Raw genomic sequence first — 109378 nt, forward strand, 5'->3', positions numbered from 1 at the left:
GCTCTCAGCACTTCCCGTCGAAGAACGAGATCTTCTTACGGACCACGGGCCGGCCGGGGACCGCGATGTCGAACGGCACGCACCTGGGCGCCAGCACGTGAAACCCGCCCACGAACAGCGTGTCGTGATCGTCGCAGGCCACGAACGTCACCGAGTGGTCCGCGCCCGCCGGGTCCGTCGCCGTCCTGGCCGCCTCGGCGTAGAGCAGGCCGGCGCTCTCGTGGAACTCCTCGGGAATCGACAGGGTGACCTTGCCGCCCTTGCGTACCACGGCGCCGACCTTGAAGTGGTTGCCGGAGCCGTACTCTTCCGGTCGGGCCGTCCCCCAGGCGAGGAGGCCGGGGATGACCAGCGGCCCCTCCACGAAGTCCTCGGGACTGATCGAGGCGAGCAGAGTGTTCTCGTCCTCCTCGACGAAGCCGTTACGGTTGGCGCAGGTGAGCACCCGGGGGTCGGCCAAGCTACCTTGGCCTTCCTGTTCGCGCACTGCCGCACCGCCTCCCATCTGCGCCGGGGTGGCCCCGCACGCGCCCAGCGGGAGCGTCGCCACGATCGCGAGCAGGGCACGCACCGCCGCTTTACGGATCATGATTCAGTTGTACATGGATGATCGTCGACTGCCTAGGGTCCCTGGCTTGGAGTCAGTGCGCGGCGATCAAGGCGCGCAGCATGGCGAACGACTGGCTGATGGTGTCGCGGAGGTCGAGGTCGTCGGCGGCGTTCACCCATCGTTGGAAGGCCACCCGGTACACCGCGGAGCCGGTCTTGGCGGCCAGACTGGCCGCTGCGTCGCCGATGCCGCGCCGTCGTAGCTCGTCGGTGACCGCGGCCGTCATCCGTTCAAGTTTGATCAACTCACGTTCACGGAGATCGGCGTTGGCCATGATCACCGTGTGCCTCCGCGGCGTGGGGCGAACTGGTCGCGGTCGGCTACGCGAGGCTGACCATGGAGTCCGTTGCCGCGCGGGCACGAACCGGGACTGCCGTGCTCTATCGCCGCTGGGCCAACAAGGATCAGATAGTGCTCGCCGCTATCGCGCACTACCGCAACAGCCATCCGGTCGCCGTCCCCGACACCGGCTCGTTGTCCGGCGACCTGCTAGCGCTGCTGACCAGCATGAGCGAGGCCCGCGCCACCTTCTTCGCGATGGCGGCGGCCACCGCGTTCTCGGGGCTGCTCGCCGACGCCGCCCTGACGCCGGCAGAGCTACGCGACAGGATCCTCGGTGGCGCATCGCTCTCCATCGCCCGGGTCGTATATCAGCGCGCGCACGACCGCGGGGAGATCGACCTGGGAAGCATCCCGCCCGCCGTGCTCGCCATGCCGTTCGACCTGGTGCGCCACGATCTGCTCATGGACCCGAGGCCCTTGGAACCCGCACGCATCCACTCGATCATCAACGATGTCTTCATCCCGCTGACCCAGCGGCGAAGCGGACAGTGAAACTGCGGGGGAGCGGTGGCAGGACTATGCGCGGTGAGACGCTTCACCCGCAAAAGCGCGCCCTCGGCAGTTGGATGTGGGGCGGCGGCTCATCAGGTACATCCTGGCCGCGGGCGTCACCGTCAGGCGCCACGCCTGCCGCAGCTCGTGCAGCTGATCATGCATCGCCTCCACCACCGCCTCGTTGAGCAGCGCGTCCTTCGTGCCGTAGCGGTAGCCGATCGCCGCCAGGCTGACCCCGGCCGCGGTGGCGATGTCACGTCGTGTGGAAGTAGCCCTCCTCGTAGAGGCAGAGCTTCGCGCCTTGCAGAAGATCCTCTCGATTTCCCATGACGCTATCTTGGACATCCGTCTTGTACGTATGTCTGACACGTATGTACTATTCGGGCATGAAGAACATCCTGATCTCCGGCGCCAGCATGGCGGGCACGACCCTGGCCTACTGGCTTCGCGAGCACGGCTTCACCCCGACCGTCGTCGAGCGCGCCACCGAGGTCCGCGAAGGTGGCTACAAGGTCGACATCCGGGGCGCCGCCCTCGACGTCGTCGAGAGGATGGGCCTGCTGGAGAAGGTCCGTGCCCTCCGCACCGACGTCCGCACCGGCTCGGTTGTCGACGGCGAGGGCCGCCAGGTGGCCAGCATGGACGGCGACAGCTTCGGTGGCCGCGTCCACCAGGACGCCGAACTGCACCGCGGCGACCTCGCCCGGCTCCTCCACGAGGCGACTGACGGCGTCGAATACGTCTTCGGCGACTCCATCGCCGCCATCGACGGCACCCGGGTCACCTTCGCCGGCGGGCTCGTCCGCGACTTCGACCTCGTCATCGGCGCCGACGGACTGCACTCCAACACCCGCGCCCTGGTCTTCGGACCCGAGGAGCGCTTCGTCCACGACATGGGCTACAACGTCTCGATCTTCAGCGTGCCCAACCACCTCGGGCTCGACCGCGAGGAGCTTACCTACGTCGGCCCCGGCCGTACGGCGCTGCTCTACAGCACCCGCCAGGACACCGGCGCGAAGGCCATGTTCCTGTGGGCCGCCGCCCGCAAGACAGGCGACCGCGCCGAGCAGCAGCAGGCTCTTGCCGAGGCCTATCGCGGATCAGGCTGGGAGGTGCCGCGCCTGCTGGAGGCCATGACCGGCGCGCCCGACTTCTACTTCGACTCCATGAGCCAGGTGCGCATGGACACCTGGCACGCCGGCCCCGTCGCGCTGGTCGGCGACGCGGCCTACTGCGCCTCGCCCGCCTCCGGCCAAGGCACCAGCCTCGCGCTGGTCGGCGCGTACGTGCTGGCGGCCGAGCTCAAACGGGCCGGTGGCGACCACACCATTGCCTTCCCCGCGTACGAGGCGCGGATGCGCTCCTTCGTCGAGGCCAACCAGGCCCTGGGCACCGCCAACATCAAGCGGATGGTCCTGTCGAGCCGTTCCCAGGTGCGCCTGTCGATGCTGATGCTGCGCCTGGTCGGCCTGCTGCCCGGCAAGGACCGGATCATGGCCAAGGTCGTCGCGCCCATCCACCGCGCCGCCACCGCCATCGACCTGCCCGCCTGCTCGCCCTGATCGAACAGGCGCGCGAGCGCGGCGGGCTGCGCGCCGATGTGGGTGCCGAAGCGCTGTTCGACCAGCCAGCCGGTGCCCTCTACTACCTACCACCGAGTACTGATCGCAGGAGCGCCGGTCGACCGAGCCTACGCAGAACGGCTCGTGTCCTCTGCGCTCGAAGGGAGCCTGACATGTCAATGATCGTAGAAACGGCAGTCGTCCACGAAATCGACGCCGAGACCATCATCTCGCCCACCGCCACCGGACGACTGCTGCTCGACTCCAGTGACACCGGCGGCGCGCTGAGCACCATCAGGATGACGCTCGCCGACGGTGCCGACGGCGCCGTGCCCCACCACCTCGACCGAAAACCGTACAGTCCCTCAGATTATGCTGTCACCGGAGGTCCGCCGCAGATCTTCACGGCGGAGTTTCCCCAGGTGGGGAGCTGGTAGGGCGCCCGGGGCTCGAACCCGGAACCTATGGATTAAAAGCCGGCCGGCCGGAACGCATGATTCATCCGTGCTCCCGGTGGCTCGGATCGCTAACTCTCAGACCTGGAAATCGCCGGTCACTCGGCCATGAGGCCCGCGTCGTTGAGTCGCTTGAGGTCACGTCCACGGACGTGGTGTATGAATCGATCTTCGCGTGGTCCTGTTTCTGCAGGTTAAGCGGTAAGTGTCTGCGGGAGCGGATTCGGGGGCGGTGCGGCGGCGGATCTCTTTCCCTGACCGGGTCGCGTACTGCCGTTGCCAAGATTCGGTGTTCTGAGCAGCCCTGGCCTTCGCCAGCGCCTCGTGCACATCCTGAGCGTGCAAGGTGAGCTGGCGTCCTTCCCGTTAGGCCCGGGTGCATTTGGATCGGACGGGGCAAGGCGTGCAGTCGGTCTTGGAGAAGTCGACGTGGATGCATTCCTCTCCGGAATCTGCTTGGCACCTCAGGTCGACAAGTGTGTCCGGGGCAGCGCGGAACGGGCACCATCCCCACTCCTGGCTGAGGGGATGGCACCCGGTGCCGTGCCAGGGGTCAGGGCTTCCAGTTGCCGATCATCTCGACATAGTTCTTTCCGCTGACCTTGGTGTTTTTGTAGGTGCCGGTGAAGGCGGCGGTGGCTTCAAGGCGGCCGTTCTCGCCCTGGGCAAATTCCTGATCGTCGGTGCCGGTTATGGTGACGGTGAGGTGAGTCGAGAGCGCGGGGATGTTGATCCGCCAACGGGTCGGGTACTTCTGTCCGCTTACGGGGCTCGTCCAGAACTGGTCCGCACGTTCGGCAACCGGCTCAACCGCCACCACTTCGTGGGAGCCGTCGCGACGCACGACAGTGGCCCAGGAGTTCTCGCCCGTGCTGGTGAGAGTGTCCCAGATGGCCACGGTGTCGCCGTTGGGCAGGTTGAGGCTCATCCATGTCCAGCGCAGGCTCGGGTCGTCCGGGGTCGGTCCCCATTGGCGATCCAGCCAGGACCGGCCGGTCACTCGCTGAGCCTTGCCGTCGATGGTCAGGGTGCCGGTTGTCTGCATGTCCGGGAAGGCGTATTCGTAGTTGGTGTCGCCGAGGATGGGGAACACTCCGGTGCCGCCGTAGTACAGGACTGGTCCCCGTGAGGTGAGCGTGACGTCGAGAGAGCCCCACGGCACGGTGAGCGACACTGACATTTTCTGTGCGTTGCCGGTCCACCTCAGGCCGGGTGCCGAGATGTCAAGGCCGGTGGTGCTCCAGTGGTAGTCGTCCGGGTCGACGCCAAGCATGTAGTTCTTGTACCAGCCGGTGGTCACGTCGGTGACGGCGAACGACACCAGCCGTCCGAACCCGTTGGGGACGTTGATGGTGTGCACCAGCAACCCTACGTCGTGGCCGTCGGCCTTCACCTGACTGGTGAAGTAGATGGAGTCGGCCCAGCGGGCTTCCGGTCCCGGGGTTTGGGCTCCTAAATCTGCGGTCGGGTCGACCATTGCCGGAATCCCGTTGTCCGCAGTGGTAGCCGGCCTGTCACGGGTCATCTCGCCGGCCGCTTGGGCGCCGGTCGGCACGATGGTCGAGGCGAGCAGCGCTGTCAGGGCGACGGCCAGCTTGATACCGGTGGTTCTCTGCAACGAAACCTCCGAAGGTGATTGAACTTCACGACTATTTGTCGTGAAAACTGTGTGGGGTGGAATACGCGTCAGGCAGGTATGCGGGATGGTTCGGCGGCAGGCGGAAGACCGGGCACGCCTTGACCATGCCGCGCCGGAATGGGCGATTTTCATGCAGGAGCCGGCTGAACGTGAGCCGTCGGAACCGCGATCAATTCCCAAAGACGTAGCGCGGCGAGCTCGGTCTTCTGCGCGGCGATGCAGCCTGGGTGATCAGATAGAAAATCCCTACGCTCGCTGACCCAGCACCGCCACCGACGAATCCTTGTCGCGGACGTAGTCGTACAGGATGTCGCACGAGGTCCGCCTGGTCTCGCCACGACTCCGGACACCTGCCGAGACTCAAGGTTGCTCGGCCGTATCTGCCCGTGGCATTGCAGCCACGATGCCCCATGTCAGTCCGGGACCACTACGGCCCGGGGGCGGGGGACGACGAGATGCAGCCTGTCGCCGGCGCGGAAACGTGCGCGCTACGAGCGCCGGACGTGGCGAGACGCTGGTGGACCGACGGGATCTTCGCCCTCGGGTGGGCCGGTGTTCGACACGGAAGCTCCTTATCTAAGTTAAGTTGACTTTGACCAGCTTGGCTTAACATTGATAAGTTGTCAACCATGCCGAAGGGGATCACGCGCGAGAAGGTCGTGGCCGCCGCACTGGAGCTGCTCGACGAGAAGGGCATCGAGGGTGTCACCGTCCGCGCGCTCGCGGAGCGGCTCGACGTCCGCGCACCTGCCCTGTACTGGCATCTGCGTAACAAGTAGCAACTGCTCGACGAGATGAGCGCCACGGTTCAGCGCCGGATCCTGGATGTGCTGCCGACTTCGAGTTCGGGCTGGCGCGAAGATCTGGCCGCGCACGCTCACGCGCTCCGCGCCGAGTACCTGCGCCACCGCGACGGTGCCCGCATCTTCAGTGGTGCGCGGCTGACCGATCCCGAATTGCTGGTGCGCGTAAAGGAGTCCTGGTACCGGCGCTGGACGGAAGAGGGGCTCACCCTCCTGGAGGCGGACGACGCGATAGACCTGGTTGTCGCGTTCGTCGTCGGCTTCGTCATCGAGGAGCAGGAACGGCTCCAGTCAGCCGACGCCGATCCCACGCGGTACTCGCTCGCCGAACGCGACGCCTGGCTGGGCGAGCACGCACCGCTGGTCAAGGAGGCCGGGCACCTTCGCGATGACGGTGATCAGAGATTCGAGCGCCACCTCGGCATCGTTCTCGACGGTCTCGCCGGCCGGCACGTTCCCGGTAACCCGTCTGGAGGGACGCGGCGCACCCGGTGAAATCCCGGTCCTCGGCCGAGTGGCACGGGGGCGTCCTCGACATCCGCCGACATGACCGACTTGGTGGTGTGCTGAAGGAATATCGGCATGCCGCCTGACCTGGCCGGATGAATCGGCACCCGCAGAGTCTCGCTGGTGAAGAACTTGTGCACGAATGCGGACGGCTTGATCAGTTTGTGATGATCGACTCACTCAACTCGGGCGTGTCCGCCCTGACGGCCCGCCTCTCAGGGCCTTCTCTTCGCCGTCCAAGTAGCCTGCCTTGACATCAGGCGCCTAAATGATCTTCGATCGGTCGCGCACGTGCCCAGCCCGTGCCCAAGAGCAACCAGCGAGCAACCACACGAGATCATCTTCTCGGCGAAACGCCCCCAGAATCGAGAACTCGCAGGTCAAATAGGGTAAGAGATGGTAGGGCGCCCGGGGCTCGAACCCGGAACCTACGGATTACACACGTTGAATTCGTAGAGCCGGTCATGTGGTCACGGTGGTCTCCTCGATGATGAGTCCGGTCTGAGCCAGGCAGCCATCGATCAGATGGGGCCGGTACTGGATCTTCTTGAGCTTGCGCTTGACGATCCGGACGAGTGCGGTCAGGTCGGTGACCACGAAGTTGGCCATGGAGCGGCGCATCAGTGACCAGATTCCTTCCGCCGGGTTCAGCTCGGGGGCGTAGGCCGGGAGGCGATAGATGCGTAACCAGTCGGCGTTGGCCTCGGCGAAGCGGGCCAGTTCGGCGGCCAGGTGCACGTTCAAGTTGTCCCAGCACCATATGAGCGGGGTGCCGAGCTGCTGGTGGACGGTGACGATCAGGTCGCGGTAGTCGCTCCAGGTGAAGCTCTTGGGCTCGTCTTTGCGCCCGTGGTAGATGAGCAGCTTGTACAGAAGGTGCGGGCGGTGCCCGGGCCGGTAGCAGACCACGCCGGCGATGTTGACCCGGCCGCTGCCCTTGCCGCGTACCGTCACTACCGGGCGGGCGCCGCGCGGTGCCCAGGTGCGTCCTTTCGGCGGCCTCAGCCCTTGACCTGCTTCGTCCTCGAAGCAGATGTAGGCGCCCAGGTCCGCCGCGGTGGCTTTACGGCCGGCCACACCTCCTGCTCCCAGGTGGCGATGGCCTGCTCGTCGCGTTCCATCGCGCGCCGCGCCGGGACCTGGACCGACCAGCCGTGCCGTCGCAGCAGCTTGCCGACGCCCTCGATGGTGTAGCCGATGTGGAACAGTTTGCCGATCAGCGTCTTGACCCGGCCCAGGGTCCAGCGCTGGTCATCGCCGAACCCGTGCGCCAGCGGGCCCCGCTTCAGCTCGGTCTCCAGCCGTGCCCACTGCGCCGGTGCCAGCTTTTCGCGTGAGACCGGCCCCTTGGAGCGCAGCGCCTCGATGCCGCCCTCCCGCCAGGACGTGCGCCATCTGGCCACCGTCCGCTCGTGGACCCGCAGCTCACGAGCGATCTGCCTGGTGCCGTGCCCGTCCTCGAACCATTCGGCCGCCTGTAACCGCAGCCGTTCCCGTCGTTCCTGCTCTGCGGGGGTGTACCCGCCTCGTTGCCCGTACCGCATACATCGGTCGTACACCAGCAACGGCGAACCGTCACGACCCTATGACTCTACGAATTCAACCTGTGTAAAAGTCGGCAGAATCTATGCCTGGCACTAACCTATCGTGTCTCAATGTATAACTCCGTCCGCAAATGCCGTTGCTAGAAATGTCCAAGAATGCCACCCAGTGCTTTTCCGTATCAGGTGCCGACGAGAATCCAACGAGCAACCATGGGGCGGGTGGCGTCTCTTGACCATTCCCACTTTGCTTTTCTTGCGAGCTGACGTGCTAATGATCGCAGGGAGAGCACACCGCAATGCGGCCACGTTCGGACCGGGATGGGACCATCCCCGCATGCGCGGGGAGCACGACGCCGCATGGGTCAGGTTGCCGGTTGACGCGGGACCACCCCCCGCGCGGGGATGGTCCCCCGAAGTGGTGCGTACTGGAGCGCCAATATGTGCTCCCCGCCCACGCGGGATGGTCCTTGTAGCGGCCCAGCCACGGCCGAGCGGCATTACACCCTTAAGCTCGCTTACGGAAGGGCGCCAGGGCCCCTCCCAGCGATCTGGCTGCTACCTTCGGCTGGCCGCCTCGTATGACGCGGCTGGCACCGCCCCATGGGGCCCATGGGCGTCTGACCCCAAGATCTCCGGACGTCTGCGGTTGCGTTGCGGGGCTACAGCCAGTTCTCGCCATGGACGATGTAGTACTGGATTGCGGTCAGGGTGCGGTGGCGGAGGTAGTCGCCGTTCTTCTGGCTCAGCCGGGTGGACGCCGCCCGGCTCAGGGCGTTGGAGGCCGCCCCCTCCAGGTCCGGGTCGAGCGCGTGCCGCAGGGTTTCGACCGCTTCTTGCCGTAGCATCAACCGGCCGATCTCCGTGTCGTGGCCGGGCACGGGATATCCGGTTGCTCCAGCGCGCTCGTAGGCGGCCTGAGCCTCCTGTCGCAGGGTCACGTGCAGGCTTCTGAGTCGCTCGCGCGCCTCCGCACCGCGGTCTCCTCGTTCGCCCGTGGCAAGCAACTCGAGGACCTCGTTCACGAGGTCGCCTTCGAGTCCGGTGGTGCGCAGTGCTAGGTCTACGGCCATGCGGATGATCTCCGGCAGCTTGTCCGGGCCAGGGGCGGCGGCCAGCGCGGCGATGCGCGGGTCGGCGGCGGCCAGGTCGCGCATCTGCATGTCGAGAAACAGCGTCGGCCGTTCCACTTCGACGGGGGCGGACGGGATGACGAGCCGGTGGGGTCGGGCCAGCCATGCGCGGTCGACACGGATGCCGGTCAGGCGCTCGCCTATGGCGAATGCGGCCGCTTTGCCGTTGTCGTGCCACTCGGCGGCGGTCACCGGTAAGGAGTCCAGCCAGCCGGCAACGGCGTCCGGGTCATCGCCAGTGGCGGCGAACAACTCCATCGGGTCGAAGGTGGCCACGATGTCGCCGCGTGCCGCGAAGGTCACCGAGACGTGCAGGTTAACGGTCCAGCTCAGGGCCAGAGCCTGCCCGCCGGGCGCGGTCAGCCGCCGCAGCAGCGCGGTATCACTACCGACACACGACATCGGCTCGATCAGGACCGCCCCACCACCCTCCACGGCGAACAACGCCGCACGCCTGGGCTCTCCCTCGTTGTCCTCGCGCTCTTCGTCGTCGTCCTCGTCGTCCTCGTCGTCCCAGAGTGCCGCCTGGACCTGGCCCCAGTCGGCGGCCACGACTTCGCTGAATGGGCCAGCACCGATGTCGCGCAGCACCTCATCGCCAGCGGCATCCTTGATCCAAACGATGCCCACCGGGCCGGGGAAGACGTCATCAATGCTCGTGTAGTCGCTCATACCTCTTGTCCGTTCGCCGCGGGGTCTCCGGCACAGGCTGAGGCCTGCACCTGATCCCGTACCTAGGCCGGATCGAGCTGGCCCAGCTCACCACCCGAGACTCAGCCGCATGTTCACCGCCCTCGCCGGACGGCGCACCCGCTACGGCAAGCCGCTCGCACCCTCCACGCTGCACCGCATCCGCGCCACGCTGCGCGCGGCACTGAACGCCGCAGCGCGTGAGGGCCTGATCACCGCCAACCCGGCACGCATGATCCGGCTGCCCACATCCTCTCGACCGTATCCGCAGGTGTGGACCGACCGGCGAGTGGCGGCCTGGCGGCGCGAGGGCGAACACCCGACGGTGGCGGTGTGGACTGCCGACCACCTGGCCGAGTTCCTCGCCTTCACCCGATACGATCGGCTGTACCTGCTGTGGCAGTTGATCGCGCTGCGCGGGCTACGCCGCGGAGAGGCAGCCGGACTACGCTGGATCGACCTGGACCTGGACCGGCGAGAACTGGCCATCAGCCGCCAACTGGTGCACACCGACGACGGACTGATCGCCTGCCCGCCGAAAAGCGCCGCCAGCCGGCGGATCATCGCTCTGGACCCGGAAACCGTCCGCCTGCTGCGCCGCCACGAGCAGACCGAACGGCGACGGCTGGGCGACGCCTGGCGGGAAACCGGCCCGATCTTCACGCAGGTGGACGGATCTCCACTGCGGCCGGACTATCTCACCGTCCGGTTCCGTAACCTCGTGCACGCGAGCGGTCTCCCCCCGATCCGGCTGCACGACCTGCGCCACGGCACCGCCAGCCTCGCCCTGGCCTGCGGCTCTGACCTGCGGGTCGTGCAGGGCACGCTCGGACACGGCAGCATTGTGGTGACGTCCGACATTTACACCTCGGTGCTGCCCGAGGTGTATCACCGCTCGGCCCAGGCGATCGCGAGGCTGGTCCTGGGCAAGACGCGCAGGACCGCCCGCAACCTCCGGAAGGCGGCGGCCTGACCAAGTGACCCAGGTGTGACCCACATGTGTCTCACGATCAGCAAGAAACCTTCTTATAAGTGAAGGAATCGCAGGTGGAGATGGTAGGGCGCCCGGGGCTCGAACCCGGAACCTACGGATTAAAAGTCCGCAGCTCTGCCAATTGAGCTAACGCCCCTCGCAACAAGCAAGCGTACAGAGATTACCGCCCCGCCCGCGACACCCTTCCCACCCGCCCCATCACCGATATGCGGCCAGTCCGGTCAGCGCCTCGCCCAGCACCAGCGTGTGGATCTCCTGTGTGCCTTCGTACGTCAACACGGACTCCAGGTTGTTCATGTGCCTGATCACAGGATACTCCAGCGTGATCCCGTTGCCCCCGAGTATCGACCGGGCCTGGCGCGCGATGTCGAGCGCCGCCCGTACGTTGGCCAGCTTGCCGAAGCTCACCTGCCGAGGCTCGAGCTCCCCGGCGTCCTTGAGCGCCCCCAGGTGCAGCGCGGTGAGCCCGGCCTGGGCCGCGCCCACGTACATCCAGGCCAGCTTCTCCTGGGTGAGCTGGAACGCCCCGATCGGCTTGCCGAACTGCACGCGCGTCTGCGCGTACTCCACCGCTGCCTCCAGGCAGGCGCGGGCGGCCCCCACCACCCCCCAGAGGATCCCGAAGCGTGCCTCGGACAGGCACGACAGCGGGCCCTTCAGCCCGCGTACGCCGGGAAGGGCGGCGGACTCGGGCAGCCGGACGTCGTCGAAGTACAGGGAGGAGGTGATGGATGCCCTAAGGGACATCTTCTTGTGGATCTCAGGGGCGGTGAATCCTGGGGTGTCCGTGGGGACCACGAAGCCGCGGATGCCGTCGTCCGTCTGGGCCCACACCACGGCCACGTCGGCGATGGACCCGTTCGTGATCCACATCTTGGATCCGTTCAGCACCCAGTCGGAGCCGTCGCGCTTGGCGTACGTCCGCATGTTGGCGGGGTCGGAGCCGTGGTCGGGCTCGGTCAGGCCGAAGCAGCCGATCGCCTCGCCGGCGGCCATCGGCGGCAGCCACTGCTGTTTCTGCTCGTCAGAGCCGTAACGCCAGATCGGGAACATCGCCAGCGAGCCCTGTACGGACACGAACGAGCGTAGTCCGGAGTCGCCGGCCTCCAGCTCGCGGCAGGCCACGCCGTACGAGGTCGCGTCCGTGCCGGCGCAGCCGAAGCCTTCGAGGTGCATGCCGAGCAGGCCGAGCGCGCCGAGCTGCGGCGCGAGCTCGCGCGCGGGGAAGGTGCCCTCCTCGAACCAGTCGCCGACGTGCGGCAGGACGCGGTCGGCGACGAAGGACTTGACGGTGTCGCGGATCAGCCGCTGGTCGCCGTTGAGCCGCTCGTCCAGGCGCAGCAGATCGTCCATGACGGTCCTCTCATCACGTAGGGCGCTACCAGGGTTCTACCAGGGGCAATCCTGATGTGCGAATGCCGGGGCGCAGGGCAGTCTTGAGACATGAACGAATACAACAGCAAGCAGCTGCGTCGGACTCGTAAGGGCAGGATCATCGCGGGCGTGTGCTCGGGGGTCGGGGAGTACGTCGGGATCGACGCGAACCTCATCCGTATCGGGCTGGGCATCACGACGCTGTTCGGCGGGCTCGGCGTCGGCGTGTACGCCATCGCCTGGCTGCTGATGCCGGAGGAGGGCAAGGACACCTCCATCGTCCAGGACCTGGTCGAGAAGCAGCAGCAGAAGCGCCAGGGCAGTAGCAGCCCGTGGGGCGGTGACGAGCACAAGCCGCAGCCGTGATCAGGCGGCGGCCCGGGGACGCATCCGAGAGGGCGTGTCGCTGCGGGACTCGGTCCAGAGCAGGGCCAGCACGGCCGCGGCCATGAGGCCGGCGCCACCGGCCAGCGCGACCACCGGCTCAGGGCCGAGTCGTTCCGCGGCGTAGCCGCCCGCCAGGATGCCGATGCCCTGCACCGCCATCAGCCCTGAGTGAACCAGGCCGAAGGCCTGGCCCCGCTGCTCGCTGGGGACGCGCTGGACGAACGCCGCGTTCGCGGCGAGCTGATAGGCGCCGCCGATGCCCGACAGGACCCAGGCCGCCAGAACCACCTCCAGCGGCGGCCGTATCGCTGTCACGATCAGGGGAGCGCAGCTCAGCATGGCCATCCAGCCCATCAGCCGCAGCCTCCCCGGCGGCGAGACGAACCTGCTGAACAAGAACGCCCCCAGCACCGTCCCCGTCGGCATCGCCGCCATCAGCAGCCCGGTGATCACCGGGATCGGCAGCACCCCGGTGTAGAGCTCGACGGCGTAGGGGACCGCGATGCCCTCAGGCAGGATGTAGAAGCCGCACAGCCAGGCGAAGAGCACCAGCGTGCGCAGCTTCTTGTCGCCGAAGACCAGGCGGGCCCCGGCCGCGGTCATCTTCCACATGGACGGCTTGTCGCCGTCCTGACCGGCCGCGGGGCGCCGCCGTACGCCCGCGAGCAGGATCAGCGCCGATCCCACGAACGTGGCCGCGTCGAGCGCCAGCGCGCGGTAGGGGCCCATGGTCGCGATCACGGCGCCGCCGGCGGCGAACCCCATCATTTGCACGGCCTGGTTCGTCATGTTCTGCAACGCCGAGCCGACGACGTAGCGGTCACCCTCGAGCACTTCTGGGAGCAGCGCCGCCCGCGCCGCCGAGAACGGGGCGCTGAGCAGCACCACGAGGAAGACCAGCCCGCACAGCACCGGGAACGGGATGAACGGCAGCGCCATGATGGCGACCAGCGCCGCGCGAATCAGGTCGCACGCCACCATCACCCCCCGGCGCGCGAACCTGTCGGCCAGCCCCGCCAGCAGCGGACCGCCCGCGATCGAGGGCAGGTAGGTCAGCGCGTAGACGGCGGCGGTGGCGAGCGGGGAGCGGGTGCGCTCGTAGACGAGCACCGCCAGCGCGACCTGGGCGAGCTGATCACCGAGGAGAGACAGACCCTGGCCGTACCAGAGCGCCCTGAACTCCTTGACGGCGATGACCTCGCCGTAGGTGACTTGGCGCTCCCTGGCACGGCGATGCCGCCCCGACAGCCGTCGCGTCCGCATGGCCCCCATTGGACTCCGCTGTGCCTGACTCAGAGTGTTCGGTATATCACCTAAGGTGCCCGATCACTCAGCGAGGCGCAACTCAAAGACGCGTTCCGCATGCAAAGGGTTACCAGCCCAGCTCGTGCAGCCTGTCGTCGTCGATGCCGAAGTGGTGACCTACCTCGTGAACCACCGTGATCCGCACCTCGTTCACCACATGCTCTTCCGAGCTGCACATCCGACAGATCGGATTGCGGTAGATCTCGATGCGGTCGGGCAATACTCCGGAATACCAGTCGCCGCGCTCTGTGAGGGGAATGCCCGTGTACAGGCCCAGCAGGTTGGGTTCAGGCGGATCGTCGACGACGGTGACGACGATGTTGCGCATCTCACGAGCCAACTCCGCAGGGATCGTGTCCAGCGCCTCGGACACCAATTCCTCGAACCTCTCCCGCGAAACGTCGATCACATGTGCCATTCTGCCTCGCCGGTCAGGTAAGCAAGAAACTGTATGAACTTCCTGAACAGGCTGAAGACTGTCATCCGGTCGCCCGCGTCCAAGGCCGCGGCGGTGCTCGTCGTCGCCGCGATCGGCGCGTGGCTGGGCATTTTCCTCAGCGGCACCGTACAAGCGCAGGTCGGGCCGGTCGAGACCGGTATGTCGCTGCGGCCGGCGCTGGCGGGCGAGACCGTCGTGGACGCGAGCCCGCTCGGCACGCTCACCTTCGACACCCACGACGCCCCGCTCCGCCTCCGCATCACCCTGGAGAACATCGACCAGGAGCGCGCCAGGGCGTTCCTGGAGGACCCGCGACTGACCGACCGGTTGCCGGAGCTCATCGAGAGCGACCTGATCGGCGGCGTGCGCCTGCTGGCCATCCGCTCGCTGCTGTGCGCGGGCGCGGGGGCGCTGATCGCGGTCCTGATGGTCTTCAGGCGGCCCAAGGTGGCGCTCCTGGGCCTGCTGGCCGCCTCTGTCGCGCTGGCCGGCACCGGCGTGTTCGCGGTGCAGTCCTTCCGCCCCGGCTCGCTCGTCGAGCCCCGCTATTCGGGCCTGGTGGCCGCCGCGCCCTCCTTGGTGGGCAGCGCCGAGTCGATCGTCACCAAGTTCGAGTCGTACCGCTCACAGCTCACCAAGCTCGTGACGAACGTCTCCAAGCTGTACGACACGGTCTCGACGCTTCCGGTGTACGACGCCGATCCCCGTTCGATCCGGGTCCTGCACGTCTCCGACATCCACATCAACCCGATCGCCTGGAACGTCATCCGCTCGCTCAAGGATCAGTTCAGCGCCGACCTGATCGTGGACACGGGCGACATCTCCGACCATGGCACCAAGCCTGAGAACAAGTTCGTCGAGGAGATCGGCACGCTCGGCGTCCCGTACGTCTTCGTCCGCGGCAACCACGACTCCAAGACCACGGAGAAGGCCGTCGCCAAGCAGAAGAACGCCGTCGTCCTCGACGACAAGCAGCAGACCGTCGCGGGCCTGAAGATCTACGGCCTGGGTGACCCCCGCTTCACTCCGGACAAAACCACCGTGGTCAACCCCGATCCGGCCAGCCTCGAACAATACGGACGAACCTTCCGCCCGAAGGTCAAGGACGCCGACCTGGTCGCCGTGCACGACGGCATCATCGGCCGCGGCTTCTCCGGCGCCACCCCCATGGTCCTCGCAGGCCACGCCCACGCCCGCTCCACCACCATGCTCCCCACGGGCACCCGCGTCCTCGTCCAGGGCTCCACCGGCGGCGCCGGCCTGCGCGCCCTCGAACACGAGGAGCCGACCCCCGTCCAGGCCTCGGTCCTGTACTTCGACAGGGAGACCAAACGCCTGCAGGCCTGGGACGACATCACCTTGGGCGGACTCGGCGAACAATCCGTCTACATCCAGCGTCACGTGGAACCCGAGCCGAGTCGTATGATTTCTCCAGAGCCACTGAGCGCCCCGACCCCATCGGGAACGATCAGCGGCACACCTTCGTCACCCGCCGGTTAACCACTTTGGCATCAGGGCCGATCGTCCCCTATGCTTCAGAGGTCTCCGACGGAAGGCGACGGGAACTCCTAAGCCCCCATCGTCTAGTGGCCTAGGACACCGCCCTTTCAAGGCGGCGACACGGGTTCGAATCCCGTTGGGGGCACAGCGAGCGCCTAGCGCACCCGCGAAACGGTTGGTCTAAGGCCACCGAAGAGCTGGTAAGCTAAGCGAGCGCAAACAGAACGAAGCAAGGTCCTGTAGAGCAGTTTGGAGTGCTCGCCACCCTGTCAAGGTGGAGGTCGCGGGTTCAAGTCCCGTCAGGACCGCTCTAGGTCAGGTAGCTCAGTTGGTACGAGCGTCCGCCTGAAAAGCGGAAGGTCGGCGGTTCGACCCCGCCCCTGACCACAGTAGATGACCAGCCAAGATGCCCCGAAGCGAAGATCGCTCCGGGGCGTTTTTGTTGTTCTGACGATAGCGGTGGTTTGGCCGTTACTTCCGAACGCCGCTTCGATGAGTACTTCTCCTTCAGGGCTGGGTGGTGTCGATCTTGACGAGTTCGATCCGGCCGAGCTCGTCTTCCACCGAGACGGTGACCTCGTAGACGGTGTTGCCGTTCCTGTCGGTCTTGATCTCACCGGTGTCCCGGTTGAGCACGCGAGGCCGCGGAGCCTTCGTACAGGTGATCGTGAGTTTGTTCGTGTCGACAGGGATGGGGACGGTACGGATGCTGAATGCACCTCTCGTCGGCCTGCTGATCAGGTGTGATGCAACGAGTGAGGGCACGCTGCCAGGGGTGGACGACGTAGCATCGGAGCGCCAACTCGGCGCCACCGTTTCTGTGCTCGCGTTCGAGGTCGCAGGCGACCGGATCAAGCGCATCTGGGCGGTACGCAACCCCGACAAGCTCCGCCCGTGTACGGCAGGTTGACTACCAGTGCTGCTGACACGGGCTGCCCAGCCGGGATGGCCAAGCCCCCGGGCATGTCGCGCCCACCGCAAGCTGATCCTCAGCGTTTCTCCGGGGGCTCGCCGGTGATCCAGTTCCAGCTGGTGATCGTGGCGCGCATCAGCCGGGCGGCGGTCGACAGGTGGCTGTCGGCGCCCCAGTACAGGGTGACCGTGCGACGGCAGTCGGGGCTGTCAATGGGGATCCAGGTGGCGGAGGCACGCGTGGCGCTGCGGCGGGCGAAGGCCGGGACGAGACCGATGCCGAGTCCCGCGCTGATCAGGTCCGCGATGGCGCTGTGCTCGTCGCTCTCGCAGACGATCTTCGGTGTGAGGTCTCTTGCGGCGAAGAGCCGGTCGAGCAGTTGGCGTAGCCAGTGCCCCTTACGGGCGGTGACGAAGGGCTGGCCGGCGAGTTCGTCGATGGTCACAGAAGTACGGCCTGCCAGCGGATGATCGAGGGGCACGCCAACCCCCACCGCCTCATCGAACAGCCGCGTCGACTCAAGGCCTTCGGCCGGGATCGGCTGCGAGGCGATGCACAGATCCACGTCCTGGGCCCGCAGGCGGCGAGCCATGTCCTCGGCCGGCGACCAGTGGAGCTCGATCTCGACGGAGGGATGGGCCCGCTTGTAGGCCGCCAGTGGGCCGGTGAGGGTGAGGAAGGTTTCCGACGCCAGTCTCACGGTGCCCAGGCCTTCGCTGGCGGCCTCGGCGACGGCGCGTCGTCCGGCCTCGAGCTCGCCGAGGGAACGTTCGACGTGATCGCGGAAGAGCTTGCCCGCGTCGTTCAGCCGGAGTCGGCCGCTCCGGTCGAACAGCGGTGTGCCCAGTTCGCTCTCCAACCGGGCGATGGTACGGCTCAGCGACGGCTGGGCGATGTGAAGCTCGTCGGCTGCCCGGCTGAGGTGCTCCAGCCGCGCCACCACCAGGAACTGCTTGAGCGAGTTCAGCTCCATCATGCCTCCCGCAACATAACTCCATAGCGATATTTGTCTTAGACAAAATAGCTCACGAGTCATAGCCTCAGGGCGTTTGTTTGCAAGGGAGATCACAGTGAGGAGGATCCCGCATGGTCACCAGCAGTCTGGGATCCGCTGCCGCGCGTCGGACAAGGCCGACCGAGTGGGTTTTCCGGGCCCTTGTCAGCGCCCACATGGCGGCGATCGCCGGCCAGCCGGTGCTCGCCGGGGTGTATCTGACCGGCGACTTCGACGGCCTGCGCTGGCACGCGGTCGGCGCCGACGTGGTCACCTTTATCGGCTACCTACAGGTAATCGCGGCGATCTTGGTCTGGGTAAGGCTGCGTCAGGTCTGGCCGTTCCTGGCCACGATGGCGGTGGTGGCGGCCGAGACGGTTCAGTACTTCGCCGGATTGGACGGCGCGCTGTGGCTGCACATCCCGCTGGGGGTGGTGACCGTGGCCGCGCTCGTCGTGCAGTTCATCGCCGTCTGGCGCCGGCCCCTCCTGCGGCGGGAGGCCCGCGATGCGTGAGCACGATGCGCACCGCGGCCTGAGCCGGCGGCGGATGCTGGGCGTCGGCGGGGCGCTTGGACTGATGGCGGCCACCGGGCTGTCGGCCTCGGCCGCGCTGGCCCGCCGACCGTCGTTCACCGGTGCCGAGCTGCGCAGCGCTGTGCCGCTGCCGCCGCCCTTCCAGGTGTCGCTGCCAATTCCCGCCGTGCTGAAGCCGGTCGACACCTCGGGTGGCACCGACCGTTACGAGATCACCCAGCGCGAAGCGAGCGCCGAGATTTTGCCCGGTGTCAAAACGCCGCTGTGGACGTACGAGGGCACCTTCCCCGGGCCGACGATCGAGTCGCGCCGCGGCCGGCCGGTCACCGTGACGCATCGCAACGAGTTGCCCGTGCCGACCGTCGTGCACCTGCACGGCGGACGGACCCCGGCGGCCTCCGATGGATACCCGACCGACCTCGTCCTGCCCGAAGGCCGGCACGACGCCGCCACGAACACGGGGCACGGCTCCGAGCATGGCATGGACGGCATGCACGATCCGCGGGCCGTGATAACCAAGCTGACGCGGGACTACACCTTCCCGCTGGACCAGCGGCCGACGCTGCTGTGGTACCACGACCACCGGATGGACTTCACCGCCCCGGCGATCTGGCGGGGTCTGGCCGGGCTGCATATCGTGCGCGATGACGCCGAGGACGATCTCGGCCTGCCCGCGGGGAAGCGCGAACTACCTCTCATGATCGCGGACCGGGCGTTCGCCGCCGACGGCAGTCTCGCCTACCCCGCCCTCGATCCCACCCTGCGAGAGCGGCCGGGCGTTCGGGAGCCCTATCTCGCCGGAGTCCTCGGCGACGTGATCCTCGTCAACGGCGCTCCGTGGCCCGTACACGAGGTCGACGCGGCCCGCTACCGGCTGCGCATCCTCAACGCCTCCAACGCCCGCCACTACGAACTCGAAGCAGTCAGTGACGAAGGACGCCGCCTCGACCTCGTCCAGATCGGCGCCGACCAGGGACTGCTCGCCGCGCCGGTCACCCACCGGCTCCTGCCGATCGCGCCCGCCGAACGCTACGATGTGATCATCGACTTCGCGGGCGTCCCGATCGGCAGCCGCGTCAGACTCCTCAACCGGCTTGGCTCCGGCCGTACCCACGACGTGATGGCCTTCCGCGTCGCACGCCACACCGCCGACGACAGCCGCATCCCACGCACGCTCTCCACTGATCTGCCGACCTGGCACCGGTCGGACGCCGCCCGGGTGCGCGACTTCTCCTTCCGCGCCGGGCGGATGCGCGGCGGCCACGGCTGGCTGATCGGCGGGCTGCCGTTCGATCCCGCCCGCACCGATGTCACCACTCGCCTCGGCGAGGTCGAAGTGTGGCGGCTGGTCGCCGACGTCCACCATCCCATCCACCTGCATCTGGTGGGCTTTCGGGTGCTCTCGCGCAGCGGCAGGTCGCCGCTGCCGCACGATGCGGGCCTCAAGGACACCGTCGCATTGCGGCCGGGCGAAGCGGTGGAGATCATCACCCGTTTCGACGGCTACCGCGGCCGTTACCTCTTCCACTGCCACAACGCCGAACACGAGGACATGGGCATGATGGCCAACCTAGAGATCATCTAGGAGTACCACCTATGAGTGCCGATCCCGGCATCGTCATCATCGGAGCACCCTCGCCGGCGGCACCGAGTTTGCCTTCACCCAGGTGCTGATCGCCACCGGCTCCTGCCCACGCCGCCTCCAACTGCCGGGCGCCGACCTCGATGGCGTCTGCTACCCGCGCCACCGCGACCACAGCGAGTATTTGGGCAGGGCCCTGCGCGCGGCTTGCGCGACGCCGAGCTGACGGACCTGACGATCGTGCACAACCCGTCCGGCAGCAAGGCGAACTGTCCAGGCGCATGCTCCTGGACATCCTGCGCAGGGAAGAGACCGACCGTGACATCGTCGTGCCGACCCAACTCGTCATCCGGGGCAGCGCCGCGCCGCCTCGCTCATAGCCCGGGACTTTCCAACGAAGGACGGCCGCCGCAGCTCTCCTTCGATCGGACCTGCCACCGCACTGATGACGGCGACGCTGACGGCAACGTCGGCGACCAAACGCACACGGACAGCACCACTGGCGGCCGCGTACCCCGAGGTCACCGCCTGCGAACAGGGCGATCGCTACACCTGAAAAGCGGAAGGTCGGCGGTTCGACCCCGCCCCTGACCACAGTAGATGGCCAGCCAAGATGCCCCGTAGCGAAGATCGCTCCGGGGCGTTTTGTGTCTGCTGACGGCAACGCCAGGCGGATGGTCGCCTGCAGGGAGCGGCAAGTACGAACCGGGAAACATTAGGCCCAGAATGCACCTAACAGGGCGAGTCGACTAGACCGGCAACCCCTCTCAGGGCGCCCATCCTGGTGGCCATGCGAGAGATCGGCTCTGGGGCCTGTTTCTAGATCACGTGCGAGCCCGATGAGCGATGAGCAAGACGCCGTTGGCGAGGATGCCCTGCCGTTGTTCGTGACGTGATCCAGTGATCGAGGCGATTCTCGCGTACACGCAGATTGTGATCATTATCGTGTCGTGTCATGAGCGACATGGCGGATATCGAGTCGGTGCGTAGGGCGGCCGGCGTGTCCCTTCAGTACTTCTGGGAGGCCACTGAGCACGACACGTTTGATGACCTGGAGGACGAGGACGGGGTGAGGAACGCCTACGCAGCCATCCAGGCTGCCGTTCCCGACGACTCCACCAGCGCCGTGTGCCTGACGGTGCTGGCCTTGGGGAAGCTGCGGGCCCACTTGAACGACGTTTCTGCCGGCGGTGAGGACCACTTCGAGGCGCATGACGATCCGCCTGCCGGGTTGGATGAAGATGACGAGCTCGGACGGGAGTTGGCGAGGGAGGTGGTGGAGGCCGCGCGACTTGCCCTCAGACTTCAGCCGGACGATAACCTCGCGGCGTTCTCGCTCGCGTGCGCACTGCACTGGCTGAGCGAAGATCAGTCGGCGGCAGCCGCTTACCGTGAGGCGCTGCGTATCGACCCTTACGATGACATTGCCAGGGCGCGTGTGGAAGAACTGGAGGACGTTGAACTTCCTGATCCGCCGACAAGGATCACTACCCGTCATCCCTACGGATTTCACTTGTTGGAGATGACCCGCCTGGTAGGCCATAGCGGAAGCACCAAGGGGCAGGTCTGGCTACTGAACGACGTGTTCACCGTCCGGAGCGCGGCGGATGACTATCTCTCCGAATGGCTGGACAGCCGTGGCCAGGGACTGGGCGAAGACTTCGGGGTGTGGACCCACGTCCCCGGCGGCCAAAGCGGAGGAACGGAGCTGGCCGAGGTGATTCGGCAAGCCCCAGCCGGTGGTCCGGAGATCGACTGGTCCCGAATGTTCCTGCCGTCCTTGATGCCCGATCGGAGGCTTCCGGCCGGCCATCCAATCCGCTGGCTGGGGCAGCTGCACTTCTTCGGCTACACCGAGCACGACGATTAGGGCGTGCTCGTCGGATCATGGGGCGGGGTCGCGCAGCCAGATCTTGATGGACGCGACATGAAACGCGGGGAGTCGCCGTACTGGCCCGGGGCGGTCAGCTTGGTGATCGGGCGGCAGTGTCGATGCCGCCCCCCGCGGGCTGGTCGCGGGCGGGGACGTCCTTACTGCTCGGGCAGGTCCCGCCAGGGACAGCCGGTCCGGGTCCGCCGGTCCGATCCTCGTGGATCAGATAATCTGATTTTATGAAGGTGATGACTGCCACTGAAGCGTCTCGAAGCTTTGCGACGGTTCTCGATGAGGCCGAGCGTGGAGAAACGATCGTGGTGACTCGTGGTGGGAAGCAGATTGCTGTGATCGGTCCTGCGCCGACAGCGCCGGGGCGTATGGTCAAGGCGTTTCTGGCAAGCAGGGTGGGGACGTTGGACGCCGATTTCGAAGCTGATGTCGCGGCGGCCCGCGAGGCGATCGACAACGAGATGAGGGGCACGTGGCCCGACGCCTGATCCTTGACACCGGTGTGCTCACTGCCGCCGAGCGAGGCAAGGCATCCGTGGACGCGGTGATAGGAGACGCCGATGACGTGGCGATCTCGGCGATCACCGTGGCCGAATTGCTCGTCGGCGTGGAGCTGGCCGATGCGGCACGACGGCCCGATCGGCAGGCCTTTGTGGATCAGGTTCTCGCGTTGATCCCTGTCGAGGAGTACACGACGGACGTCGCCAGGGTCCACGCCCGTCTTATGGCGCATGTCCGACGAGAGGGCAAGTCGCGAGGCGCGTACGATCTGCTGATCGCGGCTACGGCCGCGGCGACCGCGAGAACGGTGCTGACGATGGATGCGTCCGCCGCATTCGACGATCTCCCTGGCGTGCGCGCTCAGGTGGTTCCTCGCTGAATGCCGACGGCAACCCTGACGGCAACGTTCATCACCGTAGCCATACATGAGACGCCGTTGGTGGCCTCCGGCCGCTAGAGCGCGGTAGGTCGGCAGAGCGATCGCCACGCCTGAAAAGCGGAAGGTCGGCGGTTCGACCCCGCCCCTGACCACAGTAGATGACCAGCCAAGATGCCCCGAAGCGATCACCGCTCCGGGGCGTTTTTGTGTCTAACTGACGGCAACGTCGTTGTACGGTTCCCGTACCTGCGACTTCTAGGATCCGAGTGTGTCTGAGAGGCTCCCGATCCTGTCGGTCTTGGGGTTTACCGTCGGTGCTCCTGTGGGCGTGCACTCGGCGGGAGGACGACCGGTGGCAGAGGTGCTGCGGAGGATCAACTATGAGGACGACGTCGAGTACGGACAGTTCTATGTGGGGGGCTTCGGGCCTGATCTGGACGGTTCCGCGATCTCCCACCCGCACCTTAGGGTGTCGAATCACCTGGGCATCGAATGCGACATCATTCACGGTAGAGCTGATGTACGTGTGGAGATCTGGGACGCCGAGCCTGCGGCGGCTGCCGCTCCTTGGGTGCTGACTTGGGAGATCGCCTACCTCGCCGGTTCGGGAATCGTCGGTGTGGGAGGCGAGGTGTGGCCTGACCGGCTGCTGCTGGGGCCGTCGTACTTCCTGTACGGCCTGCGCGCCTACCGGGTCCCGTCGGTCTGGGGCAGAGGCCACGAGTTCTATGAGGATCCGCGGACCGAGCATGTGCTGCTGCGGTTCTGGCCGATCCGGGACGTCTTCGACCCCGTCCTGCATGCCCGGCCGGAGAGGACGACGACGGAGCCCCGGCCGTCCGCGTACGTTCCCGCCACAGATTGGCCGGCCCTGCGGCGTCAGCCCGACCTGTCAGAGCCCGACGCGGCCGATGATCCCGGCAACGAGGACAGGGAGGCCGCTGCCATCAGGAGGACCCGTGCCCGGATCGCCAGGCAGCTCAATCCCGACGCTGCACCCACCTTCACGATCCTCAGGCGGCACGCGGAAGATCCTCGGAGCCTCTTGAGTGCCGACACCGGCGCGACCTGCCGGGTCCGGCTCTGGCGGCCGGTGGGGGAGGGCGAGCCCGGTGTCCTCGGCGTCGACCGGCGGATCGAAAGTGAGGACGGCTCCCGCGACGGGGTGCTGGTCTCCGCGATCGTGACCGTGCTCGACGAGGACGGCGAACTGCTGACGGTCCGGGACGCGACCGAGGCGGAGGCCGCACGTGTGCTGGCCGTGGAGCGGGCCTGGCAGTGACGGCTGGTGAGCCGTGCCTTGGGCGATACCCGCAGGTTTCTCATCAGCAGGGGCAAGAGCGGGGTTCGAAGGCATCAGTCGTGATGGCGACGCCGTGCGCCCGGCGTAGTACGGGCTGCATCGGTTGCCGACGGCCGACCTTCCTGGCGACGAGGGGTGTTCAGCGAGAGCCTCCTGTCATGGCATGCGTGTGGCGACGCGGTGGTTCATCGAGCGCGAGGACGCTGGGAGGTTCGGGGCTGTCAGCGATCCAGCGCAGTCGCCGGAAGCTTTGCCAGCAGGCTTCAACGCCAGTGTCGGGTCGTGCGGAGACGGAGCGCGAGCAATGGTCATAAGTTGTGCATTGGCTGATCTGGTTCGTCTCCGTTGGGTTCGCCGGTTGGACCGTGTCCACCGGTGTAACGGGCGGTGAGCTCGGCACCGATCCTCGCCAGCTCGGCTTGGACGGATGGTGGTTCGATTACTTCGATCATGGCGCCCCAGCCGGCGAGGTTTCGGGCGATGTCCAGCGGAGTCGGTGCAGCGAGGTGGACCCGGGCACGGCCGTGGTCGAGTTCGGCGTCGGTACGGCAGTGCCGGCCGAACTGGGTTCGCAGGACTGGCACGAATCTGGCCTCGATGAGGACAGTTGCCCAGATGCGTGAACGCCGCTGCTCCACCTCGTTGACGACGTGTTGCCAGGCGCCGTGGAGGGTGAAGTTGTCGGGGCGTTCGGCGGGCTGGTCGGTCGGATCGGCTGTGATGATCCGGTCGACTCGGAAGGTTCGCTGCCCTCGTTCGGTTCCGGCGAGCAGGTACCAGATGTCGTCCTTGTCGACCAGACCCCAAGGGTCGACCAGCCGTTCGGTGCGCTCTCGGGTGCTGTTGGTGTAGGTGAGGCGGACTTTGCACTGGCGGATGACGGCGGCCTGCAGCAGGTCGACCATCTCGGGGCGGCGGCGGTCACGCTCGCCCCACCGGGTGGGGTCGATCATTGTGGCACCGGCGGCGGCCTCGGCGTCAGCGCGGAAGGTTGGTGGCAGCGCCCGCAGGAGTTTGCGCAGCGCCGCTTTGGCCTCACCGGAGACGGCTGCGGCTGGGCCGACAAGCAGGAACAGCGCCTGGGCCTCGGTGGCCGACAGGCCGGACAGGTCAGTGCGGGCACCGCCGAGTAGCGACCAGCCGCCACCGCGTCCGGGCTGGGGGTAGACCGGGATACCCGCCGCGGACAGCGCCCCCAGGTCCCGGCGGGCGGTGGCGACCGATACCTCGAGCTCGTCGGCCAGCTCGGCGGCGGTCACCCTGCCGCGGGCTTGCATGATCAGGAGGGCGGCGACGAGACGGTCAGCGCGCATATTCTTCCGACTCCCGGACAAAGTGGTCAGTTGGTGAGCACTTTAGGCGAAAGGATGGTTCTCATCACCGGCCGAAGGAAGGAATCAGCAATGTTGCGAGGATTCGCCACGATCAGCTACTGGGCAGACGACATGGAGGCGGCGTCGCGGTGGTACGCCGAACTGCTGGAGGTCGAGCCGTACTTCGTGCGCCCGATCGTGGGGCCGCCCGCCTACGTCGAGTTCCGCATCGGCGACAGCCAGGACGAGCTGGGGCTGATCGACCGCCGGTACGCGCCGACGGGCGCGGCGTCCGGCCCCGGCGGAGTCGTCATGTACTGGCACGTTGACGACGTCGAAGCGACGTTCCAGAAGCTACTGTCGATGGGCGCCAAGGAGTACCAGCCGATCACTCCTAGGGAGTCGGGGTTCGTGACGGCTTCTGTGGTCGACCCATTCGGGAACGTGCTGGGCATCATGTACAACCCGCACTACCTGGAGATCTTGGGCCGATGATCCACTGTGCCTACGCCGCCCAGGCTGACGGCCTACACCGCCCGCGGAGATTGTCCGGGAGGGTGCCCGAACAATGCCGCCGCCAATAGTGGCACGATCTGCCCGTGAGGGCGCGGAATCGGACGACAACGATGTGGTCGTCACCGCCGGTTACATGAAGAAGCTCGGTCCAGCGACGCTCACCGCCTATGACCAGCGCATCTTCAACATTCACCCCGCTCTCCTCCCCAAGTACGGTGGGCGCGGGATGTACGGTCTGCATGTTCACCGGGCCGTCCTGGCAGCAGGCGAGATGATCTCTGGGGCGTCCGTTCATCTTGTGACAGCCGAATATGACGAAGGTCCCATCGTTGCTCGTCGAGAGGTCCCCGTCTTTCCCGGAGACGATCCAGAGAGCCTGGCAGAGCGGGTCTTGGCCGCCGAGCACATCCTCTTGCCCTCGGCAATCCGGGACATGGCGGTCCAATCGATGAGTGACGGTCAACAGGAGAGCGCCCCGGCGCGATGACGGTGCCGGGGCGGTGGGCTTCGTGACCTATCCGAGGCCAGCGCCAAGCTTGCCGAGAGCGCTTCGCTTCTCGTCGAGGGATCCATGGGCGTAGATCGTCATGGTGGCCTCGATGTTGCTGTGGCCGACGATGTCGCGGACGACCTGGGGCGGGAAGCCGAGGTTGAGCAGGAGCGTCGCGCAGGTGCGGCGGAGGTGGTGGAAGCGCATCTCGCCGAGGTTGCGGCGTCGTGGATTGCTTCCGGGGGCCCATTCGGACTTTTGATGTACATTATCCTGTACACTGATGGCATGAAGGTGATGACCATGTCCGAATCGCGGGCCAACTACGCCGCCACCCTCGACTCTGTCATCGACGACCAGGAAGAAGTCCTCATCACCCGCCCCGGCGGAGAAGGCGTCGTCATGGTGTCGCAGCACGAATACGAATCGATGCGCGAGACGCTCTATCTGATGGCCTCTCCTGTCAACCGCAGGCGACTGTCGGAGGCGGTCGCCCGTCTGGAGGCCGGAGGCGGCACCGTCCGCGAACTGGCCGACGAGGACACCAGCTCATGAAGATCCTTTTCGATGAACTTGCCTGGGAGGACTACTGCTTCTGGCAGCGCGAAGATCGACGCATCCTCAAACGGATCAACCAGCTGATCGCCGACATAGGCCGCAACGAGAACGAAGGCATCGGCAAACCAGAGCCGCTTAAGTACGAATGGTCCGGCTACTGGTCCCGGCGTATTACCTCAGAACACCGGCTCGTCTACCGCGTCAATGACGACACCGTCATGATCGCCGCCTGTCGATACCACTACGAGAAGTAGCACCCGCCCAGCCGACAGACAAACCAAAGCATTTCCCCCCGTTTTCGGGGGCGCGTCGGAGCTTTGCGACGGTTCTCGATGAGGTCTGGCGTCCGCCGTCCCTGACGGACGCCACCCGACGCCGCCGCCTGGCGGGCGACCGCGCCGCCGCTGGCTGAGCCCGGGATCACCACGTCCAGTACGAGCGCGCCTCGGCCTTCCACGTCTTGGGGAAGTACTGGTGGATGCGGAAGGCCATGCCCTTGTCGCGCGCGATGTACTGGTCCCGGTCCAGCTTCCTGGTGATCGGCCCGCTCAGGTCGCCCTTGTTGTCCCACCAGGACTCCCACTGCTTGATGCAGGTCTGGCCGCTGATGTATTGGTTGGAGCAGGGAGCGGGCGGCGACCAGATCTGCGTGTGGCCGAACTTGATCACCTTGCCGGACGACTCCTCGGTGAGCGTTCCCCACGCCTTGAGACAGTAGCCCGTGGCCGGGATGTCCCACTTCACATAGTGCTGCGGGCCCGAGGTGGCGAACGTCCGCAAGTTCTCGCACTTGGCGTCGCCGATCTGCTCCTTGGTCACACGCAGCCGGTAGTAGGTGCCGTTGCCGCTCCAGCCGTCCAGCGTCACCCAGTCGCCGTCGCGCACGAACTTCTCACCGTAGTTCGGCGGCCACGTCTTCGGATCACCCCAGCTGATCTCCGAGGTGGTCGCCGACAGCGGCTTCCACGCCCACTGCCCGGCCACCTTGCCGTCGGCCCAGTATTGCCCGGCGCTCCGTGCCGCGATTCGCGAGTACTGACCGTAGTCGTCCCCGGACGTCGCCGACGCCGGCAAGCCCGTCGTCGCGAGCACGGCGACCGTCGCCGTTCCAAGAGCCACAAGTCTCATCGATCGTTCCTCTCAAGCCGCGAAGCGCCCATCCCATCACCTCCGAACCTGGGATCCGCCCGCTTCAAGATTCGTGGAACCGATTCAAGCCGTACCAGGGTCTACCTGCGAAAACGAGGCTGGTACGGCTACCCCCCGGCAAGCCGACATACTTAGCCGAATTGAATACACAGAGTGAGGCCGCGCTCGCGCTTCTTGTTTTCAGGGAGAGGCGTTACAGCCGTAACGGCTTACCCCCTCCCATGTCTGAGGCCAGGCGCCCGCCCCCGGACGGGTGAGTGACGAAGAGAGTGACATCTAACACCTCTTCTAACAGCTTGGCTCCCGCTACTCGTCGATCGCCTGAGCGACGACGTCGGCGGCCGAGGCTTCCGCCGCGCGGATCACGTGGGCGTAGACCCTGAGAGTGATCGAGGGGTCGGCGTGGCCGAGGCGGGCCGCCACGACGTGGATGGGCACGCCGGCCAGGAGCAGTGTGGTCGCGTGAATGTGGCGGAGGTCGTGCAGCCTGGCATGCGGGAGCCGGTCGTTCGGGTGCGCCTGGTTGCAGCGCTTGATGAGGATCGGGAACAGCGAGCTGGATCCGTCGATGAAGGACGCCGAGCCTCTGATGACGAGCTGCTTGGCGTCCAGGTCCACGTCCGGCCAACGGAGGTGGAGGAGCTCGCCACGGCGGGCGCCGGTGTAGGCCGCCAGGTGGAGGAAGGGCCAAAGGCGGTGTTCGCGGGCGTACTGGAGGAATGCTTTGAGCTGGTCTGTGGTCCAGACTGTGCCAGGTCCGCTGATCTCGCGGCGGGGACGTTCAACCTTCTCGACCGGCTGACGGTCCGGCATCACATCCTCGTCCGGCACCGATAGCGTGATTCCGTGACGAACGTTCCCCATCCAGACGAGTTCCGCCATAACCGGGCCGAAGGCAACGACGCGCTGCGTACCACGGGTTCGGTCGTGGAGTCATTCTTCGCGTTGGACGGCGCCGCCTACGCGCCCGGGGCCCTGCCGAAGGGGATCAAGGAGCTGATGGGTCTGGTCATCTCGGTGACGAAGGATTGCGAGGAGTGCGTCTATTACCACCTGGAGCAATGCGAGCAGGAAGGCGTCGGCCGGGAGCAGGTGCTGGAGGCACTGCATATAGCGATGGTAGGAGCCGGTTCGGTCACGGTGCCGCTGCTCCGCCGAGCCATCATCTTCATGGACCGGTTGCCGGGCCTGGCAAAGCCGACGTGACCGGCAAAAGTCGTTATCGCGGCAAGGTTCGGAGTCGTCCCAGACACTGCGGAACGCCCACCCGGTGCGAGCCTTGCGACGTCGCCCGCACGGAACGCTCTACAAGCCCTCAGACGCAACCTCGTGATCCCACACCATCGGTGGCCGTCGTGAGGGTGGAACCTCACCTGCCGGAAGGATGCCAGATCGGAACGCTTGCTCATGCCGCCAACCGCGTGCTCATGCGCCGTAGCGGTGCGGAAGTCCTCGTTGGTCGCGTTCCCGGATGGTCGGTTAGCCGATCCTCTGCACGGTGGCACCCCGTCGGATGGCGCGGGGGATCTCGGCGACGGAGTCCACGGTGTCGATCAGGTGGGCGATGCTCTCGGCTGGAGCGGTGGAGCTGACGTCGACGGTGTAGGTGATCCCGGTTGATGTCCAGCTCTCGGTGTCGAAGCCGCCGGCTGCGGAAACGCACACTCCCTGGAGTTCGATTCCCAGTGCGGCGGCCTCCCGGTAAAGGTCGTTGAGGATGCATCCCGCGGCCGCGAGGTGAAGGAGATGTCCTCCGGTGAAGTCCGCCCTGACGCTCACACCCTCGGGCGTCCACCGATGAGGGAAATGCACTGCGTGCTCGTCCGTCACCTTCAGCGATCCCGCGCTCACGATCACGTTGAAACGATCGTTCATGATTCGGCTCCCGGCACCTCGGGTGTACGGACGTGAGACAAGAGTCGTCCTACACGTCGCAGCCGCCAACGGCAACACAGCACTCCCTCACACGGGAACGCCCGCTCATGCCGCGAAGCGTCACGCTGGCGGCCGCGGGGGACGTTTGATGGGATCGGTCTATGAACACACGAGGACATGAAATCGAGGTCACGCCTGTATCGGATCAGGTCGTGGTGCGAGTCAGAGACGTGGTCATCGCGACCTCCTCCCGGCCGATCGTGCTCACCGAGACGGGCTGTCCACCGCGGTACTACCTGCCGTCGGCCGACGTGAAGATGGACATGCTCAGATCATCGACAACGACGTCGCACTGCCCGTTCAAGGGCGATGCCGCCTACTGGTCGGTTCAGATCGGTGACGGTGTGGCCGAGGACGTGGTCTGGTCCTACCCGGAGCCGTTCCCGAGGGTGGAGGAGATCGCCGGATTGCTCGCCTTCTGGGCCGAGAAGCCAGGCGTCACGCTCGAGGTGAACGGGCAGGCCGCGTAAGCGTCGCGGGTTGCGATCGCCGCTACGCGCAACGGACTGTCCGCCCTGACGGCGGTTGATCCCTGTTGAGGAGTACACGACGGACGTTGCTAGAGTCCACGCCCGGCGCATGTCCGACGAGAGGGTGAGTCGCGAGGCGCGTACGATCTGCTGATCGCGGCTACCCTGACGGCAACGTTCATCACCGTAGCCATACATGAGGCGCCGTTGGTGGCCTCCGGCCGCTAGAGCGCGGTAGGTCGGCAGAGCGATCGCCACGCCCGAAAAGCGGAAGGTCTGCGGTTCGACCTCGCCCCTGACCACATGAGATGACGAGCCGAGATGCCCCGTAGCGATTATCGCTCCGGGGCGGTTTTTCGTCGCTGGGTCGCCATGCCGGCCGGCTCTGGTGATGAGTTGTCGTGCTCGCGGCCGTCATATCTACGACGGGACACGACGAGGCGGAAGGGTGACGTGATGGGTGCGGATACGCGGCTGGAGGAGCTGGGCGTGAGTGGGCTGGGTGAGGTCGACGAGCCGGCGTTCTCGGGGCTGGCGGAGCGGCATCGGCGGGAGTTGCACGTGCACTGCTACCGGATGCTCGGGTCGTTCGAGGACGCCGAGGACACCGTACAGGAGACGTTTCTGCGGGCTTGGCGGCGGCGGGAGACCTTCGAGGGGCGGTCGACGTTCCGGGCCTGGCTGTATCGGATCGCGACCAACGCCTGCCTGGACCTGCTGGCCAAGGTTCGGCCGGAGCCTGCGACCGGGGGCGAGGCGCTGTGGCTGCAGCCCTATCCGGACCGGTTGCTCGACGAGTTGCCCGCCGGCGACGCGGACGAGCCGGAGGCCGTCGCCGTCGCGCGGGAGACGATCGAGCTGGCGTACCTGGTCGCGGTCCAGCATCTCGCGCCGCGCCCGCGGGCCGTGCTGATCCTGCGGGACGTGCTCGGCTGGCCGGCGAAGGAGGTCGCGGAGCTCCTCGGGGACTCCGTCAACTCCGTGAACAGCGCGCTGCAGCGGGCCCGCGCCGGCATGCGGGAGCACCTGCCCGCCGAGCGGCAGGACTGGACCGGCGGCGAGGAGGACGCCGGGACGCGCGAGCTGGTGCGCCGCTATACCGACGCCAGCGTGGCCACGGACATCGGCGGGCTCGCCGCGCTCCTGCGGGACGACGTCCGCTTCTCGATGCCGCCCACGCCGGGCCTGTACGTCGGCCGCGACACGGTGGTGAACGACTGGGTCGAGCACGGCTTCGAGGACATGAAGCACCTGCGCGCCGTGCCCACCTCGGTGAACCGGCAGCCTGCCGTCGCCTTCTACCTCTGGCGGGAGCGGGAGGGCGCGTACCTGCCGCTGACGATCGACGTCCTGCGCGTCACCGGCGGAGCGATCACCGAGATCGTCACGTTCCACGACGACCGGTTCGCGCGGCTCGGGCTGCCGGAGCGCCTGCCGGCGGACGGCACGGAGTAGCCCGGGTGCGGACGCTCGCGCTGCGCGGTGGTGCGCGGGCCGCGGTGGTCGCGGCGGAGTGGTGTGACGCGTTCGGCGTCGTCACTAGCGGGCGGGTGCAACTGGAGTTGCGCGACGGCGAGCCCGGGCCGGTCCTCGGACGCGGCGCCGGGTTCTGGCTCCGCGGCACCGGCGTCCGCGCCCTGCGGAACCCCGGCCATCGGACGGCGAGGGTGCGCGTCGTCACCCCCAGGGGCAAGCGTCCCCCTCAGCGCCGGAACCGTCACACACCAGTCATCGAACGATGGAGGAACGACATGAGCAGCATGAATGACACCGGGGGCGTGGCAGCGCGCCGGACCAGCCGTACTACCCACTGGCTTCGCGGGCTCGCCGGCACCGGCTTCGTCGCCACGCTCGTGGCGATGGCGGCCACCACCCTCGCCGCCGCGCTCGCCCAGGTCGTCGGTGTCGGCTTCGAGGTCCCCGATGGTGGCGAGGCGATCCCGTTGTCCGGGTTCGCCGTGGTGACCGGCTTCTTCTCGGTCGTGGGCGTCGTCATTGCCGCCGCTCTTCTCCGGTGGAGCGCGCGCCCGGCCGAGCGGTTCGTGTGGACGGCGGTGTCGCTGACCGCGATCTCGCTGGTCCCGCCCTTCCTGGTCGGGGCGAGCACCGCCACCGCCACAGCCCTCCTCGGGCTGCACCTCGTCCCCGCGGCGGTGATGATCCCCGTCCTGGCGCGGAGCCTCCGCACCCGGGCCGATTGACGATCCCGCGACGGGGTCTTATCAAGAAAGAGCCCCAGGAATTCCTCCTGAGGGCTCTTTCCTTTTACGCCGGTGGTCGCTGGTTCAGAGCACTTTCCGGGCGCCTGGCAGGGCGCGTACCAGGTACGCGATCGCCCAGCACAGCGGCAGTGCGAGGGCGACGAGCAGCGCGCCCTTCGCGACCGCGGGCGCCTGTACGTCGCGGAGGGCGTAGCCCAGGCCGACCAGCACGGCCGGGTGGATGACGTAGACGGTGAAGGCGTGCTCGGACAGGAAGCGGCGGCGGCGTCCCTGGTGGTTGAGGCGCTCCCGGAACAGCACCAGAAAGCCGAGGATGACGCCGACGGCGAGCGTCGTCTCGAAGGTCGCCACCAGCAGCGACTGCGTGGTTCCGTGCCCCATGCTCGCCTCCGGGGCGGAGATCAGGACGAAGAGGAGGCCGACCGCGGCGACGGCCGCGGTGGCGAACCCGATCCGGCCGGTCGCTCTGGACAGGCCCCCCAGCCAGCCGCGCCGGGTCGCGATCAGTCCGATGACGAACAGCGCCGCGTACTGCGGAAGGTAGGCGGGTGAGGGCAGCCCCAGGAGCGATTCGCCCATCGGCACCGCGATGCGCCACAGGTAGGTCGCCAGGGCCAGCCCGGCGGTGAACCCGGCGATCGCGACGGCGCCGGGTGCCCGGCCCGTGGCCAGGACCGGGGCCGATGCGCGCCGGCCCTCGGCGGTCAGCAGCCTCCAGATGACGTAGAGCGCGCTGAACACGAACAGCACCTCGACGAACCACATCGGCCCCGGGGTGAACGACTGCAGGTAGTACTCCCAGTAGGGCAGCTCGGCCCCTTGCTGGGCGGCGGCGTCTCTCGCCTTGAGGTATCGGCCGACCGTTGCCAGAGGGCGGACCGCCAGCAGCCAGAGCAGCAGCGGGACGCCCAGGCGTAGCAGCCGCTCCCTCATGAATGGCCCGGCCCCCTTGCGGTCGTAGGACCCCGGCACGAAGAGAGCTGAGATGAGGAAGAAGGCGCCCATGAAGAACGCCTGGTTGAGCACGATCACGATGTCCAGGAGCGTGCCCGAGGCGTCGGTCGGCGGTTCGAGGTAGTACCAGTTCGGGATGTTGCTGTAGGCGAGCACGGAGTGGTGGATCACCACGAGCGCCATCAGGGCGGTGCGTAAGTTGTCGATGTAGAAGAGCCGCGCGGAGGTGGTGGGCGGCGCGGTGAGCTGGTTGACGTGCTGGGTCATCGATTTGCCGTTTCTTCAGGGTGTCCGGCTCGGGTGGCATGCTCGAACAGGTCCGCCAGCTCGTCCGCGTGCGCTTCCAGGTCATGTTCGGGGTTGGTCACCCAGTAGGCGAACATCTGATCGACCGCGGCCTGCACGCTGACGGCCATCACGCGGCAGTCGAAGGAGCGGAACTCGCCGTTCTCCTGGCCGCGGCGGAACAACGCCTCCCGCGCTTGGTAGATCGGCTCGTTGAAGGCGACGCCGTAGCGCGGCCTGCGGTCGGGGGTGCGGAGATTGTTGCGGATCTCGCCGAGGGCGAGCAGGTGGGAGCGGTGATTCCGCATGTACGCGGCGACCGCGCGGATGTCCGCCCGCAGCTCGCCGGCCGCCGTGGTCTCCTTCTCCTTCAGCGGTACGACGAAGGCGACGATCCCGAGGTAGACCTGCTCGACGATCTGCTCCATCAGCTCGGTCTTGCCGGCGAAATGGTAGGAGATCACGCCTTTGCTGATGCCGGCGCGCTCGGCGATGCGTGCCAGTGAGGTGTTGGCATAGCCCAACTCCATGAAGGTCTCGATGGCGCTCTCGATGATCTGGGTGCGGCGGGCCTCCTCAATGAACGACGGCTGTTTCTGGCCATCTGGCTTCTTTTCTGACCGCATGGCCAAAAAGTAGTACATGCGGCCAGAAGAACGCAACCTGGAGCCGCGAGGTCAGCCGGCGGGCACCCGCCGCACCCGCTTGGGATACCAGGCGGTGAAGGCCGAGGGGAGGACGAAGGAGAGCACCTTGATGGCGATGACCAGCGTCGTGGCATGCGGGGAGGTGTGCAGGACGAGTGTCAGCGAGAGCGCGGCGACGGTGAAGGCCACGGCCCACACGGTGGTGATGACGGCGTTGACGCGGTAGAACCGCGGGGTCTCCCAGACCTCCTTCGGCGCCATGGAGCGCGCGATGCCGAGCGTGAACGGCCTGCGCAGGGCCAGTGAGCCCCAGGCGGTGCCCGCCAGCCAGACGTTGACCAGCGCGGGACCGTACGGAGTGAGGGGTGAGTGCGGGTCCGCGAGGGACAGCGCCGTGAGGCAGGTGAAGAAGATCGCCGCGCTGCTCTCGATCACCATCTCGTCCCAGCCCTTGCCCGCTCTGCGGTCGAGGGCGACGAGGGCAAGGGCGAGGGTGAGGCCGGTGATGGCGCCCCAGCGCCACTCGTCGCCGGTGGCGATGACCGCGTAGGCGATCCATGGCAGGAAGCCGAGCAGGCCGCGCATGATCAGGTGTCCCTTCACATTCCTATAGTGACAGGTCGAAGCTAGAACTTCCTGGGCTGACATGTCAATATAGGAATATGAGCCTTCGACACGCCGTGCTGGGACTGCTCTCCGAAGGGCCCGCGAGCGGATACGACCTGATGAAGCTGTTCGACGTCTCGCTGTCGAACGTGTGGCCGGCCACGCAGAGCCAGCTCTACGCCGAGCTCGGCAAACTGGCCGACGCCGGCCTCGTGGACGTGTCGGCCGAGGGCCCCCGCGGCCGCAAGGAATACGCGATCACCGATGACGGCCTGGCGGAGCTGCGCCGCTGGATCACCGACGTCGAGCCGACCAGGGTGCTCCGCAGCGACATGCTGCTCCGCGTCTTCTTCCTGGCCCAGGTCGCACCCGAGCAGGCCCGCGCGTACCTGAGCCACCAGGCGGCGCTGGCCGGCAGGCACCTGGAGAGCCTGAAGAGGATCGGGGAGCTCCTCGAGAGCGGCCAGGACAACCTCTCGGTGTACGGCAAGATCACCCTTGAGTACGGTCGGCGCCTGGCCGAGGCACAGCAGGGCTGGGCCGAATGGGCCGAAACCGAAGTCGCCCCAGATCGCTGAGTGCCGCTAGGTGTCGTGCCCGGTCACCGGACGCGCAGGTCGGCGAAGAGCGCGGCGTGGTCGGTCATTGGACGCGCAGGTCGGCGAAGAGCGCGGCGTGGTCGGTCATTGGACGCGCAGGTCGGCGAAGAGCGCGGCGTGGTCGGAGCCGGGGATGTCGTACACCTGCGTCGTCACCGCACCGGCGCGGCCGTCGGTCAGCACGTGGTCGATGGTCACCAGCGGGGGGAGCCTGCTCATCGGCCAGGTCGGCGCCAGCCCGCGCCCGGTGGCCGCCCCCGCGTCGGTGTAGCCGGTGTCGAGCAGCCGTCGGAACACGGCGTGGTCCAGCGTCGCGTTGAAGTCGCCGGCCAGGATGCGCGGCGGCCCGTCGGACGGGGCGGGCGGCAGCGTGGCGATGCCCGCCTCCCACTCGCCCACGGTCCCCGGGACCGGCGCCACCGGGTGCACGACCACCACCTCCACGGCCGAGCCGCCGGGCAGCGCCACCTGCGCCACCGGCATGTGGTGCCCCACCGGCCGGAACAGCCCCGCCCGCTCCCGCAGCGGGTGGCGCGCGTAGATGCCGCTGCCCTCGGGTCCGCGCGGCATCGGCTGGGTGACCTCGTACGGCAGCAGGTCCTCCAGCCCGGCCGCCGCCAGCCGGTCCCGCGCCGACCAGGTCAGCTCCTGCACGCTGAACACGTCCACGTCGAGTGTCCGTACGAGATCGACGAGGACCTGGGCGTCGCCCCGGCCGCCGTTGAGGTTCGCGGTCAGCAGGCGCAGCGGCCGGCCCTCGGTCGGCGCCGCGCCGGCGATCGCGCGTGGCACCACGAGCCCGGCCAGACAGACGCACACCGCGAGGAGGATCGCCACGGCCGCCCGGCTCCTGGCCCAGCCCGCGCAGGCCAGCGCCACCAGCGCGGCCACCCCGAAGTACGGCGTGAACGACACCAGCGGCACCAGGAGGAACCCGGCCTCCAGCCCGCCCAGCCGCATCGCCGTCCCGGCCGCGAACACCACCGCCACCACGACGGCCAGTCGCGCCGCCCGAGCCCGCCTGGGCCGCACCCGCAGCACCGGCTTCTGCACACCGTCTTTCATGAGCACGGCCACGAACTCTAGGCGGCCATTCTTAAACTCCCATGAGTGGCGTCCGGCGCGCCCCCAGGGACGGGTTGGACACCAGGTGTGGCACGACCAATATCCGCTCGCCCCGCCCCGCCGCGTCCCTGCCCGGGAACGGATGGCGAGGTCAGGGCTGGGTGGCGTCCGGCGACGGCGCTACGGCATCCGCGTCCCTGACCGACGCGTCGTCGTTGCGCTTCTCGTCGCTGTAGACCATCAGGGTCGAGCCGGCCAGGGCGAGCACGATGCCGATGGCCCCGTAGACCGACGGCAGCGTCTGGTAGACCGCCAGGGACAGCACGATCGTCAGGACCGGGGCGAGCGCGTTGGTGATGGGGGCCACGACCGCGGCCTTGCCCCGGCTGAGCGCCATCACCAGGAACAGCGCGCCGGCGGCGTTGAGCACCTGGGTCACCGCGGTCAGCGCGGGCGCCTGCCAGGGGGCGCCGCTGGGCAGGCCGCCCATCATCACCAGCGCCACGGGGATCAGCAGCAGCCCGCTGATCGTCATCCAGCCGAAGATGGTGCCGTCGTTGATGCCGAGGAGCGCGCCTTTGCGCATGAAGAACGCCTGCGCGCCCCAGGCCACGCAGATCACGATGGCCAGCGGCAGCCACGGGCCGGTCACATCCGCGTTGCCGTCGCCGCCGGAGATGCTGAACAGGACGATCGCGGCCAGCGCGGCGACCGCACCGATGACGGCGAGCCGTTGGATCCGCTCGCGGAGCAGCGCCACGGCCATGAGCACGGTGATCACCGGGGACAGCGACACCAGCGGGAAGATCAGGTAGGCGGGGCCGTTCGACAGCGCCTGGAACAGGAGCAACTGCCCGCCCGCGCCGGTGAGCCCGGCGAGCAGTCCGTAGACGGCTGCGACGGGCCGCCGGTCGAACCGGTTGCCGCGCAGCGCGAAGTAGGCGGGGATCAGCATGGTGAACGCCCAGATGACGTACACCATCTCGTTCGGGTAGCCGTACAGGCTGGTGGGGAGGTTGGAGAAGGCGCCCCACACGCCCCAGAAGACGACCAGCAGGGTCGCGTAGAGTATCCAGCTTCTTCTGACAGTGATCATGAGCCTTCTCCTTCTCCTGCGGTCGTGGGCACCGGGGTGGAGCGCAAGCGGTCGAGCGCCGCCTGGTCAAGGGGGGTGCCGGCGAGTTTCGCCGCGTAGAGCGCGGCTCCGACGACGGGCTCGTACAGGGGGTCGCGCAGCTCGTAACCGGCCATGTCCCGGGTGAAGGCGCTGAGCACCGCGCCGGACTTGAACGTGCCGCCGGAGTACGAGACCGGTACGCGCTCGCCGGGCTCGAAACCGAGCTGATCACGAGTGGCGTGCACCAGCAGCGCGAGCTCGCGCCCGGCCTCGGACAGGATGGCGGCGGCGCACTCGTCGCCCAGGTCGGCCGCCTCGACGACCCGCGGGGTGAGGGCCGCGATGTCACCGCGGCTGCCGCGCCACTGGTTGAACACGACATCGATGACGTTGAGGTCCGACGCGAGGGCGAGATGCCGCCGGAAGACCTCGGCCAGCGGGCCCTCCGGCAGCCGGCCGTCGCTCATCCGGGAGAACGCGTTGAGGCCGCGGACCGCGATCCAGTACGCGGAGCCCTCGTCGCCGAACAGCTCCCCCCAGCCGCCCACGCGCACTCCGCGCCCGGCCCGTTCGCCGTAGGTCATCGAGCCGGTGCCGCTCAGGACGTTGATGCCGTCCGCCGCGCCGAGCGAGCCGGCCCACCCGCACACCGTGTCGTTGTCGCAGGCGTAGCGGTCGTGGCCGAGCACGGCTCGCGGCGCGGCGTCCAGGATGGGGATGTCCCCGGGAGCCTCGCCGTAGCCCGGCAGGCCGAAGAAGGCGTACGCGATGTCGGAGGGCTTGATGCCCGCGTCCGCGCAGACCGAGGCGACGCCCTGTTCGAGGGCGCGCTCGACGAGGCCGATGCCTTCCGAGGCTTGCGAGAAGTAGTAGCTGCCGGCGGTCCGCGCCTGCCCGGCTACGTTCCCGTCCTGGTCGACCAGGCAGAAGGCGGTTTTGGTACCACCGCCGTCGACGCCGAGAAACATCGTGCCACCTCCGTGCCGCTGGGCTGTCAGTGCTCGAACGGGTGCTGGAACGGGTGCAGGATCACGCCGTGCACCACTCGGTTGACCTCACCGGAAGGGAACGGGTTGTCGGGCCGGACGCCCTGGAGCACGGCGGCCTTGAGGCCGATGAGCTGGGCATGGACGACCGCGGGCAGGGCCAGCGCCGCGTCCTCGAGGTCCCCGGCGCCGTCCAGCCGCCAGCTCGCCTCGTCCGTCGGGCCGCCGTCCCCGGCTTCGATCGCGATGACACTGCCGGGCGCCATGGTGGTGCGGAGCTCGGCGAGGATGTCCAGGTCGTACCGGCGGGTGTACGGGTCGTTCGACACGTACACGATCACGACGGCGCGCTCGTTCAGTACGGCCTTAGGGCCGTGGCGGAAGCCCAGGGCGGAGTCGGAGGTCGCGACGATCGCGCCGCCGGTCAGTTCGAGCACCTTCAGCGCCGACTCCGCGGCCAGCGCCCGCAGCGCCCCGCTGCCCAGGTAGATGATCCGCTCGGGGGCGCGGGCCAGCAGCGCGTCGAGGTTCTCACCCAGGACGGCGTCATGCAGGACGCGCTCGGCCGCCTGGGCCAGCCGCTCAGCGACACCGGCATAGGGGGCGCCGCCGAGGGCGAGGAGGGCGGCGAGCGTCATCCCGGTGAAACTCGAGGTCATCGCGAAGCCGCGGTCGTTGGACTCGGGCGGCATCAGGAGCACGTACGAGGTGGTCCGGCCGGAATGCTCCCGGGCGAGCTGCCCCTGCTCGTTGCAGGTGATCACGAGGTGGTGCACCTCTGACAGGCACTGCTCGGCGAGCTCGGTGGCCGCGACGCTCTCCGGGCTGTCCCCGGACCGGGCGAAGGAGACGAGCAGGGTCGGGAGATCCTCGGTGAAGCAGCCTCGGGGGTCGGCGACGATGTCCGTGGTGGACACGGCGTCGACCCGCCGCCCGAGTCGCCGCGCCAGTGTCGTGGCCAGCAGTTGCCCGGCGAAACTCGAGGTGCCGGCGCCGGTGAGCACCACGCGCAGGTGGTCGCGGGCCACCAGCGGCCGGAGGAAGCCGTCGAGCGCGGCCCGGGAGGCGGCGACGATGCCGTCGATGTCACGCCAGACGCCGGGCTGCTGGGTGATCTCACGGACGGTGTCGTCGGCCCCGATGCCGCGAGCCAGGGTGCCGAGAAGGCCGGTCACAGAAACTCCTTTGTGGTGCTTTCACGCGCGATCGTGTGGTGCTCTCACGCGCGATCGCACCTCGCTGACGTGGTCGGTTCTTGACGCTGCCGACAAACTGGAACATTACTGGCCTGGTTTCTGGTCGTCAATGGTAGGAGACTGGTATGGTTCTGGTATGACCCCCTCTTTCCCGCAGGGCTTGTTGAGCGATGACGCGCTGCCCCGCTATGTCCAGGTCGCCGCACGGCTCTGGGCCGACATCACGGCCCGCGGCGCCAAGGCGGGGGACCGGCTGCCGTCGGAGCGGAGTCTGGCCATCCGGTACGAGGTGTCCAGGGACACGCTGCGCGCCGCCCTGGCCGAGCTGGCCAACCGGGGTCTGCTGGAGTCCGCCGCCGCCCGCGGCTGGTTCGTCACCAAGGAGGACCAGGTGGTCACGCCGGCGGCCGGGCACACCGTGGAGGGGTTCGCCGACTACGCCCTGAAACACGGCCTGGCCACCCGCAGCCGGGTGCTGGAGTCGGCGACCCGGCCGGCGACCGTGAACGAGGCCGAGACGCTGCGCATCGGACCGGGCACCGCGCTGTTCGAGATGCGGCGGCTGCGGTTCCTCGACGGCCTCGTCGTCGTGCTGGAGCACAACCGGGTGCCGCTGTCGCTCTGCCCCCAGTTGGCCTCCACCGACTTCACGACCGCGTCGCTCTACGCCACCCTGCGCAGCGCCGATCCGCCCCAGTTGCCCCGGGTCGCGGACTACCAGGTGGGGGCACGGCAGCCCGAGGCCGCGGAGCGGGAGCTGCTCGAGATCGACGACGGGACGCCGGTGCTGGTCGCCGAGCAGCTCACCTTCAACCAGGACAGGCGGCCGCTCGAACTGACGATGCAGGTCTACCGGGGGGATCGCTACCGGTTCCGGGCGTCCATCACCGACTGAACCGGCATCGCCCTGGGCGCGCCTTTCAGGTCCGGTAAGCGGCGAGGAACACGCGTACTCCCTCATCCGCGAAGCGTTGCAGGTCCGTGGGGGTGTGCTGCAGTTCTTCGTCGAAGAACATGGCCTTGTCCATCGGCTGCGCCAGGATCAACCAGGCGAAGTGGCCGGCGGCCATGGACGGGTCGTCGATCCGCAGCAGCCCCCGGCCGGCGAGCTTCCGGAAGGTCTCGGTGAAGGCGTCGATCGTGCGCCCCGGCGCCCGCTGATAGTAGTCGCGCGCGACCGCCGGGAAGCGGCCCGCCTCGGCGATGAGGAGTCTGCGCAGCTGCAGCGTTCGCGGTTGGATGACCGCGGTGATGTAGCGGCGGGCGAGCTCGCCCAGATCCTTCTCCAGATCCTCGGTGCCGGCGAACTCGGTGACGACGTCGGTGAAGTCGCCGACCCGCTCGGTGGCGCCGATGATGATCGCGCTGAAGAGCTGTTCCTTGTCGGTGAACTGCTTGTAGACGGTCTGCTTGGACACCGCGGCCAGGGTGGCGACCTCGTCCATGCTGGTGCCCTGATAGCCGTTGCGCAGGAACAGCTCGGTGGCCGCCTCCATGATCGCCCTGCGCTTCCGGGCCGAGCGGCCTTCCTCTTGGGGTGGGCTCGTCCGTGTCAGGTCAGTCATGTCCGCTCCTCTTCTCTCGCACTCAATCTAGTACTAGACGGGTCAGTACTCAAACGGGTACTGTACGGTCCAGTACCGAAAAGCGAAAGGAACCCCCATGAACAAGGTCATCTCCACCGACGGCACCCCCATCGCCTACGACCGGACCGGTGCGGGGCCGGCGGTCATCCTGATCGGCGGCGGCCCCACCGACCGGTCGATGAACGCGCCGGTGGCAGACCTGCTGGCCGGTGGTTTCACCGTCTACAACTACGACCGGCGTGGCCGGGGCGAGAGCGGCGACACGGCACCGTACGCGGTGGAGCGTGAGCTGGAGGACCTGCGGGCGCTGATCGCCGAGGCCGGCGGGACGGCGATGGTGTACGGCACCTCCGGCGGAGGGTTCCTCGCCATCCGCGCCGCGGCGCACGGCCTGCCCATCACCAAGCTGGCGCTGTGGGAGGTCCCCTACATCCTCCCCGGCACCCGCCCGGCCGTGCCCGCCGGCTATCGCGACCAGCAGTTCGCGCTGCGCGAGCAGAGCCGTTACGGCGACATGCTGGAGTTGTTCTTCCTGGAAGCGGTGCTCATGCCGGAGGAAGTGGTCGCCGGGATGAAGGCCAGCCCGTTCTGGGAGGGCATGGGGGGCACCGCGCCCGCCCTGGCCTATGACGCCGAGCTGGCCGGTGACTTCGCCCTGCCCGCCGAACAGCTGGCCGCCCTCACCGTCCCCACGATCGTGATCGACGGCGAGACCATCCCGTGGGTCAGCGCCGCCGCCGAGGCGATCGCCACCGCCCTGCCCGATGCGCGGCGCCACACCCTGACCGGTCAGCCGCACAACGTCGACCCAGCGGCCATCGCCCCCGCCCTGGCCGAGTTCTTCGCCGCCTGAAAGCGCGTCACCATGCTCCGCGCTTGTCGAGAGAAGTGGGCGATCGACTCAGGCGGAAGGCTGTTGACCTGGACTGCGGTCCAGCACCTAGGTTTGCCGTCCATGACACCGCAACGAGCAATCAGATCCGGCTTCGGCGCCCGGAGCACCGTGGACGACGTCCTGCGCGGGGTCGACCTCTCCGGGCGGCTCGCCGTGGTCACCGGCGGCTACTCGGGACTCGGGCTGGAGACGACGCGTGCGCTGGCCGGCGCGGGAGCCCGCGTTGTCGTCCCCGCCCGGCGACCGAAGGACGCGCAGTCGGCGGTCGAGGGGATCGACGGTGTGGAGGTCGACGAGCTCGATCTGGCCGACCTCGACAGCGTCCGTGGGTTCGCCGATCGCTTCCTGGCGTCGGGCCGGGACATCGACATCGTGATCAACAACGCCGGCGTCATGGCCTGCCCTGAGACGCGGGTGGGTCCCGGTTGGGAGGCGCAGTTCGCCATCAACCACCTCGGCCACTACACGCTGATCAACCGGCTCTGGCCGGCGATCGAACGCGGCGGGGCGAGGGTGGTCTCCGTGTCCTCCGGAGCTCACGGGATCACCGGCATTCGCTGGGACGACGTGCAGTTCGAGCGGGGATACGACAGGTGGCAGGCTTACGGGCAGGCGAAGACGGCCAACGTGCTGTTCGCCGTGCGGCTCGACGCGCTCGGTCGCGAGGCGGGAGTGCGGGCGTTCGCGGTGCATCCCGGCAGCATCCTCACCCCGCTGCAGCGCCACCTGCCGAAGGCGGAGATGGTCGCCGCAGGGTGGATCGACGAGAACGGCGACCCGGCCGATCCCACCTTCAAGACGCCCGAGCAGGGGGCGGCGACGCAGGTGTGGGCGGCGACGTCCCCGCTTCTGGCGGGTATGGGCGGTGTTTACTGCGAGGACTGTGACATCGCGGAGCCGGCCGGTGCAGACGGCGGGGTGCATGGCCATGCGACCGATCCGGGCGAGGCGGCGCGGCTGTGGGCACTGTCGGCCGAGCTCACCGGCGCCAACGCCTTCGGGGCCGACGCTCTCGGGGCTACGAACTGAGGCTGGACGATCTTCGAAGGCTGCCCACGGCTCTCCTCGCCACCTTCAACGTATAGCGGAGAGGGGGACTTGCGGCAAGCCCCCCGTGCTCCCGCACAATCGGGGCCGTGGCCGGAAGAATCGCTGGTCGGATGCGTATCCGGGCCCACACTCAGGCCGTACGGGAGGAGTTCGGATGCGCGTTCTGCTGTCCACCATCGGGACACGGGGTGACGTTCAGCCGTTGGTGGCGCTGGCGCTGGAGTTGCGGGATCTCGGGCAGCAGGTTCACCTGTGCGCGCCCCCCGACTTCCGGGCCTGGATCGACGGCCTCGCCCTGCCCGTCACCCCCATCGGGCCTCCGCTGCGCACCGGCTCGCGTTCGCAGGCGGCCCCGTCCCCGCCCTCGCCCCAGCAACTGCGGCAGTTGGCGCGGGACTCGGTCACCGCGCAGTTCGAGACGGTCGCGGCGGCGGCCAAGGGCTGCGACGTCATCGTGGCCGCGACCGCCCTGCAGGTGGCCGCTCGGTCCGTGGCGGAGCTGATGGACATCCCGTACGTCTTCGCCGCGTACTGCCCGGCGGTGCTGCCCTCGGCACACCACGCGCCACCCGTATCGCCCGTCCCGGGACCCCCGACGACCGACAACGGCCAGCTGTGGGCCCGGGACGCGGCGCTCTTCAACGGCGCGTTCGGCGACGCGCTCAACGCCCATCGGACGTCGGTCGGCCTGGATCCGGTCGATGACGTGCGCGGCCACATCTTCACCGACCGGCCCTGGCTGGCCGCCGACCAGGCGTTGGCGCCCTGGCCCGAGCCGACGGCCGGCGAGGTCGTACAGACGGGCGCCTGGATGCCGCCGGATCGGCCCGCGTTGCCTGCCGAGCTGGTGGCCTTCCTGGAGGCCGGTGAGCCACCTGTCTATTTCGGCTTCGGCAGCAGCGCGGGCGCTCCGGAAGGCGTCACCCAGGCGATGATCGAATCGGCCCGCGCGCACGGGCGGCGCGTGATCGTGTCGCGCGGGTGGGCCGGCCTGTCACCGGACGAGGACGCTCCCGACTGCCTGTCCATCGGCGACGTCAACCACCAGGCACTCTTCACGCAGGTCGCGGCCGTCGTCCACCACGGCGGAGCGGGCACCACCACCACGGCCGCGCGAGCCGGGGCACCCCAGGTGATCATCCCTCAGGCGTACGACCAGTATTACTGGGCGCAACGGGTCGACCGGCTCGGGATCGGCACCGAGCACCCACAGGTCACGCCGACCGCCGGCTCACTGGCCACGGCCCTGGATCGAGTCCTCCGGGCCGACGTGGCAGCCCGCGCCCGAGCCGTCGCCGCCACGGTACGCACCGACGGGGCCCGGGTCGCCGCACGACGCTTGATGGCCGGAGGCGGCTCGACGGGTCATCCATGAGGCCTCCGGTGGCACACGGTCAGCGGATCCTGGCGCCGTACACGTGGTCGACCGTCATCGTCATGAGCACCCTGCGCTCGGACACCATCGCCGCCCGGTACTCCGCCCAGTCCGGGTGCTCGCCGGCGGCGCGGCGGTAATAGGTCACCAACGCCTCGACCTCGGGTCCGTCGGGGTCGGTGCCGGGACCGGTGAGGGTCGCGACGCCCTCGGCGGTGGCCCACGACCAGCCGTCGGGGCCGGTGACCTCCAGCGTGGCCCGCGGGTCCCGGCGCAGGTTCGCCGTCTTGGCCCTGCCCTCGGTGATCGAGACATGGATGACTTCGGCCGCCCGGTCGTAGAAAGGCATGACGGGGGAGAGCTGGGGGCGGCCGTCCGCCTTGATCGTGGCGAGAACGCCGAGCCGGCTCTCCGCGAGCAGCGCGCGGGGGTCGAACGGGGTCGTCATGGTCATACTCCTGTCAGCTGGCGGAACCGCTCGATCATCGCCGTCGGGCTCGGACGGCGCATCGGCCGGTCGGTGAGAGGGTATTCCCGGTGCCGCCCGAAGGCGATCATTTCCGGTGTCTGCGGAGTTCGCCCGTCGCCAGGTTCACTTCGTAGACATGTTCGGTCAAACCGCCGCGGACCAGGAGCCGGTTGTTCTCCGACCAGCCGAGACTGACCTCGACGTAATCGTCGCCGGGAAACCGGGGCACGACACTCGACACCTTCTCGCCGGTCGCCACGGTGAAGGTGTCGACGCGGCTCCCGCCTTGGATGATCGCCAGTTTGCGGCCGTCCGCCCGGAGGTCGTACAGGTCGGAGGCATTTCCGAAGGGAAGGCTCAGCCGCGTCGTCCCTCGATGGTCGACCACGAGCACCTGGGTCGCCGTCGTGGCCACGATCCCGCTCGCGTTGAGATCGTGGACCCGCCGGACGCCGGGGATCGAGGTCGTGGCCCAGGTCTTGGTGTCGGTGATCGTCGCGCCGTCCCTGGCGAGTGCGACGTACCTGCTCTGGCCGTGGAAGGTGACGGTGGGCAGCGCGCTGTCGGCCAGGCTGCCGGTGAGCGGGTGAACGACCGCCGCGTCCTGGTACACCATGCGGCGATCGCGTCTCGTCAGGTAGACGACCGCCTTCTTGTCGGGGCTGCGGGCGAACGGCGCCGCCTGCGGCGCGCCGCCTTTCCTGATGACGTACGGCGCGGCCTGGGGGAACGGCTCCCCGTTCACCCGCCACGAGCGGCACGGGGCGTCCACCTGATCGACCCACGCGCAGGTGGGTTCTTTGTATGCGTCGACCGTCGTGAATGCGGCCATGCCCTCGGAAAACGTCATGGGCATCGTGTATTCGTGCGCGTCGTCCTTTGGCGGTTGCCATGGAGCGAGCAGCGCGCTCGACAGCACGATCGCGGTTCCCGAAAGGTAAAGGGCCCGTGACGACCAGTGGTCGAGGGCGAGCTCGGCGCGTGCGATGTCGTCCGACGGCTCGGGGACCGCGCTCAGTTTCCGAGCCGCGAGTGGTACGGCCGCCGCCACGACAATGCCGATGACGGCATGGGCCAGAAACGCCGGAGTGACCCCCTGATTATCGAGCGCATAACCACCCGCCACCACGGCGCCGAGCAGACCGAGCAGCCATGCCCCTCGATACATGGTCATGTCATCGCGCATATGAAGAACCCGGGCCGGTAACCGTACGTCACGGAAGACGGAAACGGCGCACCAGCCCAGGACCAGATACGACGGGTCGTTGGTGAGGCCGGTCAGCGGCGCGGTGAGCACCAGCGCGACCAGTCGCCATCGGCGCAGGTCGGCGAAGTGGGCGACGATGCGGCGGGCGTTGGTCTCGGTGACGGAAAGGCCCGTCAGTTCGGCGAACCTGGTGAGCTGCTCCCGGGTGACCGGCATGGCTGCCATCAGAATGGCGATCAGGGCGGCCGCCCAAGGGATCATCGCAGGTATCGTCACGAGGTGCCACCATATATGGTTCCCTATCGTGACTTCGGACGATATTTGGCGGCAATTCGGTGTCGCTGGTTGGCTTACCTATCGGGCGCGATTACGGGCTGTGATCTTCGGTTGTCTAATGCTTATGGTCATCGCCGCATCCCTGTGGTGGTCGGGGGCGGTGGCCCCGCACATCCGCTGGGAAATTATCGGTTTCTTCCTCCGTGCAGATGTGGACGAGAATGGTGTCCTGTCCACGAGTATGTATATCGATGTGGAGAACGAGGGGCTGGTCCCGTTCACCCTCACCGATATCTCGATGGAAATTCCGGGCTTCCGCTTGCTGCCTGCCGAGGCGCGAGACGATGCCGCCTCGGTCACGGTGCGATCCGGTGACATGGGGACCCTGCGGAGGACGCTGGTCATCACCGACTGCGCCGCGGTGCCCCACGAGCCCCAGCCGATCCGTTTCACCTACACGACCTGGCTGGACTCGGGGACGGCGGAGGTGACCTGGGGTTCATGGTGGCTTGAGGGCTCCGGCGAGCGGATTCCGATCGCCTGGCAGCGAGGGCTCGCCACCCAGGTGTGCAATGGAGCGGTGAGTTCCGAGTGGTGATGACCGGCGGCGCCGACCTGCCCGGAACGTTGCGGCCCGTCACGAAGATCGCCGCCGGCATCGGATTCGCGTTCGCCCACTTCCACGTCAACGGCTTCGACCTGCTGATCGACCCCCTCGGCTGGTACATGTGCGCGATCGGCCTCGGTCAACTGCGGCGATCCCCCACCGACCCCTTCGGACGGGCGGGCACCGCCGCCGTCACCATGGCCTGCGTCTCGCTGGTCGCCCTACTGTCCAAGGGGGTGCGTACGAGCAGCCTGCTGGAAAATCCTCTCGCGCACCTGAGCGCGTTCGCCGACACGGTCGGTGCCCTGATCGCCGTCTGGTTGATCGTCGACGCCGTCCTCAGGCGGATCCGCCGCTCCGAAGCCCACGCCAAGCTCACTCTCATCGACGTGCTGCGCTGGCTGATGGTCGGCCTGGGCGTGCTGGGCCTTATGGACGGATACAGCCCCGTCGACTTCGGTGCCGAGGTCGACGTCGCCTGGTTCGCGGCCACAGCGGCCCTGGTCATCACGCTCTACAGCGTGGCGGACCGGCCGTGCCTGGTCGGTTACGGGTAGTCGGGGAGTCGGAGTGAGGAGTTGACGGCTCGGCCCTCGTCGCCGGACGGGAGCGAGGGGCCGAGCAGGGCCTGGTTGCGCAGGGCCAGGTCTTCGGCCGTGCGGGGCAGCAGGGAGGCGCGGCCGCTGAAGGCGAGGGCCTGGTTGCTCTCGACGAACTTGCGGGCGGCCTCGTCGTAGGCCGCGAAGGCGGCCGTGTGATCCGGCCGGGTGGCCAGTTCGCCCGCGAGGAGGTAGGCGCCGACCAGGGCGATGCTCGTGCCCTGTCCCGAGAAGAAGGAGGGGGCGTAGGCGGCGTCGCCGACGAGGGCGACCCGGCCGTTGGACCACTGCGGCATGTGGATCTGGCCGCCGACGTCGAAGAAGAGGTCGTCGGCGGTGCGCATGGCGGCGAGCAGGCGTGGAATCTCCCACTGGTCGTCGGCGAAGACCGAGGCGACCAGGTCGCACTGGGCTCTGGGGTCGCGGAAGGCGCGCAGGGGCGGCTCCTCCTGGTAGAAGGTCATGATGGCCAGCACGTCGTCGCTGTCCTTGATCCCGTAGAGCACGGCGTTCCGGCCCGGGGTGTTCCAGCAGAGACCTTCCCGCGAGAGCCCGAGCTCGTTGGCCATGCTGAATCCGGCGAAGCTGCAGCCGAGGTAGTGGTGGTAGTCCTCCTCCGGGCCGAAGGCCAGGCGCCTGGTGTTGGAGTGGATGCCGTCGGCGCCGACGACCAGGTCGAAGGTGCGCCGCGTGCCGCTGTCGAAGGTCACGTCCACGCCGCCGTCGTGGTCGTGGAGGGTGGCGATGGAGTCGCTGAAGAGAAACTCGACGTCGTCGCGGACGGTGCCGTACAGGATGTAGGCGAGGTCCTGGCGTCGCACCTCGAGGTCGCGGCCGTCCACGCCGCCGGTCAGCGTCTCGGGCCTCATGGCGTGCACCGGCTTGCCGTCGGCGTGCAGAAAGGTGATCTTACGGGTGTCGACGTGGGCTTCGCGGAGCTGCGGCAGCACGCCCATGCGCCGGACCACGTCCAGCGCGGTGCCGCGGATGTCGATGGGGTAGCCGCCGCTGCGGATCGCGTCCGCCTTCTCCACGACGGTGACCTCGAAGCCGTGGCGATGAAGCCAGTAGGCCAGGGCGGGGCCCGCGATGCTGGCGCCGGAGACGAGAACTTTTCGCTTCATGCGTGCTCTCCTGTCAGTGCGTACCTTAGGTATCTTTGTTCGACGCGCGGAAAGCTCTTCGCGTGTCTGATCGATAGCATGACTATATACCTAACTTAGGTATGTATGTACAGCAAGGGAGTCGCCATGAACGAACAGGAGCAGGGGAGCGCCGGGCCTGACCTGCTATCGGAGCTGCTGCCACGGCTGACGAATCTCGGTGCCATCCTCAACCGAGGCCACCTCATCGAGCACGCCCTCGAAGCCGCCGGTGTCCCCCTGGAGCGGCCGGCCATGTCGGTGCTCATCACGGTGCACCTGGCCGGCCGGTCGCTGCGGGTGGGAGAGATCGCCGGGCGGATGGAGGTCGTCGGCCCGCACGTCACGCGGCTGGTGAACGACCTGGAGAAGCGGGGGCTGGTCAACCGGGTCGCCGACCCGTTCGATCAGCGGTCGCGGCTGGTCGAGCTGACCGCCGAGGGCGCATCGGCGACCGAGCGATATCTACGCTTCATCATCGGCTGGTTCACCGGCGTCCTCGCCGACTGGCCCGAGCAGGACCGCCAAGATCTGGGCCGGCTCCTCGGACGTTTCGCCGACGACATCGCCGTCCACCTGGCGGCCCTCGCGGACTAGCCGGGCGGAGCCGAAGGGCCGCGCCACCGGAGCACGTCGGAAGGGTGGGCCGGTTCCCGTACCGGCTGGTGGTTGATCTTCCTCATACGCCGTCAGGGGAATGAATGACATCGGTACTCCTGCCATGGTCAGTTGATCGCCCGCAGGACGCGCTGCACGAAAGCCGGGTCCTGGAGCGCCTCGGCCCCGTCCACCAGGCTGATCAGCCGGACGACGGTACGCGCGACCTCCTGGTCACGGGAGGCGGCGAGGTGCACCTGAGCCATGAAGGCGCCGGCCTGACGTGACTCCTCGGTCTGCGTGCCGTCCATCTCCAGGTAGCGCATGTCGCCCCCGACCACCACGCTCCACGGGGCCTCGTTGATCCGCGCGGCCTGCTCGAAGAAGCGCGGGGCCAGCTTGGCCTCCCCACTGCCCAGGCACTCGCCCAGCAGCGCCGCCTGCAGCGCCGAGACCGTCATGCCCTGGGCGTAGACGGGGTTGAAGCTGCAGATGCCGTCCCCGATGACGAGATAGCCCTCGGGGAAACGGTCGAGCAGCTCGTAGCGCCGCCGCTCGCTCGCCGGGAACCGGTAGGGGACGGCCTCGCCGATCGGCTCGGCGTCCCTGATCACCTCATGAATGTCGGGTACGGGCAGCGAGGCGGCGAAGCCCAGGAACCCCGCCAGGTCCAGGGGCGGCGTCTCGTCCAGGTAGCCGCGCAGGGTGACCAGCCAGCGGTCGTTCTCCTGCGCGATCATGACGCCCCCGCGCCGGATGTCGTCGGTCTGGTTGATCACGACGGCCATGTCGCCGGCCGCGTCCTGAGGACGGCGGCGGAAGTGGCGGGTGGCGTAGCGCAGCCCGACGCGTACCCGCTCCTGGGCCGGCGCCTCGTACCCGAGCTCCACGAGCCAGGCCGGCCCCCGCGCGGCCCGCCCCGTGGCGTCGATGACCAGATCGGCGTCGAGTGGCCGCTCCTTGCCGCCGAACTGGCTGGAGGTGACCCGCACCCCGACCACCCGCTTGCCGGTCGAGTCGGAGATCAGCCCGGTGGCCTCGTGCTCCTCGATGAACTCGACGCCGCTCAAGGCGCGAACCCGGTTGCGTACCAGGCCCTCCAGCAGCGCGCGGCTGCCCATCAGGGCCATCAGGCCGCTCGGCGCCTGCCGCAGGAGCAGCCCTTCGTTGTACCACCGGCCTTGGCCCTGGATGTCCGCGCGCAGCCCCCCGTGCGCGACCATCTCGTCGTCCAGGCCGGGGAACAACTCGGCCACCACCTCGATGCCCCGGGCCAGCAGTGAGTGCGCGCGCCGGCCATGGGTGACCCCGCGCCGGTCCGCGATGGTGAGCGGCAGCGGATCACGTTCGACGATCGTGACGGAGTCGAAGTGGGTCGTCAGGACGCGGGCCGCGAGCAGGCCGGCCATGCCGGCCCCCAGTACGACGGCATGACGCCGTCCCCCCGATGGTGAGTGCATTGATGATCCCCCTTGTGAATGGAATGTCCGGCGCAAAGCCTGCGGCCGGCCGCCGTCCACCCGACAGGTCATCGGCTGTCCACGTCTGCTCACTTCCGCCGGACCCGCCGTAAACTCCCGCTATGGGCCATGGGGATCATCAGGCCACCACGCCCCGGCTGGCCGGGCGGCTGCGGGCGGCGCGGGACCGGGCCTTCGCGGGGCGCGCGGGAGAGCTGGCGTTGTTCCGCGAGGCGCTGGCCGGGAGCTCCGGCGGCTGGGTGGTGTTCTACCTGCACGGCGCCGGCGGCATGGGCAAGTCCGCGTTGCTGCGGCGCTTCGCCGACGAGGCGCGTGCCGCCGGGCGGCCGGTGGTGGAGGTGGACGGGCACACCGTGGCCCCGGTCCCGGACGTGTTCGAGGCGGCCGCCGCCAGCGCGCTCACCGGCCGTGATCCGGTGCTGCTGATCGACGGGTTCGAGCACTGCCAGGGCCTGGAGGGCTGGCTGCGCGAGCGCTTTCTGCCCCGCCTGCCCGCCGAGGCCCACGTGGTCGTGGCCAGCCGCCGGCCGCCGGACCCGTCCTGGGCGTGCGACCCTGGCTGGTCCGGCGCGCTGCGGGTGACGACCCTGCGCCCGCTGGATCTCGAGGACTCCGTCGAGCTGGTTCGCGCCCGGGGCATCCCGGCGGCGCTGCACCGGCCGCTCATCGACTACGCGGGCGGCCACCCGCTGGCGCTCTGCCTGGCCGCCGAGGTGGCCGCGCGCGAGGGGACCTGGACGGCGCCGTCCCATGACCTGATCGCCGCACTGCTGGGCAAGCTGGTCGGCGAGCTGCCCTCCAGCGCGCACCGGCAGGCGTTGGAGGTGTGCGCGCACGCCCGCACCACCACGCAGCAGCTGCTGCGCGCGGTGCTGCCCGGCGAGGACACGGACGCGCTGTTCGACTGGCTGCGCGCCCAGCCGTACCTCGAAACCGGGCAAGACGGCCTCTACCCGCACGATCTGCTCCGCGAGGCGCTGGACGCCGACCTTCGCTGGCGCGACCGTGAGGGGTACGAGATCATGCACCATCGCATGCGCGCGCACCTGCTGAGCCAGGTGCCGGCGGCGTCGAGCCGGACCCTGCTGCCGGCCGTGGAGGCCGTCAAATACCTGCACCGCGGCGGTGACGTCACCCGCGAGTTCTTCACCTTCGCCACGGACGGCTCGGTGTCGGAGGACACCGTCCGCCCCGGGGACCGGCCCCATCTCCTGGAGCTCGCGGCCAAGGCCGAGGGTGAGGAGTCCGCGGCCCTGGTGGACTTCTGGCTCGGCCGCAGGCCCGAGGCCTTCCGCGTGCATCGGCGCTCCGACTCCGGCCGGCCTGAGGCGTTCCTGGCCTGGCTGCGGTTCACCACGCCCGACGAGGCCGAGCTGGCGGCGGATCCGGTGGTCGCGGCCGCCTGGCAGCACTGCCGGACGGCCGGGCCGTTACGTGGCGAAGAGCACCTGGCCGTCTCCCGTTTCATGATCGACCCGTCGGCCTACCAGCGGCCGTCCGGCATCATGGACCTGATGCTGCACCGGGCGGTCGCGGAGTTCCTGCTCCAGGATCGGCTCGCCTGGACCTACATCACGTGGACGCGCCCCGAGTTCTGGGGGCGGCTGATGAAATACTCCGACCACCATCCCGTCCCCGGCAGCCCTGCCGTCGGCGGTCTGCGCCACACTCTGTACGCGCACGACTGGCGGGCCATGCCGCTGGCCGACTGGCTCGCCTTCACAGGCGCCGAGGAGATCTTCGGCCCACGGGAGAAGCAGCCGGCCGCGCCGCGCCGTCCGGTGTACGAGGTGCTGTCCAGGGCCGAGTTCGACACCGAGGTGCGGGACGCGCTGCGCGTCATCCGCCGCCCTGACGCCCTGGCGGCGAGCCGCCTCACCCGCGCCAGGCTCATCGCCCGGTCCGACGCCGGTCAGGCCGCCGATGCGCTGCACGAGCTCCTGACGGACGCCGTCGACGCCCTGCGCGAGGATCCCCGCCAGGCGGACCTCCACCGGGTCGTCGCGGTCACGTTCTTCCACGGGGTGCCGACGCAGGAGGCCGCGGCGGCTCAGCTCGGCCTGGCCTTCAGCACCTACCGCAGGCGGCTGCGCCGCGCCCTGGAGCACATCACCGATCAGCTGTGGTCCCTGGAGACGGGCTGAGTCGGGCCGCGGTCAGCGGGACCGGTCGTCCTCCGATGCCGAGGGCAGGTGCTTCAGCTCATCGAGCAGGTCGGGGACCTCGACCAGCCTCTTGAGCTCCGCCTGGCATGCCGTGCACGTGTCGAGGTGGCGCTCGAACGCTTCGTTCTCGTCCTCATCGAGGACACCGAGAACGTAGGCCGCCACCTCCTCGTGCATTACCCGGCTACCCCCTTGTCCCGCAGCACCTCGCGCAGCGCCCGGATGCCGTAGTAGAGCCGGGACTTCACCGTGCCCGGCGGAATCCCCAGTATTTCCGCCGCTTCACTTATCGTACGGTCCCGAAGGTAGGTCTGCTCGATGACTTCGCGGTGTTCTTCGGTGAGGCTGCGCAGCGCGTCGGCGACCACGATCGCCGACAGGGATCGCTCGGCTCCGTCCGGGACGGCCAGCACGTCGATCTCGGGCGCCTCGACCTCCATCGGCCGTACGCTCCTGCGCCGGCGCCCGTCGATCACGATGCGGCGGGCCACGGTCAGCAGCCATGCCCAGATGAGGCCGGGCTCCCACTGCAGTCTTGCGGAGTTGCGCCAGGCCCTGACGAGCGTCTCCTGTACGACGTCTTCGGCCCATTGGAGATCGTTGCCGGTCGACCTGCGTATATGGCGCAGCAGAGGGCCGCCGAACTCCCGGTAGAGCTCCGCGATGCGGTGCTCCGCCTCGGCGTCAGCACTCTCGAACGTGCGGTCCAGGTGAAGTAGCACGGGGCATATCTTTACACCTTCGTTATCCGTCCGGTAGGCACTCCGATAACTCCGGTCATTTCTGACTATTCAGACTATGGCGGGAACCGTTCCGGCCTGCTTCGCGTCTAATAGGGTTTTCGGACATATAGCATTGAACCACCCAATCATACGGAAAGATCGCTACTTCCGGGCAATGTCTCGGGCTGGACGCCGAGCCGGTGAGGAATAGCTCTGGCGTCGGAGCGGGGCGGTATAGGAAGATTGCCGGAATTGGCGAAGCCAGTCGCAGTGGGATGCCCCGATGCGAGGCAGTGGCGGTGAGCGTGGCCTTCAACGTGTCGGCCGCCGGCTCAGGAAGGCGGCAAAGATCGGCGCACGGGTGTTGAGGCCGCCATGGTGGACAGGCGATATGAGGCCGATGCGCTTCCGTGATTTGGACCGCGGCGAGAATGCCGTCGAATGGATACGTCGCGTGGCCGTACACGTGCTCTGAGGAGTTGCACCTCCAGCAGGGGGAGGCGCGAAGGTGGGGGCATGGACGGCGAGACGCTTTATTCGATCGGTGACCTGGCGCGGCGGACCGGGCTGACGGTCAAGGCCATCAGGTTCTACGCCGATTGCGGTCTCGTGCCGCCGACCACCCGTAACCCCGCCGGCCACCGCCTCTACGGCATCGACGCCGTCGCCCGCCTCGATCACGTGCGAACACTGCGCGATCTGGGTCTGGACCTGCCCACCGTCCGCAAGGTCGTGGACCGGGAGATCTCGCTCGCCGAGGTCGCCGCGGCGCACGCCGAGGCGCTGGCGGTGCAGATCCGGACGCTGCGGCTGCGGCGGGCGGTGCTGACGGCGGTGGCCAGGCGCGGGTCCACCCCTGAGGAGATGGATCTCATGCACAAGCTGGCCAAGCTGTCGGAGGACGAACGCGGGCGGCTGATCGCCGACTTCCTCGACGCCGCCCTCGGCGACCTGGGGGCGTTCGCCGGGGTCAGGAGTTCGATGACCCCCGAGCTGCCCGACAACCCCGAGCCCGAGCAGGTGGAGGCCTGGGTGGAGCTGGCCGAGCTGGCCCAGGACCCGGACTTCCGCGCCGTCATGCGGCGGATCGCCGAGCAGCACGCCGAGGGCGCGGGCCCCGGGCTGCGCCGCGACTTCGCCGCGGTGGTGCGTGACCGGGTCGGACCGGCTCTGGCGGCCGGCGTCGACCCGGTCTCACCTCAGGCGGACGCGGTCGTCGCGGCGGTCACGGAGGAGTACGCGCGCCTGTCCGGCCGCCCCGACGACGCCGATCTCCGCCGCCGGCTGCTGACCCGGGTGAAGACGGCGAACGATCCCCGCAGGGAGGCCTATCTCCAGCGGTTGGCCGTCATCAACGGCTGGATCGCCCCCGAAAGCCTGGCCCCGGTCTTCACCTGGTTCACCGAGGCCGCCGAGCCTCGGCGCGCCTCGGCTGCCGGAGGACGACCAGGGTGACGGTGAAGGCGGCCACGAGCAGGGCGGCGGCGATGGTGAAGGCCAGGCGGTAGCCGCCGGTCAGCGCCGCCGCCTCGCCGCTGCCCGCGGTGAGCAGCCCCTCGGTGCGCGAAGCCGCCAGCGTGGACAGGACGGCGACGCCGAGCGCCATGCCGATCTGCTGGGTGGTGTTGAACAATCCGGACGCCAGCCCGGCGTCGTCCGCCTTGGCGCCGGACATGCCGAGCGCCGTCATCGCCGGGAGCACCAGCCCGCCACCCGCGATGAGCAGCATCACCGGCAGCAGATCGGTGACGTAGTCGGCGTGCACCGGGACGCGGGTGAGCCAGCCCATCGCCCCCATCAGCAGCAGCAGGCCCGCCAGCAGGACGGCCCGCTCGCCGAAGCGGGTGTTGAGCCGGGCCGAGACGAACAGGGACACGCCGCCGATGGACACCGCCGCGGGCAGCATCGCCACGCCGGTCGCGAGCGCGCCGTACCCGAGGACCTTCTGCATGTAGAGGGCGACGATGATCTGGAAGGCGAACATGGCCGACAGCGTCAGCATCTGGACCACGTTGGCGCCCGAGACGTTGCGCGAGCGAAGGATCCGCAGCGGCATCAGCGGCGTCCTGGCCCGCGCCTGGCGGACGAAGAAGGCGGCCAGCAGGGCCACTGACACGGCCCCGAGGCCGAGCGTGTGCCCGGCGAGCCAGCCGTACTGCTCGATCTTGACGACCGTGTAGATGCCCACCATCAGCCCGCCGGTGACGAGCACCGCGCCGAGCGCGTCGGCCCCGGCGGCGAGCCCGGCCCCGCGCTCGTCCGGCAGCGCCCGGACGGCCAGCGCGATGGTGGCCAGCCCGATCGGCAGGTTGATGAAGAAGATCCAGTGCCAGCTGAGCAGGTCGGTGAGCACCCCGCCGAGCACCTGGCCGATGGAGGCCCCGGCGGCCCCGGTGAAGCTGAACACGCCGATCGCCTTCGCGCGCTCCGCGGGGCCGGTGAACAACGTCACCAGGATGCCCAGCACGACGGCGGAGGCCATGGCGCTGCCGACGCCCTGGACGAACCTGGCGAAGATCAGCATGCCGGGCCCGGTGGCGAACCCGGCCAGCAGGGAGGCTGCGGTGAAGACCGCGTTCCCGGCCAGGAACATGACCTTGCGGCCGATGAGGTCGCCCAGCCGGCCGGCCAGGAGCAGCAGCCCGCCGAAGGCGATCAGGTAGGCGTTGACGGTCCAGCTCAGCCCGGCGGGCGAGAAGCCCAGATCCTGCTGGATGGCCGGCATCGCCACGGTCACGATGCTGCCGTCCAGGATCGTCATCAGCATCGCGGCCGACAGCACGGCGAGCGCGAGCCGGCGGGAGTCGGCTCGCGGCGGGGATGGTGCGGTGTACGACATGGTCGTCTCCTGTTCAAAGAGGAACAGGAGAGACCGTAACAGATAGTTTTGTTATAGACGATCCCCGGCGGATCTATTTCGTACGATGCCGCGACCGGCGCGCCGACTGCGGGGCCTCCACGGGAGTGGCCAGATGTCCCGTGACGAGCCGGTTCATGGCCCGGACGAGCACCTCGGCCTCGTCGTCGGGCAGCGCGGCCAGCGCGGCCCGGTGCACGCCGTCGACGATCTCCTGGCTCTGCCTCGCCGCCTCGGCGCCCTTCTCGGTGACGGCGATGATGCGGGCCCGCCGATCCGTGCTGGACGGGCGACGCTCGGCGAGCCCCGCCTTCTCCAGGGCGTCGACCGTGACCACCATCGTCGTCTTGTCCATGTCGCCGATCTCGGCGAGCTGGATCTGGGTGCGCTCGGCCTCCAGGGCGTGCACCAGCACGCAGTGCATGCGTGCCGTCAGGCCGATCTCGGCGAGCGCCGCCGCCATCCGGGTTCGCAGGACGTGGCCGGCGTGGTCCAGCAGGAACGACAGGTCCGGCTCTGTGCGGGCTGGTGCCATGGCGGTCATGCCCTCAGCCTAGCAACTAGGTCCGTTCTGGATTATCCACCGCATCCGGGCGGCTCGGAAGGGACGCCGCCCGGAGCGTCCCTTCGAGGGTTACTTCGACAGGTAGAGCGTCTTCCAGGTGCCCGCGTACAGGCAGTTGAGCGACGGCTTGGCCGCCCTGCCCTCGGCGCAGACCTTGAGCTCCACCTGGTAGACGTCGGGATGGGTGAACGAGTACGGCTTGGCCGTGCGGTAGGAGCAGTCCCTGATGCTGCGGTGCTTGTGGGGCAGGTTGTTGCCGTTGGCCTTGTAGGTGATCCGGAAGACCGCCCAGCCACAGGTCGACCTGTCGCGGGTCCAGTCGTACAGCTTGCCGGTGATCTTCACGGTGTCGGCGGTCGGGAGGTCGCCGTGGTCCTCGCCCACGGCGACCAGGGAGCCCACCGTCATGGCCCGCTTGCCGGGGGCGTAGTAGGGGCCCCACACGCGGGCCGTCTCACTGGCGGAGACCGTGTCGGACGGAGTGGTCGCGGCCTGGGCGGCGGCGGGGGCGATCGAGACGAGGGCGGCGACGGTGGCGAGGACGGCGAGGGGGCGGGTGATCGGCATTGGAGCGGTCCTTTCCTGCGGAGATGACCGTACTGTCGGATGGACCGCTTTCATCCTCCTTTCCAGCCGGTGTCACACCGCCTTGCAACGCCGGATCAGGGCTTGCTGTCGGTCCAGCCGGCCTCCAGCACGGCCGTCGAGTTCCAGACGGTGCCCGGCTCGAAGGCGGCCTGGTAGCCGCCGGGCTTCACCACGACGCTCTCGTTGGCCAGCGCCCGTCCGGTCGCCTGGTCGAAGATCAGCCGGTTCTCCAGGACGCCGGCGTACTTCTTGTCCGACGCCTTCATCTTGACCTTCTGCTTGATCGCGACCGCCGTGCCCTGCCGTCCTTCGGCGTCGGTGACGTTCTCGATGACCTCGACCGTGTCGAGGTCGGCGAGCATCCGGAAGGCGGCCCCGCGCACCTGCGGCGTGACCGGCATGTCGGTGATCAGCCCCGCGCTCACCGTGAACAGCCAGATGTCCGCCGACATCGGGTCACTCGAGGATTCGGTGCTGTGCCCGCCGTAGGAGCGCAGCAGCCACGCCTTGAGCTCGCCCGGATCGGAGGGCAGGCCGCGCAGGTCCTTCATGGTCACGTTGCGGCCCAGCCAGAACACCTTGTCCCCGTCGGTGAGCGGCGCGTGGCCGATCTCGGCGGGGCGGGGGGAGGTGGACAGCGTTATCTCGTCCGACTTGGCCGGTATCTCGACCGCGATCTCGGTCGGGGATCCGGCCTGCCGCCACGCCGCCTCGTCCGCTTCCGTCGCGGGTCGCGCGTCCAGCGTCTGGGTGCTGCTCCACTGGTCGGTGCCGGTGGCCCTGGGCGTCCAGCCCTCGATACGCGATCGGTCCCAGACCAGGTAGCCGCCGTGCACGGCCTTGTACAGCGTGCGGCTCACCGACGCCGTGTGCCAGTAGGCGGCGGTTCGGTTCGGCTGGCGATCGGCGTTCTCGGCGGCGGCCAGCAGGACCTCCCGCGCCGACAACGTCACCTTCGGCGCTGCCGTGAACGCCCTGGACGGTGTGGATGTGGACCGGGTGGGTGCGGGCAGGACCACGTCGGGGGCGGGTGGCGTGCTGCCGCCGGTGCCCGTCACGACGACGGCCGCCGCCGCCACGGCCGCGGCGCCGGCCAGGCTGATGCCCCACACCGGCCTCGTCCTGCGCCGTACGCGCGCCTGCCGGGGCCGCGACATGGCGGAGGAGAGCTCCGCCGCCCTGGTGCGCTCGTCCACCGGCACGTCACCCAGGTGGGCGGGCCGGGCGGCCCGCAGCTCGTCGATGGGGTTCATGACCACTCCTCCTTGAGGCTGCGCACGTGGGGACGGGCCGGCGGGGGCGTTTCCTTCGCCTGTCCGAGCCGTTCGCGGGGACGGGGTGGCGGAAGCGTTTCCATCGCCTGTCCGAGCCGTTTGCGGGCCCGATGCAACCGCACGCGAAAGGCGGCCGACGAACAGCCGACGACCCGGGCGGCGTCCCTCGGGGACAACCCCTGCCACGCCACCAGGACGAGGATCTCCCGGTCGTCCTCCGGCAGCTCGGCCAGCGCGCGCAGCACGCCCATCCGCTCGGTGACCTCGTCGGCCACATCGCCCTCGGTCCAGGCGCGCAACTCCGCGCCGAGCGCCTCCCGCCGGGCCTGCGCCCGGACGTTGTCCCGCAGCACGTTGCGCGCGACCCCGAGCAGCCACGGCAGGGCCGGCTCCGGTACGTCCTCCAGCCGCCGCCAGGCGATGGCGAAGGTCTCACTCACCACTTCGTCCGCCACCTGCCGGCCCGCACGACTGACCACGTACGCCCACACACGTTGCCGGCACTCGTCGTACATGCCGGTGAACCGGTGCTCATCATCCGTCACCGCCCCGCCCCTTCGTCCCGGATGCGCTCTTCTGACACCAGGTAGTGGTCCGAGACATCCCGTTGTTACGCGGAAGACGGCTTTCGTCCGGCTCCCGCCTCGATCCGGCGATCAAGGCGGGTCCCGATGGTAGGCCCAGCACTACCCCCGCAGGGCGCGGCGGTCGGCCTTGAGCGGGTGGCTGAGCCGTACGGTGATGAACTCGTTGTTGTCGGCCTTGCCGGGCGTGCGGCCGGAGGAGAACGGGAAGTTGTTGTCGTTGGCGATGATCAGCGTGCGGTCGTCGAGGAGGGCCACGTCCTCGATCGTCTCGAACGGGAAGCGGAAGGTCTCGCCGAAGCCGCCGAGGCCCTTGGGATTGGCTACGTCGAGCAGGTCGGCCACGAGCGTCTTGTCCAGCGCCCCGTCGCGGTCGCGGTCCCGGGTGTCGGCGAGGTAGATCCGCTTGACCTGGGCCGCGTCGCCCTGGGCGCCGTCCCGCTCGATGATCAGGAACCGGTGCCGGTCGACGGCGACGGCGTCGCCGATGGCGTGGTTCGCGGCGTCCAGCTTGTAGGCCCAGCGCTTGTTCGTGTAACGCTTCTTCCGTACGTCGAACTCGTACATCCGCAGCGTGCCCGCCGGGTCGCCGCTGACGGTGCCTTCGAGCAGCGGGTAGAGGCGCTTGCCGTCGACCGACTCGGCCATGCCCTCGAAGCCCTTGCTGCGGCCCAGATTGGGTTGGGCGCCGTTGAGGAACGGGTTCTCCGGAGCCTGTACGCCGGGCAGCGGCACGGGTGCGTCGAGCAGCTTGCCCGAGGAGGAGAAGTGCAGCACGAACGGGCCGAACTCGTCGCCGATCCAGTAGGTGCCGTCGGCGGCGCGGACGATCGACTCCACGTCGAAGTCGGCGCCGGTGAGCTTGCGGTCCTCGCGGGTCAGCGGGAAGGTGACGTGGCGGTCGGGGTCGCTCAGGTCGAACCCGCCGAGCACCTTCACCGCGCCGGTACGCAGGTCGGGCCGGACCTGGTGCACCCGGAGCAGGAAGTCGGCGCTGTTGGCCTTGGCGCCGAAGCCGTTGTCGGACAGCATGTCGTAGACGCCGCCCCCCCGGCGCACGATGCCGCTGAACCCCTGTACGGGCTGCCCGGCGAAGGGCGGGGTGAGCCCGTTGACCGGCGTGGTGCCGAGGGCGGCGCCGGACGCCTCGCTGCCGGGGACGAAGGTCTCGGCGGGGAGGGTGGCGAACCCGGTCAGGGTGGCCCTGCCGAACTCGCGGGGCTCGGGGGTGGCCGCGGCGGGGGCGGCGAGGCCGCTGACCAGCGCGGCAGCGCCGAGGGCGATCAGTGCACGTCTCATGCGCGGCACGCTAACCAGATCGGATTAATCGCCACAAAACACCAGGCATCTCCCCGAGGAACATCCCCACGAGGCATGATCACTAGGAAGGAACGAGAGGAGCAACACCGGTGCCCACCCCCCTCGCCATACTCCGTGCGGACCCTCGGACGGCTGCCTGGCTGGCCGCCCTGGAGGCTGACGGCCCCCCGGACGTCGAGATCGTCCTGCCGACCCTCGAGCCCCTGCTGGACCTCGCCGTGCCCCACGAGGACGTCAACCCGCTCCTGGCGCTGGCCGGGGACCTGCGGGCCGACCCCGAGCTCTGGTGGCTGCTGCGGCGCTGCGTCCAGCGGCTGGTGCGCGGCATCGGGGCCATCGACGACCCCTTCGAGCTGCCCTTGCTGCCGGACGAGCTGGGCGCGCTGGGCCGTTACTTCCACGCTTATGTCTTCATCGCGGCGCTGCCGTACGTGCGGGCTTATCACCGCGAACGGGACATCTCCGCCGAGGTCTCCCGGCGCACCCTCGCCGACCTCGGCCGCAACCTCGCCGTGCACCGCAGGCGGCACGGCGTCGGCGGCGTCCTCCATACCGCCTGGCTCAAGCTGCACTTCCGTGGCGAGGTCTACCAGTTAGGCCGGTTGCAGTTCCAGCGGGGGACCCTCGGCTCGCGCATGGGGGCGGCGGCGTCCCTCGGTCCAGGAGCCCCGGCCCTCAGCCTGCACATCCCGGACTTCTCCGGCCCGTTGACGCCCGCCGCCTGCGACGACTCGCTGGCCCGAGCCCGCGCGTTCTTCCCTCGCCACTTCCCCGAGGAGCCGTACACCGTCGCCACCTGCCATTCCTGGCTGCTCGACCCGCAACTGGCCGATCACCTGCCGGACAGCTCGAACATCGTCGGCTTCCAGCGCCGCTTCCGCCCCGGCTACCGGGACGAGCACGCCAGCGACGGGCCGATCGAGTTCGTCTTCGGCGATCCCGCCCTGCCGGTGGACGCGCTGACCCCCCGGACCACGCTGGAGCACGCGATCGTCGACCACCTGCGAGCCGGCGGCCACTGGCACACCGGCAACGGCTGGTTCCCGCTCTGACAGCCGCCGCCTGGGGGCCTGCTGACCGCTTCTACGGTCAGTGCTTCATGGTCAGTGGCCCCGCGCGGCCAGTCGCCGTCCGACGCGTTGCGCCGGAACCTCGACCAGCCGGTACGTCACCGCCGCGCACCCCAGCAGAGCGTCACCACACCCAACCGTTCACTGAGTTTCTAGGGTTCTCAGTGATTCGCCCGGTGTGGGCGAAGGTCCTCGTCTGATCCGGGCAGTGGGTGTCCGGTGCGGGGTTGACGTTTCACGGCCACCTGCCCCGCCAGGCGGGGTCTTACGGTCGGCTCCGCGTCCGTTTCGGGTCTCCGGGCCACTCCCGGCGACCGTACGCTCCACCATAGAAGCGAGGTTGCGTGCGGCGTTCTCGTCGCGGTCCATGGCCAGGCCGCATCCCTCGCAGACGTAGGTGCGTATCCGCAGCGGCAGTTTGGTTTTCACCGCGCCGCAGGATGAGCACGTCTTGGAGGAGGGGAACCAACGGCTGGCCACCAGCAGTCGGCCGCCGTGCCAGGTGGTCTTGTAGGTGAGCTGGCGGCGGATCTCGCCGAAACCGGCGTCGGAGAGGGCGCGGGCCAGTCGCCGGTTGCGGATCATCCCGGCCACGTTGAGGTCTTCGACCACGATGGTGCCGTAGGTGCGTGCCAGGCTGGTGGTGAGCTGGTGGATGCCGTCGCGGCGCAGCGCCGCCACCCGATGCTCCGCCCGGTTGCGGGCGGCATTCGCCCGTAGCCACCGCTTCGAGGGTTGTTGCCGGGTGCGCCGGTCGGGGCCGTGTTTGCGGGAGGCCGCCCGCGACAGGCGGCGCAGCCTACGTGCGGCGGCGTTGAGGTGGCGGGGGTTGGGGACCGGCGGGCGTCCGTCGGAGAAGACCGCCAGCGTCTTGATGCCGAGGTCCACGCCGAGCACCGCGTCCGGCCGGGCAGGCGAGCCCTGCGCGCGTTCGGCGTGCACGGTGAAGCTGACGTGCCAGCGCCCCTCCCGCCACCGCACCGTCGCCGAAGCGATCCGCGCCCCGCCCCCGGCGAGCAGGCGGGCGAGTTTGCCGACCGGTTCGTGCGTTGTGATCCGGCCCACCACTGGCAGGACCACGTGGGTGTGGCCGTCCAGCCTGATCGTCCCGGTGGTGAAGCGCACCGACCGGGCCGTACGTCGTTTGGTTTTGAACCGGGCAAAACCCACCTTGGGGCCCTTGCGCTTACCGCTGTTGGAGTCACGCCAGTTCGCCAGGGCGTCGGCCAGGCGGGCCAGCCCGCACGCGTAGGCTTCCTTGGAGTTGCCCGCCCACCATGGCGCCACTTCGTCCTTGACCTGGTTCCAGCGTTTGCGCAGGCCGTACATGGACCACGACAGGGCCGGGGTGAGCTGGTCGTCGGGGATGCCGTAGGAGCGTTCGGCCTCCCGCTGCGCCAGATTCGCCTTCACCTGCGCCAGGCCCCAGTTGAACGCCACCCGCACCGCCCCGCAGTGCGACGCCAGCACGGCGGACTGGCGCGCGGTGGGGTCCAACGCGAAACGGTAGGCCTGCACGGCACGCACGACAATTCCCCTCCCTGCGTATTCGAGAGTGTGTGCGAACGACTCTACCAGCATGGCCGTACGTTAAGTAATTATTTGCATGCACATCGTGACGGCGAAGGGTGGGCGCACTGCGCCGCCCAGACCCGAAGCCGCAGGCTCCTCCAGCGCTTCGTCATGCCGCCCATCAGCTCGCAGACCACCGAGCCAACCCCATCACCACGGGACCGACCGCGATCACGCTGCAGAAAATCAGATAAAGACTGACGAACACTGATACGAACCACAGCGGTTACCAACCCCACCCGGTACGGCCAGGCGACCGACACCGGATCGGCGAGCAGCCCGTCGACGATCTCCAGCAGGATCGGGTGGATCAGATAAACCGAGTAGCTCACCATCCCGAGCCACGCCCACCCGGCCGGCACCCGGCGCTCGGCCAGCAGCATCCCGGCCGCGAAAGTCGCCCAGGCGGCCACCACCGTGATTACCCAGGCCCAGGGAAGCTCTGGCCGTGCCAGATCCCCGCGCCGACGGCCGCCACCGGCGCACTCCCGGCCAGCCCGCAGCCCACCAGCGCGATCACCGCCAGGACGGTCACCAGCGTGGCGTGCGCGCCCCGAGACAACGCAGCACCCCGCCCGCCGCCACGGCCACCACCACGGCCCACAGCGGGTAGAGCCGGAACGCGCGGCCGATCCAGAAGCCGGACACGGTGCCGCGACGTTCCAGCAAGGCGGGATGACGTAGCCGCTGACGAGGAAGAACGCCATGACGCCGTACATCCCGGCGTCGAATCAGGGGCCGGTGACTCCGCGCAGCTCCGGGTAGAGCGGGTCGAGCGCGTGCTCGTACAGGCGAGGCCGCGTAACCCGTCCAGCCAACCCAGCTGGCTCCGCGGACGCGCGTCCGGAAATGACCCTATTGTCATGGCCGAACGACCTCATCTTGGTTGACATCAACTATTTGATGTCAGATAGTTGGTTCTGACTAAGAGGGGTGGGGTTCGGTGAAGAAGCGGAAGGTGGCCAACCCGCTGGCCCTGGCGGTGCTGGCCTGGCTGATGAGAGAGCCGACGCACCCGTACGAGCTGGGCAGGCGGCTGCAGGAGAGCGGCCAGGACCGCAACATCAAGTACAACCGCGGCTCGCTCTACATGGTCGTCGAGCAGCTGCGCAAGGCCGGGTTCATCGCCGAGCAGGCCACCGTGCGTGACACCCAGCGGCCCGAGCGCACCCTCTACGCGCTCACCGACGAGGGCCGCGCCGAGTTCTACGACTGGATGCGGGAGCTGGTCAGCGAGCCGCAGCACGAATATCCCCGGTTCGGGGTGGCGCTGTCGCTGCTGAGCGTGCTCTCGCCCGAGGAGTCCGCCGAGCTGCTGCGGCAGCGGTCGCGGGCCCTGGACGGCGAGATCGGCCAGATCCGTGACCTGGTGCGCGGCGCGACCGAGCAGGGAGTGGGCTGGGTGTTCCTGATCGAGGAGGACTACCGGCTGGCCCTGCTGGAGGCCGAGCGCCGCTTCGTCGCGGGGCTGGTCGAGTCACTGGAGCAACCGGACTATGTCCGGACTTGGCAGGAGTTCTTCGCCCGAGAGGAGAGACCATGACGATCGCGACCGAGACCGGTCACGTGACCTCCGCCGACGGCACCGTCATCGGCTACCACCGGCTCGGCGCCGGCCCGGCGGTGGTGGTGCTGCACGGCCAGATGGAGTCCGCGCACAGCCACCGGCAACTGGCCGAGGCCCTGGCCGGCACCCACACGGTCTATCTGCCCGACCGCCGGGGCCGTGGGCTGAGCGGCCCCTATGGCGCGGGACACGGCGTCGAGCGCGAGGTCGAAGACCTGGCCGCGGTCCTGACGGCGGCGCACGCCCACTGGGTCTTCGGGGTCAGCGTCGGCGCCCTCGTCGCGCTCCGCGCCGCGACCACGCTGGCGGCCGTCCGCAAGGTGGCCGTGTACGAGCCGCCGCTGTTCGCCGACGGCCCCGCGCCCACCGACTGGGTGGCCCGCTACGAGCGGGAGATGGCCGCGGGCAGGGTCGCGGCGGCGCTCGTCACCGCCATGCGGGCGGCGCGGATGGGGCCGTCGATCTTCCGGGCCATGCCACGGCCGCTGCTGGAGCTCCTGACCGGCCGGATGCTGGCGGCGCAGGACGGCAAGGCCGGGCCGGGCGACGTCACCATGCGGATGCTCGCGCCGACCCTGCGCCAGGAGGCGGCCCTGGTCGCCGAGCTGGCGCAGAGCCAGCGGAACGTGCCCGCGGACACCCTCCTGCTCGGCGGCGGCCGGAGCCCCGCCTACCTGAAGGCCGCGCTCGACGCCCTGGAGCGGGCCATACCGAAGGCCAGGCGGGTCGAGTTCGCGGGCCTGGACCACGGCGGCTCCGGCAACACCGACCTGGGCGGCAGGCCGGAGCGGGTGGCGGACGAACTACGCCACTTCTTCACCTGACAAACCAGGCGCACACCATCCCGAACGGCGGCGCTTGGCGAAGGTCGGCGCCGTCGCGCTCATCGGTGCGGGGCGGATCGGCGCGGGTCCCGCACCGATCACTGATCTCCGCGGCGGCCTCGGCTCACATGTTGATCATGTGGCCGGCCAGGCCGTGGATCGCCTCCTTGACCGCCTCGCCGAGGGTCGGGTGGGCGTGCACGTTACGGCCGAGCTCGTGCACCGTGAGGTCCCACTGCTGGGCCAGCGTCAGCTCGGGCAGCAGCTCGGTGACCTCGGGCCCGATCAGGTGGGCGCCGAGCAGCTCGCCGTGCTCGCCGTCGCTGAGGATCTTGACGAACCCGGTCGGGTCGCCCAGGCCGTGCGCCTTGCCGTTGGCGGTGAACGGGAACTTCATCACCTTGACGTCATAGCCCAGGTCGCGGGCCTGCGCCTCGGTGTGCCCGAAGCTGGCCACCTGCGGCTGGCAGTAGGTGGCGCGCGGGATCATGACGTAGTCGAGCTCCATGGTCTCGGCCCCCGCGATGGTCTCCGCGGCGATGACGCCCATCGCCTCCGCGGCGTGGGCCAGCATGAGCTTGGCGGTGACGTCGCCGATCGCGAAGATGTGCGGCACGTTGGTGCGCAGCCGGCCGTCGACCGCGATGGCGCCCCGGTCGGTGAGGGCGACGCCGGTCTTCTCCAGGCCGTAGCCGTCGACCCGCGGCTGGAAGCCGATCGCCTGCATGACCTTGTCGGCCTCGAGCACCTGCTGCTGCCCGTCACGGGAGACGGTCACCTTGACCGAGGAGCCGGTGTCCTCGATGTTCTCGACGCGGGTGGAGGTGAGCACCTCGATGCCGAGCCGCTTGTAGCGCTTGGCCAGCTCGGTGGAGACCTCCACGTCCTCCAGGGGCACGACCCGGTCGAGGAACTCCACGATCGTCACCTTGACGCCGTAGTTGTGCAGCACGTACGCGAACTCCACGCCGATCGCGCCCGCGCCCGCGATGATGATGCTCTCCGGCAGCTCCTCGGCGAGGATCTGCTCTTCGTACGTCACCACCCGCTCCGACAGCGACGTGCCGGGGATCAGCCTGGTGGTGGCGCCGGTGGCGATGATGCAGTTGTCGAAGGTGATCGTCTCGTCGTTCACCTGCAGCGTGTTGGCGTCAAGGAAGGTGCCGCGGCCGTCGTACTCCTTGATGGAGTTCTTCTTCATCAGGTAGTGGATGCCCTTGACCCGGCCGTCGGCCACCTTGCGGCTGCGCGAGAACGCCGCGCCGTAGTCGAAGGTGACCTCGCCGCTGATGCCGAAGGTCTTGGCCTCATGGTTGAAGATGTGGGCCAGCTCGGCGTTGCGCAGGAGCGCCTTGGACGGGATGCAGCCCACGTTCAGGCAGACGCCACCCCAGTATTTCTCCTCGATGACCGCTGCGCGCAGGCCGAGCTGGGCGGCGCGAACCGCTGCCGTGTATCCCCCCGGCCCCGCGCCGAGAACGACGACGTCATAGTGAGTGCTCATGAGTCGGACCATATCGCTCGCCCAGGTGCGCGCTTGACCCTCACCCCTGTGGCTAGACCTCCACGTTGTACGGCAGGTGCAGCTCGTCAGCCGGAACTCCGCGAATGCCCCAGTTCGTCCTAGGCATCTCGATGATCGTGATCTCCACGTCGGCCGCGGGGTAGGGCAGAGTCTCGTAGATCGTCCGGATCAGGGTGCGTTTGGCGTAGTCGCTGCGGCCGGTGAAACAGAGCACCTCGATGATCAGATAGCCCTCCCCGCGCTGCGGGCAGATGAGATCGTCGGCGTCCAGCAGGAGGAAGCGGTGGAACCTCTTGTCCTCCGGCAACTCCCAGGCGCTGACCAGGCACGAGTGCAGCAGATCCGACACCTCTCGCTGCCGCCCCGCCCACACGTCCCGGCGCCCGTAGACCTTCAACTGAGCCATGTCGGTCACTATAGACAGGTGATTCGCCTACTGCTCGCCGACGACGAAGCCATGATCCGCGCCGGCATCCGGGCCATCCTGGCCTCGGACCCGGAGCTCGACGTGGTCGCCGAGGCCGCCGACGGGCGGGAGGCGGTCGACCTGGCCATCAGCCACCACCCCGACGTGGCGCTGCTGGACATCCGGATGCCCCGGCTCGACGGGCTAGCGGCGGCGGCCGAGATCGGCCGGGCCGCGCCGGAGGTGGCGGTGGTGATGCTGACCACATTCGGCGAGGACGACTACATCGCCAAGGCGCTCGACGTGGGGGCGAGCGGATTTCTGCTCAAGTCCGGCGACCCGCGCGAGCTCATCGCCGGGGTGCACGCCGTCGCGGACGGCGCCGCCTACCTGTCGCCCAAGGTCGCCCGGCGCGTCATCACCCAGTTCGCCGGCGGGCGCATGGCACGCGGCGCCGCCGCCCGCGACCGCATCGGGGGCCTCACCGAACGCGAGCGGGAAGTGCTCGCCCTCGTCGGCGCCGGACTGTCCAACGCGGAGATCGCCCGGCGGCTGCACATCGTGGAAGGCACCGTGAAGGCGTACGTGAGCGCCATCCTCACCCGGCTCGACGTGCGCAACCGCGTCCAGGCCGCGATCGTCGCGCACGAAGCCGGATTGGTAGCCTGACCTGTGATGTATCGCCTCCTGTTCACCTGGGTCCTGCGCCGCCTCGATGCCGAGACCGTGCACCACCGGACCGTCAGGGCCCTCGCGCTGCTCGCCAGGCTGCCCCTGCTCAAGCGACTTCTGCACCGGGTGCTCGCACCGCACGATCCCATCCTGCGGGTGAGCGCCTTCGGGGTGCACTTCCCCGGCCCGCTCGGCCTGGCGGCGGGGTTCGACAAGGACGCCGCCTGCGCCGAGGGGATCGCCGCGCTGGGCTTCTCGCACGTCGAGGTCGGCACCATCACCGCGCACGCGCAGCCGGGCAACCCCCGTCCCCGGCTGTTCCGGCTGGTGCCGGAGCGGGCGGTCGTCAACCGGATGGGGTTCAACAACGCCGGGGCCACGGCCGCCGCCCGCAGGCTGCGCCGCACCCGCGGGGTGCCGGTCGTGGTGGGCGTCAACATCGGCAAGACCAAGGTGGTGCCCGAATCGGAGGCGGCCGCCGACTACGTGGCCAGCGCCAGGAAGCTCGCGCCGCTGGCCGACTATCTGGTGGTCAACGTCAGCTCGCCCAACACGCCCGGCCTGCGCGACCTGCAGGCCGTCTCGCTGCTGCGCCCGCTGCTGACGGCGGTCAAGGAGGTCGCCGACGGCACCCCCCGCCGCACCCCGCTGCTCGTCAAGATCGCTCCGGACCTGGCGGACGAGGACGTCGACGCCGTCGCCGCCCTGGCCCTGGAGCTCGGGCTCGACGGGATCATCGCCACCAACACCACGATCAAGCACAGCGGCGAGACGGGCGGCCTGTCGGGCCGTCCGCTCAAGGCCCGCTCCCTCGAAGTGCTGCGCCGCCTGCGCGCCAAGGTGGGCGACCGCATCGTGCTGGTGTCGGTCGGCGGCGTGGAGAACGTGGACGACGTCTGGGAGCGCCTGCTGGCCGGGGCGACGCTGGTGCAGGGCTACACCGGCTGGATCTACGGCGGGCCGCTGTGGGCCGCCCGCATCCACCGCCAACTCGCCCGCCGCGCCCGCCGGCACCGCGTGTCCACCATCACCGACATCATCGGCCGCACGGCATAGACATGACACTCACCCGGCGCGACCACCTGCCGTACGCGCGCGTCTCGTACGGTCGGCTGCCCCCGTGCGGCGCGGGACTGTCGTAGCGGGAGGTTAGTGTCCGTGCGTCGGAAGGATGCCGGCGATGGCGGGGAGTTCAGCGTGACCGCGCTCGCGAGACCGGAGCAGGCGGAGGTGGAGGCCTCCGTCGAGCAACTGCTGCACGTCGGCGAGGACGACTACACGGTGGCCCGGATGAGCTCCGACGACGCCGGGGCCTTCGTCGCCGCCGGGCGGGCGCTCGGCGGAGTCCAGCCGGGGGAGCGGCTGCTGCTGTCCGGCGAGTGGGGCGAGCATCCCCGCTACGGCGGCCGGCTGCAGGTCAAGGGGTGCGAGCGGGTGGCGCCGTCCACCGTCCGCGCCATCACCCTCTACCTCGGGTCCGGCCTGATCCGGGGCGTGGGCCCCCGGCTGGCGCACGCCATCGTGAGCCACTTCGGCGAGCAGACGCTCAAGGTCATCGACGCCGAGCCGGAGCGCCTGCGTGAGGTCGTCAACATCGGCGCCATCCGGCAGGCGCAGATCGTCGAGGCGTGGGCCGAGCAGAAGTCCGTCGCCGAGCTGATGGTCGCGCTGCAGGGCTTCGGCGTCAGCCCCCTGCTCGCCACCAAGATCTACCAGTCGTACGGTCACGACGCGCTGCGGGTCCTGACCACCGACCCCTACCAGCTGGTGGGCCGGGTGCGGGGGATCGCCTTCCACACCGCCGACCGCATCGCGCTGCGGTCCGGAGTGCCGGCGAGCAGCGGGCAGCGGATCGAGGCGGCGGTCGTGGACCGGCTGGAGGCGGCGGCGGCCGGCGGCGGACACTGCTTCCTCGCGCTGCGGGCCCTGGTCGCCCAGGTGTCGGTCCTGGTCGAGCAGGACGAGGAGCCGATCAGGCGGGCCATCGACGCGCTGCACGCCGAGCGCCGGGTGGTCGTGGAGGCGTCCATGACCGACGCGAGCCAGGCGGTCGTCTACGGCAAGCAGGAGCACAGCCGGGAGGTGGCGCTGGCCGCCCAGCTGGCCAGGCTCTTCCAGGCGCGCTCGACGCTGCGGCTGCGGCCCTTCGCGGAGGACCAGCGGCTGCACGAGGACCAGCGCGCCGCCGTCAACCTGGTGCTGACCAGCACCGTGTCCGTGCTGACGGGCGGTCCTGGCTGCGGCAAGAGCCACACCGTCGCGGCCATCGCCGCCACGGTACGGGCGATGGGCGGCAGGGTGACGCTGGCCGCCCCGACGGGCAAGGCCGCCAAGCGCCTCTCGGAGCTCACCGGCCTGCCCGCGATGACCGTCCACCGGATGCTCGCCCAGCAGCCCGACCTGGCGGACGGGATGCTGTTCCAGGAGGTCCCCGCCGAGGCGGATCTCATCGTGGTGGACGAGGCGTCCATGCTGGACCTGCAGCTGGCCACCCGGCTGACGGCCGCCATCCCGTCCGGCAGCCACCTGCTGCTCGTCGGCGACAGCGACCAGTTGCCCAGCATCGGGCCCGGCAGGGTGCTGGCCGACGTGCTCAGCGTGGTGGAGATCCCCCGCATCCGGCTGACCCACGTCTTCCGGCAGGCGCAGGACAGCGGCATCGTCCAGGCCGCCCACCGGATCCGGGGCGGCGAGCTGCCGTTTCTGCCGGGCGGGGGCGGCTTCTGGTTCGAGGAGCTGGACGACCCGGCGGCGGTGGCCGAGCGGGTGATCCACCTGGCGACCGAGGCGATCCCCAGAAAACAGGGCATCCGCCCCGAGCAGGTCCAGGTCCTGTGCCCGATGCGCAAGGGCGCGACCGGCACCATCGAGCTCGGCCGCACCCTCCAGGACCGCCTCAACCCGCCCGGGGACGACGTCGACGAGCACTGGTACGGCTCCACGGTCTTCCGGGTGGGCGACCGGGTCATGTCCATCCGCAACAACTACGACAAAGGCATCTTCAACGGCGAGATAGCCACCGTCACCGGGATCAACCCGAGAGACCGGCTGACCGAGCTCCTGACGGACGACGCCCACAAGGTCGAGTACGCCTTCGACGAGCTGGACGAGCTCACCCACGCCTACGCCATCAGCGTCCACCGCTCCCAGGGCAGCGAATACCCCTTCGTCGTCGCCCCCATCGTCGCCGAATCGGGCGGCATCATGCTCCGCCGCCGCCTCCTCTACACCCTCATCACCAGGGCGAAGACCTGGGTGGTCCTGGTGGGCCAGCGAGAAGCCCTGGAGCTGGCCGTACGCCGCCTCGGCGACAGACGGAACACCGCCCTCCCACACCGCCTGACCATACTGACCAACTCCTGAACCGCCCGCTCACGCCGACTCCTGAACCGGCGTTCGCGCCGACTCCTGAACCGCCCGCTCACGCCGGCTCTTGAACCGCCCGCTCGCGCCGACTCCTGAACCGGCTGCTCGCGCCGTACAGGAAGGGTTGTCGTGGTGGGTCAGACGCTTGGGCGGGTTGATTCCGCGTCGAGGGTCATCTCGTCGATGCGGGCCATCACCGCCGACACGTCGATCACGCCCGGCCGGTGCGGCCGGCGGCGCTGCCAGGGGTGCGGGCCCGCCGGCGGCCGGTACTCGACGCCGAGCGCGTCCAACCGGCCCAGGTGCGCGTCGAGCCGCCCGTCGAAGTCGTCGCGCGGCCCCCAGGCGATCTCGGCGACCGCGCAGGCGCGCGGCCACAGCCGGTAGTCCATGGTCCGGGCGTCCGGAACCCGTTCGGTCCAGAGCTGCGCCTGTACGCCCAGGACGTGGGATCGCTCAGAGGGGGACCAGTCGGCGGGGGCGGGGTCGAAGGCGGCCACGTCGGCGACGGTGATGGTCTCGCCGATCGCCATCGGCTCCTCGGCGGAGGCCGCCTCGGCGTAGTCGAGGTAGAGCGGGAAGACAGAGGTGGCGACCACGTCGTGGCCCGCGGCGGCGGCGCGGCGGCCGACGTTCATGCCCCGCCAGGGCATCACGACGGTGTCCTGCCGGAGGCCGCCGCTGACGAACGCCTCGTCCCAGACCACGGCGCGCGAGCCCCGCTCGGCCAGCGCGTCGGCGAGTTGCCGCAGGAACCAGGCCTGGAGGTCGTTGGCCGAGGCCAGGCCGAGGGACTCGCGGTAGGCGACGATCTCGGGGGAGGAGGTCCAGCGGTCAAGCACGACCTCGTCGCCGCCGATGTGCACGTACGGGGTGTCGCCGAGGGCTTCGAGGAGCTCGTCGAAGATCGTGGTGAGGAACTCGACGGTGGGCGGGAGCGGCGACAGGATGGCGGGGGAGATGCCCCAGCGGTCCATCACCCGGTGGGGCTCGCCCGTGACGCCGAGCGACGGGTAGGCGGCCAGGATCGCCGACGCGTGGCCGGGCACGTCGATCTCGGGGACGATCGTGACGGCGCGGGCGCGGGCGTACGCGGCGAGCTCGGCCAGGTCGGCGAGGCTGTAGTAGCCGCCGTGCGGGACGTCGTCGTAGGCCTCGTCCTCGCGGTAGAAGTGGACGGCGGTGCGCGGCCGGTGCGAGGAGATCTCGTGCAGCAGCGGGTAGGCCCGGCTCTCCACCCGCCACCCCTGGTCGTCGGCCAGGTGCAGGTGCAGGTGGTTGAGCTTGTGCACGGCCATCAGGTCGACCAGCCGCATGATCTCCCGCTTGGGGAAGAAGTGCCTGGCCACGTCGAGGTGCAGGCCGCGCCACGGGAAGCGGGGCGCGTCCTCGATCCGGACGCCGGGCACGGTCCACGGCCCCCGCGCGGTGACGCGGTAGGAGGCGTCGGGCAGGAGCTGGTGCAGCGACTGGGCGGCGTAGAAGGCGCCGGCCGGGCCGCCCGCGGTGATCTCGATCCCGCGCGAGCCTGCGATCAGCCGGTAGCCCTCGACGCCGAGCGCCGGGTCGTGCCTGGTGGCGATCGCGCCGTCGTCGCCGGGCCGCAGGTCGAGCATCGGCAGCGCGGTCCGTACCGGCTCTATCAGGGTGTCGGGCCCGGAGATGGCGGCACCCGCGGCCAGGTCGTAAGAGCCGGACAGGGGGTTGAGCACCTTCGGGCGAGGAATCATGGTTTGAGATACTGCTGCAAACCGTTGGCCAAAGCCAGGGCGATCCGCTGCCGGAAGCGCGGGTCCTGGAACTTGGCCGCCTCGGTCGGGTTCTTCATGTTGCCCGCTTCGAGGAAGATCTTCGGCACGGTCGAGAGGTTGAGGCCGCCCAGGTCGTTGCGGTAGTTGAGGGCCTTGGTGCCGATGTAGGTGGAGTAGGGCAGGCCGGTGCCCTTACGGAAGGCGTCGCGTACGGTCACCCCGAGCTTGCTGGAGGCGTTCACGACCGGGTCCACCGGACCGTTGATCTTCTTCGGCATGATGATGTGGAAGCCGTGGTTGCGCGTCGCCGAACCGTCGGCGTGGACCGAGATCGCGGCGTCGGCCTTGTTGCGGTTGCCGATGGCGGCCCGCTGGGTGATGCACGGCCCCACGCCGGTGTTGCTGGACCTGGTCAGCTTGACCGTGGCCCCGCGGCTCTTCAGGATCTTGGCCAGCCGGTTGGAGACGTCCCAGGTGAAGGCCGCCTCGGAGTAGCCGCTGGCGGTGGCGGTGCCGGTGGTGTCACAGGCCTTCCACTGCGTCAGCACGTTGACCTTGCGGTTGATGGCCTTCGGATCGCGGAAGTTGCCGCCGTTGTGGCCGGGGTCGATGACCACGACCTTGCCGCCGAGCGGCTTGGCGGCGGGCTCGTCGGCGGCCGGCGCGGGCCTTTCGGCCACGCCGGTGCCGTCGGCCCGGGGCTTGGCGGCCTGTCCCGTCGATGCGGCGGTGGCTCGCGCCGTGGCCTGCTCGGCGGCCTGACCTGCCGTGGACCCGCTGGACGCGGCGCCGCCGCACGCGCAGACGATCAGGCCGCACGCGGCGAGGACGGAGGCTGGTAGAGCACGCATGGGCTCCAACCTACGTCAAGCCCGCCCCCGGCCTCCGGCGAACGCGCGGAACGCGCCGAACGCGCCGAACCACCACACCACACCCCAGCCTCCGCCGAACGGGCGCAGTATGCGCCGAACCACCACACCCCGGCCCTCACCAGACGTGTTCGCCGACCTCCTGGCGCTGGAGCAGGGCGGCCAGTTCCCGCGCGTCCTCGGCGTCGAGGCCGAGGACGACGCGGGGACGGCCCCACGGGTGGTCGAGGGAGTGGGCGACGTAGCTGGCGACGGACTCGGCGCCGACGTCGGCTCCTCTCCCTCGTCCGGCCCGCCACTGGGCCCAGGCCCGTTCGAGCTCGGCCGCGGCACGCTGGGCGCACGACACCAGTTCTGGATCACGCATGGCTGTCCCCCCGGATCAGATCGTGGCCGGATCGAATCCGGCCACAACTAGCATGACCCTGGTGAGTCAACCGCCATCCGGCGGTGTCGCGAAGCATGTTGACCCAGCCTTGGCCTGCTCTTAGGCCCGTCCCGTGCTGCGGCGCACGATCAGTTCCGGAGTTATCTCGCGCAGGCGGGCCGGGGTGGCGGGGTTGGTGATCCGGTCGCTCAGCAGCGCGGCGGCCGTCCTGCCCATGGCGCGGCGCGGCTGGTCGACCGAGGTCAGCGAGATGCGGCCGGACGCCGACAGGTGCGTGTTGTCATAGCCGACCACCGACAGGTCCTCGGGCACGCGCAGGCCCAGTTGGTCGGCGGCCGACAGCACGCCGAGCGCCACCACGTCGTTGGCGGCGAAGATCGCCGTGGGCCTGGGGTCGCGGGTCAGCAGGGCGAGCGCCGCGTCCCTGCCGCCGCTCTCGGTCGAGTCCGCGGCCTCGACCATGATGTACGGCGCGAGCGCGTGCCTGCGCATGGCCACCAGGTAGCCCTCGCAGCGGGAGGGGCGCGCGCCCTCGATGTGCGCGATGCGCTTGTGGCCGGATTCGACCAGGTGGTCGATGGCCAGCCGGGCGCCGAGCTGGTCGTCGTCGACGACGATGTCGACGCTTTCCAGATCGATGTCACGTTCCCCTACGACGACCGTCGGGGTGTAGGCGGTGGCCTCGATGAGGGTCTCACTGGTCGGCGCGATGCCTAACAGGACCAGTCCGTCGACCCTGAGCTCCAGGAAGGCCTCCACGGCCTCGTCCTCGAAGGCGGGGTCCCACTGGCTGTTGCCGATCAGCATGCGCAGGCCGTCGCCGTGCAGGCTCTCCTGCAGCCCGTCGAGGAACTCCGCGTAGAAGGGATTGTGCAGGTCGGCGACCAGCGCTCCGATGAGGTGGGTGCGGCCTTCGACCAGGCTGCGCGCCACCGCGTTCGGCCGGTAGCCGAGCTCGCGGGCGGCCTGTAACACGGCCTGACGCCGGTGCTCGCTCACGTGCGGGGATCCGCGCAGCACGAGTGAGACCAGCGATTTGGAGACGCCGGCTCGTTCGGCGACGTTCCGGATGGTGGGTCTTGGCCGAGGCAGCGTATCTACCTCTCTCAGCTTGGTGATGGTTGAAGTCTTGACTGGCGGACCTGACATGTGTCTCCCCCGCGATGCGAAGTTGGGCACCTGTCTCACCAAACGATCGAGTTCGCCGCAGGGTACGGGTTGATGCGCGGGATGCCGCTAATCGGTCGATCGCCGCGACGAGTGGTGGCCACCGGAAGGACGGCACGGTGGGCTTCAGGCTCCTGCGGGGCGGTGGTCCGGCGCGGGTGACCTGCGCGGATAGCCCGTACGGCGGTCAGGCGCGGTTGTCCGGCACGGGGCCGAACCGGTGCCGCGCACGACGCTGAGGTCGTGGATCGAGACGGCGGGGACGAAGAGCGGACGGTGTTTCACCGCGCTCGGCGCGGCGGCCGGCTATGACACCGAGCTCGACAGGCGGTGGACGGTCTGGCTCTGCGAAGAAGAGCGGTCGACGGTCTGACCCCGCGAAACGGTCTGGCTCTGCGAAACGGTCTGGCTCTGCGAAACGGTCTGGCTGTGCGAAGAAGAATGGCGCCGGGCGGGCGGCGCCAACTCCCCTCGCGACGTTGTGTCGTCACAGGGGTGGACCGGGTCGCGCCGACCTGGCCCACCGTTCAACCCCCCTGAGGTTCGTGACGACCCTGGCACTACTCCGAGCGCTGCTGCGGAATCCCCGCGAGCAGAGCGCGGACCTCGGTCTCCCGGTAACGCCGGTGACCGCCGAGGGTACGAATCGACGTCAACTTGCCCGCCTTGGCCCACCGGGTAACGGTCTTGGGGTCGACCCTGAACATGGTCGCGACCTCGGCGGGCGTGAGCAGCGGCTCGGCCTCGGGTGTACGAGCTGACATTTGTGCGGCCTCTCCTCCGTGTGGACCGGCTTCGCGATCCTGTGACTGCCTGTGCGCCTGTCACGGATGTCCCCCTATGGTCCAGAGCGTGCGGCTTTTCTGGGCCATATGCGGTATCACCCGATGTGACCATACCGCCACGCAGAGCGATTGGCGAGCCCCTCTTTGGGCTCAACTGCCTGCCCCCATGGCGATGTCACGCTCGGTGATTCTAGCGACACGTTTCGTGGTATCGCAGTGAAAACGGCAAACTACTCAGTTCGCAGAAGAGAGCAGCCGCGAGTCGTGACCCACTCATGCAGGTCAGACGGTCTTATTGGGGTTCAGTTGGCAGATTCCAGAAGTTGCATTGACTTCCAGCGAAGGATGACCCTCTGATACATGGCATAGGCAAGTTCTTCTTGACCCGTGTCCAGCCCTGTCAAAGCGGCCGAAAGCTCCGCGACGGACTGATCCGCCTGCAGCGCGTCGTCGTCCATGAGATGCACCAGACCGCCGTAGTCGAGCTCGACCAGCGAGTGCGGATGGAACTCCTCCAGCCAGCGCGCGATGTCCTCGACGTCGAAGTTGGGGGCGGTTTCGCCCAGATGCCGGCGCATCACCTGCAGCGCCCGCGCCGCCCGCCTCCTGGCCTGCGCCATGGAGGTGACGTAGATGAGGTTGCGCCCCGTGGCGGTGGTCACGTCCTGGCCGGGGGTGGCGGAGCCGAGCACCAGCCAGCGCTCGTTGCCGTCGAACGGCACGAACCACGACGGTGGCACGTGCCAGGCCGTGGTCCGGATGTGCGTGCGCAGCATCGAGGAGTCGCCCCTGCGCTTGTAGCGATCGAAGTCGTCGACCGTCTGCTCGGCGATCGCCTGGGGGACGAAACGGTCCATCAGCTTCGCGGGAGTGCCGCCGCGAAGCCGTGAGAACGCCAGCCACGAGCGCAACCGGGTCTGCCACGGGCAGACGTACAGTCTGTCCTCAACTCGCCGCAGGTAGGCGTTGGGGCTCTCCTGTGATGGAACGGGTTCTGGGGGCATGCCGAGCAGTCGCCTGAGCGACTCCGCGTGCTCGGCGTGCAGGGCGTTGGCGCGGCGTGGACGGTCGCGCGAATCGGCGTAGTCGGCCCAGACCTTGCGCTCGGATTCGGCGAACGCGGTCAGCGGCTCATAGACGCGGAGGTAGGCGGCATAGGGCAGCACGGAGGCATCGTGTCATGAAGACAAGCCGCTGTGCATAGCGCCTACTACGCTGTAAGGCGATCTCCGCCGCAAAGGCGCGGCGGACCGGACAGGGAGTCACTACCGTGACCGACGTCTTCAGTTCGTCCCACAAGGACGTTCACGAGCAGGTCGTGTTCTGCGCCGACGAGCAGAGCGGCCTGCGTGCCATCATCGCCGTCCACAGCACCGCACTCGGCCCGGCGCTCGGCGGCACCAGGTTCTATCCGTACGCAGACGAGCACGCGGCGCTGGCCGACGTGCGCAATCTCGCCAGAGGCATGTCCTACAAGAACGCGCTGGCCGGGCTCGACCATGGCGGCGGCAAGGCCGTCATCATCGGCGACCCGAGCCGCGACAAGAGCGAGGCGCTGCTGCGCGCCTACGGCCGCTTCGTCCAGTCGCTCGGCGGGCGCTACATCACCGCCTGCGACGTCGGCACCTACAGCGAGGACATGGACCTCATCGCTCGCGAGTCACGCTTCGTGACCGGCCGCACCCTTTCCCACGGCGGCGCCGGCGACTCCTCCATCCTCACCGCGTTCGGCGTCTTCCAGGGCATGCGCGCCTCGGCTGAGCGGGTCTTCGGCACGCCGTCGCTGCTCGGCAGGCGGGTGGGCGTCGAGGGCGTGGGCAAGGTCGGCCACCGCCTGGTGGACCTGCTGCGCGAGGACGGCGCCGAGGTGGTGATCTGCGACGTCAGCGAGCAGGCCATCGAGCGCGTACGCCGGCGCCACCCCGAAGTCGACGTGGTGGCGGACGCGGGGGCCATGACCGGGGCCGACCTCGACGTCTTCGCCCCCTGCGCCCTGGGCGGCGCGCTCGACGACGCCACTGTGGCCAGGCTGCGGGCCAAGATCGTCTGTGGCGCGGCCAACAACCAGCTCGCCCATTCCGGCGTCGAGAAGCAGCTCGACGAGCGGGGCATCCTCTACGCGCCTGACTACGTCGTCAACTCCGGCGGCGTGATCCAGGTGGCCGATGAGATCGGCGGATTCGTCATGGAACGGGCGCGCGCCAAGGCGGCCCAGATCTACGACACGACTCTGAAGATCTTCGGGATCGCCGCAGAGGAGGGCGTCCCTCCGGCGGTCGCAGCGGATAGGCTGGCCGAGCGCAGAATGTCGGAAGTCGGGCGTCTAAGGGGCATTTGGCTGGGCCGCTGATGGCCCGCGCCCATACGACGTACCGAGCTGGGCACAAAACAGGTACGGTAATAGGCGAACGATAGGCTGACGTCCACAGTCAGGGCGACGTCAGTGTGTGGTGCGTTAGCGACGAGGGGTCGGGGACGACCCCACACGAGGGGGTCGAGCCAATGGGGCGCGGCCGAGCAAAGGCCAAGCAGGTCAAGGTTGCTCGCCAGCTGAAGTACAACAGCGGTGGCACGGATCTTGAGCGACTTCGCGACGAACTCGGGGTCGGGGAACCCGGCCATAACGACGACGCCGACGACATCAACGACGAGCTGGCGGATCGGTATGCCGATTACGCCGAGGGTTACGGTCCCGGAGACGACGACGATGGTCGCACGTCCGGACGCCGCTAGCCGTTCTTCAGCGTGAGAATGGACACGCGCTTCGGCGCGGGTCCATTCGTTCAAGTGCGTCGAAGCCCCACGGGAGACCGTGGGGCTTTCGTCGTGTCCTAGCCGTACACCGCTTCGCCGGCGCCTGTGACGATCTCGCCCAGGACCCACGCGGGCAGGCCCCGGTCGGTCAGCAGCCGGATCGACTCGTCGGCGACCTCGGGTGCGACGATCGCGGCCATGCCGACGCCCAAGTTGAAGGTGCGGTCCAGGTCCCTCTGCTCGATCCGGCCGTGACCGGCCAGCACCTCGAAGATGGCGGGCGGGGTCCACGACGAGCGGTCGAGCACCGCGCCGAGGTGGCCCGGCAGGGAGCGGGACAGGTTGCTCTCCACGCCGCCGCCGGTGATGTGCGCGTAGGCGTGCACGTCGACCGAGCGGGCCAGCTCCAGGCAGTCGAGTGAGTAGATGCGGGTCGGCTCCAGCAGCTCCTCGGCCAGTGGCCGCCCCAGCTCCGGCAGCACCGTGTCGAGATCGAGCGAGGCGTTCTTGATCACGTGGCGGACCAGGGAGTAGCCGTTGGAGTGGACGCCGGACGAGGCCAGGCCCAGCACCACGTCACCCTCCCGCACCCGGGAGGGGCCCAGCATCCGATCAGCCTCCACGACCCCCGTGCCGGCGCCCGCGAGGTCGTACTCGTCGGCGCCCATCGCGCCCGGGTGCTCGGCGGTCTCGCCGCCCACCAGGGCCGCGCCCGCCAGGCGGCAGCCCTCGGCCACCCCGCCGACGATCTCGGCGATCCGCTCCGGCACGACCTTGCCGCAGGCGATGTAGTCGGTCATGAACAGCGGCTCGGCCCCGCACACCACGAGGTCGTCCAGAACCATCCCGACCAGGTCGATGCCGATCGTGTCGTGCTTGCCCCACCGCTGCGCCAGCATCACCTTCGTGCCGACACCGTCGGTGGAGGTGGCCAGCAGGGGCCGCCGGTAACGCAGCAGCGCCGAGGCGTCGAACAGCCCGGCGAAGCCGCTGTCGTCGTCGACCACCTCGGGCCTGCGTGAGCGGGCCACCTTGTCCTTCATCAACGCGACGGCACGCTCACCCGCCTCGATGTCCACCCCGGCGGCCTCGTAAGTGCTCACGCCTTGCTCTCCAACACGAACTTGCCGACGTTGTCCTGGTCGATCGGGATGGGGTACGAGCCGTCGAAGCAGGCCCGGCAGAGCCGATCCGCGGGGATGGTGGTGGCCTCGGTGAGCCCTTCGAGCGAGATGTAGCCGAGGCTGTCGGCGCCCAGCGAGGCGCGGATCTCCTCGACCGAGAGCGAGCCCGCGATCAGCTCGGCCCTGGTGGCGAAGTCGATGCCGTAGAAGCACGGCCACGACACGGGCGGCGAGGAGATGCGTACGTGCACCTCGCGCGCGCCCGCCTCGCGCAGCATCTTGACGATGGCGCGCTGGGTGTTGCCGCGCACGATCGAGTCGTCGACAACGACCAGCCGCTTGCCCTCGACGACCTCGCGCAGCGGGTTGAGCTTGAGCCGGATGCCGAGCTGGCGGATGGTCTGCGAGGGCTGGATGAACGTGCGGCCCACGTAGGAGTTCTTCACCAGGCCCTGGCCGTAGGGGATCCCGCTCTCCTGGGCGTAGCCCACGGCGGCGGGGGTGCCGGACTCCGGTGTCGGGATGACCAGGTCGGCCTCGACGGGGTGCTCGCGGGCCAGGACCTTGCCCACCTCGACCCGGGTGACCTGGACGCCGCGCCCGGCGATGGTGGTGTCGGGGCGCGCCAGGTAGACGTACTCGAACAGGCAGCCCTTGGGCTCGGCGAGCGCGAACCTGCGCGAGCGCACGCCGCGCTCGTCGATCGTGAGCATCTCGCCGGGCTCGACCTCGCGGGTGAAGGTGGCGCCCACGATGTCGAGCGCCGCCGTCTCGGAGGCGACGACCCAGCCTCGCTCCAGCCGGCCCAGGACCAGCGGGCGGATGCCCTGCGGGTCACGCGCGGCGTAGAGCGTCTTCTCGTCCATGAACACCAGGGTGTAGGCGCCCTTGACCTGCGGCAGCAGCTCGGCGGCGGAGTCCTCGATGGAGCGGGTGCGGTCCTGGGCCAGCAGTGCGGTGAGCACCTCGGTGTCGGTGGTCGCCCTGGTGGCGCCCGGGGCCAGGCGCTGGGCCAGCTCCGGAGTGTTGATCAGGTTGCCGTTGTGGGCGAGCGCCAGCCCGCCGACGTCGGTGGAGCTCAGCGTCGGCTGAGCGTTCTCCCACACGCTGGAGCCGGTGGTGGAGTAGCGGCAGTGCCCGACGGCCAGGTGGCCGCGCAGGGTGCCGAGCACCGACTCGTCGAAGACCTGGGCCACCAGGCCCATGTCCTTGTAAACGAGGATGCGGCTGCCCTCGCTGACTGCGATGCCCGCGGACTCCTGGCCGCGGTGTTGCAACGCGTACAGCCCGTAGTAGGTGAGTTTGGAAACTTCCTCGCCTGGCGCCCATACGCCGAAGACGCCACATGCGTCCTTCGGTGCGCGGTCATCGGGGTCCAGGTCATGACCGAGTCGGCCGTCGCCCTTCAGCACGTACTTCAGTCTAGGTCGGCGGCTCTCGTGCTCGCACACCAGGGCCAAGATCAGGCCAGATCGGGCGTTCAGGGCCTTGCGTGTGATCTCGCCTCTGGTTCCGTTTTCAGGTGTACGTCTCGTCTGTGGGGGGTTCGCTTTCGCTTGTACGGGGTTCTTCGCGGAGCCCCGAATCAACCATCCCCCGACGCGTACGGGATGTCCTCATCTTGCCTCTGGCCTGCAGATTTAGCACAAAGTGAGCCAAGATTGACCAGGGTCTTACCGTGTCGAAGGGTTTCGATGGCGGCTTCCGCGAAAAGGTGAAGTATCCGGCATTCAACCCATCGGGAGACGCGGACGTGACCACACCTGGGGACCCGAACCAGCCTCGCGGGCGCGAGGACCGTCCAGACCCGGACGAACCCAGCCGTGAGCCGGCCTCCCAGCCGCCCGAGGAGGTTCCCTGGTGGTCCGAGGGCGCGCCGGAGGAGCCACCCGCCCGCGAGTCGGATACGGCGGCGCGTCGCTATACCGAGGGACGTGTTCCCGAGGAGGAGCCAGGCGAAGAACCCATCACGCCCGCCCCACCGGTCGTCCCACCCACCGACCGGCCACCCACCGACCGCCCACCCGTCCCCAAGCCTGGCCCGGGCCCAGTTCCCTACCCAGACCCGAACCCCGTGCCTGACCCAGGACCGGTGCCCGAGCCGGGCCGCCCAGGACCTGAGCCGGAGCCCGGTCCGGGCGGCCCTGGACCGGGGCCTGAGCCTGGTCCGGGCGGCCCTGGTCCTGAGCCGGGTGGCCCTGGGCCGGAGCCTGGCGGTGGTCCCGGCGAGCCGCGGCATCCCGATCTGCCTTCCTCACCCGAGGTCCCCGAGCCCACCCAGGTCTCTGACGAGACGGACGCCGAGCGTACGGTGCGCTTCGACACCCGCGACCGCCCCAGCGGACCCCAGCCCCGCCCGCCCGGCAGCACCCCGCCCTACCCCGGCTGGGAAGAGACCGACACAGGTGAAGAGCCAGGCCCCGAAGTCGCACGGCCCCCGTCTCGCTTCGACCCGCCACAGGAGGGCGGCGCCACACCTTCGGGTCCGTACGGGCAGACCCCTGGTGCCACACCCTCGGGTCCGTACGGGCAGGCCCCAGGGACCACACCTTCGGGTCCGTACGGACAGGAGCCCGCGCCTTCGGGGCCGGCTGGGCAGGAGCCTGGTGCCGCGCCCGCCGGCCCGTACGGACGGGAGCCTGGCGCCGCGCGGCCGGGTGCGTACGGACGGGAGTCGCAGGAAGGCGGCGTGCCCGCCGGTTCGTACGGGCAGGCGCAGGAGCCCGCGGTGCCGGGGACCTCGCCGTCCAGCCCGTACGGCGGACCGCCGGGAGCCGGCCCTGTCTACGGCGCTCCCGGCGGAGGGGCCGCCTACCCGCCGCCGCCCGGATCGGCGGGACCGTCCCAGTATCCGCCCGACTGGCGACCGCCCGGCCAGCCGGGCAACGGGCTGGCCACGGCGTCGCTGGTGCTGGGGGTGGCCAGTCCATTCCTGGTCTTCGTCTGCTTCATCGGCCTGCTCACCGCGATCCTGTCGATCGTGTTCGGCATCGTGGCGATCGCCAGGCAGACGGGCAAGGGCCGGGCGATCACCGGGATCGCGTTCAGCGTGCTCGCCCTCATCATCTTCGCCGCCCTGGCCCTGTGGTTCTACAGCGTGGTCCAGGAGTGCGGCCAACTCCCCAACGGGCTCGCCGAGCGCTGCCTGGAACAGCGCATCCCCTGGCTCGCCACCGGCTGAGCAGGAACAGGTGGTCCGCCGGCCTGGCGCGACCGGCTAGACGGGTAGCAGGAACAGGTGGTCCGCCGGCCTGGCGCGGCCGGCTAGACGGGTGGCAGGGGTAGGTGGTCGGAGAGGTCGGCGCGGGCGCCGCTGGCTGAGACGGCGCCTCGCGCCATCGCCTCGGCCCAGGTGACCCGCCCGACCGCCAGCTCGATCCACGTGCGGGCGTCGGTCTCCACCACGTTGGGCGGCGTGCCCCGGGTGTGCCGGGGCCCGGCGATGGCCTGTACGGCGGCGTACGGCGGAATGCGCACCTCCACGGTCCGGCCGGGCGCGACGGCGGTGAGCCGGTCGAGCAGGTGCCGCACGGCCTGGCGGGCGGCGTCGCGTTCGGGCCGCAGGCCACGGTCGTAGGCGGCGAGGACGGCCGCCACGAGCGCGTCGGCCAGCGCGGTCGCGGGGCCGTCGTAGGGCGGCTCGTCGAGCGCGACGAGTTGGGCGTCGAGGGCGGCTCTGACCTTTTCCGGGTCCAGTTTGCGTGGTGGCACCGGCCCATTGTGCTCCCCGGAAGCGTTCATCGTGCCGGAGGGTGCCGTTCACCTGCGGTTATCGCAGCGACCGTAGTGTCCCGGCCGAAGACCGCACTATCTTGGAGGACCTGTGGCGAATCTGTCGCCGCGCCGGCTGCTGCCGCTGCTTTCCACCCCGCACAAGGGTGGCCGTTCCGCGATGACCTGTCAGTTCCGCTGCGGCAACGCCTGCGCGCACGATGTCGCCAACACCAGCGGCAACCCCTACTTCGGTGACGTGGCCGAGCAGGCGCTGTCACGGCGGGGCGCGCTGCGCGCGGGCGCGCTCGGCGCGCTGGTGGCGGGGGTCGGGGTCGTGGGTGCCGCGCCGGCGTTCGCCGATCCGGCCGAGCCCGCCGCGAAGCACGGCGGCCAGGGCGGTCCGGGTGGCGGCATCTCCTTCGAGCCCGTCCCGCCCAACACCGACGACGCGCTCCGGGTGCCCCGTGGCTACCGCTCGTCCGTGGTGGTGCGCTGGGGTGACCCGGTGCTGCCGGACGCGCCGGCGTTCGACTTCGACGACCAGAGCGCCGAGGCCCAGGCCAAGCAGTTCGGCTACAACTGCGACTTCGTCACCCTCTTCCCGCTGGGCCGCGACCGGGGCCTGCTCTGGGTGAACCACGAGTACACCGACGAGGCCCTGATGTTCCGCGGGTACACGACCGGGGACGCCGCCACGGAGGAGCAGATCAAGATCGCGATGGCCGCGCACGGCGGCGCGGTCGTCGAGGTGGAGCGGGCGCGCACCACGGGCCAGTGGAAGCTGGTCACCAAGGGCCGCCGCCGCTACAACCGGCGCGTCACCGCGCAGACGCCGATGCGGTTCACCGGCCCGGCGGCCGGCAGCGACCTGCTCAAGACGGCGGCCGACCCCCGTGGCGTCAAGCCGCTGGGCATGCTCAACAACTGCGCCGGCGGCACCACCCCATGGGACACGGTGCTGACCGCGGAGGAGAACTTCAACCAATACTTCGTCAACGGCGACAAGGTGCCCGCGGAGCAGGCGCCGTACATCGCCCGGTACGCGATCCCGTCGGGCGTCTCCGGCCGTCGCTTCGACCGGATCGAGGAGCGCTTCGACCTGGCCAAGCACCCGAACGAGGTCAACCGGTTCGGGTGGATCGTGGAGATCGACCCGTTCGACCCGGACGCGACGCCGATCAAGCGGACCGCGCTGGGCCGGTTCGCGCACGAGGCCGCCACCACGTCGCTGGCCCGCGACGGCCGCCTGGTGGTCTACATGGGCGACGACTCCCGCTTCGAGTACGTCTACAAGTTCGTCTCGAAGGAGCGCTACCGCCGCGGCAACGACCGCCACAACCGCACCCTGCTGGACGAGGGCACGCTGTACGTGGCCAAGTTCACCGGCGACAGCCCGGCGGCGGAGATCGACGGCTCCGGCAAGCTGCCCACGGACGGCGAGTTCGACGGCTCCGGCGAGTGGATCCCGCTGGTCACCGGTGACAAGTCGCACGTGGCGGGCATGACGGCCGTCGAGGTGCTGGTCTACACCCGGGTCGCCGCCGACAAGGTGACCGCCACCAAGATGGACCGCCCGGAGGACGTGGAGCGCAACCCGGTGACCGGCGCCGTCTACGTCGCGCTGACCAACAACAGCAACCGCGCCGCAGCCCAGACGGACGAGGCCAACCCGATCGCGCAGAGCAAGCACGGTCACGTCCTGGAGATCGTGGAGCGGCGTGACGACGCGGCGGCCACGACGTTCGCCTGGTCCATCCCGCTGGTCTGCGGTGACCCGAACGACGCCTCGACGTACTTCGCGGGCTACGACAAGTCCAAGGTGTCGCCGATCTCCTGCCCGGACAACCTGGCCTTCGACCGGGACGGCAACCTGTGGATCTCCACCGACGGCAGCCGGCTCGGCGGGCATGACGGCCTGTTCGTGATGCCGGTGCGCGGCCGGGAGCGGGGCCATGTGCGGCAGTTCCTGACGGTCCCGATCGGGGCGGAGACCTGCGGCCCGATGGTCACCGAGGACCAGCGCAGCGTGTTCGTGGCGGTGCAGCACCCGGGCGAGGTGGACGGGGCGAGCCCGGACCAGCCGGCCAGCCGCTGGCCCGACGGTGACCAGCCGCGTCCGGCCGTCGCGGTGGTGTGGCACGACAAGGGCAAGAAGATCGGCAGTTGACCTCTAGTTTACTTGAGGTTCTATTCTCCATGCCATGAGCATGGAAGTGACCGCGTGGAACCAGCTGTATTCGCTGAACAACCGCCCGGAGCGTCGCCAGGTGTCGAAGGCGACGCTCCGCCGCGTCTGGGGGTTCGCCAGACCGCACCGCCGCAGGATCGCGGTCTTCCTGGCGCTGAGCGTGGTGATGGCGGCGCTGGCGGTGGCTCCGCCGGTGCTGGCCGGCCGGGTGCTGGACGCGATCGGGCAGAGCGCGCCGCTCGGCGTGGTGGTGGGCCTGGCCGCCCTGATCGCGGGGCTGGCGGTGGCCGAGGCCGGGCTCGGCCTGCTGACCCGGTGGCTGTCGGCCGGGCTGGGCGAGGGGCTGATCCTGGACCTGCGCATCGCCGTGTTCGACCATGTGCAGCGGATGCCGGTGGCGTTCTTCACCCGGACGCGTACCGGCGCGCTGGTCAGCCGGCTCAACAACGACGTGATCGGCGCGCAGCGGGCGTTCACCGACACGCTGTCCAGCGTGGCGGGCAACGTGGTGACCCTGCTGCTGGCGCTCACCGTGATGGTGGGCATCTCCTGGCAGATCACCCTGCTGGCGTTGCTGCTGCTGCCGGTGTTCGTGCTGCCGGCCCGCCGGATGGGCGTCAGGATCGCCCGGCTCAGGCGCGAGGCGGCCGACCACAACGCGACCATGGCCACCCAGATGACCGAGCGGTTCTCGGCGCCGGGCGCGACGCTGGTGAAGCTGTTCGGCAGGCCGGCCATGGAGTCGGCCGACTTCGCCGCGAGGGCGAGGCGGGTGCGGGACATCGGGGTGCGCACGGCCTTCACCCAGTCGGTCTTCGTCACCGCGCTCACCCTGGTGTCGGCGCTGGCCCTGGCGCTCGTCTACGGCCTGGGCGGCTTCTACGCGCTGCGCGAGCAGCTCGACGCGGGCTCGGTGGTGGCGCTGGCGCTGCTGATCACCCGCCTCTACTCGCCGCTGACCGCGCTGGCCAGCGCCCGGGTGGACGTGATGAGCGCGCTGGTGAGCTTCGAGCGGGTCTTCGAGGTGCTCGACCTGGAGCCGCTCATCAAGGACCGGCCGGGCGCGGGCGAGGTGCCCGCCGGGCCGGTCGGCGTGGAGTTCGACGACGTGCGCTTCGCCTACCCCTCGGCCGACAAGGTGTCGCTCGCCTCGCTGGAGGAGGTGGCCGCGCTGGACACCCGCGGTGGGGTCGATGTGCTGCACGGGGTCTCCTTCACGGCCGAGCCGGGCCAGATGGTGGCTCTGGTGGGCTCCTCCGGCGCGGGCAAGTCGACGATCGCGCAGCTCCTGCCGAGGCTGTACGACGTGGACGCGGGCGCGGTCCGGATCGGCGGCGTGGACGTACGGGACCTGACCGCCGACTCCATCCGCGAGGCGCTCGGCATGGTCACCCAGGACGGCCACCTGTTCCACGACTCGATCAGGGGCAACCTGCTGTTCGCCCGCCCGGAGGCGAGCGAGGAGGAGCTGTGGGACGCGCTGCGCAGGTCCCGGCTCGCCGCCCTGATCGAGTCGCTGCCCGACGGGCTGGACACGGTGGTGGGCGAGCGCGGCTACCGGCTGTCCGGCGGCGAGCGCCAGCGGCTGACGATCGCCCGGCTGCTGCTGGCCGGCCCTCGGGTGGTGATCCTGGACGAGGCCACCGCGGCGCTCGACTCCACCTCGGAGGCCGCCGTACAGGAGGCGCTGGCCGAGGCGCTGGACGGGCGGACCGCCGTGGTGATCGCGCACCGGCTCTCCACGATCCGCGCCGCCGACGTCATCCTGGTCATCGAGGACGGGCGGATCGTGGAGCGCGGCACGCACGCCGAACTGCTCGCCGAGGGCGGGCGCTACGAGGAGCTCTACCGCACTCAGTTCGCCGACCCGGCCATCACGGTCTGAGGCCGCTCCTCCTTCTTCGGGGTACGGCTCTCGCGCAGCGTGGAGAGGGCGACCGGGATGCCTGCCAGCACGACCACGGCCGCGATCACCAGGGTGAACTGGTAACCCTCCAGGAAGGCGGTCAGCGGCGGCCCGTCGCTCGCCGCCTGCCTGGCGGTCAGCAGCGCGCCCAGGACGGTGATGCCGAGCAGCCCGAACACCTCCCTGGAGACGTTCAGCACCCCGGAGGCCACCCCTGACCGTCCCGCCGGCATCCCGCTGAGCACGGCGGCGGTCAGGGGCACCATCAGGCCGCCGCCGAGGCCGTACAGCATGAACCAGGGGAGCACGTCGGAGTAGCCGGCGTCCGCGCCGACCCCGGCGAGCATCAGGATGGCGGCCCCCATGAGCGCCATCCCGAGCGCCACCGTCCGCCCGATGCCGAGCAGCGCGCTGATCCGCTGGGACAGCACCGCCACCACCGCCATGATCAACGCCATCGGCACGAACGCGGCCCCGGCCTCGGTGGGGCTGAAGCCGAGCACGTTCTGCAGCCAGAGCGCGCTGAAGAAGTAGATGCCGAACACCCCGAACGACCAGATGCCGCTGGTGATGGCGCCACCGGTGAACTGCCTGGCCCGGAAGAGCGACAGGTCGATCATCGGCTCCGCGGATCTCCTCTCGACCAGCACGAACGCGGTCGCGGACAGCAGCGTGACGGCGACGGCGGCCAGGATTTCCGGCGAGGTCCAGCCGGCGGCCTCGCCCTCGATGAGCGCGTAGGTCAGGGCGAACAGCGCGAGGGCGGAGGTGGTCAGGCCCGGCAGGTCCAGGCGGTGCCGTACCCGGGTGAAAGCGGGCCGTACCGCCCACAGCGCGAGCCCGAGGGTCACCGCTCCGATGGGCACGTTGATCAGATAGATCCAGCCCCAGTGCAGGTTCTGGCTGATGAACCCGCCGGTGACGGGGCCGAGCGCCATGGACAGCGCGCCGGCCACGCTCCAGATGCCGACGGCCCTGCCGCGCTCGGCCGGGTCGGGGAAGATCTGGGAGAGCAGGGCCAGCGAGGTCGGGGTGAGCAGCGCCGCGCCGACGCCCTGCGCCGCGCGGGCGGCGATCAGCGTCCCGCCGCTGGTGGCGAGCCCGGCGCCGAGCGAGGCGAGGGTGAAGATGATCAGGCCGGTGACGAACACCCGCCTGGCTCCGTACAGGTCGGCGAGTCTGCCGCCGACGAGCATCAGCCCGGCGAACACCAGGATGTAGCCGCTCACGATCCACTCCAGGCCGGAGATCGTCAGCCCCAGCTCCCGCTGGATGGTCGGTAAGGCGACATTGCCCACGTTGTTGTCCAGCGCGGTCATGAAGGCGCCGAGCGTCATCGCGATCAGCGCCCACCATTTGCGGTCCACGACAGTCCCCCTATACGTCGTACTTGTACGTCGTATAGTTGAACTTGTACGGCGTATAGTTGTCAACCGTGATGGGAAAACTGAGCGCCGCGTCGATCGTCGAACGGGCGATCCAGATCGGCGACACCGAAGGCATCGACGCCGTGACCATCAGGCGGCTGGCCACCGACCTCGGCGTCACCCCGATGGCCCTCTACTGGCACTTCAAGAACAAGGAACAGCTCCTGATCGGCATGGCCGATCACCTTGTGGCGAACTTCGCGCCCAAGCCCGCCGACGATCGGCCCTGGCGGCTGCGGCTGCGCGAGCTGATCGAAGGGCTCATCCACGTCCTGCGCGCTCACCCGTGCGCCCGCACCGTGCTGGAGCAGATCGACAAGGAGGACGTGCCGAGCTACCTGGCCGTCTGGAACGAGGCCCTGGGGCTGACCCGCGCGGCCGGGTTCGCCGACGGGGAGTCCTGCCTCATCTCCAAATACCTGCTGCAGAGCGCGATCGCCATCGCCGACGCCCCCGTGCACTTCCGCTCCGGCCACACCGACGAGGAGATCGCCGAGATCGTCCGGGTCAAGCGCCTGTCCCTGGAGTCACTCCCCGCCGACACCTACCCCCACCTGGTCAGAATGGCGGACTCCATGGTCAACCTCCCGCCGGGCCTCTACGACTCCTTCGGCGTCGACCTCATCCTCGCCGGCATCGAATCCCTCGCCGCCCGCCGCTCGTAGCACGCTCAGCGGCGGGGGGAGCGGGCCAGGCCGGCGAGGAGGGCGCCGGTCAGGACGACCGCGAACAGGACCGCGTAGGTGCGCTCGAAGCCCTGCATGAGCTGCCCCACCGCCACCGGTGACAGCGTCGACAGGGTGCCCGCGTACACCTGGGCCCGCACCTCCGGGCTCACCGCGCTGCTCAGCACGCTGAGCGACAGGCCGACGCCGAGCACGATGCCGACGTTGATCACCATGAGGCGGAAGCCGTTGACCACGCCGAGGCTGCCGCTCGGCAGCGCCCCCATGACCTGGGTGGTGTTGCCGGTGAGGAAGGTGCCGCTGCCGCAGCCGGCGACGAACAGGCCGATCCCGATGACCCAGTACGGCACGCCGGGGTCGGCCGTGAGCAGGAGCGCGCCGAGCCCGGCCGCGCTCATCAGCGCGCCGCCGATGGACAGCAGGTACGGCGAGACGCGGCGCCCGAGCAGGCCGACGACGGGGGAGGACAGCGCCATGCCCACCGGCACCGGCAGCACGCTCAGCCCGGCGGTGAACGGATCCACGCCCCTGGCCGCCTGGAAGTACAGCGCCACCACCAGGATCAGCGCCGAGCGGGCGACGGCGTTGCAGAAGGAGGCCAGGTTCGCGCACGCCAGCATCCGCCCGCCGAACAGCCGCAGGTCCAGCACCGGGTTGGCGGCCCGCCGCTCCACCAGCACGATCAGCGGCACCAGGATCACGAACAGGGCGGCCCCGATCACCGCGACGGGACTTGTCGGCCCGTTGGAGCCGGCTTCGGACAGGGCCAGGATGATGGCCGTCAGCGCGGTGAACACCAGCGCGTTGCCCATCCCGTCGACGGGACGTCTCGGTCCCTTCGGCACCTTGCGCAGGATGAGCGCGCCCCAGATGAGCGCGACCAGCCCGGCGGGCACGTTCACCCAGAAGATCCACTGCCAGCCCGCGGTCGCGGCGATCAGCCCGCCCAGGGTGGGGCCGGCGAGCTGCGCCACCGACAGGGTGCCCATGTAGACGCCCATGCCCTGGCTGAGCCGGTCGGGCGGGAACGCCTCGGTGATGATCACCGTGCCGTTGGCCAGGATCATCGCCGCGCCGACCGCCTGAAGCATCCGCATCACGATCAGGAACCACACGTCCGGCGACAGCCCGGCGAGCAGCGAGGCCACGGTGAACAGCGCGAACCCGGTCAGATAGACCTCACGCCTGCCCAGCAGGTCGGCCACCCGCCCGAAGAACACCAGGCTCGCCGTGTTGACCAGCAGGAACGCCAGCAGGATCCACCCCGACTGGAACGGCGTGGCGTGGAAGTGCCGCACGATTGTGGGCAGGGCCACGTTGAGGGTGCTGCCCGCGATGCCGATGAGAACGAGTCCCAGACTGGTGACCGAGCACACCCGCCAGGCGTAGCGCAGGCGGGCGGCATCATCGGAGGTGGTCGCGACCATGCCCCTTACTATGACGTACGGCGTACGTACGATTTTAGGTAGCTTGCGCGTTTGCGCAGTCGGTTCAGGTCAGCGTGCCCGTTTGCGCAGTCCTTCCATGTCGTGCACCACCACGCGCCGCCTGCCGGTCTCGATCAGCCCCCGGTCGCGCAGCGTGCGCAGCGCCTTGCTGACGGCCTCCCGGGACGCGCCGGTCCACCCGGCGAGCTCGTCCTGCGACAGCGGCAGCGCCACCCGGACCCCGCCGTTCGTCTTCTCGCCGTAGCGCTCGGCCAGCTCCAGCAGCCGGGTCGCCACCCGTCCCGTGGTGTCGAACGCGCCGTACTCGATGCGCTTCCTGTCGGCGTCGCGCAGCCGCCCGGTGACAAGCTGCATGAGCAGGACGGCGATCCGCCCGTGCTCCTGCAGAAAGCCGGTGAAGTCCCGGATGGCGATGCCCGCGATGGGTTCGAGCGAGGTCACGGTCGCCGAGCGCGGCGAGCCGTCGATGGCCGACATCTCCCCGAGCAGCGCGCCAGGGCCACGCACCGCCAGCACCACCTCGGTGCCGCTGCTGGTGTGGGAGGAGACCTTCACCCGGCCCTCGGTCAGCACGAGCACCCAGTCGGAGGTGTCACCCTCGGACATCACCGTCGTCCCGCGATCCCACCGCCGGGGCCGGCCGGCGGCACACACGACCTCGATGTCTTCGGGCGTCAGCATGGCTAGGAACTCGCCGGGCTCTGGCTTCATGTGCCTGATTATGTCCGTACGACCCGCGACCTTTCTATGTCATTGCCGTCAGAACGTACGCCTCCACGGGCTCTTCCTTGCCCTTGAGGCTGAGCTTCCCCAGCGGCTGCACCGTCGCACGGCCGCCGAGCTGCTTGTGCGTGGTCGCGCCGATCACCACGGTGCCGGGCTCGGCCAGGCTCTGCAACCTGGCGGCCACGTTCACGCAGTCGCCCATCGCGTTGAACCCGCGCAGCCGGGGGCTGCCGATGTTGCCCACCAGCGCCGGCCCGGTGTTGACCCCGACCCGGAACGTCGGCCACTCGACGTCCCCCTGCGTCCAGGCGGCCTCCTCCGCCACCTCGGCGGCCGCCTGCTGCATCGCCAGCGCCGCCCGGCACGCCGCCGCGGCGTGGTCGCCCTGGGTGGCGGGGGCGTTGAACAGGGCCAGCAGGGCGTCTCCGACGAACTGCACGATCGTGCCGCCGTTGTCGAGAATGCAGGGCACCGCGGCCGTGTGGTAGCGGTTGAGCATCTCCACGATCTCGCCCGGCGTGACCCGCTCGGAGAACGTGGTGAAGCCCTTGAGGTCGGCGAAGAGCGCGGTCAGCTCCTTGAGCTGGCCGCCGAGCGCCGCCTGCGTGGGGTCGGCCAGCAGGGCCTGGGCCACGTCGGGCGACATGTACTGCCGGAAGAGCGTGTCGAGCTCCTGGTAGAGGCGGGCGTTCTCCAGCGAGATGGACAGCTGGCCGGCCAGGGTGGCGGCCAGGGCCTCGTCCTGACCGGTGCGCCCGAGCGGCACCTCCAGGACCCCGGCCAGGTGGCTCTTGACGGTCAGCGGGTAGGCGACCAGGTTGTCGCGCCTGATGGGCGTGGTTCCGGTGAACTCGTACTCACGTGAGCCGATCTGCGCCTTGCCCTCCGAGACCAGGCCGATCCGTACGTCGCCGTACGCCTGCCGGACGCTCTCCAGCGCGGTCGCCAGCAGCTCGGTCTCCGGCAGGCCGATCCGGGTCTGGGCGCTCACCTCGACCAGCGCGGCCAGCCGTTCGGACAGCTCCCGCTCCTCCGCCAGCGCCCGGCCGGCCCGGTCGAGCACCGCGGCCTGCCCCTCGTTCAGCCGGAACTTGCCCGACATCCGGGTCGCGGCCAGCGGCTCGCCCCGCCGCACGTGCTCGACCATCTCCTCCAGGGCCGCGTCGTAGTCGCGCTGGATGCGCCGCACGGTCGCCGACAGCGCCACCGAGTCGAACAGCCCCGCGCTCGACCCCTCCCGCCTGAACTGCAGGTAGGCGCTGTAGGCGACGAAGACGAACGCGAACGTCAGCAGGATGTGCCACTCCCACCACGACAGGTGCCAGTTGAGCTGGGACATCCCGGCGACCATGGACTCGGCCAGCAGCGCGTAGGCGGTGATGAGGCTGATCAGCATGGCCGACGGCCCCCGCTTGTGCAGCAGGAACATCATCACGCTGGCCGCCAGGTAGAGCGCCAGGCCGGGCAGCGACGCGACCACCAGCCAGTCGACGGGCGCGAGCAGCGGCGGCCGGCTGAGCGGGGTCAGATCGGGGATCAGCGACGCGACGCCCCAAAGGATCATGAACCCGACCAGCACGCCGCGCACCAGATGCTGCGAGCGCAGCACCGCCTGCGCGGCCTTCTCACCCAGTGGGAACGCGGAGGCGAACGCGAACATCGACGCGATCGTCAGCCCCACCTGCTGCCCGATGTCGAACCCGAGCGAGCCGGTGGGCAGGATGACCTTCGGCGTGGCGAGCCCGTGCAGGAAGAAGAACCCGGCGCTGCTCAGGAAGACCATCGACACCAGGAACAGCCTGGCGTCCTGCCTCCTGCGCGACGCCTCGCTGATCAGCGTGCCGAGCGCCACGTTCAGCCCGGCCACCAGGATGATCATCCAGAAGTGGCTGGAGTTGTGCTCCCACATGATGTTCAGCTGCGGCTGGGCCAGCAGCAGCCATAGCCCGAGCAGGGGCAGTCCCAGATGGATGGCCCACACGACCCCGCGCACCGGTTGCGTGGCAGGGGGCAGGTACGGGCTGGGAGTGGACAAGGTGATTCTCCGCCTTCGACGCGCTTGGCATGCGAACGCCCTGATTATCCACCGACTACCGCGCCTGCCAATGCGGCTTTTTACGGACAGGGAAATTCCTGACTATGTCAAGTAGCGTCAGCCGCTTAAGTCACGATATGTGTCGTGATGAACACGTTATGTGAACCTTGTCGTCCGGCAGAACGATTGAAGCGTCAACCTCATTGCTCGACATGAGCACCACTTGTATCTGGAAGGACAACCGTGGCTATCAAGGTTCGCCGTGGGCGTGTGCTCACTCTCGCCACCGCTGTGGCGCTGGCCGGCTCGCTCCTCACCGCCGGTGGCGTCGCCACCGCGTCGTCGACCGCGTCGTCGGCGGTGTCGGCCGGCAAAGCGGTGACCGCCTGCGTGCACAAGAAGTCGCGCTATGTGCGCATTGTCAATACGACCACCAAGTGCAAGGTGACTGAGGTCCGCATGGTCATCGGTGGCGGGGAGGAGGCGACGCCCAACCTCGCGGCAGGCCCCCGGGGCGAGCAGGGCGCCCAGGGCCCGAAGGGTGACACCGGACCCGCCGGCCCGCAGGGCAGGTCGGGCAGGCAGGGCATCCAGGGCAAGCAGGGCATCCCCGGCAAGGACGGCGCCCCTGGCAAGGACGGCACGAACGGCACCAACGGCAAGGACGGCGCGGACGGCAAGAACGGCCTGCCGGGTGCGGACGGCAAGAACGGCCTGCCGGGTGCGGACGGAAAGGACGGTCTGCCGGGCAAGGACGGAAAGCCGGGTCAGGACGGCAAGCAGGGCGTTCCGGGGCCCAAGGGCGACCCTGGCAAGGACGGCAAGGACGGCAGCGGCGCCACCTACACGACCTACACGAAGAGCAGCAACTTCTCGAAGAATGGCGGCTCGGCCTCCTGCAACCCGGGTGACATGATGACCGGCGGCGGTTTCTCGGTCAGCAATGGCGGCCAGGTCATCTCCAGCGCCCCCTCGGGCGGCTCATCCTGGTCGGTCGGCGTCCAGGGACAGGGCCACACCAGCGGCACCGTCTACGTCGTCTGCCTGAAGAAGGCCTGAACGACCAAGGGCCGGTACGGAGTCCGTACCGGCCCTAGGTGTTGACGATCAGCCGAACAGCGCCGGCAGCGTGCCCGTGTGGGTCGCGCGCAGCTCCTCGACCGGCACTTCCAGCACGTCCTCCACCACCAGCGAGGTGCCGCCGGTGACGCCGAGCCCGTAGCAGGGCACCTCGTGCTCGAAGCAGAGCGCGGCGAGCTCGTCGAAGGACTCCGGCCGGACCACGACCAGCGCCCTGGACGCCGACTCGCTGAACAGGTCGGTGAACGGCTCGCCGCTCAGCGCCACGGTGGCGCCGACACCGCGCGCCAGGCAGGACTCCGCCAGCGCGATGGCCAGACCGCCGTCGGACAGGTCGTGCGAGCCCTCCAGCAGGCCGCGCCTGGCCGCTTCGACCAGGACGGCGCCGAGCGCCTGCTCGGCCACCAGGTTCGCCTGCGGCGGCAGGCCGCCGAGGTGGCCGTGGACGACGTGCGCCCACTCCGAGCCGCCGAACTCCGCGCTCGTCTCGCCGAGCAGCGCGACCCGCAGCCCTTCGCCGGTGAAGCCGGTCGGCACCCGCTTGGCCACGTCGTCGATCACCCCGAGCACGCCGACGACGGGCGTCGGGTGGATCGGGGTGGAGCCCGTCTGGTTGTAGAAGGAGACGTTGCCGCCGGTGACCGGCACGCCGAGCGTCCGGCAGGCGTCGGCCAGGCCGCGCACGGCCTCGGCGAACTGCCACATCACCTCGGGGTCCTCGGGGGAGCCGAAGTTGAGGCAGTTGGTGACGGCCAGCGGCTTGGCCCCGGTCACCGCGACGTTGCGGTAGGCCTCGGCCAGCGCGAGCTGGGCTCCGGCGTAGGGGTCGAGCTTGGCGTAGCGGCCGTTGCCGTCGGTGGACAGCGCGATGCCCCTGGTGGTCGGCTCGGCGCCGGCGATCGCCTCGGAGATGCGCAGCATCCCGGCGTCGGCGGGCTGGGCGAGCACGGTGTTGGAGCGCACGTAACGGTCGTACTGACCGGTCACCCACTCCTTCGACGCCAGGTTGGGCGAGCCGAGGAGTTGCAGCAGCGTGGCGCGCAGGTCCGCAGGTCGGGCCAGGCCGTCGGGGGTGTCGGAGTTGAGCGCCACCTGGCCGGCGGGCTCGTGCAGGGGCCGCTCGTAGACCGGGCCCTCGTCGGCGGCGGTGCCCGGCGGGATGTCGACGATGGTCTCGCCGTTCCAGGTCATCACCAGCCTGCCGGTGTCGGTCACCTCACCGATCACGGTGGCGGGGACGTCCCACCGCTCGCAGATCGCCATGAACGCGTCGATGTCGGCGGGCCGTACGACGGCCATCATCCGCTCCTGCGACTCGCTCATCAGGATCTCCTCCGGCACCAGGGAGGGATCACGGAGCGGGACCAAGTTGAGGTCGACGTGCATGCCGCCGGTGCCCTTGGCGGCCAGCTCGGTCGTCGCGCAGGACACCCCGGCCGCGCCCAGGTCCTGGATGCCCACGACCACGTCGGCGGCGTAGAGCTCCAGGCAGCACTCGATGAGCAGCTTCTCCATGAACGGGTCGCCCACCTGCACGGCGGGCCGCTTGGCATGGGACTCGTCCTCGAAGGTGGCGCTGGCCAGGACGCTCGCGCCGCCGATGCCGTCAGGGCCGGTGGAGGCGCCGAACAGCACGACCTTGTTGCCGGGGCCGGGCGCGACGGCGAGCTTGATCTGGTCCTTGCGCAGCAGGCCCACGCAGAGCGCGTTGACCAGCGGGTTGCCGATATAACACGGGTCGAAGACGACCTCGCCGCCGATGTTGGGCAGGCCCAGGCAGTTGCCGTAGTGGCTGATGCCCTCCACCACGCCGGGCAGCACCCGGCGGGTGTCGTCCTGGTCGGCGCCGCCGAAGCGGAGCGCGTCCATGACCGCGATCGGGCGGGCGCCCATCGACATGATGTCGCGCACGATCCCGCCGACGCCGGTGGCGGCGCCCTGGTGCGGCTCGACGTAGGACGGGTGGTTGTGCGACTCGATCTTGAACGTGGCCGCCCAGCCGTCGCCGATGTCCACCACGCCGGCGTTCTCGCCCATGCCCACCAGCAGCGCCTCGGACTTGGGCGCCTTGGTGGCGAACTGCTTCAGATGCACCTTGGACGACTTGTAGGAGCAGTGCTCGGACCACATGACGCTGTAGATGGCCAGCTCGGAGCCGGTGGGGCGACGGCCGAGGATCTCGCGGACCCGGTCGTACTCCTCCCGCTTCATGCCCAGCTCGGCGTAGGGCATCGGCTCGTCGGGCGTGCCCTCGGCCCTGCTGACGGAGTCGGTGCTCATGCGTTCACCAGCTTCTTGAGAATGGAGGTGAAGAAGCCGAGGCCGTCGGTGCTCGGCGCGCCGACCAGGTCCTCGACGGCGTGCTCCGGGTGCGGCATGAGGCCGACGACGTTGCCCGCCTCGTTGCGGATGCCCGCGATGTCGTTCATCGACCCGTTGGGGTTGCCGCCCACGTAGCGCACGACCACCCGCCCGGCGGACTCCAGCTCGGCCAGCGTCTCGGCGGAGGCGACGTAGCGGCCCTCGCCGTGCTTGACCGGCAGCACGATCTCCTGGCCCGCCTCGAACGCGCCGGTCCAGGCGGTGTCCGCGGACTCGATCCGGACCCGCTGGTCACGGCAGACATAGTGCAGAGAGGCGTTGCGGGTCAGCGCGCCGGGCAGCAGGTGCGCCTCGCACAGGATCTGGAACCCGTTGCACGTGCCCAGCACCGGCAGCCCCGCGCGGGCGGCCGGGATGAGCTCCTCCATCAGCGGCGCGAACCGGGAGATGGCTCCGCACCGCAGATAGTCGCCGTAGGAGAAGCCGCCGGGCAGAAAGACGGCGTCGACCCCCTTGAGATCGTGATCGGCGTGCCACAGGGGCACGGCCTGCGCACCCACGAGCCCTACGGCCCTGGCGGCGTCCTGGTCGTCGAGAGTGCCTGGAAACGTGACTACGCCCACACGGGCAGCGGTCATGACAGTCGTCCCCTTCGAGGAGTTGCGCAGCCGCCATCCCCGAGGCAGGCGGCGGTCACTTCAGGTTATCGGGTACGTCCCCATGCTCCTCATCAACCTCCCACCGGCAGCGCCCCCACCCCACCGGCAGCCACTGACCGGCAGCAGGGCAAGCGCACCGGCTACGGACAGAAATGACAGTTGATCATGGACGTTTCTGACATGCCGAGGGGGACAATTCTGATATTCATCAGCGGACAGTCCCTGCCTGCTGTCTGAAAGCCCAGGTCAGGAGGTGTTCAGCGGGGTGTTCGACGCCCCGACGCGCAACCTCAGACGGCGGCGAGCTCGCGGGCGTGGTCGTCGGCCGCGTCGTCCCAGGCGAGCTGCTTGCGCATGTGCACCGTGGTGCCACGGCCGGGGGTGATGCCGAAGGAGATCTCGTCGACCACCGAGCGCATGATCAGCAGACCACGGCCGTTCTCGGTGTCGGCGGGGGGAAAGTGCAGCGGCATCGACGGCAGACCGTCCCCGCTGTCGGCCACGCGCACATCGCAGCGGCCGTAACCGATCGACGCCGTCACTTCGTAGCGGTTGGCGGGACCGCCGTGCCGCACCGCGTTGGAGCACGCCTCGGAGACCGCGAGCAGCATGTCGGCGATGCACGACTCACTCACATGCAACGAGCGCATCGCGTCGCCGAGCACTCGCCTGACCATCGGGATGCCTATGGCGTCCCGAGGCAGTGCCAACGAGAACTCAATGTCCACCGGACTCCTCCGGGCTCCGGAATGTTACCTGGAGTAAGTTTCCCCGTGAAATCGGGGCTAACCGCAAAATCACGCTGTTGTTATTTAGTGTTGGCCGGCCCGTGGCATTGCGGCACGCCAGAACCCCCGCTTAAGCCCGCGAGCGGCATTTGAGGTATCAAATGTGGCGTTTTACCCCTCAACACGCAGCGTGAAGTCCTCGATCACGGTGTTGGCCAGCAGGGTCTCGGCCATCTTTCGGACGTCCGCAAGTGCCGCCTCGTCGGCCGGACCGTCGAGCTCCACCTCGAACCGCTTGCCCTGCCGTACGGCTGACACGCCGGAGAACCCCAGCCGGGGCAGCGCACGGGCGATCGCCTGGCCCTGCGGGTCGAGAATCTCGGGCTTCAGCATGACGTCTACGATGACGCGCGCCACTGCGTTCCTCCAGGGTAAGGCGGGATTGGCAAAGGACAGCCTACCCGCGCGTGTGGCAGCGGGTACAACGGGAACGGGGAGGAGATGGGGCTTGCGCGAAGGGCTGTGACGTCTGCCACCATGTCCCCAAGCGCGGACGAACCACCATCACATGGTCCGGACGCTCACCAGGCCGGACGTAGGTGGCGACCCCACCAAGACCGGCCCCGACCGCACAGGAGCGGCACGTGACAGTCGACGCCTCTCGTGGTGCCGAAGCACCCCCCGAGCTCGTTCAACTCCTCACCCCCGAAGGCGAGCGGGTCGAGCACCCCGACTACGACATCGACCTGACTCCGGAGGAGGTCAGATCCCTCTACCGGGACCTGGTTCTCGTACGGCGCATCGACCTTGAGGCCGTGGCCCTGCAACGGCAGGGCGAGCTCGGCATCTGGGCCTCCCTCCTCGGTCAGGAAGCCGCCCAGATCGGCTCCGGCAGAGCCCTGACCGACACCGACATGGCCTTCCCCACCTACCGTGAGCACGGCGTGGCCTGGTGCCGCGACGTCGACCCGGTGAAGCTCCTCGGCCTGTTCCGCGGCGTCAACCACGGCGGCTGGGACCCCAAGGAGCACAACTTCCACCTCTACACGATCGTCATCGGCAGCCAGACGCTGCACGCCGTCGGCTACGCCATGGGCATCCAGCGCGACGACGCCACCGCGGCGACCATCGCCTACTTCGGCGACGGCGCCACCTCCCAGGGCGACGTGAACGAGTCGTTCATCTGGGCCAGCGTCTTCAACGCGCCGATCGTGTTCTTCTGCCAGAACAACCAGTGGGCCATCTCCGAGCCGCTGGAGAAGCAGACCCGCATCCCCCTCTACCGCCGGGCCTCCGGCTTCGGCTTCCCCGGCATCAGGGTCGACGGCAACGACGTCTTCGCCTGCCTGGCCGTCACCCGCCAGGCGCTGAAGAACGCCCGCGAAGGCCAGGGCCCCACGCTCATCGAGGCGTTCACGTACCGGATGGGCGCCCACACCACCACCGACGACCCCACCCGCTACCGCGTGGCCAGCGAGCTGGAGGCGTGGAAGCTCAAGGACCCGATCGAGCGCGTCAAGGCCTACCTGTTCAAGAACGAGCTGGCCGACCAGGAGTTCTTCGACTCCGTGGACGCCGAGGCCGAAGGGCTCGGCGCCGACCTGCGCAGCCGTTGCCTGGCCATGCCCGACCCCGGGCCGCTCGACATCTTCGACCACGTCTACGCCGAGCCGCACGCGCTGATGGACGAGGAACGCGCCCAGTACGCCGCCTACCTGGAGGGGTTCGAGAGATGACCGTGCTGAGCCTGTCCAAGGCGCTCAACGAGGGCATGCGCAAGGCCATGGAGGACGACCCCAAGGTCCTCATCATGGGCGAGGACGTCGGCAAGCTCGGCGGCGTCTTCCGCGTCACCGACGGCCTGCAGAAGGACTTCGGCGAGGACCGGGTGATCGACACGCCGCTGGCCGAGTCCGGCATCGTCGGCACCGCGATCGGGCTGGCGCTGCGCGGCTACCGGCCGGTGTGCGAGATCCAGTTCGACGGGTTCGTCTTCCCCGCCGCCGACCAGATCATCACCCAGCTCGCCAAGATGCCGATGCGCTCGCTGGGCGCGATCAAACTTCCGGTCGTCGTACGCATCCCGTGCGGCGGCGGCATCGGCGCCGTGGAGCACCACAGCGAGTCACCCGAGGCCTACTTCACCCACACGGCCGGCCTGCGGGTCATCGCCTGCTCCAACCCGGCCGACGCCTACGCGATGATCCAGCAGGCCATCCACTGCGACGACCCGGTCATCTTCTTCGAGCCCAAGCGCCGCTACTGGGAGAAGGCCGAGATCGACACCACCGACACCGGCTGGTGGACCCCGATGGACCGCGCCAAGGTGGTCAGGGCGGGCGACGACGTGACGCTGCTCGCCTACGGGCCCATGGTCAAGACCTGCCTGGAGGCCGCCACGGCCGCCGAGGAGGACGGCCGCTCCCTGGAGGTCATCGACCTGCGCTCACTCAACCCTCTGGACGCCCCCCTCGTCATGGAGTCCGCGCGCCGGACCGGCCGGGTCGTCGTCGTGCACGAGGCCCCCGTCAACAGCGGCTTCGGCGCCGAACTGGCCGCGCGCATCACCGAGCAGTGCTTCTACCACCTGGAGTCGCCCGTGCTGCGCGTCGGCGGGTTCTCCACCCCCTACCCGCCGTCCAAGCTGGAGGAGCACTACCTACCCGACCTCGACAGGGTGCTCGACGCCGTCGACCGCGCCTTCGGCTTCTGACAGGGGGATCGTTCGTGAGACGTGAATTCAAGCTCCCCGACGTCGGCGAAGGACTGACCGAGGCCGAGATCGTCCGCTGGCACGTCCAGCCGGGCGACGAGGTCAAGGTCAACCAGATCGTCGTCGAGATCGAGACCGCCAAGTCCATCGTCGAGCTGCCCATCCCGTGGCACGGCGTGGTGGCGGACCTCCTGGCGGACGAGGGCGTGACCGTCGAGGTGGGCCTGCCCATCATCGCCGTGGAAACCGGCGAGCCCGCACCCGACGTCCCGGTGGAACGGCGAGCACTGGCGGAGGACCTGGTGCCCAGCCCACCCGCCGAAGGCGCCGTCGAGCCCGGCGCCCACGGCAGCCCGGCCCCCAAAGAGGAACGCCAGGCGGTCCTCGTCGGCTACGGCGTAAAGATCGGCGCGACAAGACGCCGCCCCCGCAAAACTCCCACCCCCGCCACCATCCCAGCCCCTCCCGTAGCCAACCCCGACCGCACCGAACTCCCAGGCACCCAGCCGTCGCCCGCTCCCGGCACCCCGCCGCCCGCGGCTCCCAGCGCCGGGGCGGTGAGTAGGGGTACGGCGGAGGTCGGCGCAACGCGTACGGACGTGAGCCGTATAACGGTCCTGGCCAAGCCACCGGTACGCAAACTGGCCAAGGACCTCGGCGTAGACCTCGCCACCATCACCGGAACAGGCCCCCAAGGCTCCATCACCCGCGAGGACGTCCACGCCGCCACCGGCCCGGAGGAACTCCCGCTCCAGGAGCCACCCGCCGCGCAGACCGTACAAGCGCTGGAGGAGCGCATCCCCGTCAAGGGCGTGCGCAAGATGACCGCCCAAGCCATGGTCGGCAGCGCCTTCACCGCCCCGCACGTCACCGAGTTCCTCCAGGTGGACGCCACGGCCACGATGGAGGCCGTCAAGCGCCTGCGAACATTGCCGGAGTTCGCCGACGTCAAGGTCTCCCCCCTGCTGCTGGTGGCCAAAGCAGTCCTGACCGCCGCCAAACGCCACCCGATGATCAACTCCGCCTGGGACGAGGCGGCCCAGGAAATCGTCGTCAAGCACTACGTGAACCTGGGCATAGCCGCCGCGACCCCCCGCGGCCTGGTGGTGCCCAACATCAAGAACGCCCACCAACTCTCCCTCCCCGACCTGGCCGAGCACCTGGCCCAGCTCGCGGAGACCGCCAGAGCGGGCCGCACCCAGCCGCCCGAGATGGCGGGAGGCACGATCACGATCACCAACGTGGGCGTCTTCGGCGTGGACGCCGGCACCCCGATCCTGAACCCCGGCGAGACCGCCATCCTCGCCTTCGGCCAGATCAGGGACCAGCCCTGGGTGGTGGACGGCCAACTCGCCGTACGCAAGGTGACGACCCTGTCGCTCTCTTTCGACCACCGCGTGGTGGACGGCGAACTCGGCTCGCTCTTCCTCCGCGACGTAGGCGCGATGCTGGAGGACCCCCTCCGCGTCCTGGCCTGGACCTGACCCACCGGGAGGGCGCCTGACAGCGCCCTCCCACCAGCCGACGTCGCCTCAGGCGGCCCGGCCGGACGACAGGTGGGGCCCGGTCTCGGTGAGCAGGCGTTTGTCGCGGGACGTGGCCCCCCACGACCCCAGCACCACAGGCACGCCCAGCGCCTCGGACACGGCGGCCGGCCAGTCCGTCACCGGCTCCCCGTACACCGGCCTCTCGCGCAGCAGGCGAGCGGCCAGAGCGCCCTGCCGAGCCAGCGCCCGCTCCTCCTCCACCCGCGCCTCCAGGACAGCAGGCGCGCCCCCCTCGTACCCCACGCACATCCGCGACACCAGCGCGTCCAGATGGGTGAGCGCCAGCCCGTCGCACCCCCCGGCGGCCTCCAGCGCGTACCGGTGCGCGACCGCGTCGAAGTGGCCCAACCTGAACGCCCCCTGCCACGGCCCGGTGCCGTTGTGCCGCTCGGGCAGCTCCAGGGTGGGGTCCTCGGTGACCAGCGGCCCCGGCCCATGCCGGGTGGTGTAGGTCCGCAGCACGCCGAGCCGCGCCGCGCCGACCCCCGCCAGCAGGTCGAGCGCGTTCCCGAACGTCGTGGTGCTCCAGGTCGTGTACGGATGGAAGCCGTGCCGCTCGTCCAGCAGCACCCCCTGCGCCCCTTCGAACACCACCGGCCCCCGCCTGAGCAGCCGTGGCAGGTGCCCGTCATCGGTGAGAGCCACCGCCGAGGCGAACGCGCCGTAAGCCGCGACGCAGTCCTCCACCGGCGGCCCGCCCACCCCCAGCGCCTCACGCACCGCCCGCAACTTGCCCGCCAGCACCCGGGGCCGCGCGCAGTCGCCGGCGCGCGGCGCCAGCTCCGGCCGGGCCAGCGCGAACGCCATCGTCTCGCCCACCCCCATCCCGCACGACCCGTGCCGGTCCGCCCCGCGCGCCAGCTCGCGCCGCCGCCCCGCCGCCACGTGGTACGGCGTCGCGACCAGCGCCTCCCGATCCACACTCACCAGTCCGTACGGGTCCCGCACGCCGATGGACACCAGATGGGCCGCCTCGGCGGACAAGGCCAGCGGGTCGACCACCACGTACCTCGACAGATAGGTGGGCACCCCGCGCATCGTGCCCGACCCGAACTGGGCGAACGTGTGCTGCCTGCCGTCGGGCAGCACCACGTTGTGCGCCGCCTGGGCCCCGCCGTTGAAGCGGACCACCGCCTGGACCGGCTCACGGGAGCCTGCGTGGGAGCACAGCCAGTCCACGACGGTGCCCTTGCCGGCGTCGCCGTACCCGAGGTCGGCGACGATCACATGCTCGGTCACCCGCCGAGCCCGTCGAGCCCGCCGAGCCCGTCGAGCGGCTCGGACACGACCAGCGTGCCCCGGTCCAGCCTGGCCAGCGCCTTCGACACCGACGCCCCGGCGTCCGAGCCCAGCCCGGCCAGGTCGTCGAGGCCCTGGGCGAGGTCGATGGCGTCCTCGCCGAGCCCGACGGTGAGTGCGATCGTCTCGCACACCGCGTCGAGGTCGTCGAGCTCCAGCACGTTCTGCCCGAGCAGGCCGCGCCAGACCGACAGCACCTCGCGGTCGCCGGCGTAGCTGGTCCCGGCGGGCAGGATGTAGTAGACGTCGTACTTCCTGGTCAGCTCGGCGACCATGTCGGCCACCTTGATGTCGCGCTCGATCGGGTCGCCGATCAGCGTGTGCGCCATCTTGCGGCTGACCCGGGGATAGGGCAGCTCGTCGCCGATGATGAACAGGTAGCCGCGCCGGCCCCGCTTCTCGTAGCAGTCGATCGTGGTGTGCCTGGCCATGAAGTACATGGCCAGCTCGTAGGACTCGGTCTTCTGCCCGCCGCCCCCGCCTTCGAGCAGGATCCGGCCGAGCTGCTCGTCCATCCGGTTGTCGGACTCGAACTGCCCGACCTGCAGCGGCGCCCGGTCGCAGGTGGCGTCGCCGATCGCGCCGAACATGATCTGCGGGTCCTCGGCGTACCCCTTGCGCAGCAGCAGCCCGAGCAGGTCCGGCAGCTTGGTCTGCAGCGTGCGCGGCACGTGCCCCATGGAGCCCGTCACGTCGAACAGCACCGAGATGGCCAGCGAGTTCGGGTGCTCGGCGGAGTCGCGGCTCTCCCTGGTGATCTTGTACGGCGAGAGGTCGGGGTGGGTGGTGGTGGCGCCGCTGTCGGTGTGGGCGAAGGCACTGGCGCCGGTGGCCTTCCGGTGGTGGGCGGCCGAGGCGTAGACGTCGGTGGACCAGATTCCGCTTCCCATGGGGGATCCTTCCCTAGAGGTGAAGAGGCCGGTACGTGCGCGGCCCGTAAAGCGTTTCGAGCAGTTCGTCCAGCTCGGCGAGCAGCGCCCAGGCGTCGGCGGGCGGCCGCAGCAGGCACCCGCGTACGAAGGCGCGCATCGCCTTGGGGTGCTCGCCCAGCAACCCGGCGACACACCGCGTGACCGCCTGGACGTCCCCCCGCGCCCCGGCCGGAGCCGTCCCGCCGGGGCTCATCCCGGCCCCCGTTCCGCCTGGGGTGCCGAGCGTGCCGCCGGTCGGGGCGAGGTCCTGGGCCTGGCACCAGTCGACGAGGATGAGCCCGTGGTCGAGGGGGTGGACGAGGACGTGGCGGGGGAGCACCGCGCCGTGCGCGATCCCGGCGCGGTGGGCCAGGCCGACGGCCACCAGCATGCGCCGCCAGATCCACGCCACGTCCCTGGGATCGAGCCCGGTGCCGATCCGGTCCAGGCCGACGAACCCGTCGGGGGCACGACTGATCACGTTCGCCTGCCGTACCGTAGCGCCGGTTTTATAGCGAAATTTCTCGATCAAGCGGGGGATGTACGGCAGGAAGCGCGGGTCCGCGTTGCCGGCGAGCTCCCGAAGCGCGGTGGCCTCCCGCACCAGCAGGTGACTGTCCACCGGCACCCGCGCCACCTTGAGCACCACCCCGCCCACCGATCCCGCCCCACCCACCCCAGCGTCCGGCCCCCTGGCCGCCCGGCCACCCACCCCAGCGTCCGGCCCGCTACCCGCCCGGCCGCCCGGTCCGTCGGCTGAGCCGGCGTCTGGGGCGGCGGCTGTGGCGGCCGGGTAGAGCACGGCGGTGCCGCCCTTGTGGAGGGGCGGGCCGACGCGGTAGTGGCCGACCCGCTGACCCTGGTTGTGGATCTCCCACAGCGTGGCCAGCCGGGCGAACGCCGCCGCCGAGCCCGGGGAGACGTCCGGGTGCAGCAGCCGCGCCAGCCGCCGGTACACCCGCACCGGCGACCCACCCGCGAACAACTCGGCCGCCGACCGCGCTCCGGCGACGATCGCCTCCGCCTCGGCCGTGGTCATCGAGCCACCTCCCTCGCGGCCGGAGGCGTCGAATGTCGTGGTCATCGGATCTCCTCCTCGCGCGAGGGCCGCAGCAGTGCCGGATGGAGGAGCCGGGCGTCGCCCGCGCGGTAGAGCTTGGCCCGGGGCCCGCCGCGGACCCCGCCGGACTCGGTCGTCTCACCCGTGCCCTCCACGAACCCGGGGACGGACAGCACCTTGCGGTGGAAGTTGCCCGCGTGCAGCGGCGTCCCCCACACGCTCTCGTAGATCAGCCGCAGCTCGGAGACGGTGAACGTGTCACCGGCGAAGGCGGTGGCCAGCGGGGTGTACTCCAGCTTGGCGCGGGCCCGCTCGACCCCTTCGGCGAGGATCCGCCCGTGGTCGAAGGCGAGCGGCGGCAGGTCGTCGACCGGGTGCCAGACGGCGGCCGCCGCGTCGCTGCCGGCCCGTGGGTCGGGCAGGTCGGGCGCGAAGGCCAGGTAGGAGATCGACACCACCCGCATGCGCGGGTCACGGGCCGGCGCGCCGTAGCTGGCGAGCTGCTCGATGTGCGCGGGCCTGGTGTCCAGCCCGGTCTCCTCGGCCAGCTCGCGCACCGCCGCCTCCGCGAGGTCCTCGTCCGGCTTGATGAAGCCGCCGGGCAGCGCCCAGCTCCCCGCGTACGGCTCGACGCCGCGCTCGACGATGAGGACGTGCAGCCGCCGGTCGCGAACGGTGAGCGCCACCACGTCCACGGTCACCGCCACCGGCGCGTAGAGCCGCGGGTTGTACGAGGCCAGGAACTCTTCCATGATGTCCTTCTCATAGTGAGTAAGTCTCAAGATGAGAATAACCAGAGCGACGCGTCGCTGTCGATAGGATGCGCCGCATGATTCGTCACGTGGTCTTGCTCACCTGGTCAGAGGACGCCACCGACAAGCAGAAGGCCGCGCTGGCGGCCGAGCTGGCCGAGCTCCCCGGCCGGATCCCCGAGATCCGCTCCTACAAGTTCGGCCCCGACGCCGGCATCAACCCCGGCAACCACCACTTCGGGATCGTCGCCGACTTCGACAACGAGGCCGACTACCTGGTCTATCGGGATCACCCGGCGCATCGAGAGCTGATCCTCGGGTTCATCACGCCGATCCTGGAGAGCCGGGCCGCCGTGCAGTTCACCTTCTAGGCGGGCCTCAGGCGTCCGGCGGGTTGTTCTCGCGGTGCATCAGCCGGTTGTCCGAGGTCTGGCCGCGCCTGGGCGCCAGCACGACGCTCAGCACGATCCCCACGCCACCGACGATCATGAAGATCAGGCCGATGATGTCCATGTGCACGCTCTCGCCGAACACGTCGGGCTCGATCGCGAATCGCAGGATGGCGCCGAGCGTGAGGAAGAAGATGCTGACCCCGACACCCATGAAAGCCTCCTGAGTAAAGCGTGCGTACGCCCCCGGTCATACCCGAGTATGGGCGATCACACCCGCCACTTGGCAGGCCCGCCGGGCGACGGCTCCGTAACGGCGAACGCCCGCTCCGGGATCGGAGTGGGCGTTCTCCCTGACTGCCGCGGGAGGCAGAGGGTTCAGAAAGCCTCCTCCGGAAGGTCCATGACCTCCAGGCCGGTGGCGGCCAGCACCTGACGCTCGGCGGTCAGGCGGGGCAGCACGGTCTTGGCGAAGAACGACGCGGCGGCGACCTTGCCCCGGTAGAAGGCGTCCTCGCCGTCGGTCAGCTTGGCCAGGGCCACCTCGGCCTGGCGCAGCAGCAGCCAGCCGATCACCAGGTCGCCCAGCGCGAGCAGGAACCTGGTGGAGTT

General features: G+C 69.3%; 117 protein-coding genes, 5 tRNA genes and 1 pseudogene (1 of these 123 cut by a window edge). 56 read left to right on the plus strand and 67 right to left on the minus strand.

What is annotated here, in order from left to right; translation table 11 throughout:
• Positions 1-4 precede the first annotated feature (4 nt).
• Together IEY87_RS32190 and IEY87_RS32195 are read right to left on the minus strand one after the other, a co-directional pair.
• On the minus strand, positions 5-589 hold the full coding sequence (locus IEY87_RS32190) for a hypothetical protein (RefSeq protein ID WP_189142603.1): 585 nt from the start codon (positions 587-589) through the stop codon (positions 5-7).
• 52 nt (positions 590-641) lie between these two features.
• On the minus strand, positions 642-836 hold the full coding sequence (locus tag IEY87_RS32195; protein WP_225277858.1) for a hypothetical protein: 195 nt from the start codon (positions 834-836) through the stop codon (positions 642-644).
• Positions 837-910: 74 nt separating this feature from the next.
• On the opposite strand from IEY87_RS32195, the pseudogene IEY87_RS47265 reads away from it, so the two are divergent.
• Both IEY87_RS47265 and IEY87_RS32200 read left to right on the plus strand, forming a co-directional pair.
• Positions 911-1021 (plus strand): annotated as a pseudogene (locus tag IEY87_RS47265) (TetR family transcriptional regulator); the annotation flags it as partial.
• Positions 1022-1444, plus strand: a complete 423-nt coding sequence (locus IEY87_RS32200; protein ID WP_229699415.1) for a TetR-like C-terminal domain-containing protein — start codon at positions 1022-1024, stop codon at positions 1442-1444. It abuts the pseudogene before it with no gap.
• A 24-nt stretch (positions 1445-1468) separates the two neighbouring features.
• On the opposite strand, the gene IEY87_RS47270 is transcribed toward IEY87_RS32200, so the two are convergent.
• Positions 1469-1792, minus strand: a complete 324-nt coding sequence (locus tag IEY87_RS47270; RefSeq protein ID WP_372462276.1) for a TetR/AcrR family transcriptional regulator — start codon at positions 1790-1792, stop codon at positions 1469-1471.
• 41 nt (positions 1793-1833) lie between these two features.
• Between IEY87_RS47270 and IEY87_RS32210 the strand changes: the two genes are divergently transcribed.
• Entirely contained in the window at positions 1834-3009 is a 1176-nt protein-coding gene (locus IEY87_RS32210; RefSeq protein WP_189142604.1) for an FAD-dependent monooxygenase, read from the plus strand.
• A gap of 173 nt (positions 3010-3182) precedes the next feature.
• Positions 3183-3446 (plus strand): hypothetical protein, encoded by a 264-nt coding sequence (locus IEY87_RS32215; protein ID WP_189142605.1) that lies wholly within the window; start codon positions 3183-3185, stop codon positions 3444-3446.
• A gap of 571 nt (positions 3447-4017) precedes the next feature.
• Here the strand turns inward: IEY87_RS32215 and IEY87_RS32220 are convergent.
• Positions 4018-5082, minus strand: a complete 1065-nt coding sequence (locus IEY87_RS32220) for a lipocalin-like domain-containing protein (RefSeq protein ID WP_189142606.1) — start codon at positions 5080-5082, stop codon at positions 4018-4020.
• Between the two features lie 650 nt (positions 5083-5732).
• On the opposite strand from IEY87_RS32220, the gene IEY87_RS46105 reads away from it, so the two are divergent.
• Together IEY87_RS46105 and IEY87_RS32225 are read left to right on the plus strand one after the other, a co-directional pair.
• Positions 5733-5882 (plus strand): TetR family transcriptional regulator, encoded by a 150-nt coding sequence (locus tag IEY87_RS46105; RefSeq protein WP_225277857.1) that lies wholly within the window; start codon positions 5733-5735, stop codon positions 5880-5882.
• Positions 5883-5897: 15 nt separating this feature from the next.
• Positions 5898-6401 carry a TetR/AcrR family transcriptional regulator C-terminal domain-containing protein gene (locus IEY87_RS32225; protein WP_225277856.1) on the plus strand — a complete coding sequence of 168 codons (504 nt, stop codon included), beginning with the start codon at positions 5898-5900 and terminating at the stop codon, positions 6399-6401.
• Between the two features lie 474 nt (positions 6402-6875).
• Here IEY87_RS32225 and IEY87_RS32230 read toward each other — a convergent pair whose 3' ends face one another.
• The 3 genes from IEY87_RS32230 to IEY87_RS32240 form a co-directional block, all read right to left on the minus strand.
• Positions 6876-7490: a transposase gene (locus IEY87_RS32230; RefSeq protein ID WP_189142607.1), complete on the minus strand. Its 615-nt coding sequence runs from the start codon at positions 7488-7490 to the stop codon at positions 6876-6878.
• The gene (locus IEY87_RS32235) at positions 7415-7957 is read right to left on the minus strand and encodes a winged helix-turn-helix domain-containing protein (RefSeq protein WP_189142608.1); all 543 of its coding nucleotides are present in this window, start codon (positions 7955-7957) and stop codon (positions 7415-7417) included. Before IEY87_RS32235 ends, IEY87_RS32230 begins: the two co-directional genes overlap by 76 nt.
• Before the next feature lie 659 nt (positions 7958-8616).
• Positions 8617-9759 carry a DUF6461 domain-containing protein gene (locus IEY87_RS32240; protein ID WP_189142609.1) on the minus strand — a complete coding sequence of 381 codons (1143 nt, stop codon included), beginning with the start codon at positions 9757-9759 and terminating at the stop codon, positions 8617-8619.
• Between the two features lie 109 nt (positions 9760-9868).
• On the opposite strand from IEY87_RS32240, the gene IEY87_RS32245 reads away from it, so the two are divergent.
• Positions 9869-10750, plus strand: a complete 882-nt coding sequence (locus IEY87_RS32245) for a site-specific integrase (RefSeq protein WP_189142610.1) — start codon at positions 9869-9871, stop codon at positions 10748-10750.
• 81 nt (positions 10751-10831) lie between these two features.
• Here IEY87_RS32245 and IEY87_RS32250 read toward each other — a convergent pair.
• Positions 10832-10907: transfer RNA gene (locus IEY87_RS32250), tRNA-Lys, on the minus strand.
• Positions 10908-10969: 62 nt separating this feature from the next.
• On the minus strand, positions 10970-12124 hold the full coding sequence (locus tag IEY87_RS32255) for an acyl-CoA dehydrogenase family protein (protein ID WP_189142611.1): 1155 nt from the start codon (positions 12122-12124) through the stop codon (positions 10970-10972).
• Positions 12125-12214: 90 nt separating this feature from the next.
• Here IEY87_RS32255 and IEY87_RS32260 point away from each other — a divergent pair, with 90 nt between their 5' ends.
• On the plus strand, positions 12215-12511 hold the full coding sequence (locus IEY87_RS32260; protein ID WP_189142612.1) for a PspC domain-containing protein: 297 nt from the start codon (positions 12215-12217) through the stop codon (positions 12509-12511).
• Here IEY87_RS32260 and IEY87_RS32265 read toward each other — a convergent pair whose 3' ends face one another.
• Both IEY87_RS32265 and IEY87_RS32270 read right to left on the minus strand, forming a co-directional pair.
• Complete coding sequence (locus tag IEY87_RS32265) at positions 12512-13795, minus strand: MFS transporter (protein ID WP_225277855.1); 1284 nt, start codon at positions 13793-13795, stop codon at positions 12512-12514.
• A gap of 109 nt (positions 13796-13904) precedes the next feature.
• Positions 13905-14246, minus strand: a complete 342-nt coding sequence (locus IEY87_RS32270) for a metallopeptidase family protein (RefSeq protein ID WP_189142614.1) — start codon at positions 14244-14246, stop codon at positions 13905-13907.
• 42 nt (positions 14247-14288) lie between these two features.
• Here IEY87_RS32270 and IEY87_RS32275 point away from each other — a divergent pair, with 42 nt between their 5' ends.
• The 4 genes from IEY87_RS32275 (at position 14289) to IEY87_RS32290 (ending at position 16163) form a co-directional block, all read left to right on the plus strand.
• Positions 14289-15776, plus strand: coding sequence for a metallophosphoesterase family protein (locus IEY87_RS32275; RefSeq protein ID WP_189142615.1), 1488 nt, complete (start codon positions 14289-14291; stop codon positions 15774-15776).
• Between the two features lie 72 nt (positions 15777-15848).
• A tRNA-Glu gene (locus IEY87_RS32280) sits at positions 15849-15921 on the plus strand.
• Positions 15922-16009: 88 nt separating this feature from the next.
• Positions 16010-16084, plus strand: a tRNA-Asp gene (locus IEY87_RS32285).
• Between the two features lie 5 nt (positions 16085-16089).
• Positions 16090-16163: transfer RNA gene (locus IEY87_RS32290), tRNA-Phe, on the plus strand.
• Positions 16164-16283: 120 nt separating this feature from the next.
• On the opposite strand, the gene IEY87_RS46810 is transcribed toward IEY87_RS32290, so the two are convergent.
• Entirely contained in the window at positions 16284-16412 is a 129-nt protein-coding gene (locus IEY87_RS46810; RefSeq protein WP_263652900.1) for a hypothetical protein, read from the minus strand.
• Between the two features lie 139 nt (positions 16413-16551).
• Between IEY87_RS46810 and IEY87_RS46815 the strand changes: the two genes are divergently transcribed.
• Positions 16552-16686, plus strand: a complete 135-nt coding sequence (locus IEY87_RS46815; protein ID WP_263652898.1) for a hypothetical protein — start codon at positions 16552-16554, stop codon at positions 16684-16686.
• 79 nt (positions 16687-16765) lie between these two features.
• Here the strand turns inward: IEY87_RS46815 and IEY87_RS32300 are convergent, their stop codons facing one another.
• Complete coding sequence (locus tag IEY87_RS32300; protein WP_225277854.1) at positions 16766-17665, minus strand: LysR family transcriptional regulator; 900 nt, start codon at positions 17663-17665, stop codon at positions 16766-16768.
• A 110-nt stretch (positions 17666-17775) separates the two neighbouring features.
• Between IEY87_RS32300 and IEY87_RS32305 the strand changes: the two genes are divergently transcribed.
• The 7 genes from IEY87_RS32305 to IEY87_RS32340 all read left to right on the plus strand — a co-directional run bounded on the left by IEY87_RS32305 (position 17776) and on the right by IEY87_RS32340 (position 23848).
• The gene (locus IEY87_RS32305) at positions 17776-18198 is read left to right on the plus strand and encodes a hypothetical protein (RefSeq protein ID WP_225277853.1); all 423 of its coding nucleotides are present in this window, start codon (positions 17776-17778) and stop codon (positions 18196-18198) included.
• Positions 18191-19804, plus strand: coding sequence for a multicopper oxidase family protein (locus IEY87_RS32310; protein WP_189142616.1), 1614 nt, complete (start codon positions 18191-18193; stop codon positions 19802-19804). The genes IEY87_RS32305 and IEY87_RS32310 overlap by 8 nt, the downstream gene beginning before the upstream one ends.
• A 952-nt stretch (positions 19805-20756) precedes the next feature.
• On the plus strand, positions 20757-21671 hold the full coding sequence (locus IEY87_RS32320) for a tetratricopeptide repeat protein (protein ID WP_189142617.1): 915 nt from the start codon (positions 20757-20759) through the stop codon (positions 21669-21671).
• 242 nt (positions 21672-21913) lie between these two features.
• On the plus strand, positions 21914-22174 hold the full coding sequence (locus IEY87_RS32325) for a type II toxin-antitoxin system Phd/YefM family antitoxin (protein WP_189142618.1): 261 nt from the start codon (positions 21914-21916) through the stop codon (positions 22172-22174).
• The gene (locus IEY87_RS32330) at positions 22159-22566 is read left to right on the plus strand and encodes a PIN domain-containing protein (protein WP_189142619.1); all 408 of its coding nucleotides are present in this window, start codon (positions 22159-22161) and stop codon (positions 22564-22566) included. The genes IEY87_RS32325 and IEY87_RS32330 overlap by 16 nt, the downstream gene beginning before the upstream one ends.
• Positions 22567-22650: 84 nt before the next feature.
• Positions 22651-22718: transfer RNA gene (locus IEY87_RS32335), tRNA-Phe, on the plus strand.
• A gap of 374 nt (positions 22719-23092) precedes the next feature.
• A complete protein-coding gene (locus IEY87_RS32340) occupies positions 23093-23848 on the plus strand; it encodes a hypothetical protein (protein WP_189142620.1) in 756 nt (251 codons plus the stop codon).
• A gap of 329 nt (positions 23849-24177) precedes the next feature.
• Here IEY87_RS32340 and IEY87_RS32345 read toward each other — a convergent pair whose 3' ends face one another.
• Positions 24178-25182, minus strand: coding sequence for a helix-turn-helix transcriptional regulator (locus IEY87_RS32345; protein WP_189142621.1), 1005 nt, complete (start codon positions 25180-25182; stop codon positions 24178-24180).
• A gap of 90 nt (positions 25183-25272) precedes the next feature.
• Between IEY87_RS32345 and IEY87_RS32350 the strand changes: the two genes are divergently transcribed.
• The gene (locus tag IEY87_RS32350) at positions 25273-25677 is read left to right on the plus strand and encodes a VOC family protein (RefSeq protein WP_189142622.1); all 405 of its coding nucleotides are present in this window, start codon (positions 25273-25275) and stop codon (positions 25675-25677) included.
• 73 nt (positions 25678-25750) lie between these two features.
• Entirely contained in the window at positions 25751-26185 is a 435-nt protein-coding gene (locus IEY87_RS32355) for a formyltransferase family protein (RefSeq protein ID WP_189142623.1), read from the plus strand.
• A gap of 27 nt (positions 26186-26212) precedes the next feature.
• Here the strand turns inward: IEY87_RS32355 and IEY87_RS47275 are convergent, their stop codons facing one another.
• On the minus strand, positions 26213-26395 hold the full coding sequence (locus tag IEY87_RS47275; RefSeq protein WP_372462275.1) for a tyrosine-type recombinase/integrase: 183 nt from the start codon (positions 26393-26395) through the stop codon (positions 26213-26215).
• Between the two features lie 81 nt (positions 26396-26476).
• On the opposite strand from IEY87_RS47275, the gene IEY87_RS32365 reads away from it, so the two are divergent.
• On the plus strand, positions 26477-26743 hold the full coding sequence (locus IEY87_RS32365) for a type II toxin-antitoxin system Phd/YefM family antitoxin (protein WP_189142624.1): 267 nt from the start codon (positions 26477-26479) through the stop codon (positions 26741-26743).
• Complete coding sequence (locus IEY87_RS32370) at positions 26740-27000, plus strand: Txe/YoeB family addiction module toxin (RefSeq protein ID WP_185083431.1); 261 nt, start codon at positions 26740-26742, stop codon at positions 26998-27000. Before IEY87_RS32365 ends, IEY87_RS32370 begins: the two co-directional genes overlap by 4 nt.
• A 166-nt stretch (positions 27001-27166) precedes the next feature.
• On the opposite strand, the gene IEY87_RS32375 is transcribed toward IEY87_RS32370, so the two are convergent.
• Complete coding sequence (locus tag IEY87_RS32375) at positions 27167-27874, minus strand: hypothetical protein (protein WP_189142625.1); 708 nt, start codon at positions 27872-27874, stop codon at positions 27167-27169.
• Positions 27875-28201: 327 nt separating this feature from the next.
• Complete coding sequence (locus IEY87_RS32380; RefSeq protein WP_225277852.1) at positions 28202-28708, minus strand: site-specific integrase; 507 nt, start codon at positions 28706-28708, stop codon at positions 28202-28204.
• A 33-nt stretch (positions 28709-28741) separates the two neighbouring features.
• On the opposite strand from IEY87_RS32380, the gene IEY87_RS32385 reads away from it, so the two are divergent.
• Positions 28742-29101 (plus strand): carboxymuconolactone decarboxylase family protein, encoded by a 360-nt coding sequence (locus IEY87_RS32385; RefSeq protein ID WP_189142627.1) that lies wholly within the window; start codon positions 28742-28744, stop codon positions 29099-29101.
• 273 nt (positions 29102-29374) lie between these two features.
• On the opposite strand, the gene IEY87_RS32390 is transcribed toward IEY87_RS32385, so the two are convergent.
• Complete coding sequence (locus IEY87_RS32390; RefSeq protein ID WP_189142628.1) at positions 29375-29770, minus strand: OsmC family protein; 396 nt, start codon at positions 29768-29770, stop codon at positions 29375-29377.
• 161 nt (positions 29771-29931) lie between these two features.
• Between IEY87_RS32390 and IEY87_RS32395 the strand changes: the two genes are divergently transcribed.
• From IEY87_RS32395 to IEY87_RS32405, 3 genes are all read left to right on the plus strand, one after another.
• Positions 29932-30300: a DUF427 domain-containing protein gene (locus IEY87_RS32395; protein ID WP_189142629.1), complete on the plus strand. Its 369-nt coding sequence runs from the start codon at positions 29932-29934 to the stop codon at positions 30298-30300.
• A gap of 456 nt (positions 30301-30756) precedes the next feature.
• Positions 30757-31755, plus strand: a complete 999-nt coding sequence (locus IEY87_RS32400) for an RNA polymerase subunit sigma-70 (RefSeq protein WP_189142630.1) — start codon at positions 30757-30759, stop codon at positions 31753-31755.
• Positions 31756-31760: 5 nt separating this feature from the next.
• A complete protein-coding gene (locus IEY87_RS32405) occupies positions 31761-32501 on the plus strand; it encodes a DUF6069 family protein (RefSeq protein WP_189142631.1) in 741 nt (246 codons plus the stop codon).
• A gap of 84 nt (positions 32502-32585) precedes the next feature.
• Here IEY87_RS32405 and IEY87_RS32410 read toward each other — a convergent pair whose 3' ends face one another.
• The 3 genes from IEY87_RS32410 to IEY87_RS32420 are packed head-to-tail and all read right to left on the minus strand — an operon-like array spanning position 32586 to position 35011.
• Positions 32586-33743, minus strand: coding sequence for an acyltransferase family protein (locus IEY87_RS32410; RefSeq protein ID WP_189142632.1), 1158 nt, complete (start codon positions 33741-33743; stop codon positions 32586-32588).
• On the minus strand, positions 33740-34387 hold the full coding sequence (locus tag IEY87_RS32415; RefSeq protein ID WP_189142633.1) for a TetR/AcrR family transcriptional regulator: 648 nt from the start codon (positions 34385-34387) through the stop codon (positions 33740-33742). The genes IEY87_RS32410 and IEY87_RS32415 overlap by 4 nt, the downstream gene beginning before the upstream one ends.
• 51 nt (positions 34388-34438) lie before the next feature.
• Positions 34439-35011 (minus strand): DUF3159 domain-containing protein, encoded by a 573-nt coding sequence (locus tag IEY87_RS32420; protein WP_225277850.1) that lies wholly within the window; start codon positions 35009-35011, stop codon positions 34439-34441.
• A gap of 59 nt (positions 35012-35070) precedes the next feature.
• Here IEY87_RS32420 and IEY87_RS32425 point away from each other — a divergent pair, with 59 nt between their 5' ends.
• Positions 35071-35592 (plus strand): PadR family transcriptional regulator, encoded by a 522-nt coding sequence (locus IEY87_RS32425; protein WP_189142634.1) that lies wholly within the window; start codon positions 35071-35073, stop codon positions 35590-35592.
• A 105-nt stretch (positions 35593-35697) separates the two neighbouring features.
• On the opposite strand, the gene IEY87_RS32430 is transcribed toward IEY87_RS32425, so the two are convergent.
• The 4 genes from IEY87_RS32430 to IEY87_RS32445 form a co-directional block, all read right to left on the minus strand.
• The gene (locus IEY87_RS32430; protein WP_189142721.1) at positions 35698-36678 is read right to left on the minus strand and encodes an endonuclease/exonuclease/phosphatase family protein; all 981 of its coding nucleotides are present in this window, start codon (positions 36676-36678) and stop codon (positions 35698-35700) included.
• 151 nt (positions 36679-36829) lie between these two features.
• Positions 36830-37774: an EamA family transporter gene (locus IEY87_RS32435; RefSeq protein ID WP_189142635.1), complete on the minus strand. Its 945-nt coding sequence runs from the start codon at positions 37772-37774 to the stop codon at positions 36830-36832.
• Positions 37771-38763, minus strand: coding sequence for an N-acetylglucosamine kinase (locus IEY87_RS32440; protein ID WP_189142636.1), 993 nt, complete (start codon positions 38761-38763; stop codon positions 37771-37773). Before IEY87_RS32440 ends, IEY87_RS32435 begins: the two co-directional genes overlap by 4 nt.
• Positions 38764-38789: 26 nt before the next feature.
• Positions 38790-39956 (minus strand): SIS domain-containing protein, encoded by a 1167-nt coding sequence (locus IEY87_RS32445; RefSeq protein WP_189142637.1) that lies wholly within the window; start codon positions 39954-39956, stop codon positions 38790-38792.
• Positions 39957-40113: 157 nt separating this feature from the next.
• On the opposite strand from IEY87_RS32445, the gene IEY87_RS32450 reads away from it, so the two are divergent.
• Positions 40114-40872 carry a GntR family transcriptional regulator gene (locus tag IEY87_RS32450; protein WP_189142638.1) on the plus strand — a complete coding sequence of 253 codons (759 nt, stop codon included), beginning with the start codon at positions 40114-40116 and terminating at the stop codon, positions 40870-40872.
• Positions 40873-40897: 25 nt separating this feature from the next.
• Here IEY87_RS32450 and IEY87_RS32455 read toward each other — a convergent pair whose 3' ends face one another.
• A complete protein-coding gene (locus IEY87_RS32455; protein ID WP_189142639.1) occupies positions 40898-41542 on the minus strand; it encodes a TetR/AcrR family transcriptional regulator in 645 nt (214 codons plus the stop codon).
• A gap of 97 nt (positions 41543-41639) precedes the next feature.
• Here IEY87_RS32455 and IEY87_RS32460 point away from each other — a divergent pair, with 97 nt between their 5' ends.
• The 3 genes from IEY87_RS32460 (at position 41640) to IEY87_RS32470 (ending at position 44883) form a co-directional block, all read left to right on the plus strand.
• Positions 41640-42416 carry an alpha/beta fold hydrolase gene (locus tag IEY87_RS32460; protein WP_189142640.1) on the plus strand — a complete coding sequence of 259 codons (777 nt, stop codon included), beginning with the start codon at positions 41640-41642 and terminating at the stop codon, positions 42414-42416.
• A 102-nt stretch (positions 42417-42518) separates the two neighbouring features.
• Entirely contained in the window at positions 42519-43487 is a 969-nt protein-coding gene (locus tag IEY87_RS32465) for an SDR family NAD(P)-dependent oxidoreductase (RefSeq protein ID WP_189142641.1), read from the plus strand.
• A gap of 175 nt (positions 43488-43662) precedes the next feature.
• A complete protein-coding gene (locus IEY87_RS32470) occupies positions 43663-44883 on the plus strand; it encodes a glycosyltransferase (RefSeq protein ID WP_189142642.1) in 1221 nt (406 codons plus the stop codon).
• A 19-nt stretch (positions 44884-44902) separates the two neighbouring features.
• Here the strand turns inward: IEY87_RS32470 and IEY87_RS32475 are convergent, their stop codons facing one another.
• Both IEY87_RS32475 and IEY87_RS32480 read right to left on the minus strand, forming a co-directional pair.
• A complete protein-coding gene (locus IEY87_RS32475) occupies positions 44903-45337 on the minus strand; it encodes a PPOX class F420-dependent oxidoreductase (protein ID WP_189142643.1) in 435 nt (144 codons plus the stop codon).
• 100 nt (positions 45338-45437) lie between these two features.
• A complete protein-coding gene (locus tag IEY87_RS32480) occupies positions 45438-46820 on the minus strand; it encodes a hypothetical protein (protein ID WP_189142644.1) in 1383 nt (460 codons plus the stop codon).
• Between the two features lie 43 nt (positions 46821-46863).
• Between IEY87_RS32480 and IEY87_RS32485 the strand changes: the two genes are divergently transcribed.
• Both IEY87_RS32485 and IEY87_RS32490 read left to right on the plus strand, forming a co-directional pair.
• A complete protein-coding gene (locus tag IEY87_RS32485; RefSeq protein WP_189142645.1) occupies positions 46864-47433 on the plus strand; it encodes a hypothetical protein in 570 nt (189 codons plus the stop codon).
• Entirely contained in the window at positions 47427-47999 is a 573-nt protein-coding gene (locus tag IEY87_RS32490) for a hypothetical protein (protein ID WP_189142646.1), read from the plus strand. Before IEY87_RS32485 ends, IEY87_RS32490 begins: the two co-directional genes overlap by 7 nt.
• On the opposite strand, the gene IEY87_RS32495 is transcribed toward IEY87_RS32490, so the two are convergent.
• Positions 47990-49165, minus strand: a complete 1176-nt coding sequence (locus tag IEY87_RS32495) for an FAD-dependent monooxygenase (RefSeq protein ID WP_189142647.1) — start codon at positions 49163-49165, stop codon at positions 47990-47992. The genes IEY87_RS32490 and IEY87_RS32495 overlap by 10 nt on opposite strands.
• Before the next feature lie 126 nt (positions 49166-49291).
• On the opposite strand from IEY87_RS32495, the gene IEY87_RS32500 reads away from it, so the two are divergent.
• The gene (locus IEY87_RS32500) at positions 49292-49780 is read left to right on the plus strand and encodes a MarR family winged helix-turn-helix transcriptional regulator (RefSeq protein ID WP_189142648.1); all 489 of its coding nucleotides are present in this window, start codon (positions 49292-49294) and stop codon (positions 49778-49780) included.
• Positions 49781-49908: 128 nt separating this feature from the next.
• Here IEY87_RS32500 and IEY87_RS32505 read toward each other — a convergent pair whose 3' ends face one another.
• Positions 49909-51240: an FAD-binding protein gene (locus tag IEY87_RS32505; RefSeq protein ID WP_189142649.1), complete on the minus strand. Its 1332-nt coding sequence runs from the start codon at positions 51238-51240 to the stop codon at positions 49909-49911.
• Between the two features lie 122 nt (positions 51241-51362).
• On the opposite strand from IEY87_RS32505, the gene IEY87_RS32510 reads away from it, so the two are divergent.
• Entirely contained in the window at positions 51363-53405 is a 2043-nt protein-coding gene (locus tag IEY87_RS32510) for a sigma-70 RNA polymerase sigma factor region 4 domain-containing protein (RefSeq protein ID WP_189142650.1), read from the plus strand.
• A gap of 12 nt (positions 53406-53417) precedes the next feature.
• On the opposite strand, the gene IEY87_RS32515 is transcribed toward IEY87_RS32510, so the two are convergent.
• A complete protein-coding gene (locus IEY87_RS32515) occupies positions 53418-53603 on the minus strand; it encodes a zf-HC2 domain-containing protein (protein ID WP_189142651.1) in 186 nt (61 codons plus the stop codon).
• Positions 53603-54148 carry a sigma-70 family RNA polymerase sigma factor gene (locus tag IEY87_RS32520; protein WP_189142652.1) on the minus strand — a complete coding sequence of 182 codons (546 nt, stop codon included), beginning with the start codon at positions 54146-54148 and terminating at the stop codon, positions 53603-53605. Before IEY87_RS32520 ends, IEY87_RS32515 begins: the two co-directional genes overlap by 1 nt.
• A 516-nt stretch (positions 54149-54664) precedes the next feature.
• Between IEY87_RS32520 and IEY87_RS32525 the strand changes: the two genes are divergently transcribed.
• On the plus strand, positions 54665-55603 hold the full coding sequence (locus IEY87_RS32525) for a MerR family transcriptional regulator (protein ID WP_189142653.1): 939 nt from the start codon (positions 54665-54667) through the stop codon (positions 55601-55603).
• On the opposite strand, the gene IEY87_RS32530 is transcribed toward IEY87_RS32525, so the two are convergent.
• From IEY87_RS32530 to IEY87_RS32555, 6 genes are all read right to left on the minus strand, one after another.
• A complete protein-coding gene (locus IEY87_RS32530; protein ID WP_189142654.1) occupies positions 55548-56987 on the minus strand; it encodes an MFS transporter in 1440 nt (479 codons plus the stop codon). The two genes, IEY87_RS32525 and IEY87_RS32530, sit on opposite strands and share 56 nt — an antisense overlap.
• A gap of 73 nt (positions 56988-57060) precedes the next feature.
• Complete coding sequence (locus IEY87_RS32535; protein WP_189142655.1) at positions 57061-57549, minus strand: MarR family winged helix-turn-helix transcriptional regulator; 489 nt, start codon at positions 57547-57549, stop codon at positions 57061-57063.
• 90 nt (positions 57550-57639) lie between these two features.
• A complete protein-coding gene (locus IEY87_RS32540; RefSeq protein WP_189142656.1) occupies positions 57640-58137 on the minus strand; it encodes a hypothetical protein in 498 nt (165 codons plus the stop codon).
• Between the two features lie 95 nt (positions 58138-58232).
• Entirely contained in the window at positions 58233-59411 is a 1179-nt protein-coding gene (locus IEY87_RS32545) for a CU044_5270 family protein (protein WP_189142657.1), read from the minus strand.
• Positions 59408-59977, minus strand: coding sequence for an RNA polymerase sigma factor (locus IEY87_RS32550; RefSeq protein ID WP_225277849.1), 570 nt, complete (start codon positions 59975-59977; stop codon positions 59408-59410). The genes IEY87_RS32545 and IEY87_RS32550 overlap by 4 nt, the downstream gene beginning before the upstream one ends.
• A gap of 141 nt (positions 59978-60118) precedes the next feature.
• A complete protein-coding gene (locus IEY87_RS32555) occupies positions 60119-61315 on the minus strand; it encodes an esterase-like activity of phytase family protein (RefSeq protein ID WP_189142658.1) in 1197 nt (398 codons plus the stop codon).
• A gap of 110 nt (positions 61316-61425) precedes the next feature.
• On the opposite strand from IEY87_RS32555, the gene IEY87_RS32560 reads away from it, so the two are divergent.
• Entirely contained in the window at positions 61426-62388 is a 963-nt protein-coding gene (locus tag IEY87_RS32560; protein WP_189142659.1) for an acyltransferase domain-containing protein, read from the plus strand.
• A gap of 159 nt (positions 62389-62547) precedes the next feature.
• Here IEY87_RS32560 and tnpB read toward each other — a convergent pair whose 3' ends face one another.
• The 4 genes from tnpB to IEY87_RS32580 all read right to left on the minus strand — a co-directional run bounded on the left by tnpB (position 62548) and on the right by IEY87_RS32580 (position 64647).
• Positions 62548-63933 (minus strand): IS607 family element RNA-guided endonuclease TnpB, encoded by a 1386-nt coding sequence (tnpB, locus tag IEY87_RS32565; RefSeq protein WP_189142660.1) that lies wholly within the window; start codon positions 63931-63933, stop codon positions 62548-62550.
• 71 nt (positions 63934-64004) lie between these two features.
• Positions 64005-64391, minus strand: a complete 387-nt coding sequence (locus IEY87_RS32570; protein WP_189142661.1) for a hypothetical protein — start codon at positions 64389-64391, stop codon at positions 64005-64007.
• Between the two features lie 8 nt (positions 64392-64399).
• Positions 64400-64540, minus strand: a complete 141-nt coding sequence (locus tag IEY87_RS32575) for a hypothetical protein (RefSeq protein WP_189142731.1) — start codon at positions 64538-64540, stop codon at positions 64400-64402.
• Positions 64510-64647, minus strand: a complete 138-nt coding sequence (locus tag IEY87_RS32580; RefSeq protein ID WP_225277848.1) for a hypothetical protein — start codon at positions 64645-64647, stop codon at positions 64510-64512. Before IEY87_RS32580 ends, IEY87_RS32575 begins: the two co-directional genes overlap by 31 nt.
• A gap of 274 nt (positions 64648-64921) precedes the next feature.
• On the opposite strand from IEY87_RS32580, the gene IEY87_RS32585 reads away from it, so the two are divergent.
• Positions 64922-65521, plus strand: coding sequence for a PadR family transcriptional regulator (locus tag IEY87_RS32585; RefSeq protein WP_225277847.1), 600 nt, complete (start codon positions 64922-64924; stop codon positions 65519-65521).
• A complete protein-coding gene (locus tag IEY87_RS32590; RefSeq protein WP_189142662.1) occupies positions 65518-66369 on the plus strand; it encodes an alpha/beta fold hydrolase in 852 nt (283 codons plus the stop codon). The genes IEY87_RS32585 and IEY87_RS32590 overlap by 4 nt, the downstream gene beginning before the upstream one ends.
• A 124-nt stretch (positions 66370-66493) precedes the next feature.
• On the opposite strand, the gene lpdA is transcribed toward IEY87_RS32590, so the two are convergent.
• Positions 66494-67873, minus strand: coding sequence for a dihydrolipoyl dehydrogenase (gene lpdA / locus IEY87_RS32595; protein ID WP_189142663.1), 1380 nt, complete (start codon positions 67871-67873; stop codon positions 66494-66496).
• Between the two features lie 52 nt (positions 67874-67925).
• Positions 67926-68300, minus strand: coding sequence for a tautomerase family protein (locus IEY87_RS32600; protein WP_189142664.1), 375 nt, complete (start codon positions 68298-68300; stop codon positions 67926-67928).
• A gap of 18 nt (positions 68301-68318) precedes the next feature.
• On the opposite strand from IEY87_RS32600, the gene IEY87_RS32605 reads away from it, so the two are divergent.
• The 3 genes from IEY87_RS32605 to recD2 all read left to right on the plus strand — a co-directional run bounded on the left by IEY87_RS32605 (position 68319) and on the right by recD2 (position 72335).
• Positions 68319-68969: a response regulator gene (locus tag IEY87_RS32605; protein ID WP_189142665.1), complete on the plus strand. Its 651-nt coding sequence runs from the start codon at positions 68319-68321 to the stop codon at positions 68967-68969.
• Positions 68970-68975: 6 nt separating this feature from the next.
• Entirely contained in the window at positions 68976-70028 is a 1053-nt protein-coding gene (locus IEY87_RS32610; RefSeq protein ID WP_189142666.1) for a quinone-dependent dihydroorotate dehydrogenase, read from the plus strand.
• A 141-nt stretch (positions 70029-70169) separates the two neighbouring features.
• A complete protein-coding gene (recD2, locus tag IEY87_RS32615) occupies positions 70170-72335 on the plus strand; it encodes an SF1B family DNA helicase RecD2 (protein ID WP_225277846.1) in 2166 nt (721 codons plus the stop codon).
• A 140-nt stretch (positions 72336-72475) separates the two neighbouring features.
• Here the strand turns inward: recD2 and IEY87_RS32620 are convergent, their stop codons facing one another.
• The 4 genes from IEY87_RS32620 to IEY87_RS32635 form a co-directional block, all read right to left on the minus strand.
• On the minus strand, positions 72476-74068 hold the full coding sequence (locus IEY87_RS32620; protein WP_189142667.1) for a beta-N-acetylhexosaminidase: 1593 nt from the start codon (positions 74066-74068) through the stop codon (positions 72476-72478).
• Complete coding sequence (locus tag IEY87_RS32625) at positions 74065-74940, minus strand: N-acetylmuramoyl-L-alanine amidase (RefSeq protein WP_189142668.1); 876 nt, start codon at positions 74938-74940, stop codon at positions 74065-74067. The genes IEY87_RS32620 and IEY87_RS32625 overlap by 4 nt, the downstream gene beginning before the upstream one ends.
• Before the next feature lie 136 nt (positions 74941-75076).
• Positions 75077-75325, minus strand: coding sequence for a hypothetical protein (locus IEY87_RS32630; RefSeq protein WP_189142669.1), 249 nt, complete (start codon positions 75323-75325; stop codon positions 75077-75079).
• A 120-nt stretch (positions 75326-75445) separates the two neighbouring features.
• Positions 75446-76495 carry a LacI family DNA-binding transcriptional regulator gene (locus IEY87_RS32635; RefSeq protein WP_189142670.1) on the minus strand — a complete coding sequence of 350 codons (1050 nt, stop codon included), beginning with the start codon at positions 76493-76495 and terminating at the stop codon, positions 75446-75448.
• 238 nt (positions 76496-76733) lie between these two features.
• Between IEY87_RS32635 and IEY87_RS32640 the strand changes: the two genes are divergently transcribed.
• The gene (locus IEY87_RS32640) at positions 76734-76886 is read left to right on the plus strand and encodes a hypothetical protein (protein ID WP_189142671.1); all 153 of its coding nucleotides are present in this window, start codon (positions 76734-76736) and stop codon (positions 76884-76886) included.
• Between the two features lie 187 nt (positions 76887-77073).
• Here the strand turns inward: IEY87_RS32640 and bldC are convergent, their stop codons facing one another.
• Both bldC and IEY87_RS32650 read right to left on the minus strand, forming a co-directional pair.
• Complete coding sequence (gene bldC, locus IEY87_RS32645; RefSeq protein ID WP_013133571.1) at positions 77074-77277, minus strand: developmental transcriptional regulator BldC; 204 nt, start codon at positions 77275-77277, stop codon at positions 77074-77076.
• A 323-nt stretch (positions 77278-77600) separates the two neighbouring features.
• Positions 77601-78464 carry a DUF8083 family protein gene (locus tag IEY87_RS32650; protein ID WP_189142672.1) on the minus strand — a complete coding sequence of 288 codons (864 nt, stop codon included), beginning with the start codon at positions 78462-78464 and terminating at the stop codon, positions 77601-77603.
• Between the two features lie 104 nt (positions 78465-78568).
• Here IEY87_RS32650 and IEY87_RS32655 point away from each other — a divergent pair, with 104 nt between their 5' ends.
• Both IEY87_RS32655 and IEY87_RS32660 read left to right on the plus strand, forming a co-directional pair.
• A complete protein-coding gene (locus tag IEY87_RS32655; protein ID WP_189142673.1) occupies positions 78569-79648 on the plus strand; it encodes a Glu/Leu/Phe/Val family dehydrogenase in 1080 nt (359 codons plus the stop codon).
• 152 nt (positions 79649-79800) lie between these two features.
• Positions 79801-80031, plus strand: coding sequence for a DUF3073 domain-containing protein (locus IEY87_RS32660; protein ID WP_189142674.1), 231 nt, complete (start codon positions 79801-79803; stop codon positions 80029-80031).
• A 98-nt stretch (positions 80032-80129) separates the two neighbouring features.
• On the opposite strand, the gene purM is transcribed toward IEY87_RS32660, so the two are convergent.
• A complete protein-coding gene (gene purM / locus IEY87_RS32665) occupies positions 80130-81155 on the minus strand; it encodes a phosphoribosylformylglycinamidine cyclo-ligase (protein WP_189142675.1) in 1026 nt (341 codons plus the stop codon).
• Positions 81152-82588 carry an amidophosphoribosyltransferase gene (gene purF / locus IEY87_RS32670; RefSeq protein ID WP_189142676.1) on the minus strand — a complete coding sequence of 479 codons (1437 nt, stop codon included), beginning with the start codon at positions 82586-82588 and terminating at the stop codon, positions 81152-81154. The genes purM and purF overlap by 4 nt, the downstream gene beginning before the upstream one ends.
• 1277 nt (positions 82589-83865) lie before the next feature.
• On the opposite strand from purF, the gene IEY87_RS32675 reads away from it, so the two are divergent.
• Positions 83866-84357 carry a DUF4190 domain-containing protein gene (locus IEY87_RS32675; RefSeq protein ID WP_189142677.1) on the plus strand — a complete coding sequence of 164 codons (492 nt, stop codon included), beginning with the start codon at positions 83866-83868 and terminating at the stop codon, positions 84355-84357.
• Positions 84358-84440: 83 nt separating this feature from the next.
• Here the strand turns inward: IEY87_RS32675 and IEY87_RS32680 are convergent, their stop codons facing one another.
• A complete protein-coding gene (locus IEY87_RS32680) occupies positions 84441-84887 on the minus strand; it encodes a sterol carrier family protein (RefSeq protein ID WP_225277845.1) in 447 nt (148 codons plus the stop codon).
• A gap of 112 nt (positions 84888-84999) precedes the next feature.
• Here IEY87_RS32680 and IEY87_RS32685 point away from each other — a divergent pair, with 112 nt between their 5' ends.
• Both IEY87_RS32685 and IEY87_RS32690 read left to right on the plus strand, forming a co-directional pair.
• Positions 85000-87057 (plus strand): PhoX family protein, encoded by a 2058-nt coding sequence (locus tag IEY87_RS32685; protein WP_225277844.1) that lies wholly within the window; start codon positions 85000-85002, stop codon positions 87055-87057.
• A gap of 34 nt (positions 87058-87091) precedes the next feature.
• Entirely contained in the window at positions 87092-88963 is a 1872-nt protein-coding gene (locus tag IEY87_RS32690; protein ID WP_189142679.1) for an ABC transporter ATP-binding protein, read from the plus strand.
• Here the strand turns inward: IEY87_RS32690 and IEY87_RS32695 are convergent.
• A complete protein-coding gene (locus IEY87_RS32695) occupies positions 88933-90351 on the minus strand; it encodes an MFS transporter (protein WP_225277843.1) in 1419 nt (472 codons plus the stop codon). The two genes, IEY87_RS32690 and IEY87_RS32695, sit on opposite strands and share 31 nt — an antisense overlap.
• 71 nt (positions 90352-90422) lie before the next feature.
• Between IEY87_RS32695 and IEY87_RS32700 the strand changes: the two genes are divergently transcribed.
• Positions 90423-91076, plus strand: coding sequence for a TetR/AcrR family transcriptional regulator (locus IEY87_RS32700; protein ID WP_225277879.1), 654 nt, complete (start codon positions 90423-90425; stop codon positions 91074-91076).
• A gap of 5 nt (positions 91077-91081) precedes the next feature.
• Here IEY87_RS32700 and IEY87_RS32705 read toward each other — a convergent pair whose 3' ends face one another.
• The 3 genes from IEY87_RS32705 to IEY87_RS32715 form a co-directional block, all read right to left on the minus strand.
• A complete protein-coding gene (locus IEY87_RS32705; protein ID WP_189142681.1) occupies positions 91082-92524 on the minus strand; it encodes an MFS transporter in 1443 nt (480 codons plus the stop codon).
• Positions 92525-92593: 69 nt separating this feature from the next.
• Positions 92594-93256 (minus strand): Crp/Fnr family transcriptional regulator, encoded by a 663-nt coding sequence (locus IEY87_RS32710; protein ID WP_189142682.1) that lies wholly within the window; start codon positions 93254-93256, stop codon positions 92594-92596.
• Positions 93257-93290: 34 nt separating this feature from the next.
• Positions 93291-95306, minus strand: a complete 2016-nt coding sequence (locus IEY87_RS32715) for an adenylate/guanylate cyclase domain-containing protein (RefSeq protein WP_225277842.1) — start codon at positions 95304-95306, stop codon at positions 93291-93293.
• A 243-nt stretch (positions 95307-95549) separates the two neighbouring features.
• On the opposite strand from IEY87_RS32715, the gene IEY87_RS32720 reads away from it, so the two are divergent.
• Positions 95550-96365, plus strand: coding sequence for a collagen-like domain-containing protein (locus IEY87_RS32720; protein WP_225277841.1), 816 nt, complete (start codon positions 95550-95552; stop codon positions 96363-96365).
• Between the two features lie 48 nt (positions 96366-96413).
• Here the strand turns inward: IEY87_RS32720 and purL are convergent, their stop codons facing one another.
• The 4 genes from purL to purS form a co-directional block, all read right to left on the minus strand.
• Complete coding sequence (gene purL / locus IEY87_RS32725; protein ID WP_189142683.1) at positions 96414-98666, minus strand: phosphoribosylformylglycinamidine synthase subunit PurL; 2253 nt, start codon at positions 98664-98666, stop codon at positions 96414-96416.
• The gene (gene purQ, locus IEY87_RS32730; RefSeq protein WP_189142684.1) at positions 98663-99346 is read right to left on the minus strand and encodes a phosphoribosylformylglycinamidine synthase subunit PurQ; all 684 of its coding nucleotides are present in this window, start codon (positions 99344-99346) and stop codon (positions 98663-98665) included. Before purQ ends, purL begins: the two co-directional genes overlap by 4 nt.
• A gap of 311 nt (positions 99347-99657) precedes the next feature.
• Positions 99658-100095: an ATP-binding protein gene (locus IEY87_RS32735; protein ID WP_225277840.1), complete on the minus strand. Its 438-nt coding sequence runs from the start codon at positions 100093-100095 to the stop codon at positions 99658-99660.
• Between the two features lie 171 nt (positions 100096-100266).
• Positions 100267-100512, minus strand: coding sequence for a phosphoribosylformylglycinamidine synthase subunit PurS (purS, locus tag IEY87_RS32740; RefSeq protein WP_189142685.1), 246 nt, complete (start codon positions 100510-100512; stop codon positions 100267-100269).
• A 227-nt stretch (positions 100513-100739) separates the two neighbouring features.
• Here purS and pdhA point away from each other — a divergent pair, with 227 nt between their 5' ends.
• From pdhA to IEY87_RS32755, 3 genes are read left to right on the plus strand one after another with little or no spacing between them, the layout of a single operon-like run.
• Positions 100740-101831 (plus strand): pyruvate dehydrogenase (acetyl-transferring) E1 component subunit alpha, encoded by a 1092-nt coding sequence (pdhA, locus tag IEY87_RS32745; RefSeq protein ID WP_189142686.1) that lies wholly within the window; start codon positions 100740-100742, stop codon positions 101829-101831.
• Positions 101828-102808: an alpha-ketoacid dehydrogenase subunit beta gene (locus IEY87_RS32750; RefSeq protein WP_189142687.1), complete on the plus strand. Its 981-nt coding sequence runs from the start codon at positions 101828-101830 to the stop codon at positions 102806-102808. Before pdhA ends, IEY87_RS32750 begins: the two co-directional genes overlap by 4 nt.
• A gap of 14 nt (positions 102809-102822) precedes the next feature.
• Entirely contained in the window at positions 102823-104292 is a 1470-nt protein-coding gene (locus IEY87_RS32755; RefSeq protein ID WP_189142688.1) for a dihydrolipoamide acetyltransferase family protein, read from the plus strand.
• Positions 104293-104340: 48 nt separating this feature from the next.
• Here the strand turns inward: IEY87_RS32755 and IEY87_RS32760 are convergent, their stop codons facing one another.
• The 4 genes from IEY87_RS32760 to IEY87_RS32775 are packed head-to-tail and all read right to left on the minus strand — an operon-like array spanning position 104341 to position 108377.
• Complete coding sequence (locus IEY87_RS32760) at positions 104341-105594, minus strand: adenylosuccinate synthetase (protein WP_189142689.1); 1254 nt, start codon at positions 105592-105594, stop codon at positions 104341-104343.
• On the minus strand, positions 105591-106544 hold the full coding sequence (locus IEY87_RS32765; protein WP_189142690.1) for a hypothetical protein: 954 nt from the start codon (positions 106542-106544) through the stop codon (positions 105591-105593). Before IEY87_RS32765 ends, IEY87_RS32760 begins: the two co-directional genes overlap by 4 nt.
• Positions 106545-106557: 13 nt before the next feature.
• Positions 106558-107649, minus strand: coding sequence for a J domain-containing protein (locus IEY87_RS32770; protein WP_189142691.1), 1092 nt, complete (start codon positions 107647-107649; stop codon positions 106558-106560).
• The gene (locus IEY87_RS32775; protein WP_189142692.1) at positions 107646-108377 is read right to left on the minus strand and encodes an NUDIX hydrolase; all 732 of its coding nucleotides are present in this window, start codon (positions 108375-108377) and stop codon (positions 107646-107648) included. The genes IEY87_RS32770 and IEY87_RS32775 overlap by 4 nt, the downstream gene beginning before the upstream one ends.
• A 77-nt stretch (positions 108378-108454) precedes the next feature.
• Here IEY87_RS32775 and IEY87_RS32780 point away from each other — a divergent pair, with 77 nt between their 5' ends.
• Positions 108455-108748: a Dabb family protein gene (locus tag IEY87_RS32780; RefSeq protein WP_189142693.1), complete on the plus strand. Its 294-nt coding sequence runs from the start codon at positions 108455-108457 to the stop codon at positions 108746-108748.
• A gap of 7 nt (positions 108749-108755) precedes the next feature.
• On the opposite strand, the gene IEY87_RS32785 is transcribed toward IEY87_RS32780, so the two are convergent.
• Both IEY87_RS32785 and IEY87_RS32790 read right to left on the minus strand, forming a co-directional pair.
• Complete coding sequence (locus IEY87_RS32785) at positions 108756-108980, minus strand: DUF6458 family protein (RefSeq protein ID WP_189142694.1); 225 nt, start codon at positions 108978-108980, stop codon at positions 108756-108758.
• A 164-nt stretch (positions 108981-109144) separates the two neighbouring features.
• Positions 109145-109378, minus strand: partial view of an acyl-CoA dehydrogenase gene (locus IEY87_RS32790; protein WP_189142695.1) — the 3' portion only. Its footprint extends 1572 nt past the window's final position; only the last 234 of its 1806 coding nucleotides appear in the window; its start codon lies beyond the right edge, outside the window; it ends in the stop codon at positions 109145-109147.

This window comes from Nonomuraea glycinis, from assembly GCF_014646515.1.
Lineage (GTDB): Bacteria > Actinomycetota > Actinomycetes > Streptosporangiales > Streptosporangiaceae > Nonomuraea > Nonomuraea glycinis.

Bases quoted from the DNA above. Each gene is read 5' to 3' on its own strand.
- IEY87_RS32320 (WP_189142617.1), top strand. From the start codon at position 20,757: ATGAGCGACATGGCGGATATCGAGTCGGTGCGTAGGGCGGCCGGCGTG.
- IEY87_RS32750 (WP_189142687.1), top strand. From the start codon at position 101,828: ATGACCGTGCTGAGCCTGTCCAAGGCGCTCAACGAGGGCATGCGCAAG.
- IEY87_RS32690 (WP_189142679.1), top strand. From the start codon at position 87,092: ATGAGCATGGAAGTGACCGCGTGGAACCAGCTGTATTCGCTGAACAAC.
- IEY87_RS32525 (WP_189142653.1), top strand. From the start codon at position 54,665: ATGGACGGCGAGACGCTTTATTCGATCGGTGACCTGGCGCGGCGGACC.
- IEY87_RS32435 (WP_189142635.1), bottom strand. From the start codon at position 37,774: ATGATCACTGTCAGAAGAAGCTGGATACTCTACGCGACCCTGCTGGTC.
- IEY87_RS32240 (WP_189142609.1), bottom strand. From the start codon at position 9,759: ATGAGCGACTACACGAGCATTGATGACGTCTTCCCCGGCCCGGTGGGC.
- IEY87_RS32305 (WP_225277853.1), top strand. From the start codon at position 17,776: ATGGTCACCAGCAGTCTGGGATCCGCTGCCGCGCGTCGGACAAGGCCG.
- IEY87_RS32345 (WP_189142621.1), bottom strand. From the start codon at position 25,182: ATGCGCGCTGACCGTCTCGTCGCCGCCCTCCTGATCATGCAAGCCCGC.
- IEY87_RS32620 (WP_189142667.1), bottom strand. From the start codon at position 74,068: ATGATTCCTCGCCCGAAGGTGCTCAACCCCCTGTCCGGCTCTTACGAC.
- IEY87_RS32515 (WP_189142651.1), bottom strand. From the start codon at position 53,603: ATGCACGAGGAGGTGGCGGCCTACGTTCTCGGTGTCCTCGATGAGGAC.
- IEY87_RS32470 (WP_189142642.1), top strand. From the start codon at position 43,663: ATGCGCGTTCTGCTGTCCACCATCGGGACACGGGGTGACGTTCAGCCG.
- IEY87_RS32255 (WP_189142611.1), bottom strand. From the start codon at position 12,124: ATGGACGATCTGCTGCGCCTGGACGAGCGGCTCAACGGCGACCAGCGG.
- IEY87_RS32465 (WP_189142641.1), top strand. From the start codon at position 42,519: ATGACACCGCAACGAGCAATCAGATCCGGCTTCGGCGCCCGGAGCACC.
- IEY87_RS32425 (WP_189142634.1), top strand. From the start codon at position 35,071: ATGAGCCTTCGACACGCCGTGCTGGGACTGCTCTCCGAAGGGCCCGCG.
- IEY87_RS32245 (WP_189142610.1), top strand. From the start codon at position 9,869: ATGTTCACCGCCCTCGCCGGACGGCGCACCCGCTACGGCAAGCCGCTC.
- IEY87_RS32355 (WP_189142623.1), top strand. From the start codon at position 25,751: ATGCCGCCGCCAATAGTGGCACGATCTGCCCGTGAGGGCGCGGAATCG.
- IEY87_RS32300 (WP_225277854.1), bottom strand. From the start codon at position 17,665: ATGATGGAGCTGAACTCGCTCAAGCAGTTCCTGGTGGTGGCGCGGCTG.
- IEY87_RS32775 (WP_189142692.1), bottom strand. From the start codon at position 108,377: ATGGAAGAGTTCCTGGCCTCGTACAACCCGCGGCTCTACGCGCCGGTG.
- IEY87_RS47270 (WP_372462276.1), bottom strand. From the start codon at position 1,792: ATGTCCAAGATAGCGTCATGGGAAATCGAGAGGATCTTCTGCAAGGCG.
- IEY87_RS32460 (WP_189142640.1), top strand. From the start codon at position 41,640: ATGAACAAGGTCATCTCCACCGACGGCACCCCCATCGCCTACGACCGG.
- IEY87_RS32210 (WP_189142604.1), top strand. From the start codon at position 1,834: ATGAAGAACATCCTGATCTCCGGCGCCAGCATGGCGGGCACGACCCTG.
- IEY87_RS32530 (WP_189142654.1), bottom strand. From the start codon at position 56,987: ATGTCGTACACCGCACCATCCCCGCCGCGAGCCGACTCCCGCCGGCTC.
- IEY87_RS32430 (WP_189142721.1), bottom strand. From the start codon at position 36,678: ATGAAAGACGGTGTGCAGAAGCCGGTGCTGCGGGTGCGGCCCAGGCGG.
- IEY87_RS32535 (WP_189142655.1), bottom strand. From the start codon at position 57,549: ATGACCGCCATGGCACCAGCCCGCACAGAGCCGGACCTGTCGTTCCTG.
- IEY87_RS32440 (WP_189142636.1), bottom strand. From the start codon at position 38,763: ATGTTTCTCGGCGTCGACGGCGGTGGTACCAAAACCGCCTTCTGCCTG.
- IEY87_RS32635 (WP_189142670.1), bottom strand. From the start codon at position 76,495: ATGTCAGGTCCGCCAGTCAAGACTTCAACCATCACCAAGCTGAGAGAG.
- IEY87_RS32450 (WP_189142638.1), top strand. From the start codon at position 40,114: ATGACCCCCTCTTTCCCGCAGGGCTTGTTGAGCGATGACGCGCTGCCC.
- IEY87_RS32375 (WP_189142625.1), bottom strand. From the start codon at position 27,874: ATGAGACTTGTGGCTCTTGGAACGGCGACGGTCGCCGTGCTCGCGACG.
- IEY87_RS32455 (WP_189142639.1), bottom strand. From the start codon at position 41,542: ATGACTGACCTGACACGGACGAGCCCACCCCAAGAGGAAGGCCGCTCG.
- IEY87_RS32630 (WP_189142669.1), bottom strand. From the start codon at position 75,325: ATGCGTGATCCAGAACTGGTGTCGTGCGCCCAGCGTGCCGCGGCCGAG.
- IEY87_RS32780 (WP_189142693.1), top strand. From the start codon at position 108,455: ATGATTCGTCACGTGGTCTTGCTCACCTGGTCAGAGGACGCCACCGAC.
- IEY87_RS32600 (WP_189142664.1), bottom strand. From the start codon at position 68,300: ATGGCTCAGTTGAAGGTCTACGGGCGCCGGGACGTGTGGGCGGGGCGG.
- purQ (WP_189142684.1), bottom strand. From the start codon at position 99,346: ATGACCGCTGCCCGTGTGGGCGTAGTCACGTTTCCAGGCACTCTCGAC.
- IEY87_RS32370 (WP_185083431.1), top strand. From the start codon at position 26,740: ATGAAGATCCTTTTCGATGAACTTGCCTGGGAGGACTACTGCTTCTGG.
- IEY87_RS32555 (WP_189142658.1), bottom strand. From the start codon at position 61,315: ATGAGACGTGCACTGATCGCCCTCGGCGCTGCCGCGCTGGTCAGCGGC.
- bldC (WP_013133571.1), bottom strand. From the start codon at position 77,277: ATGTCAGCTCGTACACCCGAGGCCGAGCCGCTGCTCACGCCCGCCGAG.
- IEY87_RS32410 (WP_189142632.1), bottom strand. From the start codon at position 33,743: ATGACCCAGCACGTCAACCAGCTCACCGCGCCGCCCACCACCTCCGCG.
- IEY87_RS32590 (WP_189142662.1), top strand. From the start codon at position 65,518: ATGACGATCGCGACCGAGACCGGTCACGTGACCTCCGCCGACGGCACC.
- IEY87_RS32225 (WP_225277856.1), top strand. From the start codon at position 5,898: ATGAGCGCCACGGTTCAGCGCCGGATCCTGGATGTGCTGCCGACTTCG.
- IEY87_RS32325 (WP_189142618.1), top strand. From the start codon at position 21,914: ATGAAGGTGATGACTGCCACTGAAGCGTCTCGAAGCTTTGCGACGGTT.
- IEY87_RS32510 (WP_189142650.1), top strand. From the start codon at position 51,363: ATGGGCCATGGGGATCATCAGGCCACCACGCCCCGGCTGGCCGGGCGG.
- IEY87_RS32770 (WP_189142691.1), bottom strand. From the start codon at position 107,649: ATGACCACGACATTCGACGCCTCCGGCCGCGAGGGAGGTGGCTCGATG.
- purL (WP_189142683.1), bottom strand. From the start codon at position 98,666: ATGAGCACCGACTCCGTCAGCAGGGCCGAGGGCACGCCCGACGAGCCG.
- IEY87_RS32395 (WP_189142629.1), top strand. From the start codon at position 29,932: ATGAACACACGAGGACATGAAATCGAGGTCACGCCTGTATCGGATCAG.
- IEY87_RS32545 (WP_189142657.1), bottom strand. From the start codon at position 59,411: ATGAACCCCATCGACGAGCTGCGGGCCGCCCGGCCCGCCCACCTGGGT.
- IEY87_RS32265 (WP_225277855.1), bottom strand. From the start codon at position 13,795: ATGCGGACGCGACGGCTGTCGGGGCGGCATCGCCGTGCCAGGGAGCGC.
- IEY87_RS32215 (WP_189142605.1), top strand. From the start codon at position 3,183: ATGTCAATGATCGTAGAAACGGCAGTCGTCCACGAAATCGACGCCGAG.
- lpdA (WP_189142663.1), bottom strand. From the start codon at position 67,873: ATGAGCACTCACTATGACGTCGTCGTTCTCGGCGCGGGGCCGGGGGGA.
- IEY87_RS32625 (WP_189142668.1), bottom strand. From the start codon at position 74,940: ATGCGTGCTCTACCAGCCTCCGTCCTCGCCGCGTGCGGCCTGATCGTC.
- IEY87_RS47275 (WP_372462275.1), bottom strand. From the start codon at position 26,395: ATGCGCTTCCACCACCTCCGCCGCACCTGCGCGACGCTCCTGCTCAAC.
- IEY87_RS32365 (WP_189142624.1), top strand. From the start codon at position 26,477: ATGAAGGTGATGACCATGTCCGAATCGCGGGCCAACTACGCCGCCACC.
- IEY87_RS32700 (WP_225277879.1), top strand. From the start codon at position 90,423: ATGGGAAAACTGAGCGCCGCGTCGATCGTCGAACGGGCGATCCAGATC.
- IEY87_RS32500 (WP_189142648.1), top strand. From the start codon at position 49,292: ATGAACGAACAGGAGCAGGGGAGCGCCGGGCCTGACCTGCTATCGGAG.
- IEY87_RS32660 (WP_189142674.1), top strand. From the start codon at position 79,801: ATGGGGCGCGGCCGAGCAAAGGCCAAGCAGGTCAAGGTTGCTCGCCAG.
- IEY87_RS32505 (WP_189142649.1), bottom strand. From the start codon at position 51,240: ATGCACTCACCATCGGGGGGACGGCGTCATGCCGTCGTACTGGGGGCC.
- IEY87_RS32540 (WP_189142656.1), bottom strand. From the start codon at position 58,137: ATGCCGATCACCCGCCCCCTCGCCGTCCTCGCCACCGTCGCCGCCCTC.
- IEY87_RS32480 (WP_189142644.1), bottom strand. From the start codon at position 46,820: ATGATCCCTTGGGCGGCCGCCCTGATCGCCATTCTGATGGCAGCCATG.
- IEY87_RS32350 (WP_189142622.1), top strand. From the start codon at position 25,273: ATGTTGCGAGGATTCGCCACGATCAGCTACTGGGCAGACGACATGGAG.
- IEY87_RS32260 (WP_189142612.1), top strand. From the start codon at position 12,215: ATGAACGAATACAACAGCAAGCAGCTGCGTCGGACTCGTAAGGGCAGG.
- IEY87_RS32275 (WP_189142615.1), top strand. From the start codon at position 14,289: ATGAACTTCCTGAACAGGCTGAAGACTGTCATCCGGTCGCCCGCGTCC.
- IEY87_RS32785 (WP_189142694.1), bottom strand. From the start codon at position 108,980: ATGGGTGTCGGGGTCAGCATCTTCTTCCTCACGCTCGGCGCCATCCTG.
- IEY87_RS32190 (WP_189142603.1), bottom strand. From the start codon at position 589: ATGATCCGTAAAGCGGCGGTGCGTGCCCTGCTCGCGATCGTGGCGACG.
- IEY87_RS32495 (WP_189142647.1), bottom strand. From the start codon at position 49,165: ATGAAGCGAAAAGTTCTCGTCTCCGGCGCCAGCATCGCGGGCCCCGCC.
- IEY87_RS32380 (WP_225277852.1), bottom strand. From the start codon at position 28,708: ATGCCGGACCGTCAGCCGGTCGAGAAGGTTGAACGTCCCCGCCGCGAG.
- IEY87_RS32310 (WP_189142616.1), top strand. From the start codon at position 18,191: ATGCGTGAGCACGATGCGCACCGCGGCCTGAGCCGGCGGCGGATGCTG.
- IEY87_RS32765 (WP_189142690.1), bottom strand. From the start codon at position 106,544: ATGGGAAGCGGAATCTGGTCCACCGACGTCTACGCCTCGGCCGCCCAC.
- IEY87_RS32400 (WP_189142630.1), top strand. From the start codon at position 30,757: ATGGGTGCGGATACGCGGCTGGAGGAGCTGGGCGTGAGTGGGCTGGGT.
- IEY87_RS32195 (WP_225277858.1), bottom strand. From the start codon at position 836: ATGACGGCCGCGGTCACCGACGAGCTACGACGGCGCGGCATCGGCGAC.
- IEY87_RS32415 (WP_189142633.1), bottom strand. From the start codon at position 34,387: ATGCGGTCAGAAAAGAAGCCAGATGGCCAGAAACAGCCGTCGTTCATT.
- IEY87_RS32710 (WP_189142682.1), bottom strand. From the start codon at position 93,256: ATGAAGCCAGAGCCCGGCGAGTTCCTAGCCATGCTGACGCCCGAAGAC.
- IEY87_RS32610 (WP_189142666.1), top strand. From the start codon at position 68,976: ATGTATCGCCTCCTGTTCACCTGGGTCCTGCGCCGCCTCGATGCCGAG.
- IEY87_RS46105 (WP_225277857.1), top strand. From the start codon at position 5,733: ATGCCGAAGGGGATCACGCGCGAGAAGGTCGTGGCCGCCGCACTGGAG.
- IEY87_RS32705 (WP_189142681.1), bottom strand. From the start codon at position 92,524: ATGGTCGCGACCACCTCCGATGATGCCGCCCGCCTGCGCTACGCCTGG.
- IEY87_RS32475 (WP_189142643.1), bottom strand. From the start codon at position 45,337: ATGACCATGACGACCCCGTTCGACCCCCGCGCGCTGCTCGCGGAGAGC.
- IEY87_RS32235 (WP_189142608.1), bottom strand. From the start codon at position 7,957: ATGCGGTACGGGCAACGAGGCGGGTACACCCCCGCAGAGCAGGAACGA.
- IEY87_RS32390 (WP_189142628.1), bottom strand. From the start codon at position 29,770: ATGAACGATCGTTTCAACGTGATCGTGAGCGCGGGATCGCTGAAGGTG.